81 protein-coding genes, 1 pseudogene, 1 riboswitch and 1 other annotated feature are annotated in these 84,729 nt (G+C 41.8%); of the genes and pseudogenes, 61 read left to right on the top strand and 21 right to left on the bottom strand.

The window, feature by feature from the left end; all coding sequences use genetic code 11:
* Positions 1 to 183: 183 nt before the first annotated feature.
* Positions 184 to 1,527 carry an SGNH/GDSL hydrolase family protein gene (locus tag RH40_RS00270; RefSeq protein WP_009599224.1) on the bottom strand — a complete coding sequence of 448 codons (1,344 nt, stop codon included), beginning with the start codon at positions 1,525 to 1,527 and terminating at the stop codon, positions 184 to 186.
* 490 nt (positions 1,528 to 2,017) lie between these two features.
* Between RH40_RS00270 and katE1 the strand changes: the two genes are divergently transcribed.
* Positions 2,018 to 3,532, top strand: coding sequence for a catalase KatE1 (katE1, locus tag RH40_RS00275; protein WP_009599225.1), 1,515 nt, complete (start codon positions 2,018 to 2,020; stop codon positions 3,530 to 3,532).
* An 87-nt stretch (positions 3,533 to 3,619) separates the two neighbouring features.
* Positions 3,620 to 4,075, top strand: coding sequence for an ankyrin repeat domain-containing protein (locus tag RH40_RS00280; protein WP_009599226.1), 456 nt, complete (start codon positions 3,620 to 3,622; stop codon positions 4,073 to 4,075).
* Between the two features lie 107 nt (positions 4,076 to 4,182).
* Here the strand turns inward: RH40_RS00280 and RH40_RS00285 are convergent, their stop codons facing one another.
* The 6 genes from RH40_RS00285 to RH40_RS00310 form a co-directional block, all read right to left on the bottom strand.
* Entirely contained in the window at positions 4,183 to 4,818 is a 636-nt protein-coding gene (locus RH40_RS00285; RefSeq protein ID WP_009599227.1) for a LysE family translocator, read from the bottom strand.
* A 432-nt stretch (positions 4,819 to 5,250) separates the two neighbouring features.
* Positions 5,251 to 5,577: a hypothetical protein gene (locus tag RH40_RS00290; RefSeq protein ID WP_009599228.1), complete on the bottom strand. Its 327-nt coding sequence runs from the start codon at positions 5,575 to 5,577 to the stop codon at positions 5,251 to 5,253.
* 141 nt (positions 5,578 to 5,718) lie between these two features.
* Complete coding sequence (locus RH40_RS00295) at positions 5,719 to 6,294, bottom strand: class I SAM-dependent methyltransferase (protein WP_009599229.1); 576 nt, start codon at positions 6,292 to 6,294, stop codon at positions 5,719 to 5,721.
* A gap of 183 nt (positions 6,295 to 6,477) precedes the next feature.
* Positions 6,478 to 7,200 (bottom strand): MipA/OmpV family protein, encoded by a 723-nt coding sequence (locus RH40_RS00300; protein ID WP_009599230.1) that lies wholly within the window; start codon positions 7,198 to 7,200, stop codon positions 6,478 to 6,480.
* A gap of 235 nt (positions 7,201 to 7,435) precedes the next feature.
* Positions 7,436 to 7,759, bottom strand: coding sequence for a DUF7709 family protein (locus RH40_RS00305; protein ID WP_009599231.1), 324 nt, complete (start codon positions 7,757 to 7,759; stop codon positions 7,436 to 7,438).
* 124 nt (positions 7,760 to 7,883) lie between these two features.
* Positions 7,884 to 9,095: an MFS transporter gene (locus tag RH40_RS00310; protein WP_009599232.1), complete on the bottom strand. Its 1,212-nt coding sequence runs from the start codon at positions 9,093 to 9,095 to the stop codon at positions 7,884 to 7,886.
* A 92-nt stretch (positions 9,096 to 9,187) separates the two neighbouring features.
* Between RH40_RS00310 and RH40_RS00315 the strand changes: the two genes are divergently transcribed.
* The 3 genes from RH40_RS00315 to RH40_RS00325 all read left to right on the top strand — a co-directional run bounded on the left by RH40_RS00315 (position 9,188) and on the right by RH40_RS00325 (position 15,188).
* Positions 9,188 to 9,967 (top strand): AraC family transcriptional regulator, encoded by a 780-nt coding sequence (locus RH40_RS00315; RefSeq protein ID WP_009599233.1) that lies wholly within the window; start codon positions 9,188 to 9,190, stop codon positions 9,965 to 9,967.
* A gap of 507 nt (positions 9,968 to 10,474) precedes the next feature.
* Positions 10,475 to 11,506, top strand: coding sequence for an OmpA family protein (locus RH40_RS00320; RefSeq protein ID WP_009599234.1), 1,032 nt, complete (start codon positions 10,475 to 10,477; stop codon positions 11,504 to 11,506).
* Positions 11,507 to 11,522: 16 nt separating this feature from the next.
* Positions 11,523 to 15,188 carry a sphingomyelin phosphodiesterase gene (locus tag RH40_RS00325; RefSeq protein ID WP_009599235.1) on the top strand — a complete coding sequence of 1,222 codons (3,666 nt, stop codon included), beginning with the start codon at positions 11,523 to 11,525 and terminating at the stop codon, positions 15,186 to 15,188.
* A gap of 93 nt (positions 15,189 to 15,281) precedes the next feature.
* Here RH40_RS00325 and RH40_RS00330 read toward each other — a convergent pair whose 3' ends face one another.
* Positions 15,282 to 17,243 (bottom strand): TonB-dependent copper receptor, encoded by a 1,962-nt coding sequence (locus RH40_RS00330; protein ID WP_009599236.1) that lies wholly within the window; start codon positions 17,241 to 17,243, stop codon positions 15,282 to 15,284.
* A 202-nt stretch (positions 17,244 to 17,445) separates the two neighbouring features.
* Here RH40_RS00330 and RH40_RS00335 point away from each other — a divergent pair, with 202 nt between their 5' ends.
* The gene (locus tag RH40_RS00335; RefSeq protein WP_009599237.1) at positions 17,446 to 18,693 is read left to right on the top strand and encodes a sensor histidine kinase; all 1,248 of its coding nucleotides are present in this window, start codon (positions 17,446 to 17,448) and stop codon (positions 18,691 to 18,693) included.
* Positions 18,674 to 19,195 (top strand): response regulator transcription factor, encoded by a 522-nt coding sequence (locus tag RH40_RS00340; protein WP_009599238.1) that lies wholly within the window; start codon positions 18,674 to 18,676, stop codon positions 19,193 to 19,195. Before RH40_RS00335 ends, RH40_RS00340 begins: the two co-directional genes overlap by 20 nt.
* Positions 19,196 to 19,304: 109 nt before the next feature.
* Here the strand turns inward: RH40_RS00340 and RH40_RS00345 are convergent, their stop codons facing one another.
* Entirely contained in the window at positions 19,305 to 20,237 is a 933-nt protein-coding gene (locus tag RH40_RS00345; RefSeq protein ID WP_009599239.1) for an ABC transporter substrate-binding protein, read from the bottom strand.
* A gap of 581 nt (positions 20,238 to 20,818) precedes the next feature.
* Between RH40_RS00345 and RH40_RS00350 the strand changes: the two genes are divergently transcribed.
* The gene (locus tag RH40_RS00350; protein WP_009599240.1) at positions 20,819 to 22,936 is read left to right on the top strand and encodes a methyl-accepting chemotaxis protein; all 2,118 of its coding nucleotides are present in this window, start codon (positions 20,819 to 20,821) and stop codon (positions 22,934 to 22,936) included.
* Between the two features lie 63 nt (positions 22,937 to 22,999).
* Here the strand turns inward: RH40_RS00350 and RH40_RS00355 are convergent, their stop codons facing one another.
* From RH40_RS00355 to dinG, 5 genes are read right to left on the bottom strand one after another with little or no spacing between them, the layout of a single operon-like run.
* Positions 23,000 to 24,130 carry a cupin domain-containing protein gene (locus tag RH40_RS00355; protein ID WP_009599241.1) on the bottom strand — a complete coding sequence of 377 codons (1,131 nt, stop codon included), beginning with the start codon at positions 24,128 to 24,130 and terminating at the stop codon, positions 23,000 to 23,002.
* A complete protein-coding gene (rsmS, locus tag RH40_RS00360; RefSeq protein ID WP_009599242.1) occupies positions 24,130 to 24,288 on the bottom strand; it encodes a pleiotropic regulatory protein RsmS in 159 nt (52 codons plus the stop codon). The genes RH40_RS00355 and rsmS overlap by 1 nt, the downstream gene beginning before the upstream one ends.
* On the bottom strand, positions 24,288 to 24,821 hold the full coding sequence (priC, locus tag RH40_RS19985; RefSeq protein ID WP_009599243.1) for a primosomal replication protein PriC: 534 nt from the start codon (positions 24,819 to 24,821) through the stop codon (positions 24,288 to 24,290). The genes rsmS and priC overlap by 1 nt, the downstream gene beginning before the upstream one ends.
* A gap of 7 nt (positions 24,822 to 24,828) precedes the next feature.
* Positions 24,829 to 25,608, bottom strand: a complete 780-nt coding sequence (locus RH40_RS00370; RefSeq protein WP_009599244.1) for a sulfite exporter TauE/SafE family protein — start codon at positions 25,606 to 25,608, stop codon at positions 24,829 to 24,831.
* 43 nt (positions 25,609 to 25,651) lie between these two features.
* Positions 25,652 to 27,724, bottom strand: a complete 2,073-nt coding sequence (gene dinG, locus RH40_RS00375; RefSeq protein WP_009599245.1) for an ATP-dependent DNA helicase DinG — start codon at positions 27,722 to 27,724, stop codon at positions 25,652 to 25,654.
* A gap of 509 nt (positions 27,725 to 28,233) precedes the next feature.
* Between dinG and RH40_RS00380 the strand changes: the two genes are divergently transcribed.
* Both RH40_RS00380 and RH40_RS00385 read left to right on the top strand, forming a co-directional pair.
* Positions 28,234 to 29,304 carry a porin gene (locus tag RH40_RS00380; RefSeq protein ID WP_009599246.1) on the top strand — a complete coding sequence of 357 codons (1,071 nt, stop codon included), beginning with the start codon at positions 28,234 to 28,236 and terminating at the stop codon, positions 29,302 to 29,304.
* 71 nt (positions 29,305 to 29,375) lie between these two features.
* A complete protein-coding gene (locus RH40_RS00385) occupies positions 29,376 to 30,044 on the top strand; it encodes a DUF2057 family protein (protein WP_009599247.1) in 669 nt (222 codons plus the stop codon).
* Positions 30,045 to 30,083: 39 nt separating this feature from the next.
* Here RH40_RS00385 and bioA read toward each other — a convergent pair whose 3' ends face one another.
* Complete coding sequence (bioA, locus tag RH40_RS00390) at positions 30,084 to 31,370, bottom strand: adenosylmethionine--8-amino-7-oxononanoate transaminase (RefSeq protein ID WP_039953918.1); 1,287 nt, start codon at positions 31,368 to 31,370, stop codon at positions 30,084 to 30,086.
* Between the two features lie 132 nt (positions 31,371 to 31,502).
* Here bioA and bioB point away from each other — a divergent pair, with 132 nt between their 5' ends.
* The 4 genes from bioB to bioD are packed head-to-tail and all read left to right on the top strand — an operon-like array spanning position 31,503 to position 35,167.
* Positions 31,503 to 32,555: a biotin synthase BioB gene (gene bioB, locus RH40_RS00395; protein WP_009599249.1), complete on the top strand. Its 1,053-nt coding sequence runs from the start codon at positions 31,503 to 31,505 to the stop codon at positions 32,553 to 32,555.
* Positions 32,542 to 33,687 carry an 8-amino-7-oxononanoate synthase gene (gene bioF, locus RH40_RS00400; RefSeq protein WP_009599250.1) on the top strand — a complete coding sequence of 382 codons (1,146 nt, stop codon included), beginning with the start codon at positions 32,542 to 32,544 and terminating at the stop codon, positions 33,685 to 33,687. The genes bioB and bioF overlap by 14 nt, the downstream gene beginning before the upstream one ends.
* The gene (gene bioC, locus RH40_RS00405) at positions 33,684 to 34,487 is read left to right on the top strand and encodes a malonyl-ACP O-methyltransferase BioC (RefSeq protein ID WP_009599251.1); all 804 of its coding nucleotides are present in this window, start codon (positions 33,684 to 33,686) and stop codon (positions 34,485 to 34,487) included. The genes bioF and bioC overlap by 4 nt, the downstream gene beginning before the upstream one ends.
* Complete coding sequence (gene bioD / locus RH40_RS00410; protein WP_009599252.1) at positions 34,487 to 35,167, top strand: dethiobiotin synthase; 681 nt, start codon at positions 34,487 to 34,489, stop codon at positions 35,165 to 35,167. The genes bioC and bioD overlap by 1 nt, the downstream gene beginning before the upstream one ends.
* A gap of 38 nt (positions 35,168 to 35,205) precedes the next feature.
* On the opposite strand, the gene RH40_RS20875 is transcribed toward bioD, so the two are convergent.
* On the bottom strand, positions 35,206 to 35,373 hold the full coding sequence (locus RH40_RS20875; protein ID WP_009599253.1) for a hypothetical protein: 168 nt from the start codon (positions 35,371 to 35,373) through the stop codon (positions 35,206 to 35,208).
* Positions 35,374 to 35,932: 559 nt separating this feature from the next.
* On the opposite strand from RH40_RS20875, the gene htpX reads away from it, so the two are divergent.
* The 9 genes from htpX (at position 35,933) to RH40_RS00455 (ending at position 43,131) form a co-directional block, all read left to right on the top strand.
* Positions 35,933 to 36,799: a protease HtpX gene (gene htpX / locus RH40_RS00415; protein ID WP_009599254.1), complete on the top strand. Its 867-nt coding sequence runs from the start codon at positions 35,933 to 35,935 to the stop codon at positions 36,797 to 36,799.
* 290 nt (positions 36,800 to 37,089) lie between these two features.
* Positions 37,090 to 37,509 (top strand): nuclear transport factor 2 family protein, encoded by a 420-nt coding sequence (locus tag RH40_RS00420; protein ID WP_009599255.1) that lies wholly within the window; start codon positions 37,090 to 37,092, stop codon positions 37,507 to 37,509.
* Entirely contained in the window at positions 37,506 to 38,234 is a 729-nt protein-coding gene (locus tag RH40_RS00425) for an SDR family NAD(P)-dependent oxidoreductase (RefSeq protein ID WP_009599256.1), read from the top strand. Before RH40_RS00420 ends, RH40_RS00425 begins: the two co-directional genes overlap by 4 nt.
* A gap of 10 nt (positions 38,235 to 38,244) precedes the next feature.
* A complete protein-coding gene (locus RH40_RS00430; protein ID WP_009599257.1) occupies positions 38,245 to 39,525 on the top strand; it encodes an NAD(P)/FAD-dependent oxidoreductase in 1,281 nt (426 codons plus the stop codon).
* A 1-nt stretch (position 39,526) separates the two neighbouring features.
* Positions 39,527 to 40,294 (top strand): DUF1365 domain-containing protein, encoded by a 768-nt coding sequence (locus RH40_RS00435; protein ID WP_009599258.1) that lies wholly within the window; start codon positions 39,527 to 39,529, stop codon positions 40,292 to 40,294.
* Positions 40,295 to 40,310: 16 nt separating this feature from the next.
* On the top strand, positions 40,311 to 41,555 hold the full coding sequence (locus RH40_RS00440; RefSeq protein ID WP_009599259.1) for an SAM-dependent methyltransferase: 1,245 nt from the start codon (positions 40,311 to 40,313) through the stop codon (positions 41,553 to 41,555).
* Positions 41,556 to 41,574: 19 nt separating this feature from the next.
* Positions 41,575 to 42,075, top strand: coding sequence for a DUF2878 domain-containing protein (locus RH40_RS00445; RefSeq protein ID WP_009599260.1), 501 nt, complete (start codon positions 41,575 to 41,577; stop codon positions 42,073 to 42,075).
* Positions 42,050 to 42,604, top strand: coding sequence for a chalcone isomerase family protein (locus tag RH40_RS00450; RefSeq protein WP_009599261.1), 555 nt, complete (start codon positions 42,050 to 42,052; stop codon positions 42,602 to 42,604). The genes RH40_RS00445 and RH40_RS00450 overlap by 26 nt, the downstream gene beginning before the upstream one ends.
* Positions 42,601 to 43,131 carry a DUF3833 domain-containing protein gene (locus RH40_RS00455; RefSeq protein ID WP_009599262.1) on the top strand — a complete coding sequence of 177 codons (531 nt, stop codon included), beginning with the start codon at positions 42,601 to 42,603 and terminating at the stop codon, positions 43,129 to 43,131. Before RH40_RS00450 ends, RH40_RS00455 begins: the two co-directional genes overlap by 4 nt.
* Before the next feature lie 83 nt (positions 43,132 to 43,214).
* Here the strand turns inward: RH40_RS00455 and purB are convergent, their stop codons facing one another.
* From purB to mnmA, 3 genes are all read right to left on the bottom strand, one after another.
* Positions 43,215 to 44,585 carry an adenylosuccinate lyase gene (purB, locus tag RH40_RS00460; protein ID WP_009599263.1) on the bottom strand — a complete coding sequence of 457 codons (1,371 nt, stop codon included), beginning with the start codon at positions 44,583 to 44,585 and terminating at the stop codon, positions 43,215 to 43,217.
* 328 nt (positions 44,586 to 44,913) lie between these two features.
* Complete coding sequence (hflD, locus tag RH40_RS00465; RefSeq protein ID WP_009599264.1) at positions 44,914 to 45,531, bottom strand: high frequency lysogenization protein HflD; 618 nt, start codon at positions 45,529 to 45,531, stop codon at positions 44,914 to 44,916.
* A 27-nt stretch (positions 45,532 to 45,558) separates the two neighbouring features.
* Positions 45,559 to 46,668, bottom strand: coding sequence for a tRNA 2-thiouridine(34) synthase MnmA (mnmA, locus tag RH40_RS00470; RefSeq protein ID WP_009599265.1), 1,110 nt, complete (start codon positions 46,666 to 46,668; stop codon positions 45,559 to 45,561).
* A gap of 278 nt (positions 46,669 to 46,946) precedes the next feature.
* Between mnmA and RH40_RS00475 the strand changes: the two genes are divergently transcribed.
* The 3 genes from RH40_RS00475 to RH40_RS00485 all read left to right on the top strand — a co-directional run bounded on the left by RH40_RS00475 (position 46,947) and on the right by RH40_RS00485 (position 49,026).
* The gene (locus tag RH40_RS00475; RefSeq protein WP_009599266.1) at positions 46,947 to 47,246 is read left to right on the top strand and encodes a hypothetical protein; all 300 of its coding nucleotides are present in this window, start codon (positions 46,947 to 46,949) and stop codon (positions 47,244 to 47,246) included.
* Positions 47,239 to 47,502, top strand: coding sequence for a hypothetical protein (locus RH40_RS00480; RefSeq protein ID WP_009599267.1), 264 nt, complete (start codon positions 47,239 to 47,241; stop codon positions 47,500 to 47,502). Before RH40_RS00475 ends, RH40_RS00480 begins: the two co-directional genes overlap by 8 nt.
* 219 nt (positions 47,503 to 47,721) lie before the next feature.
* Positions 47,722 to 49,026 (top strand): inosine/guanosine kinase, encoded by a 1,305-nt coding sequence (locus RH40_RS00485; RefSeq protein WP_009599268.1) that lies wholly within the window; start codon positions 47,722 to 47,724, stop codon positions 49,024 to 49,026.
* 108 nt (positions 49,027 to 49,134) lie between these two features.
* Here the strand turns inward: RH40_RS00485 and RH40_RS00490 are convergent, their stop codons facing one another.
* Positions 49,135 to 49,545: an H-NS family histone-like protein gene (locus RH40_RS00490; RefSeq protein ID WP_009599269.1), complete on the bottom strand. Its 411-nt coding sequence runs from the start codon at positions 49,543 to 49,545 to the stop codon at positions 49,135 to 49,137.
* 579 nt (positions 49,546 to 50,124) lie between these two features.
* A riboswitch (Lysine riboswitch) is annotated at positions 50,125 to 50,308 on the top strand.
* A gap of 109 nt (positions 50,309 to 50,417) precedes the next feature.
* On the opposite strand from RH40_RS00490, the gene RH40_RS00495 reads away from it, so the two are divergent.
* From RH40_RS00495 to hisA, 7 genes are all read left to right on the top strand, one after another.
* Positions 50,418 to 52,019, top strand: coding sequence for a Na+/H+ antiporter NhaC family protein (locus RH40_RS00495; RefSeq protein WP_009599270.1), 1,602 nt, complete (start codon positions 50,418 to 50,420; stop codon positions 52,017 to 52,019).
* Between the two features lie 170 nt (positions 52,020 to 52,189).
* Positions 52,190 to 52,325, top strand: a sequence feature (His leader region).
* Positions 52,326 to 52,372: 47 nt separating this feature from the next.
* Positions 52,373 to 53,269, top strand: coding sequence for an ATP phosphoribosyltransferase (hisG, locus tag RH40_RS00500; protein WP_009599271.1), 897 nt, complete (start codon positions 52,373 to 52,375; stop codon positions 53,267 to 53,269).
* A 5-nt stretch (positions 53,270 to 53,274) separates the two neighbouring features.
* On the top strand, positions 53,275 to 54,564 hold the full coding sequence (gene hisD / locus RH40_RS00505; protein WP_009599272.1) for a histidinol dehydrogenase: 1,290 nt from the start codon (positions 53,275 to 53,277) through the stop codon (positions 54,562 to 54,564).
* 6 nt (positions 54,565 to 54,570) lie between these two features.
* Positions 54,571 to 55,611 (top strand): histidinol-phosphate transaminase, encoded by a 1,041-nt coding sequence (gene hisC / locus RH40_RS00510; protein WP_009599273.1) that lies wholly within the window; start codon positions 54,571 to 54,573, stop codon positions 55,609 to 55,611.
* 48 nt (positions 55,612 to 55,659) lie between these two features.
* Complete coding sequence (hisB, locus tag RH40_RS00515; RefSeq protein ID WP_009599274.1) at positions 55,660 to 56,733, top strand: bifunctional histidinol-phosphatase/imidazoleglycerol-phosphate dehydratase HisB; 1,074 nt, start codon at positions 55,660 to 55,662, stop codon at positions 56,731 to 56,733.
* 9 nt (positions 56,734 to 56,742) lie between these two features.
* Entirely contained in the window at positions 56,743 to 57,357 is a 615-nt protein-coding gene (gene hisH, locus RH40_RS00520) for an imidazole glycerol phosphate synthase subunit HisH (protein WP_009599275.1), read from the top strand.
* A gap of 12 nt (positions 57,358 to 57,369) precedes the next feature.
* Positions 57,370 to 58,104 (top strand): 1-(5-phosphoribosyl)-5-[(5-phosphoribosylamino)methylideneamino]imidazole-4-carboxamide isomerase, encoded by a 735-nt coding sequence (gene hisA / locus RH40_RS00525; RefSeq protein WP_009599276.1) that lies wholly within the window; start codon positions 57,370 to 57,372, stop codon positions 58,102 to 58,104.
* A gap of 79 nt (positions 58,105 to 58,183) precedes the next feature.
* Here hisA and RH40_RS00530 read toward each other — a convergent pair whose 3' ends face one another.
* Positions 58,184 to 60,958, bottom strand: a complete 2,775-nt coding sequence (locus tag RH40_RS00530; RefSeq protein WP_009599277.1) for a two component system sensor kinase — start codon at positions 60,956 to 60,958, stop codon at positions 58,184 to 58,186.
* A 354-nt stretch (positions 60,959 to 61,312) separates the two neighbouring features.
* Here RH40_RS00530 and RH40_RS00535 point away from each other — a divergent pair, with 354 nt between their 5' ends.
* The 28 genes and pseudogenes from RH40_RS00535 to RH40_RS00670 form a co-directional block, all read left to right on the top strand.
* Entirely contained in the window at positions 61,313 to 61,702 is a 390-nt protein-coding gene (locus tag RH40_RS00535) for a hypothetical protein (protein WP_009599278.1), read from the top strand.
* On the top strand, positions 61,699 to 63,168 hold the full coding sequence (locus tag RH40_RS00540) for an EscC/YscC/HrcC family type III secretion system outer membrane ring protein (protein WP_009599279.1): 1,470 nt from the start codon (positions 61,699 to 61,701) through the stop codon (positions 63,166 to 63,168). The genes RH40_RS00535 and RH40_RS00540 overlap by 4 nt, the downstream gene beginning before the upstream one ends.
* 23 nt (positions 63,169 to 63,191) lie before the next feature.
* Complete coding sequence (gene sctD / locus RH40_RS00545; RefSeq protein WP_139056827.1) at positions 63,192 to 64,391, top strand: type III secretion system inner membrane ring subunit SctD; 1,200 nt, start codon at positions 63,192 to 63,194, stop codon at positions 64,389 to 64,391.
* An 8-nt stretch (positions 64,392 to 64,399) separates the two neighbouring features.
* On the top strand, positions 64,400 to 64,588 hold the full coding sequence (locus tag RH40_RS00550) for a hypothetical protein (protein ID WP_009599281.1): 189 nt from the start codon (positions 64,400 to 64,402) through the stop codon (positions 64,586 to 64,588).
* A 52-nt stretch (positions 64,589 to 64,640) separates the two neighbouring features.
* Positions 64,641 to 64,985: a hypothetical protein gene (locus tag RH40_RS00555; protein WP_009599284.1), complete on the top strand. Its 345-nt coding sequence runs from the start codon at positions 64,641 to 64,643 to the stop codon at positions 64,983 to 64,985.
* Positions 64,986 to 65,414: 429 nt separating this feature from the next.
* The gene (gene sseB / locus RH40_RS00560; protein ID WP_009599285.1) at positions 65,415 to 65,987 is read left to right on the top strand and encodes a type III secretion system translocon protein SseB; all 573 of its coding nucleotides are present in this window, start codon (positions 65,415 to 65,417) and stop codon (positions 65,985 to 65,987) included.
* Between the two features lie 23 nt (positions 65,988 to 66,010).
* The gene (locus RH40_RS00565; protein WP_009599286.1) at positions 66,011 to 66,796 is read left to right on the top strand and encodes a secretion protein EspA; all 786 of its coding nucleotides are present in this window, start codon (positions 66,011 to 66,013) and stop codon (positions 66,794 to 66,796) included.
* Between the two features lie 9 nt (positions 66,797 to 66,805).
* Positions 66,806 to 67,279 carry a SycD/LcrH family type III secretion system chaperone gene (locus RH40_RS00570; protein ID WP_009599287.1) on the top strand — a complete coding sequence of 158 codons (474 nt, stop codon included), beginning with the start codon at positions 66,806 to 66,808 and terminating at the stop codon, positions 67,277 to 67,279.
* Positions 67,272 to 68,666 carry a type III secretion system translocon subunit SseC family protein gene (gene sctE / locus RH40_RS00575; RefSeq protein WP_009599288.1) on the top strand — a complete coding sequence of 465 codons (1,395 nt, stop codon included), beginning with the start codon at positions 67,272 to 67,274 and terminating at the stop codon, positions 68,664 to 68,666. Before RH40_RS00570 ends, sctE begins: the two co-directional genes overlap by 8 nt.
* Positions 68,667 to 68,682: 16 nt before the next feature.
* Complete coding sequence (sseD, locus tag RH40_RS00580; protein ID WP_009599289.1) at positions 68,683 to 69,294, top strand: type III secretion system translocon protein SseD; 612 nt, start codon at positions 68,683 to 68,685, stop codon at positions 69,292 to 69,294.
* Between the two features lie 66 nt (positions 69,295 to 69,360).
* On the top strand, positions 69,361 to 69,837 hold the full coding sequence (locus RH40_RS00585; protein WP_009599290.1) for a type III secretion protein: 477 nt from the start codon (positions 69,361 to 69,363) through the stop codon (positions 69,835 to 69,837).
* Positions 69,838 to 69,856: 19 nt separating this feature from the next.
* Entirely contained in the window at positions 69,857 to 70,915 is a 1,059-nt protein-coding gene (locus RH40_RS19990; RefSeq protein ID WP_009599291.1) for a hypothetical protein, read from the top strand.
* Between the two features lie 249 nt (positions 70,916 to 71,164).
* Positions 71,165 to 71,866, top strand: coding sequence for a helix-turn-helix domain-containing protein (locus RH40_RS00595; protein ID WP_009599292.1), 702 nt, complete (start codon positions 71,165 to 71,167; stop codon positions 71,864 to 71,866).
* A gap of 9 nt (positions 71,867 to 71,875) precedes the next feature.
* A complete protein-coding gene (gene sctF, locus RH40_RS00600; protein ID WP_009599293.1) occupies positions 71,876 to 72,091 on the top strand; it encodes a type III secretion system needle filament subunit SctF in 216 nt (71 codons plus the stop codon).
* Entirely contained in the window at positions 72,088 to 72,405 is a 318-nt protein-coding gene (locus RH40_RS00605; RefSeq protein ID WP_009599294.1) for an EscG/YscG/SsaH family type III secretion system needle protein co-chaperone, read from the top strand. The genes sctF and RH40_RS00605 overlap by 4 nt, the downstream gene beginning before the upstream one ends.
* Positions 72,383 to 72,688: a type III secretion system inner rod subunit SctI gene (sctI, locus tag RH40_RS00610; protein ID WP_009599295.1), complete on the top strand. Its 306-nt coding sequence runs from the start codon at positions 72,383 to 72,385 to the stop codon at positions 72,686 to 72,688. Before RH40_RS00605 ends, sctI begins: the two co-directional genes overlap by 23 nt.
* Positions 72,685 to 73,407, top strand: coding sequence for a type III secretion system inner membrane ring lipoprotein SctJ (gene sctJ, locus RH40_RS00615; RefSeq protein ID WP_009599296.1), 723 nt, complete (start codon positions 72,685 to 72,687; stop codon positions 73,405 to 73,407). Before sctI ends, sctJ begins: the two co-directional genes overlap by 4 nt.
* A 7-nt stretch (positions 73,408 to 73,414) precedes the next feature.
* Positions 73,415 to 73,993 (top strand): type III secretion system domain-containing protein, encoded by a 579-nt coding sequence (locus tag RH40_RS00620; RefSeq protein WP_009599297.1) that lies wholly within the window; start codon positions 73,415 to 73,417, stop codon positions 73,991 to 73,993.
* Entirely contained in the window at positions 73,990 to 74,661 is a 672-nt protein-coding gene (locus RH40_RS00625) for a type III secretion protein (RefSeq protein WP_009599298.1), read from the top strand. The genes RH40_RS00620 and RH40_RS00625 overlap by 4 nt, the downstream gene beginning before the upstream one ends.
* Positions 74,658 to 75,668: an HrpJ domain-containing protein gene (locus RH40_RS00630; protein ID WP_009599299.1), complete on the top strand. Its 1,011-nt coding sequence runs from the start codon at positions 74,658 to 74,660 to the stop codon at positions 75,666 to 75,668. Before RH40_RS00625 ends, RH40_RS00630 begins: the two co-directional genes overlap by 4 nt.
* A 24-nt stretch (positions 75,669 to 75,692) precedes the next feature.
* Positions 75,693 to 76,067 carry a chaperone SicP gene (sicP, locus tag RH40_RS00635; protein WP_009599300.1) on the top strand — a complete coding sequence of 125 codons (375 nt, stop codon included), beginning with the start codon at positions 75,693 to 75,695 and terminating at the stop codon, positions 76,065 to 76,067.
* A gap of 46 nt (positions 76,068 to 76,113) precedes the next feature.
* Positions 76,114 to 79,830, top strand: coding sequence for a type III secretion system effector BopA family protein (locus RH40_RS00640; protein WP_009599301.1), 3,717 nt, complete (start codon positions 76,114 to 76,116; stop codon positions 79,828 to 79,830).
* Between the two features lie 106 nt (positions 79,831 to 79,936).
* Positions 79,937 to 80,293, top strand: a complete 357-nt coding sequence (locus RH40_RS00645; RefSeq protein ID WP_009599302.1) for a hypothetical protein — start codon at positions 79,937 to 79,939, stop codon at positions 80,291 to 80,293.
* A 2-nt stretch (positions 80,294 to 80,295) separates the two neighbouring features.
* Positions 80,296 to 82,344, top strand: coding sequence for an EscV/YscV/HrcV family type III secretion system export apparatus protein (locus tag RH40_RS00650; RefSeq protein WP_009599303.1), 2,049 nt, complete (start codon positions 80,296 to 80,298; stop codon positions 82,342 to 82,344).
* Positions 82,328 to 83,647 carry a FliI/YscN family ATPase gene (locus tag RH40_RS00655; protein ID WP_009599304.1) on the top strand — a complete coding sequence of 440 codons (1,320 nt, stop codon included), beginning with the start codon at positions 82,328 to 82,330 and terminating at the stop codon, positions 83,645 to 83,647. Before RH40_RS00650 ends, RH40_RS00655 begins: the two co-directional genes overlap by 17 nt.
* A gap of 6 nt (positions 83,648 to 83,653) precedes the next feature.
* Positions 83,654 to 84,046 carry a hypothetical protein gene (locus tag RH40_RS00660; protein WP_009599305.1) on the top strand — a complete coding sequence of 131 codons (393 nt, stop codon included), beginning with the start codon at positions 83,654 to 83,656 and terminating at the stop codon, positions 84,044 to 84,046.
* On the top strand, positions 84,036 to 84,482 hold the full coding sequence (locus tag RH40_RS00665) for a hypothetical protein (RefSeq protein WP_009599306.1): 447 nt from the start codon (positions 84,036 to 84,038) through the stop codon (positions 84,480 to 84,482). Before RH40_RS00660 ends, RH40_RS00665 begins: the two co-directional genes overlap by 11 nt.
* A pseudogene (locus tag RH40_RS00670) lies at positions 84,475 to 84,729 on the top strand (hypothetical protein); the annotation flags it as partial. The gene RH40_RS00665 and the pseudogene RH40_RS00670, both read left to right, overlap by 8 nt.

An 84,729-nucleotide genomic window follows, 5' to 3' on the forward strand; every position in this document is an offset into this window, starting at 1 on the left:
GTTTGGATGCTGGGTGAAATCCTTAATTGACCTTGACCAAGAAAAAATCGCGGGTTGTGTGGTGAAACAGAGGACTTAGAACAATTTGAATTAGTGTGTTACCTAAATTGTGCCAAGCTGTTTATGACTCAGGTAACACATAATCTCAGGGTTTGAATAAATCAAAACCTGAGTACAAATATTTTAATTTTGTATGAGTCGATATCTATCAAGGGCTTCTTTTGCAATAAGCTCGTGTACTGAAGTCGTTGGATGGGTCACGTCCCAGAAAACATATTTATCAGAACCCGTTTCCATACAGTCTTGGGTTAATTTATTATGATGCAAATAGAAGGTTGAAGAGTCTGCTTTGAGATCTATGAGACATGCACTGCTCGAATTTTCAAAGCCGAAGCTAGTAGGATTATCTACCAAATCATCCATAAGCTCATCAACAGCAAGGAGCATAATATTCACTCCATCAGTTACATAGTGCTCTGTGTGTTGTATTAAGAATTTATTGAGTTCTTTGATATCTTTGGCTAATTTCTCTCTGAATTCAGCTGTCGCATTTTTAAATTGCGGAGCTCTGGAAACGTCGGGCAATATCATCACAATAATACTTTTTGCACCATTTTCGGTTAGCTTGGTTAAGGCTCTGCTTAAGTCTGCTTTGATTTTATAGACATCTCTTCTGTAGATCATTAAATCATTCAAACCGAATTCAAGTGTAAAAAGAGTATGCTCTGGATCGTAATTCTTAGCTTTTTTCATATAAGAGACATAGGAGTCGATTTGGGAAGAAACCCCTTTCAACTCCTTGTACTGATCAGAACCAGCAGCTCCTCCAATAGCCCAGTTATACAAGGGAACCTCCATATTCACAGCAAGATATTCTGTCCAGACAAAACCATTTGAAAAATTTCCACCAAACCAAGAATTGGAGTTAGGGAAAAGCCACTGTGAGGCATTGTATAGGTTGCCAGTGTCGGATAGGCTATCGCCGAAGGCGACAATACGATTAAAAGATTTAGTGCTATCTTCTTTATCGTTTGTCCAAATCGTATGGTTGTACGATCCTCTGTGATCAGAGGCGTAGAAACGGATATCGGCATGTTCATACCCGCGCACTTTATCTTCGAGGGTACTTTGACAAGCTTCTCGTATTTCTTCTTGAGTTGTGTTGGTGTAAAACATATTTTTGGGGCTATATGAAGAGCGCCAGTACCCTTCTAGACGAAAGTATTTACCCTTTTCATTCAATGCCCATTTCCACTTAGTTTTGGGTTTTTCTAAGCTGTCAGATGCCCGATACCAGCATCTTACGTATGTCGTCGTTGTGTTGATTGTTTTAGCGCCTCCTTTTTTCTTTTGTTCAACGTTAATATTTTTGATATCGATAACTTCGATGCCTTGCTCGTTCAAACTTACGGCTTCTTGATCATCGCCTTTATTAAAAGGCTCTGATTCATGAAAATCTGCATAGGACATTGGCATATAAAAACAGCCAACAACGAGGTGAGAGAGTTTTACTAGAGTCCATTTCATAACTAACACCTACCCAAGGCTTTTCCATAAGCAAGGCGAATCAATTTTCGCACTATTGATTAGTTAAGAGTTAGACATAGCTATTGTCAAATGCGGGATCAGGAGAGCATGGAGTCGTCTTGTGAAATCATTTATCTAAGGCAGATATTTAGAATACATAACTAATACGTGTTTTTTTGGGAGGGGTGCTCTAACCACTCTCAGGAGTGTTTTAAGTTTTGTGTAGAACGTTATTCGATATGATAGTTGGTACTGATATTGCCAATTAATAAGCTTCAGGAATTTTGATTGCTATCAACTCTTGGATTAATTGCGCAGTTTGTACTTATTTAGCTCTCCAAAAACTTTCATCGATTATCCCTATTAATTCTATTGATGTTTCCCATTAAACAAAGTTACTCATTGAAGATATTATGTTTTTTCGGGCAGAAAAGGGCTTCTGAATATCTATTGGCCAGGTTAATAGATAATCATGCATTGGAGAGCAACCATGCAGATGTCAAAAATATCTTTATTCATTACAGTTGGCGTGTTTAGCGCATCAATACAAGCACAAACTCTTACGAGAGACAATGGCGCACCGGTAGGAGACAATCAAAACTCTACCGTTGCTGGAGAAAACGGTAGCGTATTATTACAAGACGTTCACCTTATTCAGAAGCTACAACGCTTTGCCAGAGAGCGTATCCCAGAGCGTGTGGTTCATGCACGAGGTACAGGAGCTCACGGTGAGTTTGTTGCCTCTGATGACTTCAGTGAATTGACCGCATCGGCCCCTTTTAGTAAAAGTGGTAAAGTGACGCCGGTGTTTGTTCGCTTTTCGACAGTGGTTCACTCGAAGGGCTCCCCTGAAACACTGCGTGACCCACGTGGCTTTGCCACCAAGTTCTATACCGAGCAGGGCAACTGGGATCTAGTGGGTAACAACTTACCTGTATTCTTTATCCGCGACTCGATTAAATTTCCTGATATGGTGCACTCTCTCAAACCTTCACCAGTGACTAATGTGCAGGATCCCAACCGCTTTTTTGACTTTTTTAGTCATGAACCGGGGTCAACCAATATGTTGACTTGGGTGTATAGTAATTTAGGCACGCCAGCCAGTTATCGCACCATGAATGGCTTTGGTGTCCATGCGTATAAATGGTACAACACTCAAGGTGATGTTAATTATGTAAAGTTTGAGTGGAAGAGCCAGCAGGGTATTGAAAGCCTCGGTCCTGATCAAGTGGTTAAAGTGCAAAGCCAGGACTTCAATCATCTGACCAACGACTTATATACCGAAATTCGCCGTGGTAATTACCCTAAATGGGATTTACACGTAAAGGTGTTGTCACCAGAACAACTCCATAAGCTTGACTACAACGGCCTTGATGCAACCAAAGTTTGGCTCGATGTGCCTGATATGAAGGTTGGCACTATGACGCTTAACCGCATTCCTGAGAACTTCTTTTTAGAGACCGAGCAGTCAGCCTTTGCGCCGTCAAACTTAATTCCAGGTATTGAGCCGTCGGAAGATCGCTTGCTGCAAGGCCGTTTGTTTGCTTATGCGGATACTCAGTTACATCGCTTAAGTGCAAACTTATTTCAACTGCCGGTGAATAAGCCGCTCGCAACAGTGAATAATCACAACCAAAATGGCTTAAGCAATAATGCGATAAAGGCGAATGGAGATGTCAATTATGAGCCGAGTCGCCAACTCGACTTGTCTGAGGATGCTCAATTTAAGGCGCTTCAAACTCCTTTGTCTGGCACCGTGCTCCAAAAGGCGATTAGCAACCCTCGTGATTACTATCAAGCCGGGGTTTTCTATCGCAGCATGAGTGCTCAAGATAAAAGTGATTTGATTGTAAACTTGGCTGGTGACTTAAACAAAGTTATCGATAAAGACATCAAGGAAACCATGGTCAGTTTTTTCTATAGAGCGGACAAAGACTATGGGACGCGCCTTGCCAAGGCGACCAATACTGACCTTAACAGTGTTAAAAATAAAGCAATGATGTAGGAATAAAGCTTGGCCTGTGGGAGGTGTATCTGCTCTTTTCTGCCCGAAAAACAGGGTTCCCTCAGGCCATTTTCACAGGAGAAGTCAATGAAAATAATCCTACTTTGGGGCCTTTCTATTATCCTATCGTTTAACTTATTGGCAGCAGAAACCCAGATTGAGAAGGAGTACCAAGATTTGGTAGAGCTCTTTTTTGATGCGGCGCGGATGGGTAATAACGAGGTACTTGAGACATTTGTTTCACAAGGCTTTCCCATTGACCAACGTAACAACCAAAGTTATACCGCTTTGATGGTGGCGGCTTATGGTGGCAAAGAGGAAAGTGTAAGTTTGCTGCTAGATTTGGGCGCCAATGCATGTTTGCAAGATAAACGCGGCAACACAGCGTTAATGGGTGCATTGATTAAGCGAGAAGTCGCCATAGCTAAAGATCTCTATCAAGCCGATTGCTCACCAGAGCTGCGAAATAAAGCGGGCCTGAACTTAGCAGAATTTGCGAAAATTTACGGTCAATCTGAGGTTTTGCAGTCTTTGACAAATTAATCTTCCAGACAATTCAGGGCACACATGACAGGTTGTTATGGTGCCCTAATACGAAAGCAATGTGATAACGAGAGATGCTTGTAGCGTTGATCGTGTTGGTGAAGTTGTTAGCTGCTTGTTGTTAGTGCCAGTTTTGAACCAAAAGCAATAAACACCGTTCCTGTAACTGAATTTAACCAAGTTTTTAGTCTAGTGTTATTGGTCACTTTTTTAACTTTTGAAAGAACCAGAATCACCATGGTGAACCATAAAAAGTTAACAATTGAGTGTGCAGTAACCAGTGTATAGGCACTTAAAGCACTCTCAGTATTAGACATAAATTGAGGAAAAGCGGCTAAATAAAACATGGAAACTTTGGGATTTAATACGTTCGTTATTAATCCTTCCGAGAACGCTACGCGAAGTGAAACAATTTGGTTATTTCCTGTTGTTACTTTAGGTTGTACTGGACTTTTTTGAAATGCATTAATTATCGATTTTACACCAAGAAAAATTAAATAAGCTGCTCCTAACATTTTAAATATGAAAAATGCTTGAGAAGACTTAACTAAGAGTATCGAAATACCAAAAATTGATAATGTTCCATGAATATAAAATGCAAAAACAAATCCCCAAATGTTAGCGAATCCCGCTTTACGTCCTGAAATAGGTACAGTTTTAGCAATCAGTAGTCCATTGGGACCCGGCGAGATAACTAACAATGCAGCGACAGCTATAAAAGTTAAAATAGTATTTATACCCAAGTAACCTCAAGATGCTAGGTTCAGCGAGAGTGGAATGCTTTACAGGCAAGGCAACGATTTGAAAATCTAGTCATCTAAATTGAAAATCGTTAACGACGCATGTAAGGCAAGACAACTCGCCCTTTGGGAGCGTGCCACAGTGCCGATTTCATCGTCAAACAACTTGGTAAGAGTCGACTATTCCGCTGCGTTATTTTCCTTGAACTCAACACTGTGGCATCGCTCTGAATCCTGCATTTTGAAGTCACTTGGGTATACATCCATATTTGTATTCTTTTGTGCTCCAAATAGCCACTAAAACGACTGTGTATATTTTTGCTCAGATAATGCCAGCTTTATTTTTTTGATTCAATATTAGATCAGAAAAGCCGGCGTAATTAATACAATTACGCCGGTGTAACGAAATGAGCTTAAGTTAAGTCAGGACTCTTTTTATTTGGTGAAGATTTCTCGTGTTTGAATTTCTACTGATGAGTCGGATGTTACTCGTATCGATTGAACACCGCCCGGAAAGTAAACCGTCATTTCACCATTATATACATTGTAAGATGAGGCTTCTCCTAGATCACTCTCAATATCATAGACCACGCGATCCATCCCATATTCATTGGTTACACATCTGGCGCTTATATTGACAAACCTTTTCTCATCGGCTGATGACCAAGAACCTTCAAGAGGAGAGTGAGAACAAAGCGCGAAAGTATGTGTAGAAAATAGAGATGCGAGTAGAACAGACGTCAGTATTGTTTTATTTTTCATAATAATCACCAATAGGCATGCAAAAAAGCAAAACTAACATATTAAATTTATTTCATATATGGCTTTTCTCACATTTATAAATAAGATGAATGTGTTTGTTTGTGTTCTGCGTTATTAGTGTTCTTTATGCCAAACAGAGTGTTACCTAATTTTTTGTGCGAAGATATGGCTTACTTTACTGTGCTGGCCTGACATTGTCGGGCAGTGGCTTTGTGTTGAACAGACAATACTGAAATCTTCTAGCAATCTTTCCAGCTCTTCTTTGGCGCTATGCCACATTGGCAAACCAGTGCTAGAAATAAAACGAATGCTTTGGTCTGAGCAAAACTCTGCCAAATAAATTATTCCTTGAGGCTTGAGCACGCGGTTTAATTCGGTTAATACATTATGACGCGCGTTTTGATTGGGAATGCACGTGAGGACAGCACACAGAACTATGGCATCAAATTCATCATTTGCGAAAGGCAGAGCCTCAGTAGGTAGGTGTCTTAAATCAAGCTTTGGATAATCACTTAAGCCTCGATTAATCATTTCTTGTGATGAGTCAATGCCAATGATTTTGTTGTAGCCAAGCTCTGATATTTCTTGAGTGATACGTCCGTACCCACATCCAAAATCTAATATGTTGGATTCAAATGGGACAGTCGCGATAAAAGCATCCCTTGATATGGGTAGATTAAAGTTAACCAGTTCCGCTACATAATCCCAATCACTCATGGCTTTCTCCTTAGATATGTCGTAGACAGTTGATGGAACGTAATGTTTCACGGCAATTTTACTAAAATTTAATTATGATAAACAATGGTTTATTGTTGAAGTAGGTTTAGGACACACACCAATACATAAATTTCAAAAGGGGGTGTCCAGCATGATAAAAATGGCTTTAGAGATGGATATCGGTTATCCAGCAAATTTATAAGTTAGGCCAAGCTCAAAAGAATACCCAAGTTTACGTTGCACGATTGGACTCTCGTCATCATGACGTTCTATTCGACCTTTGCTAAGGACGACAAAATTATCAGACAGATCATAGAGCCCAATTAATCCAGCTTTATAAACTAAGTTTGTCGATGGATTATATTCAGCAAGCCCAGAGGCAAGCGATTCTGCCACACTTACGCCGTAAACATGATTAGATAACTTTTTGTCTCGCCAATCGACTTCGACAAAAGGGGTTAGAGAAAGATCGGACAATGGCGTGGCAAAGGTTTTGCCGAGGTGCAATTGGAGCTCACTTCCTTGGTGGACGTTACTGACGTCGTGCAAATAAGTAAGGCGAGCACCCGGTGTACCAAGTGTCACTCCGAGTTCAAGGCTACCTTTGCGCTCATTGATACCAGTTGGAATACTATCAAACGTGTCTGAGACTTCTGAAAAGCGCCAATTTCCTGAAATGCCCAAGTAAGGTAACACACTGACATTGATCAAGCTACCATCGATAAATCCATGATTACTGTAATAAAAAATCGTTGGTGTCAGGCCAAAATTTGCGGAATTGTCTGTGGAATACACCGACTGACCAAAGGTACCGCTGGCACCAACAATACCATATTCTTGGATGCTTTCTTGAGCAATGGCCATGCTCGATGTTAAAGCTAGGGTTAGGGGCAGTATTTTTTTCATCGTTTCTTCCTTGTCTTCTCAAGCAAAATTATTGGAAATCGCTTGGGTTTAGCCAAGATAAAGAACGGAGAGAGAAATTTTTTATTTCATTTTTATTATCAATTTTATTGATAGTGGCGATAAGAGACAAAATTTTGAGTCACTTGAAGTGCAGCATCATGGATATCAGAGTCGGTGCCTCCAATGATCAGTGACACCTTTTATTGACTTGCGACTTATGGGCAGATAGGTTTTTCTAATCTAGGCCAGCTAAATAGGTTTTGGCACATTGACCAACAAAACTTCGTCCTGCGTTATCCCCAGCTACCCACTCATCGATAGAAAATAAGTCAAAAAGACCGACCTTAATTAAGGTGGGAACGGCAAGGTTTAACTCTTTTTCCACTTGCCCACGCTCACCTAGGTTATATAAGTTCACGTTGTGAAGCATAGTGGCGACCGTTCCGGTTTGGACCTTGCTACCATCTTTAAGGCGCACAGAGGGCAAAACCTCGCCCTTACTAATGATTTTTTGGTTCACACTTGAGAGTGCTTCTGAATGTTTAATATGCTCTGTCATCTGAATTCTCATCGTCGGTAAGATTAATCAGACTTTACCCTATGCTTAATAGTGTCGCTTCGTGTTTTGCGACACTCTATATCGTCGATACGACAACTATTAGGCTGAGCATGAATATCACCAGTTAGTTGACGCTTTTTGTTTGAATAAGCTGTGGCTTGCTGGCAATAAATGCGATGAAGGTCCACAGGATAGATAGCAATGTGATAGCGACAAGAGGAATGTGCCAAGAATGAAATTGTTCATGCAAAGCACCAAAAAGAATCGGGCCTGTCGAAGCTAGCAAATATCCGACACATTGTGCCATTCCTGAAAGTGCAGCGGCTTGATGAGCATCTTGAGTTTTAAGGCCAATCAAAGAAAGACTTAAAATAAACCCTCCACCAAGGCTAAAACCGATAGCAAAAACCCAGAACAGCGCAAGTTGTGGAAGAACGATCAACCCAAGCAATCCCAGTATTGACCAAACGCAAGTGATGCCTGCAAGGCCACGTTTATCTTTTATTTTCGCCATTAGGGGAATGAGCACAATTGCTGGGATCGCGGTGGCTAATTGTAACATCCCATGTAAGAAGCCTGCTTCGCTTTCCGAGTAACCTTTTTCAACTAATACGCTAGGTAACCAGCTGATCAATATGTACATCATAAAAGAATTAATGGCGAGGTAAGCCGTTACTTGCCAAGCTTCAATTGAGCGCCAAAGGTAGCTATGGCTATCAATTTCAGCGGTATCTTTGCTCGGTTTGGTGTGGTTTCTGAGTTGGGGAATCCAGAGCAATATCGCGAGTAGCGGAAAAATCATTACCGTCGCGAGTGATATTCCCCAGCTTGGGATAGTACTGAAATGCCCATCCGATACCCATACCATGATGGGGTAGGCGGAGCTGGCACTAAGCGTTGATGCGAGACCCATCATCAGAACATACAAAGAGGTGATTGTGGTGACTTTTCGTGGAAAGTCTCTTTTTACTAAACTTGGCAAAAGTACATTGCCAAAGGCGATCCCTACGCCAATAAATGCAGTACCAATGTAAAGATCAATAATGGTGCCCAGTGAACGCAGACCAAGGCCAAACGTGATTAATATCAGTGCTAGCATAAGTGCTAGCTCCAAACCAATTTTGCGAGCAATCGAAGAAGAAATTGGTGAGAAAATCGCAAAAGCGATTAAGGGTAAAGTGGTGATAAAGCCGGCAAGAGTTGGTGATAAATTAAGGTCGTGTGATATAACCTCAAGAATAGGTCCTACGCCAGTGATGGGGGCTCTTAGAGCACTTGCGATAAATAATATACCAAAGATGACGAGGAAAGGGCGTTGGGCACTGCTGTTTGACATAAACAAAACTCCTTATTAATAGAAAAATACTACTCTCTTAGTTAGAATCTGAATTTATTGATATTGACAATTTATTGCTAAAAGAAGACAAAATGGCGAATTCAATTCCGAGTGGCTTTTTTAATCCAGATGCGTATCAGCAAACTGTGGTTGCATTGAGGCTTACTGAGGCGGAGCAAAACGAAGTGCCGTTTCATCAGCATCGTAAAGGACAATTGGTGATGCCTTTGTCTGGTTTTGTGAAAAGCCGAATAGAAGATGCAATTTGGATGGTGCCGCGTCATTGTGCGGTATGGATACCGAGCAAAATGCCTCACAGTAATTATGTCGCCAGTCGCTCTGATATTTGCATGTTGTTTGTTGATCCCGATATTGAGGGATTACCAGAGAAAACTTGTACCTTGTCTGTCTCTCCTTTGCTACGAGAACTGGTGGTTAAACTCGCTAGCGAGGATAAAGATTATGATCAGCAAGGTCGAGTAGGGCGGTTGGCTGAGGTGTTAATCGATGAGCTGGTGAGCATGCCAACTGAGCGTTTTGAGTTTCCAATCCCTAGTGAACCGAGGTTAAATAAGCTTGCTTACTGGATGCTCGAAAAGCCAAATAATCAAACCAGTATCAAACTCTGGGCACAGAGATTAGCAATGAGTGATCGCACCTTATCTCGTTTGGTTAAACAAGAGCTGGGTATGACGTTCGGTCAATGGCGAGCCCAACTTCATGTGGTGGTCGTGCTACAAAAATTATCACAAAAGGAGACAGTGCAGCGTATTTCAGAGGACCTTGGCTATGAGTCAGTTAGTGCATTTATCACTTTTTTCAAAAAGATGTTTGGAAAGCCGCCCGCCCAATACATGAAAGGTTTTCAGTAGCAGAACTGTCCATGTATTGACAAAACAGAGTGGTAAACGACTATTGTCATAAGGAGTTCACTCACTTCTCTACTCATTTTAAACAAAAGCCAGCGGTAAACCATTAACCCTTAATACAGCGAGCTTTCGGTCATTTGGAGTACAAAATAATGGTTACTATGCTCAATGACTGTGCAAGTACGGCCGATTTCATCGTCAAACAACTTGGTAAGAGTCGACTATTCCGCTGCGTTATTTTCCTTGAATTCAACACTGTGGCATCGCTCTGAATCCTGCATTTTGACGTCACTTGGGTATATTACTATCCTAACGGGCCTTACATTCAAACTGAATTTTCCTGAATAATGTGGTGTCTAAGTGAGAGTTAGCGAATTTTCATGGGTTAATTCTTATGAAATATTCGTTTTATAATAGATTCTGAAAAATCCTCAAAATCGTTGTTTTTAGTTCTATCAAAAAAATAAGGTGTGTGAATAAAGTCAAAAAATAAAAATTGAGCTTATTTACATGCATCGTCTTCATTGTAAGCAGCTTCAGAGAGCCTCTCTAGCTGCCTTTCTCTTCTTTAGTCATGGCAGTATTGCGCAGATTTATGTGACTCCCTCGTTAGGGTTGTCACATTTTTCAGGGGGGTGTTCGTCTCAACGTATTGAGTGCGAAAAATCGAGTTCAGCGGTCGGAGCCGTCCTTGGTTACCAAGCTTTTCCTCACTGGGCTGTTGAGCTGGGCTATCAACATTATGGAACCGTAAATGCTAAGTATCCTGCGATTGGTAGTCCCAATCACTCTGTTGATTACTCAGCGGAGATACAAGGTATCGAGTTTGGTCTATCGCGTAAGTTTTCGTTCACTTCTACGCTAGATGGAAGTCTTTCTGCTGGAATGTCTGCTTGGTTTGTGGACATGGACGGCCGAGAGCTTGCCTATTCAGTTGAACGTTCAGCTGATGGTTTTTCTCCTTATTTACGTGCTGAGTTAGGATACGCTTTATCCCAACATCTGCGCCTGAAAACGGGAATTAAATGGATTAGTTCAGTTGGTTCAGATCAAACGGGCAAATCTGAGATATGGCAGCCTTTTATCGGTCTTTCTTACGCATTTGGTTCATCAAGCAAGATGTCTGCGCCTAGTCAGCATCAAGAGGTAAATGTATCGAGTTCAATGGAACACGTGACAAATGTCGATGCAGGGGAAAGCGCGAACACAGTTCAGGAAATAACCATCTATTTTGAGTTCGACAACAGCAAATTGAGTTCGGTTTCTGAAAAAAAGCTGAAAGCCTTTGTCAGCACTGTTTTGCCGAGCCAACAAATCTCTATCTTCGCTTCGACAGATACTTTGGGCTCTAAAATCTACAACGACAAACTCTCATTCAAACGTGCTATGTCGGTACGCACGATATTGCTCGAAAGCGGACTTGATAAAAGCCAGATAGAGATTATCGCTCTGGGTGAAAGTCACAGCGCTTCAGCGAAGCCTGCTACGCGCCGATTCACCAAGGTCATCATTCACGAAAAAGAAGCCGCAACATCATTGTGATAATGGAACTACCAATATGATAAAACACATAATCCTTAGCTTTTGTATCCTATTACTCACTGCTTGTGATGGCTCGGGTGGTCTTCCAAGCCAAGATGACCAATCAACGACACCGAGTGAGCAACCGTCTACTCCAATTTTAAAAGTACAGACATTACCAACCTCAATAACCTCTGATGCCTCGGTAACGGTAACCGGTATTGCTTGGGATGACACCTCAGATATTAACGATATCGTATGGAACAGCGATCATTTGACCTTGGTCAGTCAAACACTTGAGCAACAAATACAAGATTCTAAAGAACATCCGGTTCATTACACCGCGATCTTTAAAGCCGATCATGTATCGGAGGCGACTCCAGCATCGATTCATGGACGTGCGATTTCAAAATTGACTACGCAGAGTGAATCCAAAGACATCGATTTTACCATTGAAGTCCAGACTAATCCGATTGTTTCAAAGCCTAATGTAACCTTTGTCGGTGACCTTGCAGATAAGCGCGTTCTCCACCCACAAGAATCGTTTAAATTAGTAGTCAATACGTATAGTAAAAATGCGAATGTAAACACCATTCAATGGGAGTCTGATAACAAAAACTTAACGCTGACAACGTTCGACAAGGTAGCAAAAGGAAGCAGTGATAGTGAGGAAGAGCCACTATTGTTGACCGCAACCTTTGTGGCTGAAAAGTTGACATCAGTTGATAATGCAAAGATCAAGGTCACGGTAAAAGATGATGGTGAAAATAGTGAGTCAACAACACGACAACATCATGTTGAATTGCGCCCTTGGTCAAAACCACAGGTGGTTTTGAAGATACCGAGCACAGTTAAAGCAGGTGATAAGTTAGCGGTAACGTTAGAGGCCTATGATATTGAGTCTGACGTGAATAAGGTTGAGTGGTTCACGGATAATGAATCGGTAATCATTATTCCCCAAGTCGGTGAAGGTGGTGATTTTGGCAAAGACTCTAAGGACAGTCCGCTCAAGGTTGAAGCTGAGTTTCTGACTAATGACAACATCACCATCGATCATGCGGTTAATATTTGGGCGGTAGTTAGCACACCAAATGAAAGTACTGCGACAGAAGCTCACCTAGTGACGGTGCAGCATGCGATCGCACCAGTCATATCTAAGCCTGTTGTGACCTTTGCGTCCGAGACGCCTCAAAGGCCTAGGTTGAATCCAACCAAGGAACTTACCGTTACGGTTAATACCTACAGTATTAACGCTAATGTGAGCTCGATAAAGTGGCAAAGTATGAGTAAGGACTTAGTGCTTAAAAATGCCCAAGTAATCTCGAGTGGCAGTCAGGACAGCAAAGAGCATCCTTTGTCTTTATCTGCGACATTTGAAGCACAAGATTTTAGTACGCCAAGTAACAGTCAAATCACTGTCACGGTTAAAGATGATGCTAATAACTCTTATCCTGAAACCAAAACGCTCGATGTCGACCTACAACCTTGGTCTGCTCCAACGATTGTTGACTTTCATGTGCCTTCGGAAGTCTTATCTGGAAAGGATTTGGATGTAACTTTGATCGCTTTTGACCAAGAAGATGATATCGAAAAAGTGGAATGGTTTACTGATAAAGCGAACTTCATGACGCCACCAGGTCCTTCGCTGGTCCCTGAGGAGACGCACGATTCACAACAGTCGCCATTTACGTTCGATGGAGACTATGTCAGCGGTGGGAAGTTATCTAAAGATGAGGATGTGACGGTATGGGCAAAGATCACTACTCGCCATGGTCAATCAGCAACTACAGCAAAAAAAACGGTTGTGGTCAAACAACTTACCAGACCTGTGGTTACAAAAATTACCGATGCTTTCGATGGTGTACATGCTCATCTGAACTCTGATCAACCTAAGCAAGATAAAGATCATATTATCTTATCTGCCAAAGCGAATGCGAAGCCAGCCAGTGAACATGGTGAAGGTGAGGTAAAGATAAACTCTTACTATTGGTCACAATCATCGGATGATCCGATTAGCCTCAATATTGACTCGTCGCCACAAACCATAGGTGCTCCTGATAGTGAGGCTGACATTCCACCATTAGCCATCACATTGCCAGATACCGGAAAACAAGGCTCAGAATCGCCGACAGATTATCACATCAGTTTGGTAGTGGTTGATGAGCGGGGCGTAGAGAGTAAGGCAAGAGAGTATACACTGAGCGTGAATCCTCTTACGCAACTAAGAGTGATGACTGCAAACGTCTTCTTAATTAATTCAACAACCGTTGGTGGGAATGCGAAGGATGAGAGAGTCGAAGAATACTTAAAGCTAAAAAATGATCTCTTTGGTTTTACTGATGTGGTTGCACTTACAGAAGTTTTTAACCAAAAACATGCGGATAAGTTTGCAAGCGGATTAGGTCTGAATTACCACACACCAATTTTGGGTACTGAAGGTGATTGGAATTTAACCGAAGATAACCATAGTATTCTAAATGGAATTAAAAGTGGTGGTGTGATGGTGTTGAGCCGTTACCCAATTCTATCTAAATCTCAGCATATCTTTTCTTCCTTTTGTGCTGAAGACGGTTTAGCAGCAAAAGGATTTATCCACGTTAGGATCAAAAAGGATTGGAAGATTTATAATGTTATCGCGACACATACACAAGCTGACCCTAGTGTTTTTAGTTGTTCAAATGCCAATCAAACCCGTCTTGCTCAATTGGCAGAAATTAATGACTATATCGACAGAAAAATTACCGATAAAAGCGAATATGTGTATATCCTAGGTGATATGAATATTGATAAGTATGACTCTTCGACCTATGCGAAGATGTTAACAAGTTTGCATGCGCCTGAGCCTGTATACCGAGGAATGAGGTATTCATGGGATTATGAAAAAAACTCTCTAGCATTTGCGTACAACTACCGTTCGAGTTATGTCCAGAACCATGCTCCACAGCTACTTGACCACGTACTGTATGATAATAGATATGCCAAGCCGAGATATTGGAACAATGTCATCTTGGACCCAGTTGCGAAACAGAGAGTTGAGGTAACAGTAAATATAATGGGCAATAAAGATCGCTATCACTACCCAGATTTGTCCGATCATTTCCCCAGTATTGGCTTTGAGTATTTGGATGGACAGATACCAGAACATTCATATCGCGGTCAAAATAAGCGTTATAATAAAATGAAGTTTAAGTTACTAAATTCTAATAATTATATCCGCACTGGAGATGCTCCTGATGATTGGGTTGTTGTCAAGTCGCTAAAAGGTGATTCAGGGGAGAGGTGGTCGGTTGATAGCTACGCACCCACCAACGCTCAAAAGTATCTACACAAACCAGGAATCTATCCAACGTGTCTTTTGGATAACACTTATGTGGAAGTTGAGAGTATTCATGGGCGCTGGTTAAATTGGCCATCAGGTGCTCAACATAACTATTATTATCCATTTGAAGATAATGCGTCGAAATATTTGAGCTTGGTCCACGTTGATGAGAAACGCCGTTCTGTTGAAGGTTGCATAGAGAATGGTTCTTATGTTTTGTTCAAAGACGGTTCATTCAACCACAGTAAATTTAGTTATAATGAAGTCTATAATGGATACTTTCATTCATCCAACTCTCAAGATGATGACAGAAATCGAGGAGCGATTTTTGTTGTTGAGATGGAAGAGCCTGACTATTTAGATTGGTCGGATTTACCACGCTAAATCAAAGCTATCGAGTAAAATATAATGCCTCCGTTAAGTGTTTTTACACTATGGAGGCATTCTTTTGATTAACCAGACATATTGTTATTCGGATTAAAACTCGTAATCAAGTTTAGCCCAAATGGTACGCCCTGGTTCATTGACTTGTTTGGTTCTGTCTTCGATGGCCAGAGCGTCGTTGCCACTTCCTGATTTACTGATGTGCTCGGCATAAGCTTTATCAAACACATTGTCGATACCAAGACTGACTGACAGTTGATCATCAAATTGATAAGCACCGTTTAGGGACAGTGTGCCCAAGCCACCGGTTTCACCGAGATCTTGTCCTACAATATTACCTTGCTTTAAGGCCACGCGATCTTGTTTTGCTACGACACGCCACAATGCACCTAATGACCAATCATTGACTTGATAGTTGAGTGCCAAGCGTCCTTCAAGAGGCGATATTTGTCCAAGTGCCACATTGTCGGTATCGTTATCACCATGACTGTAGGCCAAAGTCGCGGTGGTGGTGAGTTGTTCAGTCAATGCATATTCAACCGATGCCTCTCCGCCGAATACGCTCGCATCTATATTGCGGGCTTTCACCGTTGATGCGTTATCGATCAGTATGTAGTCACTGATTTTGGCATAGAAAAGCGATACAGACACTAGGGCATCACCTGTGTAACTCCAGCCAATATCGAGTTGATTGGTTTTCTCTGGGCTAAGTGTCAATGCTTTGCTTGCTCTCATGACTTCCCAATAGTCGGCGATACGCTCAGAATGTCCAATACCAGCATAAAACTTGTGTTGAGCTAGGGTATGTTCATAATGAAGGAAGCCACTAAACAAATCGTCGTTTTGTTTGTTTTGTTTATTGTCGGCGGCCCAACTCCCGAGCAACTCAGTTTGCCAATAATCATATCGTAACCCGCTAAAAATTGTTCCTTGATCAAGTTGATGCTCGATCTCGGTAAATAGTCCCCAATTTTTTTGACTGAACAAGTCTTGATAATTTGCGGATTTGAGTTCGTCAAGATTTTTTCCGCCACGGAAATCTTGTAATTGGTCAATATGGTCAATACCAATTAGTGTGGTTGTTTGAGGAGCTAACTCCAGCTCTGTCCAAATGTGGCCACCAAATGTAGTACGACGCGGATTAGAGCCAGATTCTTTACCTTTATCAAACTGATCCATAATGTGGTCATTTTGATTCCAGTAACCTTGGAATTCCAGACTCCTTAATACGCTTCCATCAAACGACTTTTTGGTAAGTAGCGACCAATTCTCATTGTCTATGGTACGGGCTTTATTACCTCTATCTGCATATTCGGCTTCACCGCTCGAATTTCCATAGCCTAGTTCGAACAGGCTATCGGCAGTTGGAGTAAAGCCGATAGCTGTATTGATGGTTTGTCTATCGTAACGAGACTGAATTTCGTTGCCTGCACCATCTTTGAAGTTGTTGCTTTTTGAACCATTAACGTCGAGATTCCAATAGTAACGCTCGTTTCCTGCCGTCAACTCGGTTAGGTAATCCTGTCGACCAAAGCTACCAGCCGTTAGACTTGCTCTACCTTCTACCGTAGGGTCAACAAAGCCTAGGTGTTCACGCTCAAATATAACGGTTCCAGCGGAACCAACGGGTCCGTAGCGAACAGTTTGAGGGCCTTTGATGACCATTACCTGTTCATAAGTTTCCGGGCTGATGTAGTTCGTTGGAGGATCCATTCGTCCACCACAGGTACCGGCGAGTTGTTGTCCATCATTTATGACGCTAACTCGTGAACCTGCTAGACCGCGTAAGCTGATATCACCGCCTGCGCCGCCTTTTCGAGTAACGCTGAATCCGGGGATCGTTTTTAGATAACCAGAACCGTCGAAAGAAGGAATGGGCTGTCTTGGTATTTTGGGGTCAATAACGGTAGTAACTCCTTCGGAGACAGATTCTGCCGTAATAACCATGGGCTCTGCGCACTGCTCGCTGTCACAGTTTTCTGTAGCAATTGCTGTGGCTGGATACCAAAGCGTTGCAGGCAGAAAAAGAGCAGCGGTAATTTTATTTTTGTTCATAGTTTTTATTTCGATTATTATAAAATGCTTGCTCATGGTATTAGGTGTTCAGCGATGAACAATCTCGAATAGGCAAACTGTGACAAATGGTCGCAGGGCAGTATGATTTATGTTTTATTGGGGTATTCTTTTGATCGTAAACAACTGTTTATTATCCCGAAAATTACTAGTGATATTTTTGTTATTTTGGCTGTATTGGTAAATGAATTCTCTAGAGCAATGGCTTTTTAAACAATGTGGTGAAAAACTGACTCCACTTTTTGTTTTGCTCCTTTGTCGTAGCGCTTGGCTTGGCGTCATATGGCTGTTTTTTTTAGCTGATTTAGCACCAATAAGTATCAGCATACTCGTAGTGACAACATTTTTGCATTTGCTGAGTATTAAGCAATTTGGTGGACTAAAGACACCATTAAGTCGAGTAATGGTTGGCCAAATCTCACTTGATTTGATTGCGATGACTTTACTATTAGTGTTCAACGGTGGTGCGACAAACGCATTTGTGACAGCATTATTGCTTCCCGTTGTATTCGCTTGTATTAGTCTTAAGTTTTGGTTCTGTGTCAGCTTTACCCTTATCGCAATGGCGGCTTACAGTATGTTGATGTGGAATATGTCGAATGATATTGGACATGACACACATATGGCGCATCATTACATGGCGATGTGGGTCAACTTTATCCTCTCAGTAAGCATTATCTCGGTGGTTGTTGGCTCAATGGCGAGAATGGTGGCTAAAAGGGAAAAAAGGATCTCTCAGCAGAGGGAGAGGCAGTTAAGAGAAGAACAAATTTTGGCGATAAGTATCGCTTCAGCCCAGGTAACTCATGATATCGCGACGCCACTTGCGACAGTACAATTGTTGTATGAAGAACTCAAGGATCAGTATCCTGAAGACCCACTAATACGCACGGGTGAGAGTGCGTTAAGGGATTGTGCCACCCAGCTTAACCAATTTCGTCGACAAATTGATGTTATTCGAAATGGGACACCAAATTGGTTGAGTGTGAAAGAGGTCCTCGATACATTTTCCGATGCTGCACTGCTCTATTTTCCACAACAGAAGTTACAATTGCCTGCCAATGTGCCCACTGGTAAAATTTGGTCTGATGATATGTTACTTCCTGCTTTGGTAAACTTGCTACAAAACGCGGTCGCCGCTAATCAAGAAGCAAGTCAAAATCAGCTTGAATTGCATTGTTATGAACGAGAAAATCAATGCATCATCGAGCTGAAAGATTTTGGTTTTGGTTTGAGTCAAAAACAACTTCAAGACTTGGGTTATGAACCGGTCAAAAGCCATCGTGGGTTGGGTATTTCTGTGTTTCTGTCGAATGTGACTCTGAGTAGATTAGGGGGAACACTGGAGCTTGAAAATCATCACGCTGGTGGTTGCCTCGCTCGTGTATATTTAAATTATAAAAGAATGACCGATGAAGCTGTTAATCATTGAAGATGATCCTAATTACGCTGACATCATGGCTTGTCGAATGAAAAGACATGGCTATGAATGTGAGACAATAAATCATGCAGATTTAGTACTACATAGAGCGAGGCTCTGGAGGCCGACTCATATTCTATTAGACTTAAAGCTTGCAAACGAAAATGGGATGGATCTTATTGTGCCTCTTCGAGCTGCGCTCCCTGAAGCAAAAATCGTATTACTAACGGGTTTTGCAAGTATTGCATCTGCGGTAGAGGCGATGAGAAGAGGAGCAAGTGATTATTTGTCAAAGCCAGTTGACAGTAATACTTTGCTGAATGCCCTGAATGGGGAAATGAACGTGCAGGCAACGGAGTTAAAAACCTCAAGTCCTGAGCAACTGGTATGGGAGCATATCCAACAAGTGCTGGCGACCAATAATGGTAATGTATCAGCGACAGCGAGAGAGCTCGGTATGCACAGAAGAACTCTGCAGAGAAAACTGCAAAAGAAAAGCAATTATCTGTCTTAATCGGCATCCAAGTAACTTTAAGATATTTGGGTCAACAGCACTAGGGCAGGTGACATTTTTTGAATAAAAAAAACCGCCCAGATGGGCGGTTTTGCTATTGAAGTTATGCCTAACCGCATGATGCGTGAGATGTCCATTTGTCCATACTGGCTTTGTTTTCTTCAAGCCATTTATTTACCGCATCTTCTACCGACATTTTTTGATTATCGACTAGCATAGCGGCCATCGCAATTTGTCCGTTATCTAGTGAGAATGAGTTGATCGTATCTACAGCACACTGTGATTTTTCACTCAAACTTTTTGATATTGCAATTTTTAACCAACCACCAGTGGGATTGCCGCAGTCCCATTTAAATTTTGGGTTAACGCCCCAAGATGCTTTTTTCTCGCAATCGTCATCGTGTGCTGGGAACTCAACAAATTTTCCTTTGTATTTTGCTTCTACCCAATTCGGTGACCAGTTGAAGATCAGCAATGGTTTTTTCGCAGCAATGTACTTTTCAATCTTTTGATTGATCTCAGCACCATCTTTTAACTTGGCTACGTCAAACTGTAAATCTAGGGCTCTGATACGTGCAGCATCAGGTTTCTCCCAAGGCCCAGTGTAATAAATACCTTTTTTTCTGCCCTCAGCGAATACTTGATGGCAATTTTTCAACGCTTTCCAATCTGGCAAACCGGGGCAAACCTCTTCGGCGTAATCCGGATACCACCAGTCTTCACGAGTAGTGGCGACATGAGTACCACCTTCGACGATATTGCCAGCGTCAATTAACTGTTGGTACTTGGACGCCATTGACCCTTCCCAAACTTCAACCTGCACATCGCCTTGATCATTAGCAAGCTTGTACCACTGAGAGCGAGCGTCTGTGTAGACATATTCCACAGGAACATTGTTTTGCTCTAATAGTTTTCCGAGAACCTTGGTTAAAACTTGTTGGCTGGTCCAGTCAAGTGAAAGCATTTTGACTGGCTCTGCGCAAACTAGTGATGACGTCAATCCTGAGATAGCGCACAAAGCAGTAATTTTAAGATTATTCATGATAATTATTCTTTGAATAAAGATGATGTTCTGTAAGTTAAGAGTCTTAATACTCACTTTTCAAGCTGTAGCATGGTTTTTTGATATATTATTCCTCTCGTATTGCTCCGTTTCCTCCTAAATTTCTCAACAAATTAGTTGGTTATATTCGAGCAAAAATAAAAAAGTGTTAAGAGTATCAAAGCTCGAAAAGTATTCGAGGTAGAGCCCTGCATTTTGGAAACTTTAGATTGATATTCAAGCTATTTATGGTGTAATTCTACAGAACTCAGTCTGTGCTCGAGTAACCTCAAGGTGCTTGTTTCAGGGCGACAATTTGGTTTGCTGACCTAGTCATGGATTTAACACTGGCTTATTGTAAATCAAAATCGGTAACAAATCCTGTGAGTCGAGAAAACCCGCACTAGGGAGTGTGTTACAAAACTGATCCCTGCTGTAAACCACTTGGAAAGAGCTTGCGATTTTGCGGGGTTATTTATTTTAAACTCGATTTCGTGAAACCTCGGTGACGCCAGCGCCTTGAAGCCACCAGAGCACACGAATACATCAATGAATTAATAAGTTTGCGACAAGGAAGTTTTATGCGGACTCTATCAGTGCAGTGGAAAATTACACTTTTGGCTGGCTTTTGCCTCTTGGTTACCTCGCTCTCTCTTATCGGTTTTTCGATTTTTAATGCTTTATCCAACCAACAACAGATTAAGCAACAGAGTACTCAATCTGTGATCGTCAAGTCTGAAAAAATTGTAGAGACCCAAGCTCTATTGAGTGCAACAGAGGTCTCAGAGTATTTAAGTGAAGCCTTATACCGAGCAGAAATGCTCGCTTCGAGTACTTTGTTTCAGAAAAACTTGAGTGAAGAGAACTTTGGCGGCAGTGAAGAATTACGTACAGCGTTAGACGAAATGGTTCGACGCTCGGTGATTGATTTTACATCCATCCAAGGGGCTTATTTAGTATTTAAACCTTATATGCTGGATAATGAAGACAGTAATTATGTTGATGCTGAATATGTTGGCTCAAATGAGATTGGCCGTTTTGCCCCCTATTGGATGATTGATGGAAATGGGAAAGATGTTATCCCTAATGTACTAACTGAATCTGACTTGGCGAGTATCAAGAACAAAGAACGTTTTGATTGCCCTATGGTTCATAGAGCGCCATGTATCACCAATCCAAGAACGGTTGCGCAACAATCGGGGCAATTTTTAGCAAGCTCGATCTCTATTCCCTTGCTAATGGATAACTCTCCGATCGGCTTTTTTGGTATTGACTTGAGGCTTGATGGGTTGATTGAGGCAGTGTTAAATTCAGACCAACAACTTTTCGATGGCAGCGGTAATGTTAATCTTGTTAGTGAAAGTGGTTACCTGATAGCAAGCGATAATCCTTCAGCACAAACGGGTAGCTTATATCAGAGCTCTAGACTTTCCTCACTGAGTTTACAAACATTGCTTGCTGAGCAACAAGTTAAAAGCCAATGGAGCTCTGATGGTGAGTGGTTGAGTGTTTTTGCTCCAATCAAGATTGCTAATCAGACATGGGGTGTTTTGTTTGAAATGCCACGGTCGAGTGTTTTGGCTGATGCAAGAGCACTCGATCAAACAATAAGCCAACAGGTAGAGACAAGTGTCAAAACAGAGCTACTCGCTGGCATTTTATTGGTTTTGGCTGGGCTAGCAACAATAGCTTGGTCTGCAGCCCGCTTAGTCAAACCAATTCGTGATGTAGTATTTAGACTCAATGATATCGCCTCTGGAGAGGGCGATCTGACTCAGCGTCTCGAGGTTAAATCGCAAGATGAAATTGGTGAACTGGCTATCGGCTTTAATCTTTTTCTCGGTAAGTTACAATCTATCATTGGTGATGTGGTTGATACTACCCTGAAAATAGGTACAACTAGTAAGCAATCGCGTAATGCTGCCCAGCAAACAAGAGCAAGCAGTGACTCACAGTTCAGAGAAGTTGATTTGGTTGCGACAGCCTCTGAAGAGATGACTCAGACCGCGGGATTAGTGGTGCAGAATGCTGAGGTTGCGGTGAACGCCGCCAACAAAGCAAATGAGGCTGCTGGTGAGGGGCAAAAAGTGATCGAACAATCACAACAAGAGATGATGAAGCTTGTTGAAAGAATGACAGCAGCGGTACCCGTCGTTGAGGAACTAGCCTCGAATAATAGTAATATTACTGAAATATTAACAGTTATTGAAGGGATATCTGAGCAAACTAACTTGCTGGCACTCAACGCTGCTATTGAGGCCGCGAGGGCGGGTGAGCAAGGGCGTGGGTTTGCTGTTGTTGCGGATGAAGTTAGGGGACTGGCAAGCAGGACTCAACAATCAGTAGGTGAAATTCGCCAAGTGATTGAGAGCGTGCAAAAAGGCACTCATGATGTTGTCAAAGCAATAGAAGAGGGCAACCATTTAGCTAATGAATCGTCAGTCCATGTTGAGAATGCGGCCTTGGAGTTAAGGCAAATCTTTACTGCCATATCTTCAATAAACGACATGAATTCCCAAATTGTTAAAGCGGCAGAAGAGCAACAGGCGGTGTCGGCGGAGGTAAACCTAAATGTCAGTAATATCCGTGAACTTAGTGCGCAGATCCTCAGCCAAGCTGAGGGCTCAGAGTCTGTGAGTTCTACTATCGGTGATCTGTCACTCAAACAGCAACAACTGGTAAACCAATTTAGGGTTTAGTTATCAAGGTTCTATGGCAACAATAAAGAGCTCGGTTAGGCCGAGCTTTTTTTATGTTATTTTTCACGCATCGAAATACCAAAAGCCTCGCTGCAACAATTGAGTGAGTAACCTGAGATTTGATGGGTTGATTTCTATTGCCTCAATGCTGATAGCATCTCGATTACTCAGAGTGAGGGTTAATTCGGGATCATCACAGGCTATACATTCACCATTAATATAGACTTCTCTTAGGTTATCTTGATGATAGAGTACTTTCAGTCCTGCCATCTTGTAGATGTAGCCGCCAGCTTTTAGGTGCTCTTCGAGAGCATCTTCCTCAATGGCATGCTCTATTTCAACGTGATCTAATTGATGGCGAGATTGGCTCAATAGTGTGCCAATAACTTGATCAATATGTGCTGGTGAATCGAGTAATGATTTAAGCATCAGAGTGAGCTGTTCTTTATCAAGTGTCGATATCTCACCATGATTTGAACGTACCGCCATATCTGGGTTTATTAAGTGCGCGTCTCCCAGATCATTGCCGATAATGTAATCTGCGAAATGATTGAGTAACTCTTGTTGTTTTGGAGAACGGAAACCAATTGAGTAACTCATACTTGGCTCTAGAGTGTCCCCTTCGTGCGGAAAGCCTGGTGGAATATAAAGCAGATCTCCGGGCTCTAGAACTTGATCGATAATGGGATCAAAACCTTCGATCTGTCTCAGTGCCCCAGCTTGGATAGACTCTTTATATTGTCCTTGATCTCGTGCTCCTACTTTCCAATGTCTTTGACCACTACCTTGAACAATAAATACATCGTATTGGTCAATGTGAGGACCAACGCCCCCGCGTGGCGCCGAAAAGCAGACCATCAAATCATCAAACAACCATTGAGGCAGTTGTTTAAAGGGATCGAGTAAGGTCGCTGAGCCGGAATGCCAGTGATTACAAGCTTGCACTACCAACTGCCAGTGAGATTCTTCTAGGGAGGTAAAAAAATCTTCACTCAACGGACCATGAGTGACTGACCAACGACCTTGTTTGTTATTGATAAATCGTGAGTCAATATCACTTTCCATAGCTAAACCAGCCAGTTCATCGGGCGTGATGGGGTCAACAAAATCAATAAATGCATTTTTTATTACGATCGGTTTTTTGTGCCAATGTTGAGCTAAAAAAGTAGGGAGGTCGAAGTTTAATGTGTACATTACGAATCTATTTTCCTGAGTAAATCTGCTTCAACGATTTTGAGTGCTTTTAAAGCGGTCTCGGGATCAACTCCATTTGTCTCAAGTAGATATATGAGATCGACTGCTAACTTGATATCTTTTGGAGCGTCTTCAAGCTCCGACTTGTTTTCTGACATTAGGTTTTTCTCTCGATGTAATGAAGGTTTTTTTCGATGAGTAACTTGGCTTGCTGGCAGCGCCTCAACCTTGATTGAACTTGAATGAGCTTTTGTTGAGCACATTGTGCTTGCTGAGACTGCTCATAAGTCAATTCGGCTTCTTTTACCATCAGTAAAAGTCGCCTTTCCCATTCTTGATGTTGTTTTAGTTGTTCTGATAACTGACGAATTTGAACCTGTTGATCATTTTCGTAAGTAAATGAGGTTGTATTGTCCTCTAGTGTTTTTTCGATCGCCGTCATTTGATCGATCAACTTTTCTGCTAAATATCGAGCGCGATCGGATGTTGCTTCTGGCTGATGAATATGATTTTTCAATCCATTAAAGATAGCTTGCGTCTCTTTGATGCATTTAGCGATACTATTTCCTTTTTGATTGAACAATTGCTCATCATAGATTGGCTGGCTTTGATCGCGATCAAACAGATGATGTGTCTGTGCTCTTTGTAGAAGTTGTTCAACTTTCTCTGCTATTTTCTCTATCTTTAACATAGGAATTTCACATACCCATAAACCAAGCCTCTATAGCAAGCTTAATCGCAAGGATACTCACTACAGTGATAAATACGGGGCGAATAAATTTAGCACCGAAGCGGATTGCAGAATGTGCGCCAACAAATGCCCCTGCCATTAAGCAAGCACCCATAGTTAAGCCCAGTAGCCAATCAATATGTCCAAGAATGGCGAACGTGACTAATGAGGTAAAATTACTGGTAACATTCATGGCTTTCGCCACACCAGATGCGAGTAAAATGTTCAGCCTGTATAGCGCAATTGAGCTAACGGTCCAAAAAGCCCCAGTCCCTGGCCCTGCAACTCCATCATAAAAGCCAAGTGAAATACCTTGTATGTACTGTTTCCTTTGAAATTTAGGGCAAGGTTCCGGTACTTCGTCGTTGACGTTCTGAGGTGTTTTGTTTAATAAAGTATAGATAGCGGCGGCTAAAATAATAAGAGGAAGAATCTTTTCAAGCCATTGGGTTGAAATTTGATCAACGAATAAGGTGCCGAGAATTGCACCCGCTAAAGTAGCGAAAAAAGCGCGGTACCAACAACGAGGCTTAAAAAGTTTTTTTCGATAATAAGTGAACGCGGCCGTTGAGGACGCAAAGGTAGCAGCCAATTTATTTGTGCCAAGGGCAATATGCGGAGGAAGGCCCAGTGAGAGAAGCGTGGGTACTGTCAACATTCCACCACCGCCGGCTACAGCATCAATAAAGCCTGCTAGAAAGGCAACCAGCGCTAAAACCACAATCGTGGTTGGTTCAAAAAATTCCATATAGACTTCTTATTATTGAAGATACTTGGTAACGATACTTGGGTTATTCAATAACCCGTTTAAAAGGAGGTAGTGAATCGAGTAGTGCACTACCGTAGCGTTTTGTTACCAGTCGACGGTCAAGGATGGTCACTTTACCAGAATCTTGTTCTTTACGCAGCAGTCGTCCAACAGCTTGTATCAACTTTTTACTTGCTTCGGGCACGGCAATCTGCATGAAAGGGTTACCACCTCGACTTTCTATATATTCAGCATGAGCCTGCTCAACAGGAGAGGTTGGGACGGCAAAGGGTATCTTAGTAATGATCAAGTTCTCTAGTAGGGGCCCCGGAAGATCTAAGCCTTCAGAAAAGCTACCTGTGCCGAATAAAATGGAAGTTTTATTTTTATCAACAAGGCTTTTGTGTTTTTTGAGAATTTCAGATCGAGACTCTTTTCCCTGGATTTGTAGTCCCCAACCATTTTTTACAAATTCTGTCGACAGTGCTTCAGCTACCTTGTTCATTTGCCAGTATGATGAAAATAGAACCAAGTTGGCTTTACCTTCTCTGATGTGTTTTGGTAACTGCTCGGTTAATACATCGCTAAATTGAGGTGCCTGAGGTTCACACGCTATTTTAGGTATATAGAGTTCAGCTTGATTTTGGTAATCGAACGGAGACGCAAGGGCAAGAAAACGAACCCCTTCCTCGGGCTTATCACTTATTCCTGCTTGGCGGCAAAAAAAGCGAAACGAATTAAGTGCTCTCATTGTGGCAGAGGTTAAAACAGCGCCAATACAGCGACTCCATATCTGTCGGTCTAATTCCCAACCGACTTCTAGTGGGGAAACATTAACGATAAAGTCGGCATTATTTTCATCGCTTATTTCCAACCATCTCGCTAAAGGTGCACTTTTTTCGTTAGTGACTTGAGCCATAAGATTCCATACTTGTGCCAAGTTCTCCATTCTCTGAATATAGAAACTCAGCTCTGCGAGTGCAGGTTCAGCCAAGCGGTTGGCAAGTTCACCCTCTTTTACTCGCTCAGAGATAAGTTCAGCGATTTTTGCTACTGCTTGTGCACCTTTTTGAGATAGCGCTTTGAGTGTTTTTGCTTCCTCTTCTAACCAAGAAGGGAGCTCTCCGTTTTCGAATCGATAAATATTGTCTTCAAACAATGCCGCGTCAAACCTTCCTGAAAGTTGACTTAGTGTAGGAATAAGTTGCTGCACCGAATCTTGGAGCTCATTCCTGAAACGTGATACACGTCTTTCGTCAGTGAGGCTAGTAAATTTAGTGACAGATTGATTGAGTTTTTCTAGCCAACTTGCCGCACCCTTTAGGCTCGCGGCAGCAGAGGAGTGGTCACGCGCCACTTGAGGCAAATGATGAGCTTCGTCAAAAATAAAAATGGTGTTTTCTGGTTCAGGTAATATAACTCCGCCACCTAAGCCAGCATCAGCCATAACCAAACTGTGATTAGCAACAATAACATCTGCTTTGTCGAGTTCAGCACGTGCTTTTTGAAATGGGCAGTCTCTGTGGGCAGGTAGTGAATTATTACAGCTGTGTTTATCACTACTAATGAGTTTCCATATTCTATCATCTATCGGTTTCGGCCAGCTATCTCTATCACCATCCCACTTTTTATCTGCGAAAGCGCGATACAATCTTTTGAGAAGCTCAATATCTCTGGTTGAGGGTTTGTCGTCAAAAATCGCTAGCTGTAAGTTATCGTTTCCAGAAGCTGCCGAAAGTTTTTCAGCGCAGCAATAACGCTGGCGACCTTTAGCCAAGATAAAGGAAAACTCGGTATCTGTTATACGGCGATAGAGCGGCAAATCTTTATGAATAAGCTGCTCCTGCAGTGCAACGGTGGCGGTTGAAATGACCAATTTATGGTTATTTATCACTGCCACTGGAATGGCCGCCATAAGATATGAGAGAGATTTACCAATACCAGTCCCTGCCTCTGCAACTAGCATACGGTTGGATTTGTGATATTCGCCGCAAAGTGTCTTTGTTATCTCTGCCACTAGGTAATTTTGCGCTCGGCGGGGGACGAAGTTATCGAGCTGATGTTGAAGATTTTGGTAGCTAGTGCGAACTGATTTCTGAATTTTATTATTAATCATACGATGACCCAAAATGCAATTTGAGCATGATAACACAAATTAAGAATGACAACTTAGGTCACGTAACAATAACCTTATTAACTAAATCTAGATCTTGTTCACAAAAAAAACTGAACCTTCAATCACTTAGCGTTGTCCAGCGCGCTTTGGAATAATGTGCGAGTAAATTGGTAAAAATTAACATTTATATTTATTTTTTATCTTTAAATTCTAATTTAAACAGACAAAAAATCTAAATGACATTATTGTCCATAATTTAGGACAATAAGCGAATAGTTTAATAACTTGACTAAAAAACAATCTCAATTTATTTCAACTTGTTGTTTTTTAAAGTTTTTATGTTTTTTTATTAATTATTTTTAGAAGATTTGACACTTAGTGAATTCTTTTGCAAGCTAGGTATCGAAATTAACTGGCGTCGATTTGTTTCGTGTTAATAAATCGTCATCAAAAAACATAAAGGGAACCATTAAAGGATTCCCATTCTATAGAAAAGGCAGTGGATTATTATGAAAAAGACTCTAGTAGCTCTTTCAGTTCTAGCGGCAGCAGCTAACGTAAATGCTGGCGAAATTTATGCAACAGATGCTTCTAAAGTATCTCTAAAAGGTGAGATCGATGCATATGTTACTCAAAGCGACATCGAAAAATCTCAAGGAACAAGAGAAGAGAAAGATGCAAACGTAGTTACATGGGGAAAAATTCAACTTGATGCTGAGCACAAATTGAATGCTGACCTAACTGTTATGGGTTCTTTCGAAATTGAATCTTCTTCAGGCGCTGTTGATGGTACTGATAACAAAGCAGTGTTTGATGACATGTACGTTGGTATTAAGGCAGACTCTTGGACTGTAGCTGTTGGTGAAGTAGGCGACGTTGCTGATTCAACTGACGCTATCGAGAAAGGCGACATCACTAACGAAGGTAAATTCTTCGGTCACGCAGGTGGTCACCGTAGCGAGTCTAAAGGAAACGGCATCGTACTTAAAGCTGACCTTGCAGATAACCTAGTATTCGTTGCTGACGTTCACACTGTATCTGACAAAGACGTAGAAAATACAATCGGTGGCTCTCTAGACTGGGCAATCAACGACATGTTCTCTATCGGTGGTTCATTTGTAAGTGGTGAGCAAGCGAAAGACGTAGACTACCGCGTAGGTGGTGTAGCAGCTTCTATGACTGCTGGTGGCTTCATGGTTGCAGCAACTTATGCTCAGTTTGAAGGTGTAAATAGCTATGGCCTATTCGGTTCTAAATCTGGCACAACTAAGTTTGAATACATGGACGGTGATGCATACGGCGTAGCAGTTCAGTACACTATCGACAAAACTCGTCTATACGCAACTTATGACGTTATGGGGCTTGATGAAGTCACTAAAACTGGTGCAGATGCAAAAGGCGACACTACTAACCTAGTTGTTGGTGCTGAGTACTCTGTAATGGATAACCTAACAGTATTCACTGAGTACCAAACTGCTGACACTAGTAACGACTTCGACGGAGCATCAGTTCCAGGTCAAGCAACTGGTAAAGGCCTTGACGCTGACGTATACCTAGTTGGTGCATACTACACTTTCTAATCTAATTCGATTAGTATTATCAAGCCAACGCTCTTGCGTTGGCTTTTTCTATTGTAAAAAGGATAATTATCTTGAATATCATTAAGTCTTTTTGTATTTCCTCTATTGTTAGTATTATTTCTCTACCTGTTTTTGCAGTAGATATTGATTTGGCCAATGGTATTTCGATAGAAGCAGTCAATGGTCAAGCGTATGATGAAAGTAAGACGCAAATTGAATCGGGTGAGAATCAATTTGTTTTTGAATTTAATGGCGACTTGAACCAAGGCACAAAACGTAAACGCTATTCAGCACGCCCTTATATCGTGATGCTCGACTTAAAGGATGTGAAAACACTGAAAGTCGATCTGCTGAGCCGACGTTATCGCACAGTAGAACGCAATGTAGATAAAAAAACGGCCATTTTTCAGTTCGAACTGGATGGAAAAGCGGTAAAAGATACTCAAGAACTCTTACCTCCTAAACATGGTGCCTTTCCTTATGCAGACATTCCCGCGTTGGTGGTTAAGTATAACCAAGACAATGGATTGGCGTTTGATTCAGGCCGAGTTGTTGAACTCAAAGAAGAGCTTGCTAAGCTTAAACAACTGAAAACTCCTTCTAATACCGTTGCCAAACCATCCGTTAAGTTGTCAGGTGTTAATGAAACAGAGAATACGCTTGAGCTGAAACTTTGGTATCTAAAAGCAAGCAAAGAAGAGCGTAAACTCTTCAAGCGTTGGATGATAGAACAAGACTAGCCATAGAATTTAAGAGGTGCAGATTTGACTATCTGTACCTCACCTTGGCTGCATGAAATTTTCTGAGTTGTCCAATGCATTCTCTATCGCTGCTAAAAGGTGATAAATATTTTCTGAGGAAGAAACGTAGGGGGGCATAACATAGATGAGCTTTCCAAATGGTCTTATCCACACTCCCTGCTTAACAAAGCTGGCTTGTATCCTTTCCATATCCACCGGCAGCCTAGTTTCTACCACACCAATGGCGCCAAGCCACCTCACATCTTGAACTATTTTATACTCTCGCAGCTTAGGTAATTCGTTTGCAAAAATATTCTCTATCATGTGGGTTTGCTGTGACCACTGATTGTTTTTGAGAATATTAAGGCTCGCCAAAGCGACTGAGCAGGCAAGGGGATTAGCCATAAACGTAGGGCCGTGCATAAAGCACCCAGCCTCTCCACGGCACACGGTATTGGCAACTTCTTTGCTTGTAAGAGTTGCTGCCATCGTCATGTAACCACCGGTAAGCGCCTTTCCTACACACAAAATATCAGGGGCGATTTGCGCATGTTCGTAGGCAAATAGCTTTCCTGTACGCCCAAATCCAGTCGCAATTTCGTCCAATATGAGCAGTACTCCATATTGGTCACATAATTTACGGACTCCTTTAAGAAACTCAGGGTGATAAATTCGCATTCCTCCCGCGCCTTGGACAATCGGTTCAAGAATAACAGCGGCAATGTCTTGATGGTTGTGTACAAGCTTATTTTCAAAGTCATCAAGATCACTTTTATTCCAAACACCCCAAAAGTCAGAGTTGGGAGAGTCAGCGAAGATGTGTTCAGGTAAAAAACCTTTGTATAACGAGTGCATTGAGTTGTCTGGATCGGTAACAGACATAGCGGCAAAAGTATCACCGTGATAGCCATCGCGTAGCGTAAGAAACTTTGATTTAGGTTGATCTTTTGAGTGCCAGTACTGCAGCGCCATTTTGAGGGCAACTTCTACAGAGACAGATCCAGAATCGGCCAAGAAAACATGCTGCAAGTTATTAGTTACTAGAGATAAAAGCGTTTTACATAACGCGACCGCCGGCTGATGAGTAAGCCCTCCAAACATGACATGGGACATCTGGTTGATTTGTGTATGAGCGGCTTGATTGAGCTTAGGATGATTATAACCATGTATTGCTGACCACCAAGAGGACATACCGTCAATAAGCTTCTCCCCATTCTCAAGGTGAAGATATACGCCTTCTGCTCGTGTAACCGGGTAGCAGGTCAGAGGTGTCAGCGTTGAGGTGTAGGGATGCCATATATGGCGGCGGTCAAACTCAAGGTCGATACAATTTTCTTCTAAATGCATTGTGTATTTTTTGCTCAAATGTAAACCATGGGAAAATTAATTCGTTGACAGCTTACCGTATGTGAATAGACTATCCAAGTCTTTAACCTAAGAATAATTAAGGGAATACGCGTGGAAGTTCGACATAATTGGACGATCGAGCAGGTCCGTCAATTGATGCAAAAACCTTTTATGGACTTGTTATTTGAAGCGCAGCAAGTTCATAGAGCATATCAGCAGCACAATCACGTTCAGGTCAGCACATTGCTTTCAATTAAAACTGGAGCTTGCCCTGAAGATTGTAAATATTGTCCGCAAAGCGCACGTTACACGACAGACATTGAAAAAGAGCGCCTCATGGAAGTAGAACGTGTGCTCGATGCGGCAAAGAAAGCCAAAAGTGCAGGTTCGACTCGTTTTTGCATGGGTGCTGCATGGAAAAACCCCAAACAACGAGACATGCCTCACCTAACAGAAATGATCAAGGGCGTTAAAGGAATGGGACTTGAGACTTGTATGACACTCGGGATGTTAACACCCGAGCAAGCAAGGTCATTAGCCGACGCTGGCTTAGATTATTACAACCACAACCTTGACACTTCTCCTGAGTTTTACGGCAGTATTATTACGACTCGAACCTATCAAGATCGTTTGGATACGCTTGCTCATGTCCGTGATGCAGGTATGAAAATTTGCTCTGGTGGTATTATTGGAATGGGAGAAAGCACCAATGACAGAGCAGGGTTACTGGTCGAGCTTGCTAATCTTCCTACCCAACCGGAAAGTGTCCCTATTAATATGCTAGTAAAAGTGAAAGGAACACCACTAGAAAATGTCGATGATGTTGAGCCATTTGATTTTATTCGCCTCATTGCAATTGCTCGAATCATGATGCCAATGTCTGCTGTACGTTTATCAGCAGGGCGAGAGAATATGAATGAACAAATGCAAGCTCTATGCTTTATGGCTGGGGCTAACTCAGTCTTTTATGGCTGCAAGCTACTCACTACACCGAATCCTTCGGAAGACAAGGATATGCAGCTGTTCAATAAACTTGGAATCAATCATCAGCAAGTTTCACAAAAACCTGATGAAATAGAAGAAAACGACTTACTAGATCGGGTAGTTGAAAGGGTTGCCGCCAGACCAACACAAGAAGATTTATTTTACGATGCTAGCCTTTAATCAAAGGTTCAAGCAGGCAATTTCGGAGCGCAGGGATAGAGACCTATTGCGTAATGTGGTGCCGATAAAAGGTCGAAACGATCGATTATTTTCCCATTCTCAGCATTGTTATCTCAATTTTTCTAGCAATGATTATTTGGGTTTAGCCACCGACAAGACATTGATGAAAGAGTGGCAAAAGGGCATCGATCTATATGGAAATGGAAGTGGAGCATCTCCTCTAGTTACTGGATTTAGTCAGGCTCATCAAGAGTTAGAGCAATCTCTGTGTGAGTGGCTTGGATTTGAGCGAGCGTTATTTTTTTCTTCTGGATTCGCAGCCAATCAGGCAGTGCTTTTCACTTTGTTAGCGGAAAACGACTTGCTCGTACAAGACAAATTGAATCATGCCTCTCTTATCGAAGCAGGCCTACTTTCGCCCGCACAGATGAAACGATTTAAACATAATGATCTCTCACACCTCAAAACACTCCTAGATCGTGAGTGTATGGTGGTTACTGAAGGTGTTTTTAGTATGGATGGTGACCTTTCGCCACTGACTGAGATAAAGAGTCTCATGGCGCATCAGGGGCTTTTAGTTGTTGATGATGCTCATGGTATTGGTGTACTAGGAGAAGAGGGCAGAGGGAGCTGCAATTATGCCGGTGTCCAACCTGATATTTTGATCGTGACCTTTGGTAAAGCGTTGGGAGTTAGCGGAGCAGCAATATTATGTAATCAATTAATTGGCGAATACTTAACTCAGTTTGCAAAACATTATGTGTATTCAACAGCGCTACCTCCTGCTCAAGCTTTTGCCATATGTCGTTCCATCGATATGGTCAGAGAGCAATCTTGGCGGCGCGAAAAATTAGCTGAATTATCGTACTTATACCAAGTTAAACTCAGCGACTTTTGTGAGTCGATAAACACCCTTACTCCGATAAAACCACTTATTGTCGGGGAGACGGGGAGAGCACTTCACATCGCAGAGCAAATGAAAAAACAAGGTTTTTGGTTAACAGCGATTCGTCCACCGACAGTGGCGAAAGGCAGCGCTAGGCTGAGAGTAACCCTCACGGCAACACATACCAAAGATCAAATCACTGCCTTGACCAAAACACTCAAGTCAGTATTAAAGGACTCAAAATGAAAGGAAGAATTGCAGAGTATGAGCTTAGCAGTGCTAGCTGCAAAACTAGAATCTCCAATGCATTCAGTCGCGCGGCTAGTACTTATGACAATCACGCGTTACTTCAGCGCCAGGTTGGAGAAGCATTATTAGAAAAAATGCCAACAAATCTGGAGGGAGCCACTGTTCTAGATTTGGGATGTGGGACTGGTTATTTTTCTCTCAAACTGAAAGCGCGCGGTGCGAATGTCATTTGTGTCGATCTATCAGAGAAAATGCTTCTGAAAGCGACAGAGCGATGTGGTCATGAGGGAGTAGTTTACATACGAGCAGATGCAGAGAATTTACCTATTGCTTTCCATAGTGTTGATTTCATCTTTTCGAGTCTGGCGTTGCAATGGTGTGAAGATCTTTGCTTGGCTTTTAAAGAGTGTAAAAGAATTCTCAAGCACGATGGGCGTTGTTACTTTTCGACGTTACTTGATGGCACTTTGCACGAGTTAAAATCCGCGTGGGAAACTATTGACCTTAACCGACATGTTAATGAGTTTCTAAAAGAAGAAGATCTAAACCTTGGGTTAGAGAGGGCTAATTGTAAGATATACAATCTGGATTTACCCGTGAACAAGTTATGGTATGACAGTTCTATTGAACTTTTAAAAGATTTAAAAGGCATCGGTGCAACTCATGTGAGCGGGAAAGCAACGGGTCTGACAAAGAAAGCCATGTTAGAGGGGCTAGAAGAAGCTTATCAGGTTTTTCGCGACAATAATGGTAAATTGCCTGCAACTTATCGTGTTTGCATTGGGGAGATTCAGTAATGGCAAAGAAATTCTTTATTGCTGGAACGGACACAGATGTGGGTAAAACCGTGGCTTCTATAGCATTGCTGACTTGGTTAAATAGTCGTGGGTATCGTACTGTGGGCTATAAGCCAGTTGCAGCGGGTTGTGAGATGAAGTCAGGGAGTTTGAGAAACTCCGATGCTAATTATTTGCAGAAATTTTCCAGTGTTAAGTTAGCTTATGAAAATATAAATCCTTATCCACTTAAACTTGCCGCCTCTCCCCATATTGCTGCGAAGTCCGATAACGTAAATATCAGTTTTGATCTGATTAATCAGAAGCTGGCTGAAAATGAGCGTAATACAGATATGGTGTTAATCGAAGGAGCAGGAGGATGGCGCGTGCCCATATCAGAAACAATTTATCTGTCTGATTGGGTTAAGTTGGAAAAAATTCCAGTGATACTTGTGGTGGGCATCAAATTGGGGTGTCTAAATCATGCTGTACTCTCGGCAGATGCGATTCGTTCTGACGGAGTCGATATTGTAGGATGGGTAGCAAACCAACTGAAACCAGACACTGAGCACTATGCTGAAATGGTGACGATGTTAAGTGAAAAACTGGAGGCACCACTTTTAGGGGAGATCCCTTTTCTCAATGGGTCGGTGATGACAGAGGAACTCAGGAGCTACATTGACCTGACCTCGATATTATAAATATAAAAAAAGGGGCTTCGTGAGGGAAGCCCCTTTTTTCACCTTTCGGATTCTAGATTTGACAACTCTTTATGTGTTTCAATGACACATTTGTATTCATTATTTTCAGTTGATAATCCTAGATGTTGCTTTGCTTCATCTTCAGAAAGTCCTAGATGACAACGCAGCATATCAATAGCCATTTGATAGTCGTTAGTGTTTACCACGATTCTTATTCCCCATCCTTGGATAACGAACCAGACCAAATTATCATTTCTGTCGAATGACACAATACGACTAAAGTCTAAATTGATAGATTAATTGACAATTTTATGTGTTCGCTCGAATTTTCAACCTAAATATCTTGTCAATATTCAGTTAGTGAGTGCTAGAGGTTACATATGCCGCGGTAAGTAATTAAGGTTATACTAAAAAGACGGTCGATATATGCAACTTGAGACTGATTATCTTTATCATACCTAACCTTAATTTCTCGTCAAGCTTTGAATTTTTATTTAATCAGCGGCTGACTACAGAATAAATGAAGATGATGCATGCTTAACGTGGCTTCAAACTGTAACAGCATCCCTTAAGACTACTGCGTTAGACTCAGAAACTAAATGTTGCAATTTCTCCGCGAACCTTGTTTTTTGAATGGTTAGACTATATCTATATCAATGTATACCTCCAATTAAAGCTAGGTATATTTGAGTGACTTAAGTTTAAGTGTTTAGCGAAAGCCATCAGTGAAATGGTTAAATAGTGTTCCCTTATTGGAGAAATTTAATGAAGCGGGTGATGTTGTTCCTTATTACCAACCTAGCCGTTGTTTTGGTTTTAGGTGTTGTTTTAAATATCGTTTATGCAGTTACAGGCCTTCAGCCAGGTAGTTTATCTGGCCTGCTCGTTATGGCGGCGGTTTTTGGTTTTGGTGGATCCTTTATTTCACTGATGATGTCAAAAGGTATGGCATTGCGTTCAGTCGGTGGGATGGTTATTGAAAGTCCACGAAACGAGACGGAGCATTGGCTAATTGAGACGGTTGGCCGTCAATCCCAGCAGGCTGGTATAGGTATGCCGACTGTTGCGATTTATGATTCTGCCGATATTAATGCATTCGCAACAGGTGCTAAACGGGATGATTCTTTAGTCGCTGTCTCAACAGGTTTGTTACAAAATATGACTCGTGATGAGGCAGAAGCTGTCTTAGCCCACGAGGTAAGTCATATTGCCAATGGTGATATGGTAACCATGACGCTTCTTCAAGGTGTGGTTAATACCTTCGTTATTTTCCTTTCGCGCTTTATTGCCAATCTTGTGGCTTCCAACGATCGTGATGAGGAGGGAGGTTCCAATATGCTGGTCTACTTTGGCGTCAGTATTGTTCTTGAACTTGTCTTCGGTTTTTTAGCAAGCTTTATCACTATGTGGTACAGCAGGCATCGAGAGTTTCATGCAGATGCAGGCGCTGCCAGACTGGTCGGGAAGCACAAAATGATAGCAGCGCTTGAGCGTCTCAAAGTGAGTCATGAATCTCAATTAGAGGGCTCGATGATGGCTTTCGGAATCAACGGTAAAAAGTCGATGACCGAACTTTTGATGAGTCATCCTCCGCTAGATAAAAGAATAGAGGCATTGAAAAACTACCACTAAATTAGAAGGAATAGCTCGACCCAGAACGAGGGAATACCGAAGAATTGAAACTATAAAATAGTAACGTTAATCCCCGTTCTTTCTTGTGATCATCTAGTTATTAACACTTTTAATATGTTGAAAAGGCTTGGTTTATAACCAAGCTTTTTTTTTGATCGTATTAACATCTTTAGTCGTACAAAATGGCCAAACTTATACAAAAATTAGTTTGTACAACTTTTTTAAATCGTCTACATTTACTAAATCTTGTACAAAAATAAAAAATGTACAATTAGAGGTAAGGAAAAAGAATGGATGTCCAATCGGTTGGCGAGTTTTACCAACAGTTAAGTAAGTCAAACCTCCACCTGCTGTCTCAGGTCTATCATAGCGACGTCCTTTTCGAGGACGCAGCTCATCGTATCGAGGGCTTTGATGCTTTACACGAATACTTTGAAGCACTGTACGAAAATGTTAGACGGTGTGATTTTGAGATATCCGAAGCTCAGCAGACCGGAGACACTGGGTTTTTAATCTGGAAGATGTTTTTAGAGCACCCCAAGTTATCTAGGGGAAATACCGTTTTTGTTAATGGTGTTAGCCATCTAAAGTTTCACCAAGATAAAGTGATTTACCAGAGGGACTACTTCGACATGGGAGAAATGATATACGAAAACGTTCCACTACTCGGCGGGATCATAAGGACAATTAAGCAGAGGCTAGGGCAATGAAAACAGTATTGATCACTGGTGCCACCTCTGGTATCGGCCTTCAGTTAGCTAAAGATTACGCCGAAAGTGGTTGGAATGTTTACGCTTGTGGTAGAAATGAATCAGTTCTAGACGAGCTAGAAGCCGCACATTCAACTCTGCAAGGCGTTGCCTTTGATATCACTGATTTAGAGGCATCGATAAATGCTCTGTCTTCATTGGAAAAAACACCTGACGTATGGTTATTGAATGCCGGTGACTGTGAGTATATCGATGATGGCCGTATTGATGCGCCTCTCTTTAGGAGAATCTTTGACATCAATGTTATTGGGCTGGCTAATACCATTAATGCCTGCCAATCACAGTTCCAATCTGGTCAAGTTATAGCGATTGTTGGCTCTATAGCTAGCGAGGTTGCGCTTCCCCGAGCAGAAGCCTACGGCTCATCGAAAGCTGCTGTAAGCTACCTGGCAAGAACATTACAACTCGATCTGAAGGCCAAAGGTGTTCTTGTATCGGTTATTTACCCGGGCTTCGTTAAAACTCCTTTAACTGACAAAAACACATTTGAGATGCCGATGCTTGTATCTACACAAAGAGCATCGAGAGAGATTCGTGAGGGAATTGAGAAGCGTAAACAGCATATCTACTTCCCGAAAACCTTTACCACAATATTACGTTTAATCGGTTTACTTCCATATGGTTGGCAAAACCGGATCACTTCTAAACTAGTGTCACGAGGATAGGAACGTTACTATGAAAATAGCCATAATAGGGTCGGGAATATCGGGTTTAACTTGCGGTTATCACTTGCATCGCGAGCATGATATCACTCTATATGAAGCCAATGACTACGTAGGTGGGCATACTGCCACTATTGATGTTGAACTTAACAATAAGAGTTATGCGGTGGATACCGGGTTTATTGTATACAACGATAGAACCTATCCTAACTTTATGGCGCTCATGACTGAGATAGGAGTCAAAGGTACGCCAAGTGAGATGAGTTTTAGTGTTAGGAATGATTCAAACGGTTTGGAGTACAACGGTCATACTGTCACAACGTTGTTTGCTCAAAAGAGAAATTGGTTCAATCCAAAGTTTTATCGTTTTATTTTTGAGATTTTACGCTTCAATAAGCAAGTAAAACAAGTTGCAAGCCAGCCCATAAAGGGGCAGGAAACGCTAGGTGAGTTTCTCGAAACCAACAACTTTAGCGAATTTTTCTGTGATAATTATATATTGCCGATGGGCGCTGCTATATGGTCCTCTACACTCGCAGACATGCGAGCGTTTCCTTTATATTTTTTTGCTCGCTTTTTCCTCAACCATGGATTGCTGGATGTAACAAATCGTCCACAGTGGTACGTTATCAATGGTGGTTCAAGAGAGTATATTACCCCTCTCACAGAAGGATTTTCCGGACAGATCCGCCTCAATAGCCCTGTCGAATCTGTTGTTCGCGATGAACATGGGGCTAGTATTCTCTGCAACGGCAATCTTGAGCGCTATGATCAGGTTATCTTTGCATGCCACAGCGATCAGGTCGCTCAGATATTGATAGACGCATCAGCTACAGAATCATCTATTTTGAAGGATTTAGCCTATCAAGCAAATGACGTTATTCTTCATACAGATACCAGTTTATTGCCAAAGAGAAAAGCTGCATGGGCTTCGTGGAATTATTGGCTCGATGGTAGCAGTGCACAAGAGACGCGCGCGCCTACGCTAACTTACAACATGAACATACTTCAACACATTGATGCACCGGAAACGTTTTGTGTTTCTTTGAACAGTAGCCAACGTATTGATGATGATAAAGTTATCCGTAGATTTGTCTATCATCACCCTGTATTCAACCAAACTACGATTGATGCTCAAGGACGAAGAGAGGAAATAAGCGGTCAAAATCGCGTTTGGTTCTGCGGTGCTTATTGGTATAACGGTTTTCATGAAGATGGTGTTAGGAGTGCCTTAGATGTCGTAAGGGGCATTCAAGAAGTCGATGATATCGAAGTTTCTAGGGGAGCGGCATAAGATGTCTGGTTCAAACAGTTGCTTAATGTCAGGTAATGTAAGGCATCGCCGGTTCACGCCAGTAACTCATGCATTGAACTACCAGCTTTTTATGCCTTGTATTGATTTGGATGAAATCGTATCACTCGAGAAATCAGTCTTTTGTTTTGGCCGTAAGTGGTGGCATTGGGCTAGGTTTCGTCGGGAGGACTACTTAGGTACAGGGGACATTAAACAGGCGGTATTCCAGAAGGTTAAAGAGTTAGGGGGGCATTGTTTTTCGGGTTCTGTTAGAGCAGTAGTACACCTCAGGTATTTCGGCATCTATTTTAGTCCGGTTAATTTTTACTATGTTTATGATGATGATGGCCAGTGGCGATATTTACTTGCAGAGGTTAGCAATACGCCATGGAACGAGCGTCATTATTATCTCTTAGACGCAACGGATACGTCATCTTGGCAACACAGTAAAGCGTTTCATGTTTCTCCTTTCAATCCCATAGAGCAGCGATATCAATGGCGTATCCATCCCATAGGTAAGCACCTCTCTTTGCATCTAGAGTGCCATAGAGAGACTAAAGAGTTTGATGCGACTCTTTCGATGAAGCGACACGCATTCAGTTCTGGAATACTGCTAAAACTTTTGATCACTACGCCAGTAATGGCGGTAAAAGTGACGGCAGGTATTTACTGGCATGCGCTTAAGCTATGGCTCAAAGGAGCGCCTTTTTATTCTCACCCCAAGTATCAAAAAACAGAATCACCGCAGCCCGAAAACAAGGCAAAATAATCAGGAGCGAATGACAATGATTGACTCACAAACGCTGACTTTATCAAAGCAGCTGACAGTATTACAAAAAGCAGCAAGAGAACTGGCTTTCTCTTGCCTCAACAAACTCAGTGTTGGTTCGTTAAAAGTAGTGGAATCATTCGAAGTAATGGCTCCTCAAACACATCAATTTTGGGGTACTCATTCTCGCGAAGGGCTCGAAGCAACGATAGAAATAAAGCACCCGGGCTTTTACTCACGTCTTTTAAAGGGGGGCAGTATAGCTGCAGGGGAGGCTTATATGGATGGATGGTGGGAGAGCCCCAATCTCACAGCTTTGATGGAGCTCATGGCAAGAAATATGGCTGCGTTGGACTCGATAGAGAGTCGTTCTGGAATACTATCTCGATACTCAAACCGTTTTACTCATTGGTTAAAGAGAAATACGTTAGTGAATTCTGCGCGAAATATCCAGGCTCACTACGATTTGAGTAACGCGCTTTATCAAACGTTCTTGGATGATCGGATGCTTTACTCATCGGGAATATTTGAAAATAGCGACGATACGTTAGAGCAGGCTCAAATTAATAAAATGGAGCGCCTGTGCCAACAATTAAAACTCACGTCCAATGATCGTGTTATTGAAATCGGCACGGGGTGGGGGGCCATGGCGGTATATATGGCTGAAAACTATGGTTGTCATGTAACTACTACCACCATATCAGAAGAACAACACCAACATACTGAAGAACTCATCAAGAAAAAAGGGTTAGAGGGACGTATTACCTTACTCAAACAAGACTACCGCTTACTGAAAGGAGAGTTTGATAAGCTAGTCTCTATCGAAATGATTGAGGCTGTTGGGAAACAGTTTTTAACCTCATATGTAGAAAAATGTCAGTCACTTCTCAAGTCTGGTGGTTTAATGGCGATCCAAGCCATTACCATTGCGGATCAACGATACGAATATTACAGCAATAACGTGGACTTTATCCAAAAATATATATTCCCTGGAGGCTTTTTACCATCAATTACGGCCCTTACACAAACAGCAACAAACCACAGTGATCTTGTATTGAGAGACCTCTATGATATAGGCCAAGATTATGCAGATACTTTACGACAGTGGTACTTACGTTTTAATCATGCTTTGGAAACTGTTGAGAGCATAGGGTTTGATGAGCGATTCACGAGGATGTGGAACTACTATTTTTGCTATTGTGAAGGTGGGTTCAGAGCAAGAACAATCAGCACTGTACATATGACTTTCCAGCGCCCTTAGTGTTATCAGAGGACGGATCATGAAGAAATTTATTGCCATATCTCTTTGGTTCCAAAGCTTATGGGTGTTGGCTGTTGTTGGAAATTATAACGCCCAGTATATCACTTTGGGTTTGGCGATTTTTACACTGTTACTGACCAAGGCCACTACTGATTTTCCATGGTTCAAATTCTTCTTTATTGCGACTCTTGGTATTTTGATTGACCACGTAAATATTCAATTGGGTATTTTAGATTTTCAGCAGTCGAGTTTACCCATTTGGCTCATTAGTCTGTGGCTGGTTTTTGTTTGGTACGCTTATTTTCTCTATCAAGTGATACAAGGTTATTCCTTTTTTCTTATTTCAACATGCGGGGCAGTAGGAGGGAGTATGAGTTATTTAGGTGGTGAAAAGCTGGGAGCGGTATCTTTTTCTGCGGATTTTAACATAGCGATGACGGCTTTGACGGTAGAGTGGTTCGTAATCGTTTATGTGTTACTCAAGGTTTTTAGCTATGAACGGCAAAACGTGGCGAGTTAGGGTCACTATTTTTTTTCTCAGTTTTTTCACTTCCAATGCTTTTTCGGTTTCTACAACGAGTAGTTGGCGTGAATGGCCCAAAGCAGGTAGTGCTGAGCTTAGCGTGTTGTTTTTTGATGTATATTCATCTGAACTTTACACGCCCGATGGTGATTATATTGTAGAAGATGATATTACACCTCACCCTTTGGCACTCTCCATCACTTATAAAAGGGATATTTCGAAAGCGGCGTTAGTCGAAGCGACCGTTGAGCAGTGGAACAAGCTTGGTTATGACCAAACGCTAATTCCCGGTTGGGAAGAGATCGTTACTAATATTTTCCCAGGCGTCAGTGAGGGGCACAATTTGACTTACGTTACGAATGGAGTGAAAGGTTCTTTTTTCTATTCTCCAGCAGAAAATGAACAGTCACGACTGATCGGCACAATAGAAGATGAAAAACTTAACGATGCGTTCTTGGCTATCTGGCTCTCACCTAAAACAGAGTATCCAAAATTAAGGAAAGGACTAATAGGGGATAGGAAATGATAAAAAGTTTGAAAATTTTGCTGTTCATGTCGGTGGTGCTATTTGCTGCAGGATGTAGCAATGACATCAGCCAGTACCAGAATTCCGAGCCCAAATTTAACTTATTTGAATATTTTGAGGGTGACAGTGCCGCTTGGGGAATGATTCAAGATTATACAGGGAAACAAACGCGGCGTTTTGAGGTGGCCATCACTGGTAAGGTTGATGGGGACACTTTAACTCTCGTCGAAGACTTTGTGTTCGATGATGGTGAAAAGACCCAGAGGGTTTGGACGATTATTCGCAATGGGAGCAACGAATACATAGGCAGTGCAGACGATATCATTGGAAAAGCTTATGGAAAAGAAGTGGGTAATGCGCTGCAGTGGAAGTATGATTTTGAGTTAGTTTATGAGGGAAGCCCAATTGTTGTTGCTTTTGATGATTGGCTCTACAGGCAAGATACAGATCATGTCTTTAACTTAACCAAAATTAAAAAATTTGGTGTTGAAGTGGGAGAAATTACGTTATTTTTTCAAAAGAGATAACCAGTGATAGGCACCCAAGTAAACTAGCATCTTGAAATCACTAGAGTAAAGAGGCTGACTGAGAGCGTCAGCCTCTTTTTAAATTATATTTTGTCTGTCAATGACACTGCTTCGCCGATATAATTCGCCGGTGTCATTTGTTGTAGCCGCTCTTTTTCATGTTGTGGAAGCTCAAGATTCTCAATGAAGTGATACATTGCCTCTCCATCTACTCGTTTACCTCGTGTCAACTCTTTCAATTTTTCATATGGCTTTTCAATACCATAACGACGCATAACCGTTTGAATCGGCTCAGCTAGCACTTCCCAATTTTGGTCAAGTTCTGCGAGTAGTGCTTCTCTATTTACTTCAAGCTTACTAATACCTTTTAGGGTTGAAGTATAGGCAATGATTGTATAACCAACACCAACACCAAGGTTCCTTAGAACGGTAGAGTCGGTGAGATCGCGTTGCCAGCGTGAGATAGGTAATTTCTGCGACAAATGGCTAAATACCGCATTGGCAAGCCCCAGGTTCCCTTCGGAGTTCTCAAAATCTATAGGGTTGACTTTATGAGGCATTGTTGATGAGCCAATCTCTCCAGCAATCGTCTTTTGTTTGAAATGTCCAAGTGCAATATAGCCCCAAATATCTCGATCGAAGTCAATTAAGATGGTGTTGAAGCGAGCTATCGCATCGAACAACTCAGCAATATAATCATGAGGTTCGATCTGAGTTGTATATGGGTTCCAAGAGACCTCAAGAGATTCGGTAATGAATTCTTTTGAGAATTGGTGCCAGTCTATTTGAGGGTACGCTGAAAGGTGAGCGTTATAATTACCGACAGCACCGTTTATTTTCGCTAAGATTTCGGTATTAGCTACTTGGTTATACTGTCTTTGCATCCTGTATACGACATTGGCCATTTCCTTACCCATTGTTGAGGGAGAGGCAGGCTGACCATGAGTACGAGATAGCAACGGAATATCGCGATATTCTTCTGCTAAAGACTTCAATGCATCAATAAGTTTGAGCATTTCAGGCAATATGACCGAGTCACGTGCTTCTTTCAGCATCAAAGCATGCGATGTATTGTTAATGTCTTCAGACGTACAAGCAAAATGAATAAATTCATTTACTGCGTGCAATTCTGGAACCTCTGCAACCTTTTCTTTTAAGAAATATTCAACAGCCTTAACATCATGGTTGGTAGTTCGTTCTATTTCTTTGATCCTATTGGCATCACTCTCAGAAAAGTTTTCCGCAAGGTCATTTAGAAAATCATTTGCTTGCCCACTAAAAGCTGGTACTTCAGTTATTTCAGCCGTTGCAGCCAGTTTTTGTAGCCAGCGGATCTCTACGATCGTACGGTACTTCAGCAAACCATATTCACTGAAAATTTCACGTAGAGTCGCCGTTTTACTTCCGTAACGACCATCAACTGGGGAAACAGCAGTCAGTGCTGACAGTTCCATAGTTCTTCTCCTGATATTGAGTAGTTGAATTTTTTGAGCTTTATACCAACTTAAGGTACGTTTGTCACTAGGCAAAGCAAACGTTTGCTTGTTCTTTATTTTGTTTTATCGAAATTCATTAATGACGTATAACCAAGTACCTTCAAGATGCTAGCTTCAGTAAGGTAACTCGTCTTGTTAGAGCGTGACACACCACCAATTTGAACGTCAAACAACTTGTTAAGAGCTGATTATTCAGCTGAGTTATTTTTCTTGAATTCAATACTGTCACATTGCTCTGAATCCTACATTTTGAAGCTACTTGGGTATAATATGGTTGCTGAAAGTACTAACTCCGAGCGAGTATCATACTTGCCTGATCAATCATTTTTTTACGCCCAAATATAAGATGTCGACGTTTGCCACCGACCTGGCGCCACAGTACTGCGCTTCTAATTCCAGATAGCAGTAAGGCTCTTACTTTTTGCTGATTAATCGATTGCTGCAATATGGCAGGTGTTCCAGCAATTTGGATTCGTGGTCCAATAGGACTGATAACATCAAGATAGATGCTAGCGAGATTACCGAGCATTTGTTCATCAAGTAGGTCGTAATGTTCGAGTTGACGTTCAATCATCTGAACTCTGTCGCCGAGTTGCGACATGGCATCTCTTCGTGAGTTCAACTTGCGCTCTAGTGCCAGTAAGCCGATAAGATAGCGAGTAATTTCGCTACCAGATGGGCTACCATCAATGCCTTTTGTTATGCATTCCAACCCAATTTTTAGATCAGATTCTTGTCCATAGACGCCAAGCGTATTTTGGGGGTTAAGATTCATTATGGCATTAATGGCAGTAGAAAAAGCGTCCGAATCACAAACACCATTTTTAGCGACGTTCTGGACGAGGACAACAGACTGACAGATGCCCGCAAAAGCAATAGTACGATCGTAAAGTGTATTGGACACTTTATATACTCCTGAATAAAAACTAAATTAGAGACGCTCTTCGATGATGCCACCACCAAGGCAGACGTCACCTTGATAAAAAACAGCTGACTGACCCGGTGTAACAGCAACCTGAGGATTATCAAAAATAACTTTTATCGATCCATTATCAATGGGAACAATAGTGCATGGAATATCATTTTGGCGATAACGTGTTTTTACGCTGCATTTTATTTCTGAAACAAGAGGAGAACGGTCCACCCAATGCAATTGAGAGGCGATCAATCCTTCCGACTTGAGCAACGGGTGGTCTGCACCCTGTACAGCAATTAAAACGTTACGCTTGAGATCTTTATCGGCAACATACCAAGGTTCTTCGTTACCCCCTCCACCTTTTTGGCCACCGATGTGGAGCCCTTTTCTCTGACCCAATGTATGATACATAAGGCCCTGATGTTCACCAATTTCTTTACCTTCCGGAGTTTCAATTTTTCCTGGCTGAGCGGGTAGGTATTTTGATAGAAAATCGGTAAATTTACGTTCACCGATAAAACAAATTCCCGTCGAATCTTTTTTCTTAGCTGTTATCAAGCCTTGTTCTTCGGCAATACGGCGAACCTCTGGTTTCTCAAGTTCACCTACAGGAAAAAGACTACGGCCAATTTGTTCATGGCTAAGGGTGTATAGGAAATAACTCTGATCTTTATTACCGTCTAGTCCTCGCAACATCTGAGGTTTCTGATCTGACTCGATACAGGAACGTCTAACGTAATGTCCCATTGCAATATAATCGGCTTCTAGGACATCATCTGCAAAGTCTAGGAATGCTTTAAATTTTATCTCTTTGTTACAGAGGATATCTGGGTTTGGTGTTCTACCTGCTTTATACTCTGCAAGAAAATACTCGAAGACATTATCCCAGTACTCAGCAGCAAAATTAATGGTGTGTAGGTGTATTCCGAGTTTATCGCAAACAGCTTGGGCATCAGCTAGATCTTCTGCTGCTGTACAGTAATCTTCATTGTCGTCTTCTTCCCAGTTTTTCATGAAAAGCCCCTCTACTTGATAGCCTTGTTGCTTAAGTAGATAGGCAGAGACAGATGAATCAACACCGCCAGACATACCGACGATGACCTTTTTTTTACTGTTTTCGGACATTGTGAAATACCACTGAATTTAACTAGAAGAAGATTTTATCAGAAAGGTTCGATTGGGGACAGATCAGAGACGAGAATGACAAATCATTTTTATCTGTTCACGTGGAGGTGCTTGTCATCTAGAGAAATTTCTTCTTAAACTCAACACTGTGGAATCGTTTAGGATCTTGTATCATGAAGTCATTTGGTTGTATACCCAAGTAACCTCAAGATGCTAGATTCAGCGAGAATGACTTGCTTGACAGGCAAGGCAACGATTTGAAAATCTAGTCATCTAAATTGAAAATCGGTAACGACGCATGTAAAGCAAGACAACTCGCCCTTTGGGAGCGTGCCACAGCGCCGATTTCATCGTCAAATAACTTGGTAAGAGTCGACTATTTCGCTGCGTTATTTTCCTTGAACTCAACACTGTGGCATCGCTCTGAATCCTGCATTTTGAAGTCACTTGGGTATATTGAGAATATAACCGAAAAAAACACGGGAAATATTGTCAAAAGAGAAAATATCTTCTTAGATAATTTTGATGTAATATTGAACCTTATTATTAATAAAGAAGAACTTATTAAAAGTGACTGAAAATCAAACTACAAAAGAAAGCCAATTAATTGAAATTATTGAAAATCAAATAGAAGATAGCAATCCAGCTATTGTTAAAGAAACACTAATAAGACTGATGATGTCAGGAAGTTCAAGGCAAGATACGATTGAAATGATGGCTTGTGCTCTAAGTCTTGAAGTTTATGATATTGCTGAAAATGATAATAAGTTCAACTTGAAACGTTACACAAATAATTTGCGGTGTCTTCCAGACTTAGGTTTTATGGAGGAGTGAGAAATGTGAATACACATTATTCGTACTAATATTCACCTGGGTACATATGTTTTTTTTGTGTTTTTTATGTATTCAGAGTATTAGGCATGATATTAAATTGTAAAAATCATTTAATTATTTAACAGAGCAAACGTTTGCTAATGTTTCAGTATATTGCTCAGTTTAGTTGCGCGTTGTAAAATCTCGCGCTCTTTCATCCCACTTAGAATATCGACATATATGAAATTTCCAGGTCAACGTAAGTCTAAACACTATTTTCCTGTCCACGCACGCGATCCGTTAGTGAGTCAATCTCAAGAAAGTAAAATTATGTCGCGGACACACATTATCGGCATTGACCAAACTTTGGTTGATATTGAAGCGAACGTTAGTAGTGAACTGATTTCGAAATATGATTTAAGTAAAGGACACAGTTTAGTTATTGACGATGAGAAAGCTGAATCCTTATATACTGAGTTGAAAGAAAATGGGTTGATCACTAATGAATATGCGGGTGGAACAATAGGAAATACTTTGCACAATTATTCTGTTTTAGCCGATGACCGTTCGACTCTTTTGGGTGTCATGAGCCAAGATATTAAAATCGGGAGCTATGGGTATCGTTACCTTTGTAACACTTCTAGTCGAATGGATCTTAATCACCTCCAAGGTGTCGATGGTGCTATAGGCCGTTGTTTTGCTTTGATTACAGAAGACGGTGAGCGAACCTTTGCCATTAGCGAAGGACAGATGAATCAATTGAACCCGGGTAGTATACCTGAACAAATTTTTGCTAATGCATCGGCTCTGGTTCTAACCGCATATCTTGTTCGATGTAAGGAAGGCGACCCAATGCCTGAAGCAACCATGAAGGCAATTGAGTTCGCGAAAAAGTACCAAGTTCCCGTGGTTCTGACCCTTGGAACCAAGTTTGTCATACAAGACGATCCAAAATTTTGGCAGGAATTTTTGGATGAACACGTTAGTGTTGTTGCTATGAATGAAGATGAAGCTGAAGCACTTACTGGCGAAACTGACCCGTTAGCTGCTGCCGACAAAGCGCTAGAATGGGTAGACCTCGTATTATGTACTTCTGGCCCCGTTGGCTTGTTTATGGCAGGTTTTACGGAAGAATCTACAAAACGAGAAACTTCTTTACCTTTATTACCTGGAAGTATCGCGGAATTTAATCGTTATGAGTTCAGTAGACCTGCAAGTAAAGGTCTGTGCGAAAATCCTATCAAAGTATACTCTCATATTTCTCCATATATGGGGGGGCCGGAAAAAATCAAAAATACCAACGGTGCGGGTGATGCTGCATTGTCAGCTTTATTACATGATATGGCGGCGAATAAATACCATAAGGAAAATGTTCCTAACTCTAGTAAACACGCACACCCATTTCTAACTTATTCGTCATTTTCTCAAGTATGCAAATATTCCAATCGAGCAAGCTATGAAGTTTTAGCTCAGCACTCCCCACGTCTGTCTCGTGGGCTTCCTGAAAGAGAAGATAGTCTAGAAGAAGCTTATTGGGAACGCTAAATTTTAGTTAGATTTATAAATTTAAATGAATTTTAGTTTTTTGTTTCAGGTTAAATATAAAAAAAGCGCTCGTTTAGAGCGCTTTTTTATGTTCATGATAAATAGAAACTAGATTAAGAAACTGTCTAATTTTTTGCCTTTATCTAGTTGCTCTTGAATTGCAGAAGGTGTGCGGCCTTGTCCTGTCCATGTCTTCTCTTCGCCTGATGCATCAACGTACTTATATTTTGCAGGGCGAGGGGCACGTTTTGATTTACCCTTACCTTTTTTGTTTTCGCCGGCTAGCGCGCTAATAAGAGCTTCTACATCAATACCGTCTTGAGAGATTTGTTGCGCGATGGCAGCCAATTTTGCTTCTTGTTCTGCTTGAGCAGCCATATCGGCTTCTTCAGCTTCTCTGCGCTCCTCTACAACTGTTGTCATTTTATCTAAAGCTTCTTCAAGCTGCTCTAGAGTTAACTCGCGTGCGAAAACACGTAGGCTACGAATATTTAATAGGGTCTTAGTTAATTCCGACATATTTCCATCTCTTCATATATTAAGTTTGCGTTATAAGAATAATAAACCCGGAATTATGATATTACAATCAAACTAACATAAATTTACATAAAATATTTATATACTGACAATATTCGGTCTTATTGAACTATCACTCATGCAATTTAATTAATCAATTTGCATAAAACAGATAGATGACTCTCATATTATTATTAATGAAATAGTTTCATATCAAATGTTAATTAAATTTTGTTTTATCGATAAACAAGAAAACCATTCTTACGTAAAAATAGGAGTTTTGTATCAAACAAAAATGTAATTCTTATGAAATAATAATAGTAAGCATCATCAAAACTAACGATAAAAGTGATACTGTGAAATTTCCCCGAGTAAATATTTTTATGTCTATAAATAAGAAACTAAGTAAGTATTTATCTTGATATTTATCATTATATTACTATAAATGATTATGTTTTATACTATAAAAAATCTGAAGTATTCTATTGAAAGTACAGTCCAAATACGTACAATACACCAACCTAATGCGGGAATTAAGTTATAAAGTTGTTAACCAAGCGCTGATTGGTGACACTGCATTTTTCTCGCGGTAGAGGTGCGAAATAAATGAGTATGTATTGTTAGGGTGATGCCAAAGAGCAGTATAGAAAGGTTATTTTGCCGAAGCGGCTTAATCTCATCATGGAAAGTCGTTGGGGTTAGACTCGACAAGGGCTAACACTGCCATAGTTTATAAATTGTTACACTATGGAGCGCTACTGTAGGGTTGGAGAGTATGTTCTTCAACATCATTAAACACACACAAATGTAAATAAACTCTATCTACATTCGTCTGCAGTAGATCTCTAACCACTTACTAATGGTTTCTGAAGATCATGAATTTAATCGATTTTGCACAATCCCCGTTATCCCTTTTGCCTCCGCTCATTGCGTTGAGTCTAGCTATTATCACACGCAGAGTATTGTTGTCCCTAGGTGTTGGTATCGTTTTGGGAGCATTTTTACTCAACCAATACTCTCCAATTGATACACTCAAATACACGGGCTCTCAGGTCTCGAGCGTCTTTATCGAAGATGGGGGCATAAACACTTGGAATATGAGTATTGTTGGTTTCCTTGTGTTGTTGGGAATGATGACGGCTTTACTGACACTCTCAGGTGGAACTAGAGCGTTTGCAGAGTGGGCACAGTGTCGAGTAAAGAGTAAAAGAGGCTCAAAGCTTCTCGCTGCTTTTTTAGGTGTGTTTATTTTTGTTGACGACTATTTTAATAGTTTAGCGGTAGGGGCAATATCACGTCCGGTAACTGACAGGTTCTATGTTTCGCGAGCAAAGCTCGCCTATGTTCTCGACTCTACTGCAGCTCCTATGTGTGTCATCATGCCAGCTTCTAGCTGGGGAGCATATATTATGACCATAATCGGCGGGATTTTAGTATCACACGGTATTACGGAGTATTCAGCCCTTGGTGCTTACGTCAGGCTTATCCCTATGAATTTCTACGCAATCTTTGCGCTTCTAATGGTTTTCGCTGTTGCTTGGTTTGGTCTTGATGTTGGCAAAATGCGTGATCATGAAATTGCAGCATCTCGTGGAGAAGGTTTCAATCAAAAACACCCAGAAGAGTTTGAGCAGGCAAGAGACCTTAATGAAGAATTAGATATCCGGGAAAGTGATGCGGGAAAGGTCTCTGATCTGATTTTACCTATCGTTATGCTAATCATTGCAATGGTTGTATCTATGCTTTACACAGGTGGACTAGCCTTAAACGAAAATGGCAAAGAGTTTACCCTTTTAGGAGCTTTTGAAAACACAGATGTTGGAACCTCTCTCATATATGGTGGTTTAGTTGGCCTAGCCATTGCGCTAATAACGGTGGTCAAACAGAAAATTGCTCTTAAGGAAGTTGGACGTACATTGTGGATCGGTGCCAAGTCGATGTTCGGGGCGATCTTAATTCTTATCTTTGCTTGGACTATCGGATCTGTCATTGGTGATATGAATACTGGTAAATATCTCTCCACACTTGCGCATGGAAATATTTCCCCTCAGTGGTTGCCTGTCATACTGTTTCTTTTGTCTGGTTTAATGGCATTCTCTACCGGTACATCATGGGGCACTTTTGGTATTATGTTACCAATTGCCGGTGATATGGCTGGCGCAACAGATTTGGCACTTATTTTACCTATGCTGAGTGCTGTGCTTGCTGGGTCTGTATTCGGTGATCATTGTTCACCAATTTCTGATACAACTATTTTGTCATCGACAGGCGCTCGTTGTGACCATATTGACCACGTAGCAACGCAATTGCCTTACTCATTATCGGTCGCTTTGATTTCATGCTGTGGCTTTATTACGCTTGGGTTGACCTCTTCAGTCGGCGCTGCGTTATTGATATCAGCCATCGCATTTATTGTTGTATGTTTTGCCATGTCATTTATGTCAAAATCAAAAATAACCCGATGTGAAGTTAAATGAATATCGCTCGATTGAGATTTTGAGGGGGCTAATAGCCCCCTTTTTATTTGTATATAACAAAAATTAAAAATGTTGCATTTAAGGGTTGAATTATTGTCTGGGCTTGGTTACTGTGAAAGACAATTACAGAGAAATAAGCGAATAATCACTATGCGTACATTTATGGGTAATCATCACCACCATCATATATCCTAGTCTTTCAGGAGATGTATGCATGCCTGGGAGACTAAACTCCCCGGCGTTTTAATCGTAAACAAGACAGATTTTAACCCTCGGGAGTCACTGAACTACCGAGGGTTTTTTCGTATTTGATTGTCTTAAATATAGAGTTATAGAGTGACAGGGATTGAATAATGCAAACACAACGTCTAAGAATCGCAATTCAAAAAAAAGGCCGACTCAGCAAAGAGTGCCAAACGCTCCTTAAAAAAAGTGGTGTTAAATTTAATATGATGGGTGAGAGACTCGTTGTCCACTCTCTGAATATGCCTGTTGATCTTCTTCTTGTAAGAGATGATGACATTCCTGGTTTGATTATGGATGGTGTTGTTGATCTAGGTTTTATTGGTGAAAATGAACTTGAGGAAGTTAGGCTAGAGCGTCTCGCTTCTGGAAAACAGTGTGATTTTGTTCGTTTACGTCGACTAGATTTTGGAGGCTGCAGACTTTCTATAGCTATTGATAAGGAACAAGACTATAAGAAGCCACAAGACTTAGCGAGGAAGAGAATTGCGACTACCTATCCTCAACTATTAAAAGCCTATATGGATGATATCGGTGTCCCTTTTTCAACCTGTGTACTGACAGGCTCTGTTGAGGTTGCCCCCAGAGCTGGATTGGCTGATGCCATTGCAGATCTCGTTTCAACGGGAGCCACTCTAGAAGCAAATGGGCTTAAAGAAGCGGAAGTTATTTTTGAGTCTAAAGCGATCCTCATCCAACGCTGTGGTGATTTTGATGAAGAGAAACAAAACCTGATCAATAAACTTTTAACCAGAATGCAAGGCGTTCAACAGGCTAAAGAATCCAAATACATTATGCTGCATGCACCGACAGATAAATTAGACCAAATTAAAGCCTTACTGCCGGGTGCTGAGGATCCAACAGTTCTCCCCTTATCTGCTGAGAGCAATAGAGTTGCGGTGCACTTAGTGAGTCCAGAAAATCTCTTTTGGGAAACAATGGAACAGCTTAAAGAGTTAGGGGCGAGCTCAATACTCGTGTTGCCGATCGAAAAAATGATGGGTTAAATATTATGAAAACGATAACTTGGGCGCTAATGTCCGAAGCGGAACAAGAAAACCTATTGCAACGACCTGCCGTTTTAGAGGGTAAGAACATCGGAAACGCAGTATCTGATGTGATAGAGAGTGTTCGTTCTCTTGGTGATTCTGCTTTATTAGAATTAACTAAGAAGTACGATAATATTGATTTGGCAACGATAAGAGTCTCCGATCAAGAAATAGAGGATGCGTCGACTCGACTTGACCCTCAGATATGTGAAGCTTTGAATCAAGCTTATAGGAATATTGAAAAATTTCACTCAGCACAGAAGAGTAAAGTCATACGTGTCGAAACCCAGCCCGGTGTTGTTTGTGAACAATTGACTCGCCCCATTCAAAGTGTGGGACTCTATATTCCCGGAGGAAGTGCACCCTTACCATCGACAGTATTAATGCTGGGTGTTCCAGCGCAGATTGCGCAGTGTGGCAGAGTTGTATTATGTTCACCGCCTCCTATTGCCGATGAAATTCTCTACGTTGCAAAGTTATGCGGAATTGATGAGGTGTATTCTATTGGGGGAGCTCAAGCGATTGCAGCTATGGCCTACGGCACTCAGACGATAGTTAAGGTAGATAAGATTTTTGGTCCCGGCAATGCTTATGTGACTGAAGCTAAACGCCAGGTCAGCAACGATTTTAGAGGAGCTGCTATCGATATGCCCGCCGGACCTTCAGAGGTTATGGTGATTGCGGATGAGTATGCGCAACCTGATTTTATCGCAGCCGACTTGTTGAGTCAGGCCGAGCACGGTCCTGATTCACAGGTAGTTCTGGTTACGCCGTCTTCTGATCTTGCAAAAAAGGTCGTTAGTGAAGTTGCTGCACAGCTCAAAAAACTGTCTCGAAGTAATATTGCTGAAAAAGCGTTAGATTCCAGTCTTATCATCATTTCAGAATCTCTTAGTCAAGCTGTTGCTATTTCAAATATTTATGGTCCGGAACACTTGATCATTCAAACAGAGTCTCCCCGCGAACTTCTTGGATCGATAGAGAGCGCAGGTTCAGTTTTCTTGGGTAAATGGTCACCAGAATCAGCGGGTGATTATGCATCAGGAACGAATCATGTCTTACCTACTTATGGATACACAAAGACGCACTCAAGTCTTGGATTGTCGGATTTTATGAAGCGAATGACTGTTCAAGAATTGACATCTGAAGGGCTAGAGAACTTGTCGTCGACGGTAGTTAAAATGGCCGAGGCGGAGGGGTTGGACGCTCACAAGCGTGCGGTCACTATTCGAGTAGAAGCATTAAAAAAGTGAGTGGGTATGAAAAAATTTGCACGTAAAAATGTTCAAGCGTTGGAGCCTTATCTATCTGCTCGAAAAATAGGAGGAGAAGGTGATGTTTGGTTAAATGCTAATGAGTCACCTTTTGATAACTCTTATAATGTACAGATAGGAGGTCTTAACAGGTACAGTGAATGTCAACCTAAAACACTGATCGGGGCTTATGCTTCTTATGCCGGCGTACGCACTGAACAAGTGTTAACCTCTCGTGGCGCGGATGAGGGCATTGACTTGTTAATCCGTGCTTATTGTGAACCGGGTGAAGATAAGATCTTATATTGTCCTCCTACCTACGGAATGTACTCAGTGAGTGCCGAGTCAATGGGTATTGAGACAGCCTTGGTACCACTAACTCAGGAATGGCAGCTTGATTTAGACGCAATCCAAGCTAATTTACAAGCTGTTAAATTAGTTTTCGTGTGCAGTCCAAATAATCCCACGGGTAATCTTCTCCAACGATGTGACATTATTTCTTTACTTGAGATGACACAAGATAAGGCCTTGGTTGTCGTTGATGAGGCCTATATTGATTTTTGCCCAGAAGCGTCAACGGTTGGCTTGTTAGATACCTATCCAAACCTCGTCATCTTACGTACTTTGTCAAAAGCTTTTGCATTAGCGGGATTACGATGTGGATTTACTCTAGCTAATAAAGACACCATTAATACCTTGCAAAAAGTGATTGCTCCCTACCCAGTACCAGTCCCCGTTACTGATATTGCCATACAGGCCCTATCTGAGGCTGGTTTAGCGAGAGTAAAATATCAAGTACTCGATATTTGTGCCAATCGAGCTTATTTGCAGGTTGGACTATCTATGTTGAGCGAAGTGCAAGTGTATGAGGGGTGGGGTAATTATTTATTGGCTAAGTTTGTTGATGGCGATGCTCTATTCGAAGCTGCTTGGGACGAGGGTATTATCTTGAGAAATTCTCCTATCGATAATTGTGTGCGCATCAGTATTGGTAATCGAGCAGAGTGCGAAAAAACACTTGAGTTTATAAGAAACTATTATCTGTGAAATTTTAGCAATCTTTTAGATTGAATTTTGGTCAAAAAGGAAGTGGATGTGGGTAAACAACAAAAAATATTATTTATCGATAGGGACGGAACATTAATAGTTGAACCTCCGGTAGATTTTCAAGTTGATCGCTTAGATAAGCTTAAACTTGAACCTTACGTCATTCCCTCTCTTATTCGTTTACAAGAGGCGGGATATCGTTTGGTTATGGTGACGAATCAAGATGGTTTGGGTACAGCAAGTTATCCCCAAGAGACATTCGATGCTCCTCACAATATGATGATGGATATCTTCAGGTCACAAGGGATAGAATTTGACGATGTACTCATTTGTCCGCATTTTGATAGTGATGAATGTACGTGCAGAAAACCGAAATTAGGACTGGTTCAAGATTATTTGCGTCAAGGTAAAGTTGATTTTGAAAAATCTATCGTTATCGGTGATAGGGATACTGACCTCAGGTTGGCGCAAAACATGGCACTTCAAGGAATTCAGTACCATCCAAAGAATATGAATTGGCCTGCAATAGTGAAAGCTCTGACAATAACATCCCGAACATCAGAGGTTGTGAGGACGACCAAAGAAACAGATATAAGAGTGAAAGTCGATTTGGATGAGAGTGGCGGGAGTCAAATACAAACGGGTCTGGGTTTCTTCGATCATATGTTGGATCAGATTGCGACACACGCAGGATTTAGGCTAACTTGCTTGGTTGAAGGTGATTTACACATTGATGACCACCATACTATCGAAGATACGGCACTGGCACTAGGGCAAGCACTTAAAGAAGCATTAGGTGATAAACGTGGAATTGCTCGCTTTGGTTTTAGCTTGCCTATGGATGAGTGTTTGGCTCAGTGTGCATTGGACTTATCTGGTCGTCCCTATTTAAAGTTTGAAGCAGAATTTAGTCGGGAGAATGTTGGAGATTTGTCGACAGAGATGGTCAGCCATTTCTTCCGTTCATTAACCGATACTTTGGCTTGTACTCTTCACTTATCGTCTTCAGGTGATAACGATCATCATATTATCGAAAGTTTATTTAAAGCTTTTGGCCGAACGTTACGTCAAGCGATAAAAGTAGAAGGTTCCGCTCTTCCGAGCAGTAAAGGTGTGCTCTAAGAGGTCATGATGGAAAATACAAAAGTGGTTATCATTGACACAGGTTGTGCCAATATATCGTCGGTAAAGTTTGCGATTCAGCGTTTGGGTTACGAGGTGACGATCTCAAATCAGCCAAGTGTCGTTCTCGGTGCGGATAAATTATTTTTACCTGGTGTTGGTACAGCCAGTGAAGCGATGCAAAACCTACAAAATTTAGACTTGGTCGATTTGGTTAAAAAAGTCGATAAGCCATTACTGGGAATATGTTTAGGGATGCAGTTACTTGGATCTTTTTCACAAGAAAGAGCACGGAGCGCGTTGCAAAAAGTGCCTTGTCTTGGGCTCTGTTCGGGTGAAGTCAATTTACTGGATACTGGCTCACTACCTTTACCTCATATGGGGTGGAATACTGTTGATGCTGTAGAGGGCCATCCTCTTTTTAAAGGAATTGCCAAAGACAGCTACTTTTATTTTGTTCACAGTTTTGCGATGCCAATTGGAGATTATACAGTGGCGAAAAGTCAATATGGTCAACCTTTTAGTGCTGTTATCCAACAGGGAAACTTTTATGGTGTTCAGTTCCACCCAGAACGTTCATCGAAAGCAGGTCTGCAGCTAATTAAAAACTTTCTAGAGTTGTAAGGAGTCAAGGTAGTGATTATCCCAGCATTAGATTTAATCGAGGGGCAAGTTGTTAGGCTTTACCAGGGAGACTACGGAAAAGTCACCGAGTACAAAGTGGATCCAATAAAACAGTTTAACACCTACTTCGATGCAGGCTCAGAATGGTTACATTTAGTCGATTTAACTGGAGCGAAAAATACCAAAGAGCGGCAGTTAAGTTTGATTGGTCAGTTGTTATCTGGAACTCCTGCAAATATACAAATAGGAGGCGGCATTCGTACCGAGCAAGATGTCATTGATTTACTCAATGCAGGAGCAAAGCGTGTTGTTGTGGGGTCAACTGCGGTTAGAGAGCCACAAAGAGTGAAAAGCTGGATACAAAAATATGGAGTTGAGCAGATTGTACTTGCTCTAGACATTAATGTTGATGCTCATGGTCAGCGTAAGGTGGCTATCTCCGGTTGGCAAGAAGACTCAGGTGTCACTATCGAAGCCTTGCTTGATAGTTATCTAGAGGTAGGACTCAAGCATGTTTTATGTACAGACATTTCTAGAGATGGAACTTTGTCTGGCTCCAATGTTGAACTGTATCGTGATTTATGTTGTCAGTATCCTCAGATAAAGTTTCAATCTTCTGGCGGTATAGGTTCTCTTGATGATATCGCTGCATTACGCGGGACAGGAGTGGCAGGGGTTATTGTCGGTCGAGCACTTCTAGATGGGAAGTTTTCAGTTGAGGAATCTATTGCTTGTTGGACCGCTTAAAGGCAACTAATCTAAATTGACATTATTCCCCCAAGTAAAAAATACTTGGAGGGAATAAAGCACTCAGGATAGTACTTTCCTAAGGATTGAGCGGATTCTCTAACGCTTTGAGAAGGAGATTTAACTCACTTTCACAAACCTCACCATTATCTCGAATCTGCTTCTCCAATTGAGCAGCAATCGATGAAACCTCTTTAACTCCAGCTAGGCTAGCACTGCCTTTTACGTTGTGCAGTATATCTTTTAGTTCTTGCCAATCTTTGTCAGCGAATACTTCTCGTGCCGCTAAAGCCATATTTTTGAAGTGGCTTTCTAACCTTTGCGAAAACTCATCTTCAGCGAAATCCATAATCGGGGTATCGGCTTGCGTGTTGATTTCTGGCTGCATATCGCGGTCGATTTGCAGTTCAGCGGCCTTATCTAATGCCGAAGTCATCTCTTTGAGTGAAATGGGCTTAGTTAGATAGCCATCCATTAAGTGAATGGACTGATCATGCTCACTATGGTTCGCATTTGCCGTCAAAGCCATTATGGGGCATTCAGTATCTAAAATATCTTCTGATCCGCGCCATAGTAGAGTGGTTTCGTAACCATCTAATACCGGCATTCTAATATCCATTAAAACCAGATCGAAAATATGCGTTTTACCTGCAGTCAGAGCGTCTTCACCGCTCGCGACACAGACTACTTCTTGGCCAAGCTCAATAAGCATTTTACTGAGGATATCTCGATTGGTTTCTACATCATCGACCAACAGAACTTTAAGTTTCCATGGGAACATTTCTCTAATGGGGATGACTTCTCTCTCTATCGAAGTGCCTGTTTGTATTTCATAAAGCTTTTGCCACAGTCGCCAAGGTAGATAATCAAGATCTGGACTGTTTAAATTGGATGAGCTGCATTCAACAAATCTTCCTCCCCACAATATAATCTGGGTACGTAAATTTTGAGGTGCTTCGATGATTTGTGGTTTTAAATGCAGTCGCATTCCAGGGGATCTTAGGGGCATCTTAAAGATAAATGTTGAGCCAATATTTTGTTGCGTTTTGACCGTCAAAGAACCTCCCATTATACGGGCTAACTTTCGAGAGATGGGTAGCCCTAAACCAGTGCCAACTTGATGTCTAGAAGATTGCTTGAAAGGTTCAAATACTTCATCGATCTTATCAGAGGGAATTCCCATTCCTGAGTCTTCTACAGAGAAAATCAGATTTTGCTCATCACATTCAAGATAGAGAAAGATATGCCCCTTTTCAGTAAATTTTGCTGCATTACCCAGTAGATTAACTAGTATTTGTCTTACTCGTATCGGGTCAAATACACAAGATTCTGGGACTCCCTCCGAAATGATTGCTTTTAGCTCTATTGGTTTTTTGACGATATTAGATTGAATAGTAAGCATCGACTCATCGACGACTTTCAATAAAAGATTATCAGCAAGATTAAGATCAACCTGATCAGCTTCGATACGAGAGAAATCCAGTAGATTGTTAATAATGCTAAGGAGCGATTTAGCGCATGTATAAGCCGCATCTCTAAGATCCGCTTGTTTGCTTGTGAGTTGTGTGTTGCGAAGTAGCTCCAGTGAACCCGTAATACCATTGAGTGGGGTTCGGAGCTCATGACTAATATTGGTGAGATGTTCACTTTTTCTCGCCGTTGCTCTTTCTGCGATTTGTTTCGCTTTAGCGAGCTCTGTCGTTCTTTGTTCCACTTTAGATTCAAGTTCATCATAACTCGACTTAATTGTGTCGAGAAGCATGTTATAAGCTCTGGCAATATCACCGAGCTCATCTCGTCTTGATTCTGGTAGGCGACGTGAGAATGTGGGTTGTATATCACTTTTGATAATTTCGACAAAACTTCGGATCGTTTTAGCCAGAGAAACCCAGAGAATTCTCAGCATAAGAAGGATCATGAGTACAAAAGAAAATAAAGACCATTTGAGTTCGTTGTGAAATGGGGCAGAAGCATACTGTTCGATACGTGATTTTGGGATCATAGTAACTTGCAGCCAACCTGGACCATTAATGTACTTACTGATGATATAGAAATCTTTAGTATGTATGAGTTCGGGTAACTCCTTAAACCGTGCTGATCGCTCAAGTTGCTGGTGTAAAAGCAATAGAGTTTGTTCGCTAATGATGTTGCTCTGTTTTTTAACAAAACCGCTGGGAGCCAAGAATAGGTTGTGATCATCGCTTTGATAGACATCAGAAACAGTCATGATATCTTTCAAATCGATGGCAAACCCAATCTGTTTAGCATGTTTATCTTGGGGTCTAGGAGTAAAACTAACGATTATATAGAGGCTATCGCGATCTTGATCGTATTTTGCTTCACTCCATCTAAAACCTGTTTCAGAAGGCTGTTTAGACAATTTTTCGATTTCCTGTACTCTTGCTTTGAGACGGGAACGCTCTACTTTAGAGGGAGCATATATGGAGACTCTTTTTCCTGGCTCAATAATAAAGCTGTCGATATATCTTTGTTGTCCTGAAATGCCGAAAGTTTGTAATGCCCAGAGCTGTTTGACATTTTTACCGGTTTGATTGTTACCGAGGTTAAATTGGTACGCGATGAGTTCAGCGTCTGGCTCAATAGAAATGGTGCCGAATTGGATAAGACGTTCATGAAATTGACGAGTATCGTCCATAGCTTGTGTAAAAAGACTGTTGTTCATTTGCGAGCGTATTTCGCTAATTTGCTCATAGCTGGACAGAGTTTGCTTCATTGTCGCATTGTAGGTATTTTCGTACGCATTGATTTGGATAAGCACCCACAACCCTGAAAAAACAGAGATGAACGCCACGGTAAGCTTAGTAACTAGGGAATAATTCCAACGAGTTTTCATATCGACTTCTACCACATCTCACATAGGTTTACTTACTTCAAGCTAGCCCCTTCTCGCTGAACCCAGCATATTCAGGTTACTTGGGTATATCATTTACCTTAGCTCGAAGCACTAGTCGAGATCCATCTTTTAAGCCGTCTTTTCTATCTAAATATCGCGGAGGGGCAGGATTTAAATTATTACTACTTTTACCAACTAAGTTCCAATTAATAAAGCTACTCATCCTGAGGTCGCTTTTCTATGCGTATGAGGCTCAGTTATGCCTTGTGTTCTTTCAGACTAAGGTCTTTACCTGATAGTCAGGAAAACAGCTTAAGCACATACTACGCATAACAAGATTATAAGAGACATCCAATGATCGAACGTTTTGAGGCCTTAGGCTACATAGAGAGTTCCATAGAAACCATCAATGATGGTTGGTCGGGCGTTTGTGTAACTAGAAAGGCGATGTGGCTTGAAACCGAAACAGGCCTCAGTCTTGGTGTGGAAATCACCGCACCAAGCGACACTCGGTGGTTGAACCAGGCAACTCTCGTACTTGCTGCGTGTCAGGAAGGTTGGGATTGCTGTCTTGAATATCGTAACAGTCAATGGGTCTTGTGGAAATACTACTCAATCCACGCTGATGATAATGATGTAATCGAAAATTTAAAATTGCAACTTGCCCTGGCTTACTATTTCGAACATGAATTACTCCAGCCCATAAAGAAACAAAAACCTCGATTGTGGAGAGGCAAATTATGAAAAGATTACTTTGTTGGTTACTTCTTTTTACGATGAACTTTGCTCATGCTGCTCCTATCTCTGCTATTCACTGGCAGGGCGAACCTTTTGTGTTCTACAGCAGAGGAACTCCTTTAAAATCAGTTATTGAAGATGTAGGACGTAACTATGGAATCCCTATCGAGGTAAGTACCCAAGTGGGTGACACATTCAGTGGTAAAATAGAAGGGCAAACTCCTAAGCAAATTCTCACCCAACTGGCTAATCAATACGGCTTAGTCTGGTACTATGACGGTGATCTCCTTCATGTTTATAAAGCTCGTGAGGTTGCCAACGAAGTTATCTCTCTTAGCTCACTCTCCAACCAATCAGCAACACGATATGTCGCAAAAGCAGGTTTTCTGGACAATGTGGCTTGCGAAGTTAGGCCAATTTCGGGATTGCATGCACTACAAATAAACGGCGTACCATCTTGTGTTGATACTGTTACTAAGTACGTAAAGCAGCTAGATACAGACTCGAAAAATCATGCCCAATCACAGCGTGTGGCAAGAATCTTTCCTCTCAAATATGCATCGGCTACAGACACTGTCTATAGCTACCGTAGTCAAGATGTTAAAGTTCCTGGTGTCGTGTCTGTGCTCAAACAAATGGAGCAAGGTGACGTGGGAGATGAAACGAAGAATCAGGGCTCCACAAGTTTCTCTGCTGATTCACGTCAAAATGCGGTCATCATTCGTACCAACAAAATGGATATGGATATGTATGCTTCGTTGATAAAGCAACTTGACGTTTCTCCGGAAATGATAGAGGTCTCTGTGACCATCATCGATGTCGATACGTCAGACTTTAACCAACTCGGCATTGATTGGTCTGCAGCGGCGAAGATAGGTGGTGGCAGTATTTCATTTAATCAAGGAAGTATGAGTAGTGATAATTTTTCAACGGTGATTGGGAATACAGGCAACTTTATGGTGCGACTTAACGCGCTGGAACAAAACTCTAAGGCTAAAGTTTTATCGAGACCTTCCGTTGTCACACTCAATAATGTGCAAGCTGTATTAGACAAAAATGTCACCTTTTATACCAAGGTTGAGGGAGAGAAAGTGGCCAAGTTAGAGTCGGTAACTACAGGCTCATTACTCAGAGTGACACCGCGGATTGTTAACGAAAAGCATCATCAGCGCGTTATGCTCTCACTTAATATACAAGATGGGCAACAAACGGGTCAGCAAAAGAAAGCCATCGGTACGAATGATGCTCTACCACAGGTTGAAAACTCAGAGATTGCCACTCAAGCAACTTTGAAAACAGGTGAGAGTCTATTACTTGGCGGTTTTGTACAAGATAAAAACAAAACAGTTGAAAACAAAATTCCTTTATTAGGTGATATTCCCCTTTTAGGTGGCTTGTTCCGAAGCACAAATCACAGTACACAAAGTGTGATGCGATTGTTCTTGATAAAAGCCGAGCCAGTTAAGCAGTGATGGTCTGAGAGGTAGCTATGGATATGAATACAAAGCTCTTATGGCTAACTGGTCCGATGCAGGGGCGAGAGTTAAGACTTCCTCAGGGAGAGCTCTCTATGGGACCTTGCGGTGATGTTATGATCCCGCTTTCCGAGAGAGAAAGTATCCAGATTAGTGTTACGGAAGAAGGCGTTTTTATTCGTGACTCGATACCAGTATGGTGCAACGGTGTTGCAGCAAATACGCAGGAACCCTTACCTTTTGGTCAGGCAATAGAGATATCCGGTGTAGGCTTTATTCTCGGAAGTCTGGATCAGTCCTTGGCATGGCAACGATTGCCTGAGCATGTAAAGGCAAAGGCTAGTGGGGGACGGAGGTTATTTTTATCGTTCATTACTCTGATGACGGTAGTCCTGATGTCCTTTGTGGTGATGCTGCCTAAAAATATAGAACCAACTTTTAATCCTCACATGTGGTTGCAGAGCCAGCTAAATGTTCCATCGCTTACTCAGGTTAAGGCGAGCTGGAATGAAGACGGTGTTGTTTCATTAAGCGGCTATTGTGATAACTCGCTTGTAATGTCAAAGCTAAAAGAAGGGTTAAAACTTCACGGTATTCGTTTTAACACGAGCGCAGTATGCACCGATGAGCTCATTTCAAATGTTGAAGCTGTCCTGAACGCAAATGGTTATCAAGATGTTCATGTTTCACCCTCAAGAATAATGGGGGAGGTACGAATCTCGGGAGCTATTCAATCAGGACAGCAATGGGAAAAGGTCTCTCGAGAGTTGGATCAAATTCATGGTCTCAAGCATTGGCAGGTGACGAATGATATTGGTGGCTTTGTACAAAAACTGATAAGTGCCCTGCGAGACAAGGGATTACTGGACGGCTTGATGATTGAGCGACGCCAAGACAGCATCGTTGTTACTGGGCAAATTCGTGATTTGGTTCGTTCACAAATACGCCAAGTCACCAAGGAACTTCTCTCAAATACTGGGCAAAATGTTGATCTTAGGTTTGAAAATATTCCATTGCGAGACAGTATATCCCGTTATCTGTCCGGTGAAATTATGAGTTTTGGCGGTAATCAAAGCCATCCATTTGTCGAATTGAGCAGCGGCAAGCGATTAACCTTAAACAGTAAGCTCGATAATGGCTATATGGTTACCCACATTGACTTTAAAGGTTTGGACCTGACTCGAGACGGTCAACTTATTCATATTCCATTTATTTTATAGGAGGCCTCATGGCACAGATTACGCAACTCGAAGTCATGTTAAAAAATGATGAAATGTCCGTGGAAAAACTCTCATTACAACTAAAACAGGCTCAGCTTGAACTTTCTGAAGCTGATGAGGCTTGCGTGTTGGAAATGAGGCTCGCACTCGATGCAGCCCAAGAGGTTATTGAGACACTGTACAATAGGTATAACTAAATCAATCCCTTGAATGATGATTACGTTAATTTTTACTAGATAGGAAACGATAATGAATACATTTGATGATATGAAAGCTGTGATGGATGATATGCATGCTCGCCGAAATATGCTTGCTGAACAAATGAGGGAGTTCAATCAGTTACAAAGTGAAATACAGGCTTTGGCAGATCGTGCTGGCAGCGATCCTAATGCAAGACAAAAGCTGGAAAACTTAGAAAAAGCATTTCCACAGGGCTTTCAGAAAGCACAGATGGATATTTTAGCGAAAGTGTCACAATTAGAGGATAACTTTAAGACGCTAGAACAGGATTTCAGAGGGATCGGTGGATCAGAGAAGTCAACGCCTAAAGCAGAAAATCAGCCTAAAAAGCGAGCGATAAAGCGTTATTTATAATGCTATATACCTAAGTGATTTCAAAATGCAGGATTCAGAGCGATGCCACAGTGTTGATTTCTGGAAAATAACGCAGAGGAATAGTCGACTCTTACCAAGTTGTTTGACGATGAAATCGGCACTGTAGCACGCCCCCAAAGGGGAGTTGTCTTGCTTTACATACTTCGTTACCGCTTTTCAATTTAGATGACTAGATTTTTAAATCGTTGCCTTGCCTGTCATACTCGCCACTATGCCAACACCCTAAAGCCGATATGTATATTAATATCGGTTTTTTTATTATAAAAATTATTTAAAAATCTGGTCATACCACTTGATTTTACTATTTTGCTTATTTAGGAATACATGGTTTTTTATAAGAGTAGTATCTAAATACAAGCTAAGAAATAATTTAATTAGCATATTTTAAATTAATAAGAGGGTATTGTTATGGGTGATATTACTGGTGTAAATGGATCAAGTATTATTAATTCTCAACAAACAGATGAAGTAAAAAATAGTATTGCTTCTCGAGGAGACTCAGTACTTTCGGGCGGAATTGCCGTTCTTTATATGTTTATGAATTTACTAGGTGAGATGGCCGATGCCAAATATTCACAGATGCAAGATAAAGCAGACGTTTCACGTGAGGCTCAATCAAAAGCAAATGAAATGGATGAGAAAATTGCCGACTGTAATAAAAAGGATAACCCCGACAAGGCAACAGCAGATGTTCCCAAAGATGTTGTTGATTATATGAAGGAAAATGGGGTTACTGTCGATGGTAAGGGCATTGATGAATATATCAAAGATAATGGGGGGAACCCGCTTGATAAAGGTAAGCTGAGTGCAATAAAAGCGGCACTAGAAACTCAATCGAATCGAGCATCAGATTTTGTTTCACAGTCTCAACTTCAACTGCAAAAGATAATGCAAACCTACAACGTGACGGTTAGTTTAATAAATAGTATGCAAACTATGTTGGCTGAAATGAATAAATCAATTGCGCAGAATATTCGCTAATATTTTATGAAAAAGGAGTCTTTATGTATCAAGTCGATAATAGCATTAATTCTCCTTTGTCTTTACACAATGACAAAGCAGAAAAAATAAATGCAAGTAAGGGTGATAGTGTTTTATCTGGAGGAATAGCGGTCCTATATTTATTCATGAATTTACTTTCTGAAATGGCGGACGCAAAATATTCTCAAATGCAAAGCAAGGCCGATGTTTCTCGCGAAGCACAATCGAAAGCAAATGAGGTTGATGAAATCATTGCTGGCATGCTTAAAGATAATGCAACAGATAAGCTACCGCCAGATGTCGTGAAATATATGCAAGATAATGGTATTACCGTAGATGGTGTTTCAATCACGGAGTACCTAAAAGCTAATGATCCAGCTGCCCCTTTTCTAGACAAGCTCAAAAGCAAGATTGAGGAGAGTGGTCCTTCAGGTATGCAGTCATACAGCTGGCAAGACGTCGTGTCTTACATGGATAAGCATGGCATCAAGGTGGATGGAAAAAGAGCTTGTGACTATATCTGGAGCCTACCAGAAGTCGGTTATCAATCAGGACAACGGATCAGTAAAGCGCATATGCAGCATATGTATGACGCTCTTGAGTCCGCCAGTGGACTTGATAAAGGCAAGATGCAGGCGGTTAAAGCGGCACTTGAAACGGTGTCAAATCGGGCCTCAGATTTCGTTTCTCAATCTCAACTTCAACTGCAAAAGATAATGCAAACCTATAACGTGACGGTCAGCTTAGTTAACAGTATGCAAACTATGTTGGCCGAGATGAATAAATCTATCGCACAGAACATTCGTTAGGAGGCTGTTATGAAAGAGCATGAATTTGAAACTCTTCAGGAGTATCTCCAACAAGGGGGATCGATCAAAATGTTGGGTGATATTGATCAACACGATCTCGACTTATTGTCTCGTTATGGCTCTCAATTGATGAACTACGGTGATTATGAAGGAGCAAAACGAATATTTTACTTGCTTATGCGAGTCGATCAATGGAACTCAGATTACTTCTTTGCCCTTGGTACTTGCTGCCAGCAACTCAAACAACATGAGGAAGCAATTTTTTGTTTCAGTCGAGCGGGCATTATCAATATCGAAGATCCGAGAAGTCCGTATTACGCCGGAAAAAGTTACCTAGAGGTTGGCAATATACACTACGCGGCAAAATCTTTTCAAGCCGCAATACGCGTTTGTAATTGTCATTCAGACAACAATTGGGATGAGATTGCCCAATTGGCTAAGCAAGCTTTAGCACCTTTATTAAAGGAGGTACAAGATGTCTAGTATCACACTCAACAATCAACTACCGCTAAACGGTACCCAAGATATTAGTCGCATTGAGCGTTCTGATGATAAAAAAGCTAACTTGCCAGCCTCGAATCATTTTGTTGGAACAGTAGAAACATCGAAAAAGAAAGGTGTTGTGAGTACTGAGCAAGCCAACCAAGCATTACAAAATATCGTTAAAGATAATGGTGTCAGCGTAGGGCAGCTCGAAAAAGCGTCTATAAATGACATCGTGATGATGGCAACTAACCTAGGCCTCAAAGCTCTGGGTGATACAGCAAACTCAGCCGCAAAATCATTGAAGATAAAGACTGATGCTCAGGAAGTGGCGCGCAACCGACAAGTGAAAGAGTTTCAAGAACAATTAGCTAAGCAGATTGAACAGAATAACAAAGCCCATAAAGGGGGGATTTTTGGGGCTATTTTCGACTGGATTGTCGGTGCTGTCGAGGCTGTTATTGGTGCATTTAAGATGCTTGAAGGGGTCGCTAGAGTCGCGGTTGGTGATGTGAGTGGTGCATTAGACATCGCCAGTGGGGCGGCTTACTTGACCGCTGGATTTGCTGGCATGGTCAAAGCAGCCGCAGAAACCGCCATTTTATGTGGTGCTGATAAAGACAAATGTCAGGATGTCATTAACGTTGCATCTAAGGTTCAGCTTGGTGCAGAAATTGTTGGCATGGCGTGTGACATTTTCCAAGCTGGCCGCGCTATTTCTGCAACACGAGGCATTGCCACAGGTACAGAAACCGCAATGAAAGAGGCGGCACCCAAGTTAATCGAAAGTATTGGTAAAGGTTCAACCAAAGAAATTGCAACGGTGGCTGAAAATGTCGGCAAGCAAGTCTCCGAGCAGGTCGGCCAGCAAGTGATGCAGCAATTGATGAAGGAAGGGGCAGAGCAAAGCGGTCAGATCTCCAAAGCCTTGGCAAAAGCTTTCAGCGAAGATGCAATTCGTGAATTAGTAACCAATGCAGTCAAAGAAACCGCTGAACAGGCGATTAAAAAAGGCGTGACTCTAACGGCTGAGGAACTCACCAAACAAGTGTCCAAAAATGTCAGTCAAGAGGTCTTTAAAGCCGTCTTTAAAGCTTGCACTTATACCTCGCTAGAGATAGTTCGAGCAACCGCTGGATCAAGTAAAGCTGTTACTAGTGGCGCCATAGGTATCGAGAAAGCTAAGTTGCAAAAGCAAATTGAAGAACTGATCCTCAAGCAGAATTTTATGGAGTTTTGCTACGAGTGGTACAACAAAGCAAAAGAACAGCAGACAAAGTCCATTAAAGATCTGTTTGATAAGCAGGGTGACGCAGTAAGCGGAGCCAGCAATGTAATTAGTCAAACTGGCAGCTTGCAAGCTCGAATTGCGACATCATCGATTTAAAAATGAGGAAATAATTATGACAACTGTACAAACTAATACACCTACTCCGGTTAGTGCTCCTGCGGTAAATGATGATTTAACCGTCAAGACAGACCACAGCATTTCTGATTGTGATGGTATGGAAGCAATCGCTCAGTTAAACGATTTAATGATTAAACTTTCTGAAGTAATGCAAAAATTGCGTGATGTGCTTCAACAGTACAACCAGAAACAGCAGGAGCTCGGTTGGGATATCCAAAAAGCCTCAATGGATACTAAAAAAGAGGCGATTTCGAAAGCGTGTGAATCTTCCATATTATCGGGTGTGCTTCAAATCGGTGCCGGTATTGCTGGAATGGCTGGTGCGGGATTTTCAAAATCTACCGGTCTGGGTGAAGCTACAACCCATCTAGGAAAGGGTGCTGGGGATTCGCTTTCTGGTATTGGAACCGTTGTTTCAGCTGAAATGACTAAAAATGCTGAAATAGAAAAAACTGAAGGTGAGTTTCAATCAATGAATGCACAGAGCTATACCAAAAATATTGGGGAATCAAGAGAAAAGGCAATGCAAATATCCGAGCAAATGCGTTCTCTTGTTAAAGACTTGGTTGAATTACATGGTCGAATCTCTTCAGCCGTTAAAAACTAATCCCACCTATAAACCTCTAATATATAGGCAAATACTGAATCCCAGTATTTGCCTAGGGAGTTACTTATGAATTCCACTGGTTACAATGAAGTGAATTACGAAGAACTTGGAGAATTGGTCAAACAAGTTCTTGAAGATAAAAAGACGCTCGCGCAGGTTAATAACGTGAGTGAAAGCGAACTCAATAACCTCTATGTTGAAGCTGTGGCTCATTATGCTGCCGAAGAGATGGACGAGGCATTAACTAAATTTACTTATCTGGTGATGAATAATCCATGGAATCGACTGTATTTGGTTGGTTTAGCCTCATGTTTGCATGCTGAAAAGCAATACCAAAACGCGATGGTTTTTTATGGTTACGCTGCCATGATGGATGCTAGAGATGCTGCTGTGACGTTCAGGATTGGTCAGTGTTTTAACTCATTAGGCATGATGAAAGAGGCTATCGAGGCATTACAAACAAGCATCGATCAAAGCTACGTTTCTCCAGTGCAGCCAGACGTGCGGAGTCTTGCTCAATCAGCATTGTATTCAATCCAATAGTTATTTGAGAGAGCTAAGTATGAATAATTCTTTGAGTATTAATTGCCAGGGAGCGATAAACATCGCACCGACTACAAACGAACGAACCAATTCTTCTATTGCCGAGAGCCTCCAATTCAACCCTCACCAAATTACCTTACCAAATGAAGACAGCATTGCTCCACATAAGACGATAACAGACGGTCTTGATGAGATTCATCAACATAATGAAACAGCAAAGAAAGCCAACATCGACATAGCAAAAAAAGACTTTATTGCACAAATTAGTAAAGTTGTTTTAGCGGGTGTTGGTCTAGGACTCGCGATTGCAGGCACGGTTCTAACGGCGGGAGCTGGCGCACCTCTTATCGCCGCTACTGGTGTCGCCTTCACGCTTGCTGTTGCAGATGCTGGGACGGGGTTTGCTCATTGGCGTGACTTAAAAGCGGGTGGTGAAGGTTTTACCATGAAAGGTGACTCGGTAGCAGGCTTTGTCAATTGGGCTGCGAGTAAGTGCACTTACACGGAGCAATATGCTAAAACAATGGGTACCGTGACATCAGCAGTCTCTAGAGCTGGGCTTCTTGTTGGAACCATATATGCCAGTCCTGCAGAAGTCGCTGGTGTTGCTGGAAAGGCAATCACCGTTGTAGAGCAAGCATTACACGTTGCACACAAGGCGCATAGTCTAACTGAGCTCCCCTCAAAAACAGCTGAGATCGGCCTTGAGAAACATAATGAGAAATTGAAGAGTGCAGAAAAAGATTTAAAACAGCGCTTACTAGACAGAGCAGAAAATCAGCAAGATGTTATCGGTGGGGCTAAAAACCTAGTCGGTGAGTTGAGATCAAAAGTGCACACTGGAGGAAAAATTATCCATGGTATGAGTGAGAACATTGCCGAATTAGAAGATCGTGTCAAAGTAAAGAACAGCTTGGTGGCAAGTAAGGATCAACAGATTGATAAGCTGAAAGCAGAGTTGGAATCAGCAGAGAATATATTGACGGATGTAAGGCTCAAATTATTTGAAATTATTGCTAAATCATCCGGAGTCACAATACCTGAATCTCGGGGACGTTCACATTCCATTTCATTCTGATTATGTTGTTGATTTCGATGGTTAGAGTTTAAGTTTCTGTCTTGTCTGCAAGGAGGGCTTAATTGGCTAAATCTAGCAGCCTGAGGTTACTTGAATATAAGGGTACTTGCGTACCCTTTTTTATTTGTTGAACAGTCTGACATGCTATTTATTTTCTGAACATTCTACTCACTTCAGGTGTTCACCTGATATCTACTTATTACTCTTTAAGGCAAATTGATTATAAGAGAAATTTGAAAGGTGACAGGTATGCACGCATTACAAGTAGTGTTATTTCTTAAACCAGGCTACATAGATTATCACGGTAAAAAATCTCAAATTGAAGCTAATCAATTGGTGATGGTTGGGGAAGAAGCCGAAGTGCATGCTTCGAATCGCTCAGATTGGCTGAGTATTTTTTTCTATCCTGGCGAAATTTCACAAGTATACCCACTGCTGACAGAACTTATTTGCCCAAACCAAAAAGCCTACCCCAGCCAAAGTTATCAAGTAAAGCCGATCCCAGTTTTTGATGAGTTGGTCAATGTTATCCAGCAGTTACATAAAGTTAGTAAAGAAGTGATGCTGAGGTTTGTTTGTACATACTGCTTAGAGATGGATAAGCCTTATTTTTCTCAATTATTAAATCAGTACTGTGATCAAAATGACAGGGTGTTTGATTTTGTCAATGAAAATGCATACGAGCCATGGCCAGTAGCAAAATACGCTCAACTACTTGAGATGGATGTGACTAAGCTCAATACAGCATTTTATAGGCATTATGGACAATCAACTAAGAGTTGGTTGACTGAACAGAGATTGTCTTATGCCAAGCAAATCATTTTGGACACCGATAGGAAAATCTCTGAGGTCGCTTTAGATTCAGGTTTTAGTAGTCATTCTCACTTTATTGGAGCGTTCAGGAAACGTTATCAATGCAGTCCCTCTGATTTACGTTCAAGCAGAAAATAGGAGGTCGTTATGGATCTTAATGCTGTTATCAACCAGTTATCTCAAATGTCTGCGCAATCAGCGCAAGACATTCAAACTAAAATGGCCAACGCAGACCCGAACAACCCTGAGCAAATGATGCAAGCTCAATTTGCTGTTCAACAATATTCAAACTTTATGGGTTATGAAAGCGCGCTTATTAAGGCTGTCAAAGACATGGTTCAGGGGATCATAGCGAAGATATGAAAACTAACAATAAGCAACTTTTGGTAGAGTCCGCGTTAGCAGCGGCCAACCATGGTCTTGAAAAACAGGCTCTTACCATATTGAAAGTTTTTCCTCAGTTGGTTGAAGACATTGAGGACCGACAAGTACTCAGTAGCTTGGTGTATTTTGCTTTAAATAAGCGAGCAGATGCATTGCGCTCTCTGAATGGAATAAAGACGGCTCAGGCAGACGGGTTGAGGTTCTTATACCAGTCCGTTCCAGCCTCAGCCGACACATCGAAGATTTGTTCATTGATAACAGGAGGCCAAAATGGAGCTCAGTGCAATCGCTAAAGCAACTTATACCGCACTTGATAAGCAAACTGAGGCGGTAAACCCTGATAAAGAAATGGTCGATAAGTTTAGTCAACTGATGCAAAAAGGTACTCAGGATACGGGTAGGCTGAACGATATTGTCGGGCCCATGCCCGATGTAAGTTCTCAATTAAGTATTTCTCCCGGTCAGGCCATTCAGAGTCAGGCTCTCGTGACTCGCTCTTTGGTGGAGGTCGACCTTGCAGCTAAAACTGCCGGTAGCCTTTCTCAATCAATAAACAAATTGGTGACAATGCAATGAAAAAGCTTAGATGGTTAGCCTTATTACTGGCACTGCTTCTTTCAGGTTGTAAAGTTCAACTCTATCAGAACTTACCTCAAGCAGAAGCCAATCAAATGGTCGCGCTATTGATGTTAAATCATATCGATGCCAGCTCTGAAATGGATGCAAAAACAGGGAAAGTTACCCTGAAGATAGAAAAAGATCAGTTCATCAATGCCGTTGAACTCTTGAGGCAGAATGGTTATCCCAAAGCCGAGTATGTGGGAATCGAGCAGTTGTTCCCCTCCGGGCAATTGGTATCATCGCCGGCACAGGAAGAAGCAAAGATGAGCTACCTCAAAGAGCAACAGCTTGAGAGGACATTGTCGAATATGGATGGTGTTATTAGTGCACGAGTCTCCATTGCACAAAATGATAGCAGCGCCTCTAGTTCACATCAAACACCGGATCAAAAGTCTGCCTCTGTTTATATCAAATATTCACCCGAGGCGAATTTAGGTAACTCAGAATCGCAAATTCGAAATTTAATTAAAAATGCAGTGCCTGACTTGAGTTATGAAAATATCAGCTTGTTTTTACAGCCTGCAGAATTTCGTTATCAGCCCGTTGTTGAAACGCCCTCACAGTGGAAAGGTTATCAGAATTGGTTAGTAGAGAACAAGACACCAGTGACAATTGGGTTGGGAAGCATACTAGTAGCGGGTGTTGCAGGGTTAGCACTTGGTCGAAGGAAGTGAGGCGAATATGTCAGCGGAACTATTGAGGTTAAATAGAGAGTTGAGACAAGTTGGAACAAGACTTCATCCTCAGTGGTGGAAGAAACTTCAACTTGAGTCTTGGCGGGGTCACTATCTTCAAAATGAACTTATTGCGAGAAGAATAGACAGTTTGATTTTACGCCGTTCGGGGAATGAGTCCTTTTGGCTTCATGAGATCGATGACGAAATCTACCGGTGGGCAAATCTATTACCTAACCTTAAGTCTCTGATAATTGCTGCCGCATTGCTTGCTCAAGATTGCCCAGATTATCTATGGGATAGCCAGTATCGACATGTTCTTCAAAGTCAGTTCAGTCAAACACAAATAGAACAGTTGATCGCAATGTGGCCAGAGGGGGGTAATGCTCCCAACTGGCTGCCCGAAGAGATGCTCGAACAGGCAGAACTTTATGCAGCCTCGGCCTTGAAAAAATATTTTGACGGTAATCCATTTTGGTCAGTTCTTTGTTTTAGTTTGCCCGTTGAAGAATTCGGTCATGAGCAAAAAGATTGGGAAGTCGAAAAATTGATCAGTTGGATATTTAGATTGGAGCGATTTTTATGAGCCCATTTTCCATTTCCGTTTTCCACTGCGAGCTAGAGAGAACAGGAAATACTGTTTCAAAGCGGCAGATAGACGCCGCAATTAGAACGAATCGACGTGAATCACGTCTTCGTGAGCGGGTTGCCAAAATATTGCGTCAGGCAAGAGCCGGGCGTGAACATGCGCATCAACAAGCTGATGAGATTATTCGCTCAGCCCAAGAGAAAGCACAAAGCCTTGAATTATCTTGGAGAGCAAAAGCAGAGCAGCAGGCCATAGAAGATTCAGTGACTTGGTTGGTACAGGAGTCGGATATCGAAAGCCAATTAATTGATGGCGCCAGAGAGCAAATCCGACAGCAGGTTCGGGCAGTTGTTGAACAGTGGGCGGTCGAACAGGATGTAAGTCAGTTTTTGATTAAAAGGCTCACGGATCAAGTGTGTCAGCAGACGAAAAAACAAAGCCTGAATGTAAAGGTAAGTCGTGAAAGGTTTGCAGAAGTTGAGGCAGTTTTGGGTGATCAAGTGACAGTTAAGATTGATCCAAATCTGAATGATACTCAAGCTGAGTTGGAGTCAAAAAGCCTTATCGTACGCATCGACTTACAACAGCAGTTAGATGTGTTGCTGAATTCATTCTCGCATGATGAGCAACCCAACGAGATGGCATCAGTAGGAGCAAGATTATGAGAGTTGATGGTAGTGCGAACATCGATTTGCATGCATTCCAGAATTCAAGGCCGAGTAGCCAAACTCAGGAGTCTACGGCAAGTATGGCAAGCTCAGCCTTGGCGGAGGTGAGAGCGGAAGCTCTAGAAGAGACCATCGAGGGTCTGAGTCTGGGCCTAAGTAGTACCATGAAGCGTTTAAATCTTGGCGATAAAGTTCAAGATCCAATGATGAATAGTATGGAAAAGCTGCTTCAACAAATGGACAAAATGGCTAGAGATTCGGTGAATCGTATCTCGGAACAGCTTTCACAGATGAAAGATGGAGGGCAAATACTGGCAGCTCTCGATAAATCGGGCTTGAGCCAAGGAGATACAGCACTTGTTTTGACATCTTTGCTTTCCTTCAAAGGGTTAGATCCTGCGATTAAAAAACAGCTTAAAAAGCGTTTGTCCGAAATTATGGCCCAAGAGGACATCGAGTTAGAAATTCTTGCTTCAACACAAGGGATGAAACTTGATAAAGAGGGACTGAGGGCCGTTCGACAGCTTTATCAACATGCTAAACGAGGAGAGAAGGGGCTCGCTCACTGGTTTGAGTTACTCGAACGTCACAAAGATAGGGCCAAGTATATTCAAATCCTAATTCGTTCAATGGCCGAACCTTTGGATGAAGGGCAAAGGCGTGACGATATGACCATGGTAGCGGCAACGATTAGTGATCTTAGGCGACTACTTTTATTCCTGACGTTTGAAGAGCATTGTGCGGGATTAGCTCGAACAATGGGGCTAGGCAGTGATGCCGTCATGTCGTTAACCATTGAGTTGTTAGAGCAATCATGGGTTTATCCAGATGCACTGGCTGTTTTGATCGGACGTTTATCTCTCGGTGATGATAAAAAAATTGTTTTCTTGAGACGTTGGAAAGATCTAATGACAGTGATGTCGGAAAGTTGTTATCGCGACCCAGAACAAAAAGAGCACGTTCAAGAAGTGATGCTTGAGCTGTCTGAACAATGGAATGACTGAGCAACCCTTTAGGGGAGAATGACTATGAATCATGAACTATTACTCAGCCGTCTTGGTGAAAAGCTAGGGCTACCACTGGTGTTTGACCAGTCAAATCAATGCATGTTGTTATTGGATGACTGTCTAATGGTATCAATATTGGCCGATGAACAAGATTGGTTGTTCAATTGTATGCTGACAAAAGTTGAGCCTGAATCAGAACACCGAATTTTAAAAGAAGCGATGCGGTTTAATCACATATTAAGCCATACGGGTTCAGGACACATTTATTTTGAGGAAAATGGTCGTGCACTGCTTTATCAGGTTCGAGTTGAAAATCCGCAAGATGGTGACGAGATTTTTGACCAGTTAACCGAAGTGGTAAATCAATATGAAAAGATACACAGCGACTTTCACTAAGATCTTTCACCCAGTGAGAGCAACACGATAACAGTAGGGGGTTATTATGCCAATTGAACTCAATCAATTTACCGAGAGCGTTGGAGGCGGACGGTTTGCTTTAGCCGATAATGTCTCTGGTAATCCTGTCATTGTTGAAGCCCAGTTTAGCTTTTCAGATAAAGTGATGCATTGGCTTAGCCAGATGCCTTTGCTTAATAACTTGGCTGCTGTCCAGGAGTTTGCCCAAAAACAAACAGAGAGCAACCTTAAAACGTTAGGGGTATTCCTGAACGCGCTTGCTCACGAACGTGGTGAAGAGTATGCCCTCAAAGTGGCGAATAAAATGGATTACAGTGGGCAGACACCACTCACATCCCGTTTGATCGAACATGTGACGCAAGGGATAACTCAAAGCCAACCTATTACTGTCAGCGCACAAGAGCGCATTGGATCGGAGCCTCAGGAAGCCGAGACTAAACCTCAGCTACCGTTGACTTCTTTGTCACAGCTGGAACAAGCTGTAAAACTACTGTCTAATTATTCATGTCCAGTATCATTGCCTCTGCCAAGTTCGCTGTCATATATCAGCAGTTTTCTTTACAGTGAAACAGAGTCAATGCAGCATTTGCAGCAGCTGGTTGCGGATTATAATCAGGCTATTACAGACTCTTCTTTTAATGACGCTATCGGTGATCTTGCTGAGATTTTTCAAACACCACTCTCCTCAGAAAAGATGACCAAGACACTTACGTTTTTTGCTGAGCGTATTCAAACGTTGAACGACAAATTGAGTGATATCCAATCAGCGGTTGATGGTCTACCTGAACATCAACAAAGTGACGCCAGACAGCTAAATGAAGCTCTAGCTACTGAAATTAAGCAGTTAAAGAGTGTTGATTCATTTGTGAGTCAATACAAAGTCGCTTGGAAGGCTGAATCTACTGATTATGCTGCGTATCAACAATTCCATGAGAACTGTTCGCAAAATCTCAAATCTTCTTTATCACCTGAGTTAACAAAATTGAGCTTTGAGCTGATTCATGATTCTCCACGTTTAGATAGTGAAGTGCTAGCAAATCGTTTGGCAAAAAAGCTGGGTCAATATACGGCGGATATGTCGACAGTCAATTTGCGAGTACTATCAGAAGTGCTGGCAGAGAAAGTCCCTTCATTGGCTGATGAGGTTCAAACACCGTTCAATACAAAGGAACAAAAAGCACAATTTGGAGCACTCAACCTCATAAGACAGGCGCTGAATCAGAGCCGTGAAAAACTACACGAAGAAAAGGAGGGTATCGAAGCAAGGTTAGACATACCGAATAAGATAACTCAATTACGTCACATTGCTGCTGTTTTTACCAAAGAAGTTGAACAGTACCAGAATACAGACCCTACAGAGGAATATCAATTTGAGGCGACACTTGCAGCAATAACGGGTAATACATGGTCAGTCATAAAGGGCGATAAGTTATTACCTGATGGTGTAGTCGATTATGAAGACTTAGATTTGACGGAACCCGTAGAAAATGATTTGGCGTCACTTGATATCAGTGAAAGAGTGCGTAGGCTTGCGGAAAATGTGATTCAAACGCAGCACCGCTTCGCTTGGTTGGATGCTACCAACAGTACCACTTATGAGCCAAATAATCGCTCTGGTGTGGATATTTTTAAGGACATTAGAAACAAGCAGTTAGCTGATAACATCACGCAGAATTTACCTAGTTATGTAGATTATCTTGATCAGAAAGTCACCGCTGGAAAAGCCTATGTAGCTTCTCTTAATACTTTCATAGAGGCAAATTTGTGTGACAGTGTCACTCATCAGGCTCAAGGAATGCTTAAAGAGGCAGAGAAACAATTGTTTCGTCTAGAAAGTCTTGACGCACAATGTCAACTAGTTCAAAAGGCGCTAGATACAAGAGAGGCTGTTGGTAATAGGTTGGCAGATCTAGAAAGTATGCTGCACCGAACTATTGATACTGACGTAAAGAGACTTAATTTACAGGGTTTTTTGTCATATTTGCCTGCTTTGAGAGACAACAATGATCAAGTGCGAGCCCTCGTTGTAGAGCGTCAAAACTTACAAACCAAATTGAAAAGTGAAGAACAGTTCCTTATTGATCTTCAAGGTAAGGATTGGAGAAAAAACACTGAGTTGTCTACGAAACCTGAAGCACTTGAGTACCAATATGCAGAAAAGAAACTCGCGGAATTAGACAACCGAATTGAACATCTTGATAACGACTACGAAAAGTCGATGTTAGAACTGACTCGTTTTGATCGAATAGTTAATAGTGAAAAAGGTTACCCTGATATTAGCGGAAACAGCATAGAGTCTTGGTCTGCGTGGGTGAAACAGAACATTGCTGGTAGTTTGTCGGGTGACTATCGTCCAGATTTTAACGGTCTCATCTTAGATCGCCAGATGGCAAAAGCGGGGATTAATAGCTACACCGAAGCCTATCAGCAACTCGCTAGTACTCTTTTAAACGGTAAAAACACTTCCAACTATGAGGGGGTCACCAAAGCTCTTAGTGATATGCATAATTGGGCGATGGCTCATCCGGTGGAATCACAAGCACTTGCAGGGAATTTGACGCATGTTTACCAAATTGTCAGTGCTAATACTGGTTGGTTCGGCTCTGACCTTGTCGCTATGGCATCAACGGTATGGCAAACTGGTACTGTTGAAAATCAAGTTAAGGATATCTTACAAGGCCGGCGTGAGTTTATTCCCAGTCAAAGTTCGATGTCAATGACGGCAGAAATGATCGCTTTGCTTCATCTAGCACAATGTGCACCCTATATGGTGGGCGCGGCTAAAGGTACAACTGGTAATGGTCTGATCGCGAGTATGGCGAGTACCATGGTTTCCTCATTCGTTCCTTTACCTGCAGCTTCATTAGCGCGTCCCATGGCGGGTATGTTAGGTGGTATGGTACAGACTTGGGCAGAACAAAAGATGACTAATGTTGTGAATCAAAACCGTTCCACTGAAGTCATGGTGAATGCCTTGATGAAGGGAATTCAACAGCAGGGTAGTTTTAGTGACCGAGCCAAAGCAGTGACTTCCTACGCGATGCAGCGTCAAGCTCTTCAGGATATAGGTACGTTAGCTAGCGATTGTTTTGAAACCAATAAAACGGGCGCGATAAAACGTATGTGGCAAGATGCCAAGAACTCATGGCAAGAAATGAACTGGAAGGCGAAAGCTTTTACCCTTGTTACTACGAGCGCGGTAGCGGTGGGAGCGGCAGCAACAGCAGCCGTTGCTATTCTCGCTATTGCTGGTACAGGAGGGGGAGCAATAGCGGTTGCTGCCTTAGCAGGAGCAGCGGTGATGCCGCTTGGTGCATACATGGCAAGAACCGTTGTAAATCTTATTGGCTCGACCAATTTTCTTGGTTTGAATGATGCCCATGAGAGGGCAAAAGAGAAAATGACTCAGCAGCGTATAGATGACGCATTAAATCGTCTTGAAAGCAAGATGAAGGACGATCAACGTAAAGGAGATGTAATTCGTCATTCCTTGCAAGAAATTGGGGAGCTAATTCAGCTAAACCATTTACCTGAGGATCAATGGGAAAGCTCATTTATCCAACAGGTTAGGTCGATCACTTCTGATCGTAGAAAAGAAATAGATAAAGAGAGTGCACGTAGTAAAGCTGAGCTCATAAAAATGGCACAAGCTTTTATGCCTGAATCAATAACGAATAAAGATGATGACTGGGATAAGCGTTCTCAACAAGTTGATGATGCCTTGGTTAAATTCGCAGCATAGCGCCTTTTTGCCCCGAGTTAATTCGGGGCTTATTCAGGTGTAGACCTGATACTCATTACTTCCTGCCTACTTCATCATAGCCATATAGGTAAACTATGGAGTGGGTATGGATTTACAATTATCTCGAAATATCGAACAATTTATTGAATTATTATCACTTCCACCATGTCGTGTTGAAGAGGTTCTTGTTTTTGAACACCCTCCATTTGGGTTGAGAATTGAAGCTCATGATGAACGGTTAATGTTGACCTCGTGGTCATTGATAGACAAAGGTCAGCGCACCTCTGATGCGATTCAACTTAACTCACCAGAGCGATTTTTTGGTATTCCACAAAGAGTCTTTACCATCTCCGACCAATTGATGATAAGTGCTCTTTGTCCTCGTGATTATGATGCACATCAATGGCTTAGACTTTGCCAAAGACAGCGCCAATTCCTGACAAATTTAAATGGAGGGTGTTAGCTATGCCTTTTATAGCTCGTTGGTTAGAAAAAGTAGCTGGAAGACAAGATATTATATTAAGCGCTATGCTAATTTTAGCGGTTTTTATGATGATTTTGCCTCTTCCAACTACTTTGGTAGATGTACTTATTGCGGTAAATTTAGGGATGTCCATCATCCTATTAATGATTGCCATTTACATCCGAGACCCTCTTGAATTCTCCGCGTTCCCTTCAATGTTGCTTATTACGACACTGTACAGATTGGCATTGACCATAAGTACCAGTCGATTAATTTTGCTTCAACATGATGCTGGTGAAATCGTTTATACCTTCGGTGATTTTGTTGTTGGGGGAAACTTAGCGGTCGGTATCATTGTATTTGCCATCATTACCATTGTTCAGTTTATTGTTATCACTAAGGGTTCAGAACGTGTTGCTGAGGTCAGTGCGCGCTTTTCTTTGGATGGAATGCCCGGAAAGCAAATGAGCATTGATGGTGATATGCGAGCCGGGATTATTGATGCCAAAGAAGCCAAGCGTCAACGCTCAATCGTACAGAAGGAGAGCCAACTTTATGGGGCTATGGATGGCGCAATGAAGTTCGTTAAAGGGGACGCAATAGCCAGTGTTATTGTTATTTTAACCAACATCTTTGGTGGCATTGCGGTTGGAGTTTTACAACACAATATGTCTGCCTCCGAAGCCGTGAGTACCTATGCGATCTTATCTGTTGGGGACGGTCTGATTGCTCAAATACCTTCATTACTAATCTCTATAACCGCAGGCTTGATTGTCACTCGTGTTCCCGGAGAAACAAAAACTAACCTTGCCAGTGAATTGGTTCAACAGGTTTCCCGTCAGCCTTCTTCTTTACAAATGGCTGCGGCTGTTATGTTCGTGTTCGCCATTATCCCAGGCTTTCCTTGGTTTGTCTTTGGGCCATTAGGAATGGCTGTCTTAGGGGCTTCTTACTATCTGAGCAAGAAGGAGAAGGGCAAAGCAGAACAACAATCTAATTTTATTTCTAATGATAACAATGATGATTACAACGATAAAGAAATGACGCCAGGTGCGGTTCCTTTTATGGTTGCTGTTGGAGAAGAGTTATTCAACAGTGAGTTAAATCACTCTCTACAAAAGTTACGATGGGCGTTATTTGAAAAGCTGGGTTTGCCATTGCCTGAAATTCAAGTTCAGGTGCTCCGAGGTGAGCGAAAGCATGACTTAGAATTATTGTTGTATCAAGAGCCGTTATATACCACCGCTATCGAGCCTAACTCTATTCTGGCATTAAATCGCATCGATGATATTGAGAGCAAAGAATCTCTTCTTCCCTTCAATAAACAGGCACTGTTTTGGTTTGGGCTTGAGCAACAAGCAAGACTACAATCCATGCAGATCGAGATGTACACCGGCAATGATAGAATTGTCTACTTGGTGGAAGGCGCGGCTAAACACTTTGCCAAGGAGTTCCTTGGTGTGCAAGAAACTCGTTACCTTATGGACTCAATGGAAATGCGTTACTCCGAGTTGGTTAAGGAGTTACAACGTCTTCTGCCTGTGAGTAAAGTGACTGAAATTCTCCAGCGACTTGTTGAAGAAAACATATCTATTCGTGATTTGAGAACGATCTTTGAAACCTTAGTTGAATGGGCATCTAAGGAAAAAGATACCATTATGCTGACGGAATATGTGCGTGTTTCACTAAGACGACATATTCGACGCAAATTCACGGTTGACGAAGGTTGGATACCTATTTTGATCATTGGGGAAAATATCGAGAACCAAATTCGTGAGTCGATTCGTCAATCAGCTGTAGGGGCTTATAGTGCGCTTGAACCTGATCAAGAACAACACATTATCAGTCTAGTAAAAAGCAAGCTGCCGTCGCACTTACCTTGTGTTTTGTTGACTTCATTAGATGTTCGGCGTTACTTACGCAAGATTATCGAGCCCTCTTTACCCGTCACCTCAGTCTTGTCATTTCAGGAAATTGGTGATGATGCCAACATAAAGGTTATCGCTCAAGTGGATACATTAGGTGAGGTGCCAGATGCAATTGCCGGATAAAGCTTTAATGCAAGAAAAACTTAATGCAAGACTTTTTCCTCCTTTACCTTTTGCCCCAGACTCAAGGCACTTTGGTAAAATCCTGGAAGTAACCCCAACATTGATTCGCTCGACATTACCGGGGGCGAGACAAGGTGAACTTTGTACTATTGGAGAAGACTTGAAAGCCGAAGTCGTTGCTATTCGTGGAGAGGAAGCTTGGTTGTCTCCTTTCCGAGCCACAACAGGTATTGGGACGGATATGAGAGTTGAACCTGTCGGACATGGACACCGTGTGATGGTAGGTGATGAGTTATTGGGCAAAGTTGTTGATGGTCTTGGACAAAGTATGGAAGGCGTTCGTTGGCATGGTGAATGGAAAGATAACCAAGGAGAGGCGCCCGATCCTCTAAAAAGAAAATTGATTACTCAAGTCATGCGTACTGGAGTAAGAGCGATAGATTCGACATTAACAATAGGAATAGGCCAGAGAATTGGTATTTTTGCTGCCGCAGGAGGAGGGAAAAGTACACTTTTGGGTATGTTGGCGGGCCATTGTGATGCAGATGTTGTGGTGCTGGCTTTGGTCGGAGAAAGAGGTAGAGAGGTTAGGGAGTTTATTGAATATTGCTTGCCTCCCAGCGTAAGAGAAAAAATGGTTTTAGTGGTTGCGACGTCAGATAAACCGCCACTTGAACGCTTTAAGGCGGCAATGACGGCAACAACGATCGCGGAATATTTTCGTGATAAGGGGCAGAATGTATTATTGATGGTGGATTCCTTAACTCGATTTGCCCGCGCTGGAAGAGAAATTGGCTTGGCAGCGGGAGAGCCTCCTGTTGCAAATGGTTTTCCTCCAAGTGTCTTTGTTCAATTGGCTTCCTTACTCGAAAGGGCGGGCCCCGCCTCTGTTGGTAGCATTACTGCGATATATACCGTGTTGGTCGAGGGCGATAATATTAATGAACCTGTTGCTGATGAGGTTAGGTCGATATTGGATGGTCACGTTGTTCTGTCACGTAAGCTGGCTGGCTCTGGACACTACCCAGCCATCGATGTTAACGCTAGTGTAAGCCGTGTTATGGATCAGATCGTGACAGGTCAACACAAAGCAAATGCAAATCATCTTCGCCACCTACTGGCACTCTACCAAGAGGTGCAACTATTGATAAGGGTAGGAGAGTATCAAGTTGGCCAAGATTCTGAGACGGATGAAGCGGTTGATAAGTACAAGCAAATCGAACGCTTCTTGTGTCAAGATACTCATGAACAAACAGACTTTGAGCAAGTTCTAGAGCAGCTTGATACCCTGTGCAGGGGGTAGATAGCGATGTTAAGTGATCAAGAAAGTCCTTTGATTCGGCAGTTACTGGCACTGCGAAAAAGAAAAGAGGAACGTATACAAAGTCAGCTAAATGAACTAAGGCGTCAGAAAGTGCAATGCCGTCAAGAAAAACAAAGGGCATATGAGTCTTGGTTAGAATCTAGAACAAGACTAGAAGAGACGACACTTCCCTCAGAGACTCTTGATCGCGCATGCTTAAACAGATTACTTGCAGCCAAACATCAGCTTTACGTTGATGAAAGAGCCAAAGCTGCATTGGTTGATGAATGGCAGTCTCGAATTGAAAATCTCGCTCAAGCACAACATGAGCTTCGCGAAGAACAGGCCAGTTTAATTCGTGGCCAAGAAAAGCTAAAAGAGGTGTTAAATGACAACTAGAATTGAATCAAACCAGCCTCAATTATTTCGTGTAGAAGGGGTGGCAGAAAGACGCGAAGCTGACCACGAACTTAAACACAGATTTTTGTCATTATTGAGAACGAATGAAGATACGTATTTTTCTCAAAAAGAAAAGCAGACCGGAATAAAATGCCCAGCACATATACTCGAGCAGCTCAGCAAGTCAAATAGTGTTGTAAAATGGAATAATGCTGAGCTTACAAGAACCGAAAATAAGCTATCGTTTAAACTATTAAATGGCCCAATGATGGGGCTGACAGTAGTGGCTTCTTTTCAGGCAAATGGTGTCTCTATTGAAATGATACCTAAGACAAAGAGGCAGTATGAGTCATTGATTCGGATCAAGCCTAAAATTGAGAGTCGTCTGAATCGTTTTGCTGTAGATATTAGTATTGAGGTGCAGAGCAATGAGTGATTATTTAAAGCTAGCACGTGTGATTGGAACTGGGCTAAGCAACGGCAACTGCCAAATTACGTTGGAAAAGATATCAGGTCAGGGGCAATTCTGGTCATATCGAGGCGATTGTAAAAGCGGCATCTGGTGCAGCGATAATGATTGGCGCTCAGGTATTACAGAGATCATGTCGATGGAACCTTGTGATGAGTTGGCGCAAGAATTGGAACCCCTTCTTGTCGCAACACTCTTCTCCCCGGTTAGCGTA

Origin of the sequence: Vibrio caribbeanicus ATCC BAA-2122 (assembly GCF_000165125.1) — a bacterium.
GTDB lineage: Bacteria > Pseudomonadota > Gammaproteobacteria > Enterobacterales > Vibrionaceae > Vibrio > Vibrio caribbeanicus.

What these genes read in the sequence shown, in the direction of transcription:
- RH40_RS00595 (WP_009599292.1), top strand. Translation starts at nt 71,165, where the DNA reads ATGCACGCATTACAAGTAGTGTTATTTCTTAAACCAGGCTACATAGAT.
- RH40_RS00630 (WP_009599299.1), top strand. Translation starts at nt 74,658, where the DNA reads ATGAGAGTTGATGGTAGTGCGAACATCGATTTGCATGCATTCCAGAAT.
- sseB (WP_009599285.1), top strand. Translation starts at nt 65,415, where the DNA reads ATGGGTGATATTACTGGTGTAAATGGATCAAGTATTATTAATTCTCAA.
- RH40_RS00295 (WP_009599229.1), bottom strand. Translation starts at nt 6,294, where the DNA reads ATGAGTGATTGGGATTATGTAGCGGAACTGGTTAACTTTAATCTACCC.
- purB (WP_009599263.1), bottom strand. Translation starts at nt 44,585, where the DNA reads ATGGAACTGTCAGCACTGACTGCTGTTTCCCCAGTTGATGGTCGTTAC.
- RH40_RS00310 (WP_009599232.1), bottom strand. Translation starts at nt 9,095, where the DNA reads ATGTCAAACAGCAGTGCCCAACGCCCTTTCCTCGTCATCTTTGGTATA.
- RH40_RS00625 (WP_009599298.1), top strand. Translation starts at nt 73,990, where the DNA reads ATGAGCCCATTTTCCATTTCCGTTTTCCACTGCGAGCTAGAGAGAACA.
- bioD (WP_009599252.1), top strand. Translation starts at nt 34,487, where the DNA reads ATGGCAAAGAAATTCTTTATTGCTGGAACGGACACAGATGTGGGTAAA.
- RH40_RS00290 (WP_009599228.1), bottom strand. Translation starts at nt 5,577, where the DNA reads ATGAAAAATAAAACAATACTGACGTCTGTTCTACTCGCATCTCTATTT.
- RH40_RS00540 (WP_009599279.1), top strand. Translation starts at nt 61,699, where the DNA reads ATGAAAAGATTACTTTGTTGGTTACTTCTTTTTACGATGAACTTTGCT.
- RH40_RS00330 (WP_009599236.1), bottom strand. Translation starts at nt 17,243, where the DNA reads ATGAACAAAAATAAAATTACCGCTGCTCTTTTTCTGCCTGCAACGCTT.
- bioF (WP_009599250.1), top strand. Translation starts at nt 32,542, where the DNA reads ATGCTAGCCTTTAATCAAAGGTTCAAGCAGGCAATTTCGGAGCGCAGG.
- RH40_RS00550 (WP_009599281.1), top strand. Translation starts at nt 64,400, where the DNA reads ATGGCACAGATTACGCAACTCGAAGTCATGTTAAAAAATGATGAAATG.
- RH40_RS00335 (WP_009599237.1), top strand. Translation starts at nt 17,446, where the DNA reads ATGAATTCTCTAGAGCAATGGCTTTTTAAACAATGTGGTGAAAAACTG.
- hisG (WP_009599271.1), top strand. Translation starts at nt 52,373, where the DNA reads ATGCAAACACAACGTCTAAGAATCGCAATTCAAAAAAAAGGCCGACTC.
- RH40_RS00440 (WP_009599259.1), top strand. Translation starts at nt 40,311, where the DNA reads ATGATTGACTCACAAACGCTGACTTTATCAAAGCAGCTGACAGTATTA.
- dinG (WP_009599245.1), bottom strand. Translation starts at nt 27,724, where the DNA reads ATGATTAATAATAAAATTCAGAAATCAGTTCGCACTAGCTACCAAAAT.
- RH40_RS00640 (WP_009599301.1), top strand. Translation starts at nt 76,114, where the DNA reads ATGCCAATTGAACTCAATCAATTTACCGAGAGCGTTGGAGGCGGACGG.
- RH40_RS00325 (WP_009599235.1), top strand. Translation starts at nt 11,523, where the DNA reads ATGATAAAACACATAATCCTTAGCTTTTGTATCCTATTACTCACTGCT.
- sctI (WP_009599295.1), top strand. Translation starts at nt 72,383, where the DNA reads ATGGAGCTCAGTGCAATCGCTAAAGCAACTTATACCGCACTTGATAAG.
- RH40_RS00665 (WP_009599306.1), top strand. Translation starts at nt 84,036, where the DNA reads ATGACAACTAGAATTGAATCAAACCAGCCTCAATTATTTCGTGTAGAA.
- RH40_RS00435 (WP_009599258.1), top strand. Translation starts at nt 39,527, where the DNA reads ATGTCTGGTTCAAACAGTTGCTTAATGTCAGGTAATGTAAGGCATCGC.
- sctD (WP_139056827.1), top strand. Translation starts at nt 63,192, where the DNA reads ATGAATACAAAGCTCTTATGGCTAACTGGTCCGATGCAGGGGCGAGAG.
- hisD (WP_009599272.1), top strand. Translation starts at nt 53,275, where the DNA reads ATGAAAACGATAACTTGGGCGCTAATGTCCGAAGCGGAACAAGAAAAC.
- rsmS (WP_009599242.1), bottom strand. Translation starts at nt 24,288, where the DNA reads ATGTCAGAAAACAAGTCGGAGCTTGAAGACGCTCCAAAAGATATCAAG.
- RH40_RS00305 (WP_009599231.1), bottom strand. Translation starts at nt 7,759, where the DNA reads ATGACAGAGCATATTAAACATTCAGAAGCACTCTCAAGTGTGAACCAA.
- RH40_RS00380 (WP_009599246.1), top strand. Translation starts at nt 28,234, where the DNA reads ATGAAAAAGACTCTAGTAGCTCTTTCAGTTCTAGCGGCAGCAGCTAAC.
- hisH (WP_009599275.1), top strand. Translation starts at nt 56,743, where the DNA reads ATGGAAAATACAAAAGTGGTTATCATTGACACAGGTTGTGCCAATATA.
- RH40_RS00320 (WP_009599234.1), top strand. Translation starts at nt 10,475, where the DNA reads ATGCATCGTCTTCATTGTAAGCAGCTTCAGAGAGCCTCTCTAGCTGCC.
- RH40_RS00450 (WP_009599261.1), top strand. Translation starts at nt 42,050, where the DNA reads ATGAACGGCAAAACGTGGCGAGTTAGGGTCACTATTTTTTTTCTCAGT.
- hisC (WP_009599273.1), top strand. Translation starts at nt 54,571, where the DNA reads ATGAAAAAATTTGCACGTAAAAATGTTCAAGCGTTGGAGCCTTATCTA.
- RH40_RS00430 (WP_009599257.1), top strand. Translation starts at nt 38,245, where the DNA reads ATGAAAATAGCCATAATAGGGTCGGGAATATCGGGTTTAACTTGCGGT.
- RH40_RS00300 (WP_009599230.1), bottom strand. Translation starts at nt 7,200, where the DNA reads ATGAAAAAAATACTGCCCCTAACCCTAGCTTTAACATCGAGCATGGCC.
- RH40_RS00455 (WP_009599262.1), top strand. Translation starts at nt 42,601, where the DNA reads ATGATAAAAAGTTTGAAAATTTTGCTGTTCATGTCGGTGGTGCTATTT.
- RH40_RS00655 (WP_009599304.1), top strand. Translation starts at nt 82,328, where the DNA reads ATGCAATTGCCGGATAAAGCTTTAATGCAAGAAAAACTTAATGCAAGA.
- RH40_RS00660 (WP_009599305.1), top strand. Translation starts at nt 83,654, where the DNA reads ATGTTAAGTGATCAAGAAAGTCCTTTGATTCGGCAGTTACTGGCACTG.
- sseD (WP_009599289.1), top strand. Translation starts at nt 68,683, where the DNA reads ATGACAACTGTACAAACTAATACACCTACTCCGGTTAGTGCTCCTGCG.
- RH40_RS00420 (WP_009599255.1), top strand. Translation starts at nt 37,090, where the DNA reads ATGGATGTCCAATCGGTTGGCGAGTTTTACCAACAGTTAAGTAAGTCA.
- RH40_RS19990 (WP_009599291.1), top strand. Translation starts at nt 69,857, where the DNA reads ATGAATAATTCTTTGAGTATTAATTGCCAGGGAGCGATAAACATCGCA.
- sicP (WP_009599300.1), top strand. Translation starts at nt 75,693, where the DNA reads ATGAATCATGAACTATTACTCAGCCGTCTTGGTGAAAAGCTAGGGCTA.
- RH40_RS00585 (WP_009599290.1), top strand. Translation starts at nt 69,361, where the DNA reads ATGAATTCCACTGGTTACAATGAAGTGAATTACGAAGAACTTGGAGAA.
- priC (WP_009599243.1), bottom strand. Translation starts at nt 24,821, where the DNA reads ATGTTAAAGATAGAGAAAATAGCAGAGAAAGTTGAACAACTTCTACAA.
- RH40_RS00350 (WP_009599240.1), top strand. Translation starts at nt 20,819, where the DNA reads ATGCGGACTCTATCAGTGCAGTGGAAAATTACACTTTTGGCTGGCTTT.
- mnmA (WP_009599265.1), bottom strand. Translation starts at nt 46,668, where the DNA reads ATGTCCGAAAACAGTAAAAAAAAGGTCATCGTCGGTATGTCTGGCGGT.
- RH40_RS00355 (WP_009599241.1), bottom strand. Translation starts at nt 24,130, where the DNA reads ATGTACACATTAAACTTCGACCTCCCTACTTTTTTAGCTCAACATTGG.
- RH40_RS00315 (WP_009599233.1), top strand. Translation starts at nt 9,188, where the DNA reads ATGGCGAATTCAATTCCGAGTGGCTTTTTTAATCCAGATGCGTATCAG.
- RH40_RS00490 (WP_009599269.1), bottom strand. Translation starts at nt 49,545, where the DNA reads ATGTCGGAATTAACTAAGACCCTATTAAATATTCGTAGCCTACGTGTT.
- RH40_RS00570 (WP_009599287.1), top strand. Translation starts at nt 66,806, where the DNA reads ATGAAAGAGCATGAATTTGAAACTCTTCAGGAGTATCTCCAACAAGGG.
- RH40_RS00535 (WP_009599278.1), top strand. Translation starts at nt 61,313, where the DNA reads ATGATCGAACGTTTTGAGGCCTTAGGCTACATAGAGAGTTCCATAGAA.
- bioC (WP_009599251.1), top strand. Translation starts at nt 33,684, where the DNA reads ATGAAAGGAAGAATTGCAGAGTATGAGCTTAGCAGTGCTAGCTGCAAA.
- RH40_RS00605 (WP_009599294.1), top strand. Translation starts at nt 72,088, where the DNA reads ATGAAAACTAACAATAAGCAACTTTTGGTAGAGTCCGCGTTAGCAGCG.
- RH40_RS00555 (WP_009599284.1), top strand. Translation starts at nt 64,641, where the DNA reads ATGAATACATTTGATGATATGAAAGCTGTGATGGATGATATGCATGCT.
- RH40_RS00620 (WP_009599297.1), top strand. Translation starts at nt 73,415, where the DNA reads ATGTCAGCGGAACTATTGAGGTTAAATAGAGAGTTGAGACAAGTTGGA.
- RH40_RS00495 (WP_009599270.1), top strand. Translation starts at nt 50,418, where the DNA reads ATGAATTTAATCGATTTTGCACAATCCCCGTTATCCCTTTTGCCTCCG.
- RH40_RS00530 (WP_009599277.1), bottom strand. Translation starts at nt 60,958, where the DNA reads ATGAAAACTCGTTGGAATTATTCCCTAGTTACTAAGCTTACCGTGGCG.
- RH40_RS00370 (WP_009599244.1), bottom strand. Translation starts at nt 25,608, where the DNA reads ATGGAATTTTTTGAACCAACCACGATTGTGGTTTTAGCGCTGGTTGCC.
- sctF (WP_009599293.1), top strand. Translation starts at nt 71,876, where the DNA reads ATGGATCTTAATGCTGTTATCAACCAGTTATCTCAAATGTCTGCGCAA.
- sctE (WP_009599288.1), top strand. Translation starts at nt 67,272, where the DNA reads ATGTCTAGTATCACACTCAACAATCAACTACCGCTAAACGGTACCCAA.
- RH40_RS00445 (WP_009599260.1), top strand. Translation starts at nt 41,575, where the DNA reads ATGAAGAAATTTATTGCCATATCTCTTTGGTTCCAAAGCTTATGGGTG.
- RH40_RS00650 (WP_009599303.1), top strand. Translation starts at nt 80,296, where the DNA reads ATGCCTTTTATAGCTCGTTGGTTAGAAAAAGTAGCTGGAAGACAAGAT.
- RH40_RS00425 (WP_009599256.1), top strand. Translation starts at nt 37,506, where the DNA reads ATGAAAACAGTATTGATCACTGGTGCCACCTCTGGTATCGGCCTTCAG.
- RH40_RS00565 (WP_009599286.1), top strand. Translation starts at nt 66,011, where the DNA reads ATGTATCAAGTCGATAATAGCATTAATTCTCCTTTGTCTTTACACAAT.
- katE1 (WP_009599225.1), top strand. Translation starts at nt 2,018, where the DNA reads ATGCAGATGTCAAAAATATCTTTATTCATTACAGTTGGCGTGTTTAGC.
- RH40_RS00340 (WP_009599238.1), top strand. Translation starts at nt 18,674, where the DNA reads ATGAAGCTGTTAATCATTGAAGATGATCCTAATTACGCTGACATCATG.
- sctJ (WP_009599296.1), top strand. Translation starts at nt 72,685, where the DNA reads ATGAAAAAGCTTAGATGGTTAGCCTTATTACTGGCACTGCTTCTTTCA.
- RH40_RS00645 (WP_009599302.1), top strand. Translation starts at nt 79,937, where the DNA reads ATGGATTTACAATTATCTCGAAATATCGAACAATTTATTGAATTATTA.
- RH40_RS00270 (WP_009599224.1), bottom strand. Translation starts at nt 1,527, where the DNA reads ATGAAATGGACTCTAGTAAAACTCTCTCACCTCGTTGTTGGCTGTTTT.
- RH40_RS00485 (WP_009599268.1), top strand. Translation starts at nt 47,722, where the DNA reads ATGAAATTTCCAGGTCAACGTAAGTCTAAACACTATTTTCCTGTCCAC.
- htpX (WP_009599254.1), top strand. Translation starts at nt 35,933, where the DNA reads ATGAAGCGGGTGATGTTGTTCCTTATTACCAACCTAGCCGTTGTTTTG.
- RH40_RS00280 (WP_009599226.1), top strand. Translation starts at nt 3,620, where the DNA reads ATGAAAATAATCCTACTTTGGGGCCTTTCTATTATCCTATCGTTTAAC.
- RH40_RS00345 (WP_009599239.1), bottom strand. Translation starts at nt 20,237, where the DNA reads ATGAATAATCTTAAAATTACTGCTTTGTGCGCTATCTCAGGATTGACG.